This is a genomic window from Amycolatopsis sp. NPDC051903 (assembly GCF_044452505.1).
Taxonomy (GTDB): Bacteria; Actinomycetota; Actinomycetes; order Mycobacteriales; family Pseudonocardiaceae; genus Amycolatopsis.
Genome location: NZ_JBITBT010000026.1, coordinates 1 through 111,748 on the forward strand (window position 1 = coordinate 1; position 111,748 = coordinate 111,748).

Here is a 111,748-nt window from a genome sequence, read left to right on the forward strand (position 1 = left end):
ATCCATTCCGAACGCGATGCCGAGATCACCTGCACAACTACATGATCAACGATCAGCGCGACCGAGCTCAAACCGGGTTACGAGACATCACTTAGTCCAAGGGAAGGTCCGCATGAATGATTTCGCCGCCGACGAGGCCGATACGATCGTGCTCGTTCACGGCCTCTGGGTGAACCCGCGCAGCTGGGAGGGGTGGAAGCACCACTACGAGGCTCGGGGATACCGGGTGCTCACCCCGGCCTGGCCGGGGCTGGACCGCGAGGTGGAGGAGCTTCGGCGCGACCCCGCGGGTATCGCGGGAGTCGGCCTTCGCGAGGTGGTCGACCACTACCAGAACATCATCCGCGCGCTGGGTCGACCGCCGATCATCATGGGCCACTCGTTCGGCGGCACCGTCGTGCAGATCCTGCTCGACCGCGGACTGGGCAGCGTCGGCGTCGCCATCGACTCGGCGGCCGTCAAGGGTGTGCTTCCACTGCCGCTGTCGACCCTCAAGTCGACCTGGCCGGTCCTGGGAAACCCGGCCAACAAGAACAAAGCGGTCTCGCTGACGCCGGAGCAGTTCCACTACGCCGTCACCAACACGCTCACCGAGAGCCAGTCCGCTGCCCGCTACGAGCGGTACGCCGTACCCGGCTCGGCCCGCGTGCTGTTCCAAGGGGCGTTCGCCAACTTCAACCCCCGCGCCGCGACCCGGGTCGATTTCCGCCAGCGCCGGGCCCCGCTCCTGTTCATCGCCGGGCAGGCCGACCACATCGTGCCGCCCAAGGTCAACAAGGCCAACTGGCGTCTCTCCCGCAAGTCCGCGGCCGTCACCGATTACCGGGAATTCCCCGGGCGCTCGCACTTCATCATCGGCCAGGACGGCTGGCAAGAAGTCGCCGACTACGCGCTGAACTGGGCCGAGGAGCACGCCCCCGCCGGCGTGTGACTGTCGACGCCTCCTGGCCCACCACCACTTACCCCCGCAGACAGACATGTCTGACGGACAGCTATGACAACCGTTTCGACCAAGGAGAAACCGTGCGTAACCGTCGTGTTTTCCGCTCCGCCGTCCTCGGCGTGACCGGGATCGCCCTCGCCGCCGGCATCACCACGCTGGCGTCGGCCGCACCAGCGCACCAGACCGCGCCTGTCGCGCTCTCGCGCTCGACCGCCAATGCTCCGAAACCGACGATCGTCCTCGTCAACGGAGCCTGGTCGGACGCGGCCAGTTGGGTCAGCGTGGTCAAGCCCTTGCAGGCAGCCGGCTACCCGGTCGTCGCCCCGCCGACCTCCCTGCGCAGCGTTTCCGGCGATTCCGCCTACCTGGCTTCCTACCTGAAGACCATCCAGGGCCCCATCGTCCTGGTCGGACAGTCCTACGGCGGATTCGTCATCACCAATGCCGCCACGCACAACCCCAACGTCACGGCCCTGGTCTACATCTCGGCCTTCGCGCCGGACACGGACGACACCGTCGAGAGCCTGACCGCGAAGTTCCCGGGCAGCCAAATCACCAACGACCCCCACGCGCAGATTCCCACCGCCCTCAGCCCCGTCCTCTACACCAACGCCGACACCGGCGGCACCGAGGTCGATCTGTACGCCAAGCCGGACCAGTACCGGAACCTGTTCCTGAGCAACCGCGTCTCCGCGTCCACCGCCGCGGAACTCGCCGCCACGCAGAGCCCCATCAACTCGGCGGCCCTGACCCAGAAGTCCGGCGAGCCGGCCTGGGCGAGCATCCCCTCGTGGGCCCTCGTCTCCGATGCCGACCACGTGATCCCGCCGGCCACGGAGCGCTTCATGGCCACCCGCGCCCACTCCCACATCGTCGAGGCGAACACCCCCCACGCAGCACAAGTGACCAACCCGGGGATCGTCGTCGACCTCATCGAACGGGCCGTCGCGGCCACCCGGTGACGCCGGCCGGACGACACCACCGGTCAACCCCGGCGATGTCGTCCGGCGCCCGTCACCGAAGTTCGTCTCGTGGACGTGGCCGGCCTCCATGGCCAAGTGGCGGAAACCGCCCTGGGGCCCGGTGTATCGAGTGGACGTCGTCCAGCTCGGATCCGGGAGGGCGAGGCCGCGCACCGGTCGATCATTCCGGCGTTCGTTCGAAGGACTCAGAACCAGCCCCGCCGCGCCACGCCCGGGGCGAACTGCCGTAGGCCCGCGAAAAGGCCCGGCTGAAGGCGGCTTCGGACGTGTAGCCCACGCGGGCCGCGATCCGGCCGACCGGGTCCGCCGTGGCGCGCAGCAGGTGCGCCGCGTGGCCCAGCCGGCACCGCAACACATACGAACCGGGCGTTTCCCCGACCGACTCGGCGAACCGCGTCGCGAACGCCGAACGCGACAGCGACGTGAGCCGCGCCAGCTCGTCGACGGGCCAGTCACGGCCGGGGTCGCGGTGGATCGCGGTGAGGACCGGAGCGAGCACCGGGTCCATCGCCGCCGTCAGCCAGCCGGCGTGGCGCACGTCGCCGGACGCGGCCCACGACCGCAGCGACCAGATGAAGAGCAGATCGAGCGCTCGCGACACCATCACGCGGGCGCCGGGTGCCCGGTGAACCACCTCGGACACAAGGAGTTCCCTGATCGGCGGGAGCCACGCCTTCGATCGCGAGTCGCCGCGGATCACGATCGCCGGCGGCAGCACACCAAGCAGCGGCGCGGCGACCACCGTCTCGACGAGGAACTCCCCGGTCACCCAGGTCGTGTGCGGCGTCGCCCGGACGAGGTGGGCATCACCCCGCACGAGCAGGACCAGGTCCCCGGTGCCCAGTTCCACGCTGTGCTCGCCCGCGACCTCGACGCTGAGTTCACCCTCCTCGACGATGTGCAGCAACCTCGCCCCGGCCGGGTGCCGTTCACGGGGGCTCGACCGGCGCCGCACCTCGCCACCCTGCAGGTGGATCGCCTGCAGCACGTCCGAGAGCGCGTCGTGCTCGCCGTGAGCCGGCGGTTGTGGAGAATCGGCAAAGTCTTCCGGATCTTGAGCCATGTTTTCCTTCGAACCTCCTTCTAGGCTGCGACGCTGAACGAGCGAGTGGTTTTGCCCGAGCGGACCCGGCGCTCCCGGCTGAGGAGGCAACCCCATCATGCACGACCGTATGGCATCGGATCATTTCGGCAGATTTAATCCAACCTTGGATGATCCGGCTGCGGATGATATGGTCGCGCAGTGCCTCCGAAGGGCGAACGCCGCGGCGCGGTGCCACCACCCGCCGCCACGTCGGCGAGTGGCGACCTGACCTGGCTGGCGCATCGGGCGGCGGCAGCGCTCGGCGACGCGTTCAACGAGGTCTCGCGGGATGCGGGGTTGACCGATCTGCGCGACTGGCTCGTTCTCGAACTGATCAGCAACGGTCCGGAGCGGACGCAGTTGGAGATCGCCACGGAACTCGGTGTCGACAAGACCACGTTGGTGTCGATTCTCGACCGGATGGAGCGCGACGGGCTCGTCGTCCGCGAACGCTCAGCTCGTGACCGGCGCGTGCGCATTCCCAGGGCAACCGCGAAAGGTGTCGAGGTGAAGGACCAGGTCGCCATCGCCCGCGATACGGCGATCATGCGTCGCCTGTCCTCGATCCCCACCCGTGACCACGCGAAGTTTCACGCGATGCTGTGGAGCATCGTCCAAAATCATTGACAGCCCGAACGAGGCACGAGTGCTTCAGCGCGAGGTCTGCCGACAGCTGACGTCGGCACTCCGCACGGCCAGGGTGAAGGATTCGTACGTTGACAGCCCGAAGTGAACACCGGCGATTCGCTTGTGGACAGTCCGGCCCGAGAGGTCGCGCACCAGGCCGGGAAGCCTCGGCGGCCCGCGTGGGCGGGGGAGCGTGATCCAGTGGGCGACAACGGACTTTTCGAACACCGTGGTGTCGATTCCCTCGTGGGACGCGGCGTGGCGCTCGAGCGCATCCGCGGCTTCCTCGATGCCACGGATCGTGGTGGAGCGCTCCTGCTGTCGGGGGCGGCGGGGGTGGGCAAGACCGTACTGCTCAACGCCGTGGCGGAAGCCGCGGTCGAGAGTGGCTCGCGGGTCCTGCGTGCCGCCGGTGTCGAGTTCGAGGCCGACGTGAGCTATTCCGGACTGAACCAGGTCCTCTTCCCCTTCTACGAGCAGTTCGGAGAACTCGAGACGCCGCATGCCGATGCGCTGCAAGTCGCCCTGGGCTTCGGGAGCGGAGCACCACCGGAACGGCTCGTCGTGTCGAACGCGACTCTCATGCTCCTGCGTCACGTGGCCAAGGCCGGCCCGCTGCTGCTGATCGTCGACGACCTGCCGTGGCTCGATCGGGCCAGCGCCGCCGTACTGGGCTTCGTCGCCCGCAGGCTCAACGGCACCCGCGTCACTTTCCTCGGCGCCATGCGCTCGGGAAGCGAGACCTTCTTCAACCGCGGTGGCCTGCCCGAGTACGAGGTGCCGCCGTTGGACGGGGAGTCCTCACAGCTCCTGCTCACCACCCGATTTCCGACGCTGGCCGCTCGAGTGCGTCAGCGCCTGCTGTCGGTGGCCGAGGGGAACCCCCTGGCCCTGCTCGAATTGCCCACGGCGCTGAGCGGGGAGCAGCGCGTGGCCCTGGAGAGCCTTCCGGCCGTACTCCCGCTCAGCCAACGGCTCCGGGCGCTGTTCGTCTCCCGGGTGTCCGTCCTCTCCCTCGCCGCACGGCGGCTGTTGCTGCTCGCGACGCTGGAGGGAACCGGCGATCTCGCGGTCCTGCAGGCATCGGCACGGCAGGCCGGCTACGAATGCGACCTCGAAGGCCTCGTCTCGGCCGAGCAGGATCGGCTGGTGGCTTTCGACGACGGCACGCGCCGGCTCGTTTTCCGGCACCCCTTGATCCGCTCGGCAGTCGTGGATGCTTCCACGAGTGCCGAGCGCCGAGTGGCCCATCGAGCGTTGGCCCAGGTGCTGGTCAGCCACCCCGAGCGGCGGGCCTGGCACCTCGGCGAAGCTTCCGTCGAGCCGGATGAGCACGTGGCCGGCCTGCTGGAACAGGCGGCGCGTCGGATCGCGGCCCGCGGAGACGCCGTCGGCGCGGTCGCGGCGCTGGTCAGGGCTGCCGATCTGAGCCCCCACGCCTCGAATCGCGCTCGCCGGCTCGCCGAGGCCGCCTACATCGGCGCCGACGCGACCGGGCAACTCCGCAACGCCTCGGAACTGCTCGAAGGCGCCCGCTTGGCCGACCCGGAGCTGAAGGGGTCCCTCCACTTCGCGGCGGTGGCTGTTTTCTTGATCCTCAACGGCGACGGGGACATCGACACCGCCCACCGCCTGCTGGCCGGCGCGGTCGAGTCCGGCACGCACCGCTACGACGCCCAGGACGGCGCCCTCATCGACGCGCTTCACCTGCTGCTGCTCCTGTGCTCCCTCAGCGGCCGTGCGGAGCTGTGGGACCCGTTGTACGCGACGCTCCGACGCCTGCGACCGGAGCCGCCCGCCCTGCTGTCGGTGGCCGCCAAGGCCAGGTCCGACCCAGCCCGTTCCGGTGCTGCAGCTCTGGATCAGCTGGAATCCGTGCTCGGCGACTTGCAGAAGGAAACCGACCCCGGCCGGATCGTTCGCGCCGGCACCGGCTCGCTCTACCTCGATCGCCTGGCGGATGTCCGCGAGCCGTCCTGGCGAGTCGTTCTCCAAGGGCGCGACGGCGGCCCGGCGCGCCCGCACGTCGGCGCGCTGTTGCACCTGTGCGTGGACGATTACCTCACTGGCAGGTGGGACGAATGCCTGGAACTGGCGGATGAAGGAATCGAGGTGTGCCAGGACTCCGGGTACCACTTCTTCACTTTCTACTTCTGGTACTGCCGAGCCGTCGTCGCCGCACCGCGCGGCGACGACGAGGCGGTCGACCGCCTGACCGACCAGATCATTCGCTGGGCCACACCCCGGGGAGTGGGGGCAGCGCTGCACTGCGCCCGGCACGTCCGCACAGTGGCCGACTCCGGCCGCGGTGACTTCGAAAGCGCCTACCAGAACGCGACGGCGATCAGCCCAGCCGGTACGTTCGCCTCCCACGTGCCGCATGCGTTGTGGGTGGCGCTGGACCTCGTCGAAGCCGCGGTACGGACCGATCGGCACAGCGCCGCCGCCGCTCACGTGCGGGCCATGCGGGAGGCCGACATCGCTGCGCTGTCCCCGCGGCTCAGCCTGCTTGCCGCCGGTTCGGCGGCGTTGTGCGCCACCGACGACACCGAGGCGGTGCGCCTGTTCGAGGATGCGCTGGCGAGGCCGGGTGTCGAAAGGTGGCCGTTCGATCTGGCCCGGGTGCGGTTGGCGTATGGGGAACGGCTGCGACGCGCCCGGGCGAACACCGACGCCCGAGAGCCGCTGCGCCTGGCGTACGACGCGTTCACGCTGCTCGGCGCCGGGCCCTGGGTCGACCGGGCCGCCAAGGAGCTCCGTGCCACCGGGTGGGGCGCACCGAGAACCACGGCGAGCGGCGAAGTGCTCACGCCGCAGGAGCGGGAGATAGCGGATCTCGCGGCTTCCGGCTTGAGCAACAAACAGATCGCCGAGCGTCTGTACCTCTCGCACCGGACCATCGGCGCGCACCTGTACCAGATCTTCCCGAAGCTCGGGATCACCTCCAGAGCTGCACTTCGCGACGCGCTGGCGGCCCTGGAGAAATGACACCGCCACAGTGGTGAACGACGAGTCGGCGGAGCCGTCGTCATCCGCGCGGGGTGGACCGACCTACCACACGGCGCCCTGGCCGGATGCGGCGCTGGGCCGGCCGGGAGCGATCCTCAGCGGACGGGTGCCCTTGGGGCTGCCGACGACGGCCGCGATGGCCTGGGCCGCGAGGGCGACTTCCGCGCCGGTGAGCGCGTGCTCGGCCAGCTTCGAGTCCACGCGGTGGACCAGGCCGGGGTATCGGCCTTCATAGGCTTGAGCCGTCTCGGCGTCGTCCGGATGGACTGTGCGAACGCGCCGGCCGGTCTCGGGGACCGGGAAACCGGGGACGACGATCGTGGTTTCGACGCCGAACTCGGTCAGCTCCTGGGCGTAGCTCGCTGCGAGGTGGTCGATCATCGTGACCGCCTCGGAGTGCAGCGCGAGGTAGGGAGCGTCCTCGGCATCGTGGTGCGCCGGCACCACCCACACCAGCAGGCCTTCCTGCCGCTCGCGCATCTGCGGCAGCACGGAACGGTTGACGCGCTGCGTGGACAGCACATGCGCGTCGTAGATCTGCGCCAGCTGGTAAGGGGTGAAGGATTCGAGCGGCCCGCGGGGCACCGGGCCGACGGCGTGGACCACCGCGTCGATTCTTCCGGCTTCCGCCAGGATGTCACCGACCGCGGTCGAGACCGAGCGCTGGTCGGCCACGTCCAAAGAAATGGGGCGCAGGCGCGCGCCGTGGCCGCTCGGCTCGGCGAGGCGGCCGGCCCGGTGGACGACAGCCGGGCTGATCCCCGCGTACGCCGTGTGGCCCGAACTGGCCAGCGCGTTGGCGGTGGCAGCTCCGAGGTCACTGGAAGCCCCGGTAACAAGGACGATCTGTGCCATGGTGCTCCTCGTTGGTCTTCGGCAGATCAGGGAGGCGGGGCGGTGACCGAGAACGGTGGGCACGGGCCGGCTCACCAGCTCACCCCCGGCTGCCGCATCAGTGTCGGCAGGACGGAATCCGTTCGCATGAGTCGAATGACTGGCAGCGAGACTGTGGCTCATTGAGCCGGCGCTGAACACGATTGCACGGTCACGGGCAGGGGATTTCCGTCGATCGCCGGCCCGGTGGGACCCCCATCGGTTCAGTGTGCGCGAAGATCATCATGAAACCTGATTTCGTCAGCCCGTCCTGACTGCGCCGACCTGCGCACAAGACGGTGGTACGGAGGAATGACTGCCTGGTGCGGGGTGTCGCGCTGCCCGACTGTGGTCTTCCGACGGAAGCGGCTCCTCGCCGATCCCGGCGATGCTGTCGAACAGCGCCAGTAGGCGGATTTCCTCAGAGAGCGCGGAGCCACCGCGCAAGAAAGGTAAGACATGGCAGCGAGTTTTGTGCAAGCACCGGCTGAGACGGTGGACGTGGGCGGAACGCCGTTCGCGTACCGCGAGTTGGGTCCTGCCGCCGGCGTTCCGCTCGTGTTGCTGAACCACATCACCGCGGTGCTGGACGACTGGGACCCCGCCCTGGTCGACGGCTTGGCGGCTGAGCGTCGCGTCATCGTGGTGGATCTCCGGGGCGTCGGCGGCTCCGGCGGCACCACCCCCGACAGCATCGAGGCGATGGCCGCCGACACGGTGGCGTTCCTGGAGGCTCTCGGGCTGGACAACGCGGATCTGCTGGGCTTTTCTCTGGGTGGCATGGTCGCCCAGGCGGTCGTCCAGCAGCGACCCGACCTGGTCCGGCGGATCGTCCTGGCCGGCACCTCGCCCGCCGGTGACGAAGGGCCTGCCGGCTGGGGCGCCGGGCTGCAAAGCGCTTTCGGGCGGTCGGCCACTGAAGGCAAGCACCCCAAGCACTTTCTCTTCTTCTCGCCGACACCCCGCGGCGAGGCAGCCGCGAACGCCTTTCTCGCTCGCCTCGACGAGCGCATCGAGGACCGCGACACGCCCGTGACGGACGAGACGATCGGTGCCCAGCTGACTGCGGCCACGAAATGGGAGCAGGGCACCTCACCTGCCGGTCTGGCCGACGTGGACAAGCCCGTCCTGGTCGTCAACGGCGACAACGACATTCTGGTGCCGACGATCAGCTCGTTCCACCTCGCGCGGCTGCTGCCCAACGCCACGTTGAGCATCTACCCGGAGGCGGGCCACGGGGGGATCTTCCAGTACCACGACCTGTTCGTGCAGCAGGTGTTGGAGTTCCTCGGCGACTGACGGGCCGCCACGGTGCCGTCGGCGATCGACACCGTGGCCGCTTTCCCCGGTCCCCCCGACCCTGTCCCGCAAACCAGCAAAGGACGGCAACGCCATGTCCGCCAGCGATTCCCACTCCATCCAGACTTTCCCGCACGAGGTGGTCCGCCTGGCCATCCCCGTCACGACAACCTTTGCGGGATTCCGAGACAGCTACGAGCGCGCGGTACCGGCGCTTCAGGCGGACCGATACGAGCAGTTCAAGAGGGAACAGGCCAGTTGGGACCTCGTCCGGCAGGCCACCGAGGAAAACGCCCCGCACAGCTTCATCAGGTACTGGGGCACCGACGTCGCCTCTCTGATGGAATTGGCCGCCGAATCGCGCCCGTGCGTGGAGTACCTGATGGGCAATCACGTTTTCGCCCAGCGCATGTTCCGGCACGACCCCTCGGTGATGCTCTACGCGCCGTTGCGCACCGCGATCTACGTGGACCACGACGATCGCACCTGGTTCACGATCGACCAGCCCAGCACGCGTTTCGACAGCTTCGACGACCCGCGGATCGCGCAGGTCGGGCGAGAACTCGACGCCAAGCTGGCCGACCTCCTCGATCACCTCGGCCTACCGGTGCCGGCCGAATTGATCCCTGACGCCCACCACAACTGACGATCAGCGAGCAATCAGGAACGACCCTGCCCCGGTTTCGGTGATTTCGCCTGTCTCGCGGGCCGACGTCGTCCGGCGCGCGCACGGCTTCGTGCCGTGCGCGCACCGGACGAGGGCATGGCGACGATCAGGAAAAGCCGTTGCGGCGGTCGGTGCGGCCCAGGGCGGCACCGCCGAGTGGCGACGCCGACCTCGGTGGAGGCCAGGCCGGACTGCCGGAACAACAACGGTCGCCCGACGGGCGACTCCTGCGCGCTCCCTCGGCGACGCCGGCCTCCGCCACCTCCGCATCCGGACGAGGCTGAGCTTGAGATGGCGAACCGATCTTTCAAGTCGGTTGGGAGACCGGTGAGCCGGCTCTCCCGAGGCGACCTCGTCGGAGCCGGAGTTCAGCTCTCACCGGGCGTCCCGAAGCGGCGGGAGACAAACGTGCCGCAGCCGACCATGTGCTTCGAGCTCGGGGTCACGATCGCTCGACCTGCTCTCGCCTGCGACCCATGTCGCCCTGCCCCAAGTTTCCGATCCACGGGCGTGATCGAGCAGGCAGGCCGGCGGGTGCGGCTGCGTTACAGCCGCCAGGTATGGGCCCGAGAAGCGCACGGCGTGCTGCGGGCGCGGGCGGACGCGGTGGACGTCACGCCCACGGCAGCCGGTGCGCCGCAACGGGTCCTGCGAGTCGCGCACACGTACTCGCTCGGCCTCGGTTCGTGCCTGCCGTGCTGATAGAGCTGCTGAAGGGCCTGCCGAGGCTTCGGTTCCGTTGCTGGCAGGGCTCGGCGACGTCCGTGGTTTCCACCCTGTTGCGTGGCGACGTCGATGGTGCGTTCACATCCGTCGCGCCCACCGAGGCGAGCACGGTGGGCGACCCCCTGTCACCGAGTCGGTGCTGGTGGCCGTGCCTGCCGACGACCCGCTGGCGGGGCAGGCCGCGGTCGAGCCGGCAGAGAGGTACGGGACAGGCGGTTCGTCTCGATGGAGCCGGGTTCGAGCAGCCGCACGCACCTGGTCGACGCGTGCGCCCGCGCCGGGGTCGTGCCGCGGATCGCGGTGGAGGCCAACGACCTGTTCCTGGTGGAGTCCATGGTAGGTGCCGGGCTCGGGCCGGCGGGGATGAACGACCAGCCGCATCTGCGGCTGCGGGACGCCGATCCCGGCTCGGCGTCCCGCACCGTTTCCTGGCCCATCCCGGCGGCGGGGTGCGCCCGGGCGTGCTGATGCTGGCCAGGATTGCCCGCCGGGAAGGCCGTGAGCGGGGCTGATCATTACGTCAGGTGCAACGGTTCGCCGCTGGGATGGCGTTGTTCACCTGACCGGTGGTTCCTAGCGTTGCGGGCATGGTGCCAGCGATCACGACCACGCCGGTCACCGCCGAGTTCTGCGCCCGGCTGCTGGCAGCGCGGCCCGCCGCGAGCGGCTGGACCGGGATGGCGGATCCCGTCGGGCCGGACGGGGTGCTCGGCGTGCTCGCGCCCGCGGTGGACACCACGAAGCTCGGCGGTTACGGGGAGCTGGAGCAGAACGCGTTCAAACCCCACCCGTGCGGGATCGACGCCGCACCGGGCACCGCGCCGCGGGTGGACCCGTCCGTGATCACCGCGGTGTCGATCACCCGCCACCCGCCGGAGCTGATGGGTCGCCGCGGTCCCGTCGACGGTCTGCAGGCGCGATTCAGCGCGTACCACGTGGCGGCCGCCGGCCGGCTCGACGGCGTGGTGGGGCTGCCGCAGTTCACCAGCGAACGCGCGCAAGCGCCCGATGCTCGGGCCCGGTGGGACCTGATCACCCCCGAGCCGGACGAACGGTGCACGCGTGACGAAGCCGCACGCGTGGCACAGCGGGCTGCAGAGCTGGTGACTGTCCACATCGAACCCGCCAGGGGAAGCCCGGCCCGGCCGCTCACCGACGTCGAGCTGGTGGTCGATGGGCTGACCGAGCCGGTCCTGGGTGCCGGGAGCGCTCGCGATCCGCGATGCGGTCGACGGGCTGGACGCCGCGCTCGGCGTGCACACGATCCGCCCAGCCGAGGAGAAGCGCATATGCCTACGACCGGCTGGGTCCTGCAGGTTGCCCGCGAAGCCAGGCCGGAGGACCAGGCGGCCCGGGAACTGCTGCGCCGCTTCGAAAGCGCTGGCGACGCGGGCACCGCCCCTGATCTGCCGGCCGGAAAAGATCCACAGCGGACCGCTGCGGCGAAAGGTGCTCCCGGACTGCCGCGGATCGCCGTGTGCGCCGCGGCGACCGCGCCGGGTGGAGGCGACCGGGCGGTCGCCGCCGTCTCGCTCGGCTGCCAGGTGGCCGAGCGCGTGACCGTCGAGTTCGGCCTCCCGCACCCCGAACCGGGCTGGGACGTGCGGGCCACCGCTGGAGTGATCGGCGCGGGCACCGTGGCTGGATGGCGTTGTGCACTCGATGACGAACAGCTCGGCCTGTGCGCGACGCAGGCAAGTGGGCTCACCGCCTCGGCGGGTACCGACGCCGAGGCTCGGCAGCAGGGAAAGGCGGTAACCGACGCGGTCGAGGCGGCCTCGCTCGGGCAGTGCGGGTTCACGTCGTCGGCGGAACCCCTCGACGGACGGTGCGGGATGTTCGCCCTCACGGCACCGGACCGGTCATGAGCGCAGACCTCCGGACGCAGCGGCGACACAACGCCCTCGGCTTCTGCACCAAGGAGCTGTGCTCCGCCCTGTTCGTGTCCGGCAGGTCCCGCGCCGCCGCGGAGGCCGACCTGGAAACGATCTGCACCCGGTTCGCCGGGGGAGCGCTGGCGCCTGCGGAGATCGAGTTCACCGTGGACGGTGCGTCCGTGACCGGGCGCCTGCCGGACGGGGCGTCCCGCCGGGCAGTGGCCGATGGTATCCGTGGCGCGCGACTGCTGGAGCGGGGATCCGGCGAAGGCCCGGCCCCGCACCGGGAACTCGATCCCCGGCCATGGCCGGTGGGCGACTCCGTGAGCGGAAAGCCCGGATACGAGGCGATGCGGGCGGCGGTGCGCGAACACCTGCGCGTCACCGGCGCCCGCGGCGTCGCCGTGGCGCACCGGGGCGAGCTCGTGGTCGAGGAGTTCGCGCCCGGGTTCGGCCCGCGGACGCCGGCCCGTGGCTGGTCCACCGCCAAGACGCTGACGGCGCTGATCGTCGATTTCCTGGCGGGCGAGGGCGAACTCGATCCCGCGGCCCCGGTTCCGGTCGACGGCTTGCCGGACATCACGTGGCTGGACCTGCTGCGGCTGCGCAGCGGGCTCGCCGTCCGCCGGTTCGAGGACGGCTCGCCGGAGATGCTCAGCGACGCTGACGACTACTTCGCCATGTACGTGCGCCCGGTGTCCGTCGAACGCATGGTCGCCCGGGCGCGGGTCGAGGCCGCGCCGGGGAAACTGTTCTGCTACAAGAGCATCGATCACCTCACCGTGGCTCTCGCCCTGCGGGCTGTGCTCGGAGACGATGTGCACGGGCAGCTGACCAGGACCGTCCTGCCCGCACTCGGATTGCGGCACAGCGTGCTGGAAACGGACGCCGACGGCATCCCGCTGCTGTGCGGCGGTTGGTACACGACGCCGGGCGACCTAGCCCGGATCGGCGCGCTGGTGACGGACGCCATGCGTTCGGCGCCACCGGTCACCGAGGTGGCCGGCCCGGCGGCGATGCGCCATCCGTACGGAACCTCGCTGTGGCTCACCACCGATGGTCACCTCGGACCCGGTCTGCCCGATGTCTGTTACGCGCTGGGCAGCCTCGGGCAGGCCGTGTTCGTCGTGCCCGGATCCGAACTCGTGATCGCCAGGACCGCACTGGAAGCGCGGCCCCGGCACCCCGGATTGCTGCGCGCCGTACTGGGCGCGCTGGCAGGAACGCCCTGAAAACAAGGAAAGGTAGGGCCCGATGACTGTGCTCGCCCGGCTGGACCGGTTGCCCTGGTCCAGTCATCAACGACGGGTCGTCGCCACGCTCGCGCTGTGTTTCGCGTTCGAGCTGGCCGACATCAACACTTTCGCCTACGCGGCTCCCGCCTTGCGGAGCTTCCTCGGGATCAGCGTCCGCGAGGTCTCGTTCATCACCGCGGCGGGCTTCGTCGGCATGTTCCTCGGTGCCGCGATCGGGGGCCGCGTCGCCGAACGCGTCGGGCGGCGCGCCGGCTTGCGCGTGTCGGTGCTGTGGTTCTCGGTGTTCTCCCTGCTGAACGCCGTCTGCTTCGACGGCACCACGTTGTTCATCGCACGGGTCGCCACCGGGATCGGGCTGGGCGCGATGACCGTCATCGCGATCACCTACCTCGCGGAGCTGGTGCCCGCGGCGCAACGCGGGCGGTTGCAGGCAGCCACCCTCGCGCTGGGGTTGCTCGGCATCCCGGCGATGTCGTTCTTCGCCCGCGGCGTGATCGGGCTGGGGGAGAACGCGTGGCGGTTCGTCTTCCTGTTCGGCGGGCTGGGGCTCGTCGCGCTGGTGCTCGTCTCGCGGCTGCCGGAATCCCCGCACTGGCTGCTGGCGAAGGATCGCGGCCGGGAAGCGGAAGCGGTCGTCGACCGGATCGAGGCCGTGGTGTCGCGCAAGCACGAACTCCCGCCGGTGCCGGAGGCCGCCGCGGCGGCGGCGCCCGCGCCGCGTGTCCCGGTGCGGGAACTGTTCCGCGGCAAGCTCGCCCGCCGCACGATCATGCTGGCGCTGGTGTGGGCATTCCTCACGATCAGCTACTACGGCTTCGCGTCGTTCGCGCCGACGCTGCTGCACGAGCACGGGTTCAGCGTCACCAGCAGCGTGGGTTACTCGGCGCTGACCACGCTCGGTGCGGTGCCCGGGGCGCTGCTGGCGTGGCCGGTGGCCGACCGGTTCGGGATGCGCGGGCCGATCATCGGGTTCAGCCTGGTCTTCGCGGGCAGCGGCATCGCCTACGGGCTGACGTTCGAACCCGCGGCGATCATCACGTTCGGCATCCTGGTCGCGGCGCTGAACCAGACCCTGGTGGCGCTGATGTACTCCTACACGCCGCGCCTGTTCCCGACCGCGGTCCGGGCCACCGGCACCGGGTTCTGCTACGGGATCGGCCGCGTGCTCAACGCACTCGGGCCGCTGGTGATCGGGCAGATCTACCTGAGCACGGGGTACGTCCCGGTGTTCCTGTTCGTCGGCGCCTGCGGGCTGATGATCACGCTCTCGGTGCTGCTGCTGGCGCCCCGCCGGAACCGGCTGGAACCGGTCACCGGAACGCCGGTGGCGGAGCAGGCCACCGCCTGACATGACCGCCCGCTCGGAAGATCGGTTGGGTCCGGCTGACTTTCCGGCGTTGGGCCGTGGGCGATGTGCCCGGGCTCCAGGCGGTCGCTCGGCGCGTTTCCGGTGCGCTACTACCTGCCGGTGATTCCGCTGTCCGTGGGCGCGACGACCGGTGCGCCGGTGTCCAGCTGGCGCCTGCGCTACGGCCACCGTTCTCGCCGAGGCCTGAGAGTGTTCAGCGGGTGCCCCCCCCAGAAGTCCCGTCCGTCGTTGTCGCCCGAATCGGTTCAGGAGCTCGCAAAACTGTCCACGAGCTCGCCGATCTCACGCGTCGACAATCCGGTGGGGGACAGGCACGGCAACGTGACGCCGGCGGCACGGTACGACTCGGCCACCTCCCGGATCGTCGAGGTGGCGAGAGAGGGGATGGCAGTCCGGCGGGCCGCCTCGTCGACCGAGGTGATTCCCTGACGCGCGAAGTGCTTGCGGTAGTTGGGGAAACGCGTCAGGTACAGCTCGGCTTCCTGCCGGACGGCGGAAGGAGTGCCGACGCGAAGGTAGAGGGCCGACTCACGCGGAGCGCCCGCCGCGGCTTCGGCGATCGTCTCCGTGGCCGTCTTCGCGTGTTCCGGGGTGAGCCAGTTGAGCATCGCGCCGTCGGCGGTCGTCGCGGACAGGCGCAGCATCCTCGGGCCCAGCGCACCGAGCAGGACCGGGAAGTCGCGACCGAAGGCGAGCGTTCGCCGCGACAAATCGCGCAGGTGCGCCACGTAGTCCGCCGTGTGGGTCAGCGGGGAGTCGGGGAACGGCAGGCCGATCGCCGCGAGCGCCCCGCGATGGGAGACGCCGCAGCCGAGCACGAACCGCCCGCCGGAGTCCTCCTGGCACCCCGCCGCGAGCAAGGCCGTCGCGCGCGCCGAACGGACCGGGGTGATCGCGACCCCGGGACCGACGCGCAGCCGGGTTGTCGCGGACAGGGCGGAGGCGGACGCGAGGAACGGGTCGCGCCCCGTGACGTGCTCGGCGGCGACGTAACCCATTTCCGGCAGGAAGAGATCGGTGAATCCGGCTGCTTCCGCACGTTTCGCGAGTTTTGCGACCACGTGTCCGGGTAGGTCGCGTACGACGAGTCCGAGGCGGGCGATGGAATCGGTCATCGAACGGTTCTCCTTCTCCGGCGGAGTTTCCCCGCGGGTGAGATGTGGAGCGGTTTTCCTGCTCTGCAAAGGGTTTGCGGAGCTTCCATTGGAGGGGCCGGCCTTGACAGCATAATTCGGCCCGCCGTACGGTCAACGGTATACGGGACGTTGTTCGAAATATCGAACAAAGGTCTCGTCGGTCGTTCAGATGAGTTGGACGGGTTTCTCCACACGCCCGCTGGCAACGATGCCGAGCAAAGGAGTGCGATGGCCCTGTCGATCCGCGCCCTCGGACTGGGACGCCTGGTCGGATTGCACAAACCGACGATCATCTACCTGCGGCACTGGGGCGAGTACCACACATCACCGCTGATCATGTTCGTCATCGAAGGTGGCGAGCACCCCGTCGTCGTGGACACCGGCCCCCTGGACCCCGACCACGTCTGGCGCCACCACAAGTACCGGATGGAGCAGGCGTCCGAAGAGCGCCCGCCCGCCGTGCTCGAGGCCGCCGGGATCGACCCGGCCGACGTGCGCCTCGTCGTCAACACACACCTGCACTGGGACCACTCGTCGAACAACGACCTCTTCCCCAACGCCAAAGTCGTGGTGCAACAACGAGAACTCGACTACGCGAATGGTCCGCTGCCCTGGCACAACGTCGCGTTCGAGCACCTGCCCGGTATCGAGGCGCCGTGGCGGAAGGCCGCGGATCGGCTCGAGGTCGTCGACGGGGACGCGGAAATCGCACCCGGGATCAACGTCGTCGCACTGCCGGGGCACACACCCGGTTCGCAGGGGGTGCTCGTCCAGGCGGCGGAGAAGAAGTACCTGATCGCGGGCGACTGCGTGGACACCTACGAGAACTGGGAAGGCGACGAGACCGCCGACCACATCCCGTCCGGGCTGTACACGAACCTGCACGAGTACGACGCGAGCTTCACCAAGATCGAATCCCTCGGGTGCGAGGTCATCCCGAGCCACGACGAAGCTGTGCTCGACCGCGGCCGTTTCGCCTAGTCACGGGCGGAGCGGGACGGCACAGAGTCCCCACTCTCCGCCGTGTGGAAGGGAAAACCGGTTCCCATGACCGAATTCTGGACGTCCGCGTGGAACGCCCGCGCGGACGAGATCATCCGGCAGGCGCGCCAGGCCCAGGACGCCGGCTTCGACGGCATGTTCATCACCGACTCGCAGAACCTCTGGCTCGAATGCTGGGTCGCGCTCACCGTCGCCGCGACGGCCACGACCACCCTCAAACTCGGTACCGCTGTGACCAATCCCGTGACCCGGCACGCGGCCGTCAACGCCGACGCCGCCGCGAGCCTGCAGGAGGTCTCCGGCGGACGGGTGGTGCTGGGTGTCGGGCGCGGGGATTCCGCGCTCGCCTACCTCGGGCGCGCACCGGCGCCGCTGCGGCGCTTCGAGCGATATCTGACCCAGCTTCAGGGATATCTGCGTGGTGAGGAGGTCTCGTTCGACGACGAAGACCTCAAGGACCTCCCGAAGCTCGACACCCTCGGCTACGAAACGGCGCCCAGCGGGAGCAGGATCCGCTGGCTGCCCGGGACCCAGCCGAAGGTCCCCGTCGACGTCGCCGGCTCCGGGCCGAAAGTGCTCCGACTCGCCGCACGCCACGCGGACGGCGTCACCTTCGGTGTCGGCGCCGACGTGACGAGGTTGCGCGCGATGCTGGAACTGACCAAGGCCGAACGCGCCGGCGCGGGTTTGGCGGACCACGAGTTCACCCGCTCGGCACTGATCACCGTCGTCCCGCACCGCGACCGCGCGCAGGCCCGCAAGCTCGCCGCCGGAGGCGTCGCGCTGGCCGGCCGGTGGTCCGTCATGCAGTCGCGCGCACGGCTCGCCGGCGTCGACGACCGCACGCGCGAACAGCTCGAAGCCGCGCGCACGTCCTACGACATGACACACCACGGTGAGAACCGCAGCTCCCACGCCGCCGCGATGAGTGACGAGCTGATCGACCGCTTCGCCGTCGCGGGCCCGCCCGAGTACTGCGTCCGGCGGCTCACCGAACTCAAGGCGCTCGGCCTCGACCGGATCATCTTCGCGACGCGGATCCGGGGCGCGAGCGAAGACGAACAGGCCGAGGCGGAACACCTGCTGCTCGACGAAGTTCTGCCGCACGTGAGCGAACGCGAAGGAGCGCCACGATGACCAGCAAGGCAATCACCGAACGAATAGCGGAATTCGCGGTCGGCGCCGACGTCGCGAGCGCGCCCGCCGAGTTGCGGGAGCGGGCACTGCGGGCGGTGCTCGACACCGTCGGTGTCAGCCTGGCGGGCAAGGGCGACGCCGCCGTGGAAGCGCTGTGGCGCACGGTCGGCCACGAGTGCGGCCCCGGAACTTCGACGATCCTGACCACCGGCGGCCGGACCACCGCGACCCAAGCCGCGCTGCTCAACGGGCTCGCCGCGCACGCGCTGGACTACGACGACGTGACCCACCCCATCTACGGGCACGCCAGTGTGGCTCTGGTGCCGGCGCTGCTCGCCGTCGCGGAGGAACAGGGCGCGTCGGGGACCGATCTGCTGGACGCGTACGTGGTCGCTTACCAGGTGATCGTGGCGCTCGGTGCGGGTCTGGCGATCCGCGAGCACTACTCGCGGGGCTGGCATTCCACCGCCACCACCGGCGTTGTCGCGGCCACGGCGGGCGCGGCACGACTGTGCGGATTGGGCACCGCGGCGACCCGGCGCGCGATCGGCATCGCGGCCTCGATGGCCAGCGGCAGCCGGCAGAACTTCGGCACGATGACCAAACCGCTGCACCCCGGCATTTCCGGTCGGGACGCCGTGTTCGCCACGCACCTCGCGGCCAACGGGTTCACGGCGGACGAGTCGCAGCTGGAATCGCCGCTCGGGTACTTCGCGATGTACGGCGAACCGGGAGACCCGGTGGCTGCGGCAGAGCGCCTGGCGGGGGACTGGGCGCTGCTGGCCGACGGCATCAACGTCAAGAAATACCCGTGTTGCTACAACACCCACCGCCTCGCGGACGCGACGCTGGAACTGGTACCGAAACTGCACGGCAGGACCGCCGAGGTCACGGCGATCACGATCACCGTCGAGCCCGGTGGCGGCGATCCGCTGATCCGCCACCGCCCGGTCACCGGGCTCGAGGCGAAGTTCAGCTCCGAGTACGTGTGCGCGGCCGCCCTGCTGGACGGCCGGGTGTCGCTGGAGTCCTTCCGCGACGGAGCGGTTCGCCGGGACGAGGCGCAGGCGTTGCTGCGCAAGGTGGAACTCCGCGAGTCCGCCCGCGTGCCGTTCGGCCCGGCGGAATACGATTACGCCTACGCAGCGGTCGAGATCGAGGTCGGCGGCGAGACCCACCGCAAGCGGGTGGACATCCCGCGGGGTGATGCCCGCCTCCCGCTGACCGACGACGAGCTGGCCGCGAAGTTCCGCGACTGTGTCGCGTATTCGGGTGCGGGCGACGCCGAGGCACTGCTGGCCGAGCTTCGCGCGCTGCCGGAGACCGAGCGGCTCGGGGCCCGGGCGCTGGGGAGCCGGCCATGAGCGAAGCGGTGCTGGAACTCAGGGGAATCACGAAATCCTACGGCCCGGTTCCCGTGCTGCGCGGGATCGATTTGACCGTCCGCAAAGGACAGCTACTGGGGCTGCTCGGGTCCAACGGCGCCGGGAAGTCGACGATGCTCAACATCATCACGGGCGCGGTTCGTGCGGAGGCCGGCACCGTCGCACTCGGCGGAGTGGGCATCCCGGCGAGCGAGTACGGTCCGGCCGCCGCGGCCGAACACGGTGTCGCCTGTGTGTACCAGGAACTCGCGCTGTTCCCGAACCTGTCGGTCGCGGAGAACTTCCGCCTCGCGCGGGGTGGGACGGCGCCGGGGTCCCGGCGTGCGACCGGGAACGCGGCGACCGAAGCCATCCGGGAGGTCTTCCCCGAGTACGCGATCCCACCGCGCACGGAAGTCGCGGCTCTCCCGGTGTCGGACCGGCAGAGCGTGGAGATCGGGATCGTGGCGTCCACCCCCGACATCACGATGCTGATCCTCGACGAACCGACCTCCGCGCTGTCGAGGGAGGCGGCCGCGCGGTTGCGCGAATACGCGCGCAGCCGCGCCCAGCAGGGTGTCGCCGTCATCTACGTGACGCACAAGCTCGACGAGGTGCTGGCGCTGTGCGACCGGATCGTCGTCCTGCGCGACGGGCAGATCGCGTGGGACGGCGAAAGCGCCGAGGTGACGCGCGAAGGGCTGCTGACCGTGCTGGGCGCCAAGGAGATCGAGGAACGCTCGAGCGGGCGCGCGGTCGCGGCGGGAGTGGACGCCGATCCCGTGCTGGAGCTGGAAACCGCACCCCACGACGGCGAACGCATCCCGATCACCGTACGGCCCGGTGAAGTCGTCGGCCTCGCCGGACTGGAGGACGCGGGCCAGCGCCGGATCCTGCACGCGATCCACGACCAGTCCCGCGGGCACCGGCACGGCGCCGGGGCGCGGCTGCGCGGATCGGTCGCCTACGTCAGCGGCGACCGTCAGCGTGAAGGCGTCTTCGCGCTGTGGGACGTGAGCGAGAACATCCTCGTGTCCGGGCTGCGCGGGTTGTCGCGCTGGGGCTGGCTGCGCGTGGGGAAGGCCCGCGCGGTCGCGGCGCACTTTTCGCGACTGCTCAAGATCGTCGCCGCGGGACCGGACGCACCCATCTCCGCGCTCTCCGGCGGGAACCAGCAGAAGGCGCTGATCGCGCGCGGGCTCGCCAGTGGTGCGTCGCTGTTGCTGCTCGACGATCCGACCCGCGGTGTGGACATCCACACCAAAGGCGACTTCTACGAAGTTCTCGGCCTGGTGCGCGAGGAACGGCGTGGCGCGCTGCTGTACTCGACCGAGGACCGTGAGTTCCTCGAATGCGACCGCGTCTACGTCCTCGCGCAGGGCCGTGTCGTCCGGGAACTTCGCGACGCGGAAATCACCGTCAACGAGATCATCCGCTGGTCCTACGCGCTGACCGGCGAGCGGGCCGAGGAGGTCAAGGCGTCATGACGACCTTCGCCCCGGACTCGTTCGGCTTGCCGGCCAACCGGTCGTGGCCACAGAACCTGCGGCACTCCCGAAGCGCGGCTTCAGTGATCCTGCTCGTGGTGCTCGGCGTCGGATTGATCGTGCGGGACCCGGCCGTGCTCTCCGGCGACGCGATCGGGCTGCTGCTGTCCTCGGCGCTGCCGCTCGTACTGGTGGCGATGGCGCAGCAGTTCGTCATCCTCGCCGGGGATCTCGATGTCGGGATCGGCTACTCCGTCGGCCTGGCCAACGTCGTGTCCGCGACAGTGCTGGTGCACAACGTCTTCTTCGGGGTGCTCTCGCTCGTCGCGATCGTCGCCGGCTACGTCGTGATGGCGTTGTTGATCGAAGCCGCCAAGGTGCCGGGCATCGTGATCACCCTCGGCGCCTCGTTCGTGTGGCTCGGGATCGGGCTGATGATCCAGGACACGCCGGGCGGCACCGCGCCGGACTGGCTCACCGACTCGCTCGGCGCGAGTTTGCCCGGCGTTCCCGAACCCGTCTACCTCGTGGTCGCGCTCGCTGCGTTCGGCTACTTCGTCCTGCGCCGATCGCGTTGGGGCGCTGTGCTCCGCGCGTTCGGCGGCAGCCCGTCGGCGTTCGTGCGCACTGGTCGCTCCCCGTGGTACGCGCGTGCGACGCTGTACGCATTGGCGGGCGTCTGCGTCGCGCTCGCCGGGATGATGACCACGGTCGTGTTTTCCGGCAGTGACATCAACGCCTCCCAGACCCTGACGCTGACCAGCATCGTCGCGGTGATCATCGGCGGCGGCCAGTTCGCGGGCGGGATCATCGAACCGGTCGGCACCGTGGTGTCCTCGATCGGGCTCGCACTGATCCCGATCCTGTTGGTGGCGTTCGACCTCAACACCAATTACCAACCGGCCGTCGAGGGCGTGATCCTGATCCTGGTGATGGCCGCCCGCTGGCTGGCGCGCCGGGAATCGAGGGCCCGCCGATGACCGACGTGCCTGCCCGAGAACGGGAACCGTCCCCGAAGGAGTGGACATGAGTGCGCTCGACGCTGTCGCGCGGAGCCGGTTGCGCCGGCGGATCTCGGTGGTGCGGCCGTGGCCGTGGGCCGCAGCGCTCCTGCTGTGGCTGCTGGCCTGCGCGATCTCCGGCGGATTCTCGGTCCGTTTGCTGCTGGTGAGTTTGACCCTGGCGGTGTTCCTCGCACTGGCCGGGCTCGGGCAGATGGTGGTACTCGCCAGCGGCGACGGTTCGTTCGACCTCTCACTGCCGTACACGATCACGCTCGCCGGCTATCTCTCCAGTGGGGTGATCCCGGTCTCGCCGGTGCTGCGGGTGGTGATCGCGATCGCGCTCGGTGCGATCGTCGGCGTTGCGAACGGAATCCTCACCGCGGCGCTGAAACTGCCGGGGATCATCGCGTCGTTGGCCATCGGCTACGTGTTGTTCAGCGCGATCCTGTTCGTCCAGGGCGATTCCGCGACCGACGTCAGCGCCGGGCTGGCCGGGTTCGTGCACCTCGAGGCCGACGGCGCGTCGGCGGTGATCGTGCTCGAGGTGGTCGTCGGTGTGCTCCTGGCCGGACTGCTCGCGCGGATGGTGTACGGCCGGTACCTGTCCGCGATGGGCCAGAACCGTGAGGCCGCGAAACTCGCGGGCATCCCGGTCGCGCGGATGATCGTGCTCAACTTCGTCGTCTGCGGCGTCCTGGGCGGGATCGTCGGGGTGCTGCTTTCGGCCTACGACAACGGCGCTTTCGCCGATATGGGTGACGTGTACTTACTCGGTTCGGTCGGTGCGGTGGTGGTCGGCGGGACGCCGGTCAGCGGCGGGCGGACCTCGGTCACCGGCACGATCGCGGGTGCGCTGGTGATGACCGTGCTCGTCAGCATGCTGGAACTGACCAAGGCCTCGGCCGGCGCGCAGGACCTCGCCGAGGGGCTCGTCGTGATCGCTGTGGTCGTGACCGCGGGTGTCGCCGCGCGCCTGCGCGGCGCGAAGTCCGCTGTACGTCCGGGGAAAGGGGCGCAGACCCGTGCTGACAAGTAGGGCCAAGCGGCTCGTGATCGCCGCGTGCGCGCTGGCACTCGGCGCATCGGTGCTCTCCGGTTGTGCCACGGCCGGTGCGTCCGGCCCGGTACTGGGCATCTCCATCGGGTTCGCGAACAACACGTGGAACCAGGCGCTGATCCACGAGGTCGACACCGCCGTCGGGAACTTGCAGGCGCGGCACGAGGTCGCCGACGTCAAGGTCGAGAACGCGAACAACGACGTGAGCTCGCAAGTCTCACAAGTGCAGGACATGATTCTCAACCGGGTCAGCGCGATCCTCATCCAGCCCACTTCCACGGCGGGCCTCAACGGGGTGATCACCTCGGCGCAACGCGCGCACATCCCGGTGCTCGTGTTCGCCGAAGGTCCGGTCACGAGCACAGTGCCCTACGAGCTGGAGTCGGATTTCAGCGGCGGCCAGGAGCAGCGCATCGAGTACCTGCTCAAGCAGATGCACGGCCGGGGAAACGTGCTCAGCATCCGCGGGACCGCCGGCACCGGGGCCGACGCGGGCTTCGAGCACGGCACGCAGGACGCGCTGCGGAAATACCCCGGGATCAAGGTCGTCAACACGCTCTACGGCGACTGGGACGACTCGATCAGCGAGGACGCTGTGCAGAAGGCCCTGCCCGGACTGCCGCCCGTGCAGGGCATCATCGATCAAGGCGGTGAGGCCTACGGTGCGCTGCAGGCGTTCGCGGCCGACGGCCGGGGTGTGCCCGCGGTGGAGGGCGGCAACCGGACGAACTTCCTGCAGTGGTGGCAGCAGCAACACGCCAAGACGGGGTTCACCACGATCTCCAGCGAGATGGACCCCGGGATCGGTGCTGCCGCGGTGTACGAGGGTTATCAGCTCGCGACCGGGAAAACCGTGCCGAAACGCGTCAATTTCCCGTACCTGACGATTCCGCAGAACCAGCTCGACGCCTACATCAAGTCGTCGGAAGGGATCGGCTGCGCGTTCACCGATCCGGCTCTCGACTACGTCGTCTCGCATCTGTCCGCGTGGTCGTGCGGCTCGAAAGCGGACTGCGGCTGGGTGCAGTGAGTTCACGAGAAAGGTCTGCCGAGCCATGGATTACGTTCTGACCCCCCAGCAGGAGACCATCCGGGAGTCCGTCGCGAAACTGTGCGCCGACTACCCGGCCGGTTACTGGCGCGACCTCGATCGCGCGCACGCCTATCCCGAGGACTTCGTGCGCGCGCTGACCGACGCCGGCTGGCTGAGTGTGCTGATCCCCGAGGAGTACGGCGGCGGCGGTGGCGTGATCAGCGACGCTGCGCTGATCCTCGAGACGATCAACCGATCGGGCGCGAGTGGGGCGCCCGCGCACGCCCAGATGTACACGATGGGCACGGTGCTGCGGCACGGGAACGAGGAGCAGAAGCAACGGTACCTGCCGAAGATCGCGGCCGGCGAACTGAGGTTGCAGGCGTTCGGGATCACCGAGCCCGACGCCGGTTCGGACACAACCCGGATCAGTACGTTCGCGCGGCGCGAGGGCGACGAATACGTCATCAACGGCCGCAAGATCTTCACCTCCCGGGTCCAGCATTCCGATCTGCTGTTGCTGCTCGCGCGCACGGAGAAATACGATGACGTGGAACGCAAGATCGACGGGCTGAGTGTCTTTCTCGTCGATCTGCGGACGGCCGGGGACAGCGTTCAGGTGACGCCGATCGAGACGATGGTCAACCACGAGACGAACCAGTTGTTCTTCGACGATCTGCGGGTCCCGGCGGAGAACCTGATCGGTCAGGAGGGCAAGGGGTTCCGTTACATCCTCTCCGGGATGAACGCCGAGCGGATCCTGGTGAGCTCGGAATTCCTCGGTGACGGGTACTGGTTCATCGACCAGGCCACCCACTACGCGAGCGAACGGGTGGTGTTCGGCAAACCCGTGGGCGCGAACCAGGGCGTGCAGTTCCCGCTGGCCCAAGCGTACGCGCAGCTCGAGGCCGCGAGCCTGATGCGCAACAAGGCGGCGGCGCTGTTCGAGCGCGGCGGTCAACCCGGTTTCGAGGCCAATGCCGCGAAACTCCTTTCCTCCCAGGCGAACTGGGCCGCCGCGAACGCCGCGATGGACGCCTACGGCGGGTACGGGCTCGCCACCGAATACCACATCGAACGCAAATTCCGGGAAGCGCGCCTGCCGATGGTCGCGCCGATCAACAACAACCTGGTGCTGGCCTACATCGGCCACGGCACGCTCGGCATGCCCAAGAGCTATTGACCCGAACAGCATTCCCGTAGAACAGGATTTTCGAAAAGAGGGAGTCCGCGGTGGATTTGGCGCTCAAGGACAAGGTTACCGTGATCACCGGCGGCAGCAGCGGCATCGGTTGTGCCACCGCCGAACTGTTCGCCCGCGAGGGCGCGCGTGTGGTGATCGCGGCGCGGCGCCCGGACGTGCTCGCCGACGCGGCCCGCACGATAGGTGAGAAGACGGGGCAGAAGGTCGATCACGTCGTCGTCGACGTCACGAAGGTCGCCGATCTCGATGCACTGGTCGCGCGGGTGAGGGGCACCTACGGGCGGCTCGACGTGCTGATCAACAACGCCGGAACGGGGACCTACAAGCCGTTTCTGGACGTCACCGACGAAGAGCTCGTGTACGGCATGGAGATCAACTTCTTCGCCCAATTCCGGCTCATCCAGCGGTTCGCGCCGCTGATGATCGAATCGGGTGGCGGATCCATCGTCAACGTGACGGGCGAGACGGCGATCCGGGTCACGCAGCCGCCGTTCCGCTCCTCGTGCACGGGCCCGGCGAAGGCAGCCGAGGTGCGCCTGTCACGGATCCTCGGCGCGGAGCTCGGCCCGCACAACATCCGGGTCAACGCGGTGGTGCCCGGGCTGATCCACACGCCGGAGCGGTTCGCGAAATGGGAGCGCGAGATGGCGGGGCGTGAGCTCGACGAGGCCGCCGCGCAGGCGGTCCGTGACGAATGGGGCGCGGGCATCTCGCTGCCGGGCAATCGCTGGGGCACTCCGGAGGACGTCGCCGACCTGGTCGCCTGGGCGGCCTCCGAACGCGCGGGGTTCGTGCAGGGAGCCACGCTCGTGGTCGACGGCGGCGACGACAAGTCGTGAGGGAGGGGTCATGCTCGGCTCGTTGACCGGCGTGCGCGTCGTCGACCTCACGATGAGCGTCGCCGGCCCGTTCGCCACCCAGATCCTCGGTGACCTCGGCGCCGAGGTGCTCAAGATCGAACGTCCGCCCGCGGGTGACGACACCCGCCGCTGGGGTCCGCCGTTCTGGGGTGAGGACAGCGCCACCTTCCACGGGCTCAACCGGAACAAGCGCAGTCTGCTCGTGGACCTGAAGAGCGCTGAAGGCAAGGAGGCCTTGTCGGGGCTGCTCGCCGGGGCGGACATCCTGGTGCAGAACCTGCGGCCCGGGACACTGGAGAAGCTCGGGTTCGGCTGGGCGGAGCTGCATCTCGCGCATCCGGAACTGATCTACTGCGAGATCACCGGGTACGGCCCGACGGGCCCACTCGCGGGCCGCCCTGCGTACGACCCGCTGATGCAGGCGTTCGGCGGGCTGATGAGCCTCACCGGGGAAGAAGGCCGTTCCCCGACCCGGATCCCGGCTTCCATCCTGGACCAGGGCAGTGGCATGTGGTTGGTGATCGGGATCCTCGACGCGTTGCGGCGGCGGGACCGGACGGGGGAGGGCTCGCTGGTTCAAACCTCGCTGCTCGAGACGGCGCTGATGTGGCTGCCCGGACAGTTCACCGGATACTTCGCCGAAGGCGAGGTGCCGCGGCGGCTCGGCTCGGGCACGGTCGGCATCGCACCGTACGAGGCGTTCCCGGCGGCTGATGGCTGGCTGATCGTCGCGGCGGGCAACGACAACCTCTGGCACAAGCTGTGCGGTGCGATCAACCGGCGCGATCTCCTGGACGACCCGCGCTTCACCGGGAACCCGGACCGGGTCGCGAACCGGGTCGCGCTGTCGGAAGAGCTGTCCCGGACCTTCCGCGCCCGGGAGTCCCGGCACTGGATCGAGACGTTGACCGAGGCTGCCGTGCCGGTGACACCGATCCAGACCCTCGACGAAGTCGCCGCGCACGAACACGTCCGCGCGCTCGGCGCGTTCCGCGAGGTGGCGCACCCGGGTATCGAGGGTTACCGGTCCGTGGCCACGCCGATCCGGGTGGACGGCGAGTACTACCCGGTACGCCGGGTGCCCCCGGCGCCGGGCGAGGCCAACGCCGAACTGCTGGACGGACAACGGGGAAAGGAGCAGGCCGATGTCTGACCGCGACTACCCGCGCGTCACGCTGATCGAGGAAGGGATGCGCGAGGGATTCCAGATCGAGGACGCGCACATCCCCGTCGAGGACAAACTGCGGGTGCTCGACGCGCTGTCCGCCACGGGGTTGCGCAACATCGTCGTGGGCTCGTTCGTGAGCCCGAAGTGGACACCGCAAATGGCGCACGTCGACGAACTGGTCGACCGCCTGACCCCCGCACCGGGAGTGCGCTACACCGCGCTCACGCTGAACCAGCGCGGGCGGGAACGGCTCGCCGAACACGTGCCTCCACTGTCGTTCCCCAGTGAGCTGCCGGAGACGCTGGTGCACGTGTGCGACATCTTCGCGCAACGCAACACCGGGCGCACCCAAGCCGCGGAAATCGATTCGTGGGACGGGATCGTGCGCGGCGCTCTCGAGCGGGGCGCGCACGAGGCCGGCATCGGCGTGAACGCGGCCTGGGGTTCCAACTGGCTCGGCGACTTCGCCCTCGAGGACCGGATGGCGCTGCTGCGGCGGCAGTACGACCTGTGGCGCGTGAACGGGATCGCGGTCACGAAGGTGTTCCTGGGCGACCCGATGGGCTGGAACATGCCGGACCAGGTCGAAGACCAGCTGCGCGAGATCCTGCTCGTCTGGCCCGAGATCACGACGTTCCACCTGCACCTGCACAACACCCGGGGCACGGCCCCGCTTTCGGTGCACACCGCGCTGCGCGTGCTGGGTCCGGAGCACCACCTGATCCTGGACGCCTCCGTCGGCGGGATGGCGGGCTGCCCGTATTGCGGCAACGGGCGCGCCGCCTCGCTCATGCCGACCGAGGACCTCGTTTACCTGCTGGAGGAACTCGGCATCCCGACCGGTGTCGACCTCGACAAGCTCGTCGACGCCGTGGTGCTGACCGAGGAGGTCGTCGGGCACGCACTGTACGGGCACGTGTCGAAGGCGGGTGGGCGCCCGCGAGGCGACGCGCGGTACGCAATGGACATGCCGTTCGTCGAGACCCTCGAGCAAGCACAGCATTTCCGGCTGGGCCCGAAGGCCTACGAGGGCGGGATCTCGCCGTGGAAGGCTCCGATCACGTCCCCGGCGCGGCCGTCGTGAGCCCGCCGATCCGGATTTGGCACCAGAGCATCACCGAGCTCGAGCGGTTGCCGAGTTACGCCGAGGCGCTGCGCGAGCACGCGGCGGCGGTGTGCGGGCCGGACGTCACCGTCGACGTGCACGGTGTCGCGCCCGGCACCTACCCCGAAGGGGTGGCTCCGATCCGGACGACCTGTTATCCGTGGGCGCACCAGCTGTTGTGCGACCAGATCGTGCTCGCCGCGATCGAGGCCGAACGCGCGGGTTACGACGCGGTGGCGTGCAGCTGCTTCCTCGACCCGGCACTGCGTGAGGCACGCTCCGTCGTCGACATTCCCGTCGTCAGTGCGCTCGAGACGTCGTTGACGGAGTCCTCGGTGGTCGCCGGACCGGTCGGGATGCTCGGCCTCGGCGGCGCGATGGCGGCCGACATGCTCGTGCTCGCGCGCGGGTACGGGCTGGCCGACCGGATCGCCGCGATGGTCCCGGTGACCCCGGAACTGACCGAACACGAGCTCGACGACCCGGCCAACCACGCCACCGTGGTGGAGCGGGTCCGGCGCGCGGGCCGCACCGCGATCGCCGCCGGGGCGGAACTGCTGATCCCTGGCGAAGGAATGCTCAACACGCTGCTCGCCCGCCGGGGTGTCACCGAGATCGACGGGGTCCCGGTGCTCGACGCCTTCGGGCTCGTGGTGCACCACGCGGAGATGTTCGTCCGGCTGCGGCGCGCGACCGAGCTGCGCACGAGCAGGCAGGGCCGCTACGCCAAACCGCCGGACTCCTTGCGCCGGCACTTGACCGCAGCGACCGCCCGCGCCTTCACCGCCGAAACCGCCGTCGAGACACGGGGAGCCCAGCCATGACCCAGCGATCCGCCCGCCGGTTCCCCGATGGGGGAGCGTTCCGCCTCGAGATCCCGTCCGTGGAAGGACCGGCTCCGCTGCGTGCGGTCCTGGAGGAGGCGGACCGCTACAACGTCACGATCCATCGCGTGAGCCAGGGCAGCGGTGTCGCGATGCTCGACGACGACCAGATCGCCGACATGCTCGACCAGTGCGCGGCCGCCGAGGTCGAGCTGTGCCTGTTCCTCGGCCCTCGCGGCACGTGGGACGTCGGGGCCGGAGCGGGCGCACCCGGTGCGGCCACCGGCGCTCGGGTGCGGGGCGCCGACCAGCTTCGCTACAGCGTGGACGACGCGAAGCGCGCCTGCGACCTGGGTGTGCGGTGCCTGCTCGTCGCGGATGAAGGGGTGCTGTGGACGCTGCACACGTTGCGGAGCAAGGGAGAGCTTCCGCCGGAGTTGCTGTTGAAGATGTCCGCGATCACCGGGCCGGCCAATCCCGCGTCGTTCGCGGTCGTGGCGGCGCTCGGCGCGGACTCGGTGAACGTGCCCGGTGACCTGACGATCGAGCAGCTCGCCGAACTGCGCCGCGCCGCGGCCGCGGCAATCGACTTCTACGTCGAATCCCCCGACGGGCTCGGTGGTTTCGTGCGGCACCACGAGGCACCGGAGATCGTCTCCGCGGCGGCGCCGGTGTACCTGAAGTTCGGGTTGCGCAATGCGCCGGAGATCTATCCGACGGGTGTGCACCTGGAGACCGTCGCGGTGGCGAGCGCGCGCGAACGGGTCCGTCGCGCACACCTGGCGGTGGAGTTGTTGCGGCGCCGCGAGCTGCTCTCCGAGATGTCGCCCAAGGGCGCGGTCGGCGCCGGACCGCTTCCGAGGTTCACGGAGGTGGGCGCGTGAGCGCATTGATCACCGAACGGCTCGGTGAGTACCTCGCGGGCTTGCGGGCCGACAAGCTCTCGGCCGAGGTCCGGGACAAGGCCGCGAGTTGCTTCTTCGACGCGGTCGGCCTCGGGATCGCGGCCCGCGCCGAGCCGGCGACCGTCGCGTTCGGACGGACGATCCACCGGTTCGGCCCCGGTGAGGGCCTCGTGCGGCTGTGGGCCGACGAGGGCGCGGCCGTGGCGACCGAGGCGGTGGCGGCCAACGCTTTCGCCGCTCACGCGCGGTTCCAGGACGACTGCGACATGGCGTCGTGGGCGCACCCCGGTTCGCTGGTGGTGCCGGCCGCGGTGGCCTGCGCGGAGCTGAGCGGCGACGGCATCGACGCCGTGCTGCGCGGGATCGTCGCCGGCTACAGCGTGATCCACTGGCTCGGCGGTGGTGGGCTCGGGCTGTCCATGGTGCGCCGGGGCTTCCGGACCAGCCCGACCTATGGCGGGATCGGCGCCGCGGCCGCCGCGAGTGTTGTGCTCGGGCTCGACCCGCGGCGTGCGGCGCACGCGGTCGCGATGGCGGCGGGCATCGCCGGCGGCGTGCTGGACACCGTTCGCTCCGGCTCATCGGATTTCCGGCTCCAGAACGCGGCCGCCGCGAGTCAGGGGCTCGTGGCGGCTCTGGCCGCGCGCGAAGGGATCGACGGCAGCGCGACGATGTTCGACAGTGAGGTGGGGTTCCTGAACTGTTTCGCGGGATCCGGCGACACCGGGACGTTCCCGGACGAACCGGCCCCGGAGTCCCTCTTGGCGGCCTGGGCGAAGCCGTTTCCCGCGCTGGGTGACAACATGGCCGTGATCGCCGCGGCTCTGGCCGTGCGCCGGCAAGGCGACTTGGACCCGGCCGCGGTGCGCGCGATCCGCGTCCACCAGAACGCCGATTTCGCGGCCTATCCCGGGACGGGCTACCGCGGCCCCTTCACCCGTCCGACCCAGGCGATCGCGAGCACGGTTTACGGTGTCGCCGCGATGCTCGCCCGCGGGCGCATTCGCTACGACGACTACCTCGGGCCGCTCGAAGACGCAGTGATCATGGGGCTGGTGGGCAAGGCCGAGATCGTGCCCGAATCCGATTTCGGGTACCTCGACGGGGTCGTCGAGGTCGAACTCGCCGAGGGGGACCGCCGGGGGAGTGCGGGTGACCTGCCGAGCACGATGTTCTTCCGCGACCAGGACACGACAACACGAACGCTGATCGAACTCTTCGACGAGGTCGGCCACGCGTGCGAGGACGTGCCCGGCCTGGTCGACAGCGTCTACGGTGGACGGATGGACGAGCTTCCGGTGGTGCTGAACCGGCTGTGCGGAAGGGCTTCGAGCCGGCCCGTTTCGAATCAGGAAGAAGGGGAGCAGCGATGACCGAGGCGGCCTTGACCGACCAGGTGCGCTACGAGGTCCGTGACCGCGTCGCCCACATCACGCTGAACCGGCCCGAGCGCCGCAATGCGTTGAGTTACGCCGTGATGGACCGTCTCGTGGAGCTGTTCGCCGAGTGCGGCCGGGACGGCGACGTGTGGGCGGTGGTGCTGACCGGCACCGGGGACCGCGCGTTCTGCGCCGGTGCGGACCTCAAGGAACTGGACGAGGAGGCTCGTGCGGGCAGGCCGATCCGGGTGCCGATGACCGGTCCCGCGCGCAACGCCCACGAGGCGTTGCTGGAGCTGTACAAGCCGACGATCGCCGTGCTCAACGGACACGCGCTGGCCGGCGGGTTCGAGCTCGCGCTCGCCGCGGACCTGCGGATCGCCGCCGACCACGTCCAGCTGGGCCTGCCCGAGGCCAAACGCGGGATGGGCGCGAACTTCGGCAGCGTCGTCCTGCCGCGGCTGATTCCGCGTTCGCTCGCGCTCGAGATGCTCTACACCGGCGAGCCGGTCAGTGCGCACCGCGGCCGCGAGCTCGGCCTGCTCAACCACGTGGTGCCCTCGGCCGAGCTCGAGTCGTTCAGTGCGAAGTTCGTGGCCGGCATCGTCGCGAACGCCCCGCTGTCGCTACGTCGGTACAAGGAAATGGCGACCAAGGGATGGGAGATGTCCGTGCCCGCGGCATTGCGCTTGAACGCGGGACCCAACCCGTATCTGTCGCGTGATCGCGAGGAAGGCGTGCGCGCGTTCGTGGAGAAGCGGGAACCCCGCTGGGAGGCGAGGTAGGCAGGCGCATGCGCGACAGTATGCTGGCGGCCATCACGGTGGAGCACACGGTGAGGAGGCAGAAGACATGGCACGGGCCGTTCCCGCGCTGAGCCGCGCGCTGGACATCCTGGAGGTGTTCCTCGACGGCGGCTACCACTCGCTGCCCGAAATCACCCGGAAACTCGCGCTGCCGAGGACCTCCGCGCACGAGCTGGTGAACACCTTGCTGGAGCGTTCGTACCTCATGCGCGCCCCGGAGCCGGGGAAGTACCGGCTCGGGGTGCCGCTGTACCAGTTGGGCAGCGTGTTCTCCGAACAGCTCGATCTCGCCCGCGAGGGCAACGAGGTGATCACCGGCGTCGCCGCGCGGTGCGGCGAGACGGTGCACCTCGCGGTCCTCGAGGGCCACGAGGTCACCTACATCGGCAAGGTCGACAGCAGCCACCGCCTGCGCCTGGTTTCCGGCGTCGGACGCCGGCTGCCCGCGCACTGCACGGGGGTCGGCAAAATGCTTCTGTCCAATGTGGACTCGACACGACTCGCTGAGCTGTACGGCAAACGGGCGCTGCCCGCCATGACGGCCAACAGCATCACTTCGTTGCCCGAGCTGAAAAGACAGCTCGCCGAGATCCGGGACACCGGGCTCGCGATCGAGTACTGCGAGTCCAATGAGGACGCCGCGTGTGTCGCCGCCCCGGTCCGGGACGCCGGGGGAACCGTCGTCGCGGCCATGAGCATCACCGTGCCCACCATCCGCTGGAGCGAGGAAGCCCGCGCCGAGCTCGCCGGGTTCGTGCGCACCGGCGCGCGGGAACTGTCCGCGCGACTGGGCTACCGGGAGGTGCCCGAGCTCGCTCCGGCACGCTGAGCGCGGATCGTGAGGTTGTGCTGGGAAGCTCCACGTCCAGCGCGCCTACGAGACTGCTCGCCCGGTCATTCGGTGCCGCCCGTCGGAATCCACGCCTCCCAGCGCCGGGTGGCGGCGAGGACGCTCGCTGCTGCGAGGCGTGGTGCGCGTGTCGATCGGCAACTTGAGCCGTCGCGGCTACTCGGGGAGCGTTCCCGTGTCGGCGGGCAGCACTGCCGCGGGGTCGCCTGGCCAACGATGTCTCCTACCGCCTTCGTCGTCCCGACGAGATCACCCCCATTTACGGGTAGCGGCAGGCCCTTGCCGTCCGGGTACGCTCGCCCTCAAGTTACTTATCGGTAACTTAAGGGTTCGACTCAGGCGCAAGGGAAGTTTCCGTGGCAGCAAGCAAACTCGAGACCGACTACCTCGTCGTCGGGGGTGGGGCGAGTGCGATGGCGTTCGTCGACACCCTGCTGGACGAGACGGATCACCGGATCGTGATGGTGGACCGGCACGAGCAGCCGGGCGGGCATTGGAACGACGCGTATTCCTTCGTCCGCCTGCACCAGCCTTCGGCGTACTACGGTGTCGGCTCGCGGGAACTCGGCCGGGGTGTGAAGTACCCGAGCGGTCCGAACGCGGGAGGGTACGACCTCGCGTCGAAGGCCGAGATCCTCGACTACTTCGACCGGGTCATGCAGGAGCGGTTCCTGCCCTCGGGCCGGGTGACGTGGCTGCCGATGAGTGAATACCGCCGGGGGCCGGGCGGCGAGCACTCAGTGACGTCCCTGCTCGGTGAGTCGCGGATCGACGTTGCGCTGCGCCGGAAACTGGTCGACGCGACGCACGTGGCGACGGAGGTCGCGGCGACGCACGGGCCCCGCTACAGCGTGATGTCGCAGGTCCAGCTCATCCCGATCAACGGGCTGCCGTCGCTGCGCCGGCGCCACCCCTGTTACACCGTGGTCGGTGCGGGCAAGACCGGGATGGACGCGTGCCTGTGGCTGCTGGCGAACGGCGTCGAGCCGGGCCGCATCCGGTGGATCAGGCCGCGTGATCCGTGGGTCATGGATCGCGCCGGCCTGCAGCCGTTCGCGGAGAACTTCGAACGCGTCATGCGCAGTTCCATCAACGGGTTCCGCGCGATCGCCGAAGCGACCTCACCTCGGAACCTGTTCGCACTGCTGGAATCGTACGGGGTCCTGATGCGCTTCGACTCCGAGGTGGAGCCGACCGCCTACCGGGCCGCGGTGCTGTCGCGGGGTGAGCTCGCGCAGCTGCAGCGGATCGAGGACGTGGTGCGGCTGGGGCACGTCACCACGATCGAGACGAACCGGATCGTGCTCGACGACGGGACCGTCGAGGCGGACCCGGACACGCTGTACGTCGACTGCAGCGCCGCGGCGCTTCACCAGCCGCCGCCGGATCTCGCCGTGTTCGAACCCGGTGCGGTCAACATCCTTCCGACGCGGCAGGTCCAGCCGGTGTTCAGCGCGGCGCTGATCGGGTTCGTCGAAAGCCTGTCGGTCGATGACGACGAGAAGAACGCGATGTGCCAGGTGGTGCCGTATCCGACGGTTCCGCTCGACTGGCTCACGATGTGGCTGCCCACCCTGGTGAACACCGCTCGGTGGCGGCAGCGGCCCGAGGTGGCGCGCTGGGTTTCCCGCAGCCGGCTCAACGCGCTGGGCGCCGCTCAGCGTGGTCTCGACCCCGCCGACCCGCGCCGCCGCGAGCTTCGTGACGTCATGAACCGGACGGCGATCGAGGCGGCGGCCAGGATCCCGCACCTGCTCGCGACGCCGGACCACGGCGAGCGAGAGCGCCAGGCCGCCGGTTCCGCGCTCACCGGGCAGCACGCGTGAACCCGGTCAACCCGGACGTCGGCGGTCACCAGGTGGAGAACCCTTCACCTCCGCCTGGCTTCGTGCCCTATCGGCGATCGAGCCCGTACCTCGAGCTCATCGGGCCGGTTTACGAAGCCGAAGACGACCCGCTCGTCATCGGCCTCCGGCTCGAGGGCAAGCACACCAACGCTCGCGGCTTCGTCCACGCCGGACTGCTCGTCGCGCTGGCCGACAGCGTCCTGGGCCACACGATCCTGCGCACGTTCCCCGAATCCCCGCCGATCGTCACCGTCTCGCTGACGACCGACTTCACCGGGTCGGCCCACCGCGGCACGTGGCTGCAGGGCCAGGCGGACGTCACCCGCCACGGCTCCCGGCTGTCGTTCGCCCGCGCCACCTTCCACGCGGAGGGGCGCGTGATCATGACCGCCAGCGGCATCTTCGCCGCGCGACCACCGAAGTGAGCGAGCGCGCCTTCAGCCTTCTCCGACGATGTCGACGGAGATCTCCACGGCGGGAACGGTTCCCCGGTTCTCGAGCCAGTGCGTCGTGTTCCGGTCCTCGGGCCAGCCGGGTCCGGGACCGTAGTCCGTGGTCACCCCGTCCCGGTGATCGGTGATCGTTCCCTGCAGCACGTAGACGGTGCCGGGCCGGCCGCGGTGGTCGCGGACCGGGCCGTAGACGCCGCCGGGTTCGATCGTCACCATCCGCATGCGAAGGTGCCGCCCCGCCATCCCGGCGATTTCCCGGGCGAGGTCGACGGTCGCGAGGACCTGCACCGTTACGCCTCTGGTGTCGGGTCCCGCCTGTTCGTCGCTCATCGTGGTCTCGTTTCTCCGGCGCCGGGGTTGTCCCGGGATACGACGGTAACTCGTCCGCGGCTGAAAACCAGGGATGCGGCCCCGCCCAGGGCGACCGGCTGGAGCACGGACGTCCCGGATCGACGGCCCGGCGATAGATTGACGGCATGACTTCCACCGCAGACAAGGCCACGCTCCTGCAGGAGCTGCACGCGGCCCCGGAACTGCTGCTCGTCGTGAACGTCTGGGACGCGATCACCGCCAAGGTCGTCGCCGAGACGCCCGGGACCAAGGCGCTGGCCACCCCCAGCCACGGGATCGCGGCCTCGCGCGGCTACCCCGACGGCGAGAACATCCCGCGCGACGAGATGATCGCCGAGGTCGCCCTGATCGTGCGCGTCGCGGGCGACCTGCCCGTGACCGCCGACCTCGAGGCCGGCTACGGCGACCCGGGCGGCACGGTCGCGCGGGCGATCGACGTCGGCGCCGTCGGCTGCAACCTCGAGGACCAGATGAAACCGCTGGCCGATTCGGTGAAGGCGGTCGAGGCCGCCGTGGCCGCCGCCCAGCACACGGGTGTCGACTTCGTGCTCAACGCCCGCACGGACGCGTTCGTCAAGGCCGGTGACCGCGACCCCGACGAGGTGCTTGCCGACGCCATCGCCCGCGGCCGCGCCTACCTGGAGGCGGGCGCGTCGAACTTCTTCGTGCCCGGCCTGCTCGACGAGGACCAGGTGGCCCGCCTGGTCGACGCGCTCGGCGAGCGCAAGGTCAACCTGATCGGCATCCCCGGCTCGATCCCGCTCGCGCGTGCGCAGGAACTGGGCGTCTCGCGGGTTTCCTACGGCCCGTGGAGCCAGAACGTGGCCCTCACCGCCCTCGCGAAGCTCGCCGAGGACGTCTACGCCGGCGGCGGCCTGCCGTCGGACACGCGCAAGCTGAACTGACCCCACCTCCGGCCCCGGCAGGCCCGAAACCCGCCGGGGCCGGACTCGTTCGCCGCTTCATGCGGCGGTCTCGCCCGCGCCACCCCCGGCCCCGACCGGATTCCGCGACCCGCGACGCCCCCGCTGTGCCCCACTGCCTCGTGAAACCAATGCGGCTGCTCAGGCCGCCGCACCGTCGCGGTGACCCAGACGACGACCCCGCCGCCGTCGACCCGCCGGCCCCGTCCACGGTGACCACAACCGCGACGGTGACCCAGCAAGTCCCGGCTCCCGTCGAGGCCGAGCAGTCCAAAGCACAATCCGGTCAAGTGGGCGACGGGGTCTACCACGTCGGCAGCGACATTCCCGCGGGCCGATGGCGCACCAGCGGCCCCGGCGGGGGCGACCTCGGCTGCTACTGGGCTCGCGAACGCAACGACTCCGGCGACTTCGCCGCCCTGATCACCAACGGCCTGGTCTCCGGCCCCACCACGGTCACCGTCAAGAGCGGCGAATTCCTCGAACTGTCCGGCGGCTGCTCGTGGTCGCCGAGCAAGTAGCGATCACTCTCTGAGCAACGTGTTCGCGAAGCAGAATGTGCCGCCTCAGGCGAGTCGGCGCGTCACGGCGCGAAGGGGACTGTCCGTTTCGGACAGTCCCCTTCGGTGTCACTTCGTCGCTGCGAGGTGCTGCGGTGGCGTGCCGTCGAGGTCTTGACGCTCGGAGCCAGTGGATGCCGCCTTGGTCTTCAGCAGGGCGGCGAGCACGGTTCCCGCTGCCACCAAGGGAACGAGCCAGAGGAAGCCGTGCCCGATGGCGTCGGCGAACGAGGTCAGCAGCGGGGCGCGCACGTCGGCCGGGAGGGCGGCGATGGTGTCCGGCCGTGTCGGGTCGATGGTGTGCGCCGGGATCCGGCGGGCGAAGTCGCTCGCCAGGAGGCTGCCGAAGGCGGCCACGCCGAACGCGGCGCCGATGGAGCGGGCGAAGGTGACCACGGCGCTGGCGGCACCGAGATCGGTGGCGGCGACGGAGTTCTGCACGGCCGTCATCACCACCATCGGCACGAGGCCGATGCCGATCCCGGTCACGAAGAAGTAGCCGAAGAGCGCGATCGGCACGGTGTGCGGGGCGAGAGTGCTGAGCAGCAGGAGCCCGGCGACGTTGAGGGCCATTCCCGTGACGAGGACGGTCTTGCGCCGCGCGGGGTGCGCCGCCCACCGGCCGGCGAGGCTCTGGCTGACGACCAGCCCGACGACCAGCGGCAGCATGTGCACGCCGGAGAGCGTGGCGGTGACCCCGTCGACGATCTGGAGGTACGTGGGCAGGTAGACCAGGACGCTGAACATCGCGACGTTGGCGATGAACCCGACCGCCGACGACAGCACGACCGTGCGGGAGGAGAACAGCGACAGCGGCAGCACCGGTGCGCCGGCTCGGCGCTCGACCGGGATGACGAGCGCGATCAGCACCAGAGCGGCGAAACCCAGCCCCAGCACGCCCGGCGACGTCCAGCCCCACCGCTGGCCGAACGAGGCGATGAGCACCAGCGCGGTCGCAGCACCGGCGAGGAGCACCGCGCCGAGGTAGTCGATGCGGGCGGCGGCGGTGCGCTTCGCGGCCGGCAGCGCCCGGGCGGCGATCACCAGCGCGACCAACCCGACGGGCACGTTGATCAGGAACGCCCACCGCCAGGACAGCTGGTCCGTGAAGACCCCGCCGAGCAACGGGCCGACGATGCTCGCGACGCCGTACACGGAACCGAACAGACCTTGGTAACGGCCGCGCTCGGCGGCGCTGACGAGATCGCCGACCAAGGCGAAAGTCAGCACGATCATGCCGCCGCCGGCAACGCCCTGCAGGGTGCGCGCCGCGATCAGCTCCGGCAGATTCCGGGCCAGGCCGCACAGCGCGGACGCGACCAGGAAAGTGCTCGTGGCGACCAAGTACAGCCGTTTGCGGCCGAGCATGTCGCCGAGCTTGCCCCACAACGGCGTGACGGCGGTCGACGCGAGCAGGTACGCCGCGCTGACCCACGCGATGTCACTGAACCCGTTGAGCTCGGCGGCGATCCGGGGGATCGCGGTGGACACGATGGTCTGGTCGAGGGAGGCCAGCAACACGGCCAGCACCAACGCGGTCATGGCGAGCCGGATCGCGGATCTCGCGGATGTGTCGGAGGTTGCACTACGCATGGGAAACGACCTCGAGAAAAGAGTGCAGGAGCGGCTGGCACGGCCGGGGCCTGCTGGATGTGGGGTGGGTGAATCGGTCGAGCGCCGGTGGGGGGTTTGCCGGGGTCCGGCCGCGCGAGCCGGTCCGAAGCACTGGTGCGGCGGCGCGGTGTGATGAGCGGGAATCGGGAGTACGGGTGCTGATCGGCCGGGCTGTGCGGGGTGTGAACCGGACTACCTGGCCAGACAGTGCAGGTGCTGCGCCCCTCCGGGTGTGGATCGGAAGGAGCGGGATCGCGTGCGACGGCGCCTGCGGATGCGAATCGGGTGGGTCGGTCGTGAGTACGGGTGGTGGTCGGCTGGGCTCTGCCGGGGTGTGAATTGAGAGCGGGCCGGGCAGCGCAGGTGTTGCGCCCTGCGGGTATGGATCGGAGGGGGCGGGGTCGCGTGCGGCGGCGTCTGCGGATGCGAATCGGGTGGGTCGGTCGCGAGAACGGGTGCTGGTCGGCTCGGCTCTGCGGTGTGTGAACCGGGCGACCTGGCCAGACAGTGCGGGTGTTGCGCCCCTGCGAGTCTGGGTCGGAGGGGGCGGGGTCGCGTGCGGCGGCGTCTGCGGATGGGAATCGGGTGGGTCGGTCGTGAGTACGGGTGGTGGTCGGCTCGGCTTTGCGGTGTGTGAATTGAGAGCCGGCCAGGCAGCTGCGGCCCTCCGGGTGTGGATCGGAAGAAGCGGGATCGGGTGCGACGGCCCTGCGGATGCGAATCGGGTGAGTCACTCGTGAGTACGAGTGCTGATCGGCTCGGCTCTGGGGTGCGAATTAAGAGCCCGCCAGACAGTCCAGGTGCCGCTTGGCGGGGTCCCGCCAAGCGTGAATCAAGCGGGCGGTGGGAGACACGAGGGCCGTGTGGCTGCCCATGCCAGGTGTGAATTGCGTGCAGTGCCGCAGGTGCTCGCCGGCCGGGCGTGTCATCAGGGCGAGTCGAGCGAGCCGGTCGAAAGCGTCGTTGTGGCCGGCCCGCTCGTGAGGAGTGAGCAAGTGAGTCGGGCGGCAGTCAGACGGTGACCGTCTTCGACTCGGTGTACTGCAGGAGCCCGGCTGCGCCGTATTCGCGGCCGATTCCGCTGGCTTTGAAGCCGCCGAACGGGCCGTCGAAGCCGATGGGGGCGCCGTTGATGGTGACGGTGCCGGTGCGGATGCGGCGGGCGACCGCGAGCGCGTGCGCTTCGTCGGTGGACCAGACGCCGCCGGACAGACCGTATTCGGAGTCGTTGGCGATGCGCACGGCGTCGTCTTCGTCGTCGTAGGCGATGACGACGAGGACCGGCCCGAAGATCTCCTCCTGGGCGATGCGCATGGAATTGTCGACGTCCGCGAACACGGTGGGCGTGACGTAGTTGCCGCCTTCGAGGCCCGGCGGGATCTGCGGGCCGCCGGTGACGAGCCGGGCGCCTTCGTCGAGGCCGGTCCGGATGTAGTCGAGCACGCGCTGCTGCTGGTCGCGGCGGACCATCGGCCCGATGAAGGTCTCGTCGGCACTCGGATCGCCCACGGGCAGGGACTCGACGACGGCCTTGAGCGCGCCGACAACCTCATCGTAGCGGCTGCGCGGCGCGAGGATCCGGGTCTGCGCGATGCAGGCTTCGCCGTTGTTGAGCAGGGAGCTGAACTGCAGTCCTCGCGCGGCCTTCTCCACGTCGGCGTCGGGCAGGATGACGGCCGCGGACTTGCCACCGAGCTCGAGGCTGACGCGCTTGAGCTGCGCGCCGGCGAGCGACGCGATGCGGCGGCCCGCCCGGGTGGAACCGGTGAACGCGATCTTGTCGACACCCGGGTGCGTGACCAGGTACTCGCTGGTCTCCCGATCGGCCGGCAGCACGCTGATCACCCCCGCCGGGAGCTCGGCGTGCTCCAGCAGCTGCGCGAGCAGGTTCATGCTCAGCGAGTTCTCCGGCGAAACCTTGAGCACGACGGTGTTTCCCGCCAGCAGCGCCGGGATGATCTTGGCCAGAGCGGCCGAGAACGGCGAGTTCCACGGGATCACCGCTGCGACGACGCCGACGGCTTCGCGGCGCACCACGGACCGGAAGGGCGCGTTCGGATCGGACGGTTCCAGCGTCTCCTCCCAGCCGAGGTCCTCGGCCGCTTTCAGGTACGCGTTCGCCTGGCGGGTGAGGCCCGGCTGGCCCGCGCGGGTGAACCACAGGGCGGAGCCGTTCTCCGCCGAAATGAGCGAGGCGATCTCGTCGGCGTGTTCCTCCCGCAGCGCGGTGAGCCGGCGGACGGCCGCGATCCGCTCGGCGGGCGCCGTGTGCGGCCAGGGGCCCTCGTCGAACCCCTGCCGGGCGGCGGCCACGGCGCGGTCGACGTCGGCGGGCTGCGCCTGCGCGGCCTGGCCGAGCAGGGAGCCGTCGTGCGGCGACAGGAGGTCGAGGAGCCGGGGGTCGCTCGGCTCGGTCCAGGTGCCGCCGATGAAGAGGTCGGGGTGGGTGATCACGGTGTCTCCTTGACGGGGTGCTCTCTCTATCTGCCTCACCACTGTAGCACTTATGTGTCACATGAGTGTGGCAATTACTGTCTGGAGCGTCACACCGTGGTGTAGGTTGGAGGCATGAGAGCTGACGCCGCGCGAAACGTGGAACTCGTGCTCACCACCGGCGCGCGCATGCTCGCCCAGGACCCGGCCGCGAGCATCGCCGCGATCGCGGCCGAGGCCGGCGTCGACCGCCGCACGGTCTACCGCCGGTTCGCCTCCCGCGACGAACTGCTGGCCGCCGTCTACCAGGCACGGCTGGACGCGATCGAGGCGGCGATCGAGGCGGCGCGGCTTCGCGAGGCGCCGGCCCCGGTCGCGCTGCACCGCTACGTCGAGGGCATCATCGAGGTGAACCGCACCTGGCCGGTCGAACTGACCCGCATGCGCGCGGAGCCGGCGATCCGCGAACGGCGGCAGCGCGCCATCGTGGAAGTCGACGCCTTCCTCCGGCGGGCCACCGACGAAGGCCTGATGCGGCCGGGGATGCCGGACGGGTGGGCCGGCGTCGTCCTCGGCAATCTGCTGCACCTGGCGGCCCAGGAGATGTCCGAGCTGACTGCAGCGCAGGCCGCCGACGTGCTCGTGACCACCTTCCTGGACGGCTTCGGAGCGCGGTGATGTGCTCAGCTCGCCACGAATCGCTGGGTGGACTTGGGGACCGTGGGTCCGCGGGCGTTCGGCCGAATGGTTCGCCCTTCGTTGACGAGTCGGGCGGTCCTCCCTAGGTTCGACGCACTCGCCCACCCGAAGGAGCGGTCATGGCTATTCCCGCGCCCGACGCGGCCCGGCTCGCGGCTTTGTCCCAGCACTACGGATTCGCCTTGGCCGAGGCGGAGATCGACGAATTCGTCCCCGCGGTTCAGGCGACCCTGGCGGCTTCGGAGGAGGTCGAACGGCTGCACGCCAGGACGGCGCCCGCGGTTCCCGAACGGGAATCCTCGGTGCCGGCGGACAATCCGCTCAACGCCTGGTCGGTGCGGACCAGGATCAGTGAGACGACCGAAGGTCCGCTGGCGGGCCGCACGGTCGCGGTGAAGGACAACATCGCCGTGGCCGGAGTGCCCATGGTCAACGGATCGGCGACGATGGACGGCTTCGTGCCGAGGCGGGACGCGACGGTGGTGCGCCGGCTGCTCGCCGCGGGTGCCACGATCACCGGCAAGTCGACGTGTGAAGACCTGTGTTTCTCCGGCGCCAGTTTCACGTCGTGGCCCGCGCCGGTCCGCAACCCGTGGGACCGTTCGCGCAACGCGGGCGGGTCGTCCAGCGGCAGCGCCGCGTTGGTGGCGAACGGCGACGTCGACCTGGCGGTGGGCGGCGACCAGGGTGGTTCGGTGCGGATCCCGGCGTCGTTCACCGGGATCGTGGGACACAAGCCGACGTACGGCCTGGTCCCTTACACCGGCGCCTTCCCGATCGAGCAGACCATCGACCACCTCGGCCCGATGACGCGCACGGTGGGCGACGCGGCCCTGATGCTCGGCGTGCTGGCCGGCGTCGACGGGTACGACTCCCGGCAGCCGACCGTGCTCGATCCGGTCGACTACCTCGCCGCTCTGCGCGAGAGCCCGGCCGGTCTGCGGATCGGCGTGGTGCGGGAAGGGTTCGGGACGCCGGTGTCGCTGGGCGGCGTCGACGACGCGGTCCGGGCCGCGGTGGACGTGCTGCGGTCGGCCGGGCTGACCGCGGACGAGGTCTCGGTCCCGTGGCACACCGACGCCATGGCGGTGTGGAACGTGATCGCGACCGAAGGTGCCGCGTACCAGATGGTCGACGGCAACGCTTACGGAATGGGCACCTGGGGCCAGTACGACCCGGAGCTGATCGCGCACTACGCCCAGGGCCGGCTCGCGCGCGGCGGGGAACTGTCCAAAACGGTCCAACTCGTCGGCCTTTCGGGGCGCTACACCTTCGAGCTCGGCGGCGGGAAGTACTACGCCATGGCGCGCAACCTCTCCTACGAACTGCGCGACGCCTACGACGCGGCACTGGCCGAGTACGACGTCCTCGTGATGCCGACGCTGCCCTACGTCGCGCGGGAATTGCCGTCGCGCGACATCTCCCTCGCCGACTACCTGGACACGGCGTTGTCGATGATCGGCAACACGGCTCCCTTCGACGTGACCGGGCACCCCGCCTGCAGCGTTCCGGCCGGGCTCGTGGACGGCCTGCCCGCCGGGATGATGATCATCGGCAAGCGGTTCGACGACGCCACCGTCCTGCGCGTCGCCCACGCCTACGAGCAGGCGGTGGGAGGTTTCCCCGCTCCCGCCGGTGCCGGGGCCGGGGTCACTTCCTGAGCCGTACCAACGCTTTCGATCCGGCGCCCGAGCGAACCTCTCGCTCGGGCGCCGTTTTCATCGTGCCATCGGCGGAAAGCGGATCCGCCACGGCCGGGCCTGCGCACCACGGCTGCTCGCGACGTGCGAAGAGCTTTCCGCCTTGTTCGCGTCCGCGGTGGACCGCACAGTCTGATGTGGACGGGTCAGAGCGCCAGCAGTTCGTCGAGCACCGCCCGCAGTTCGGGCCGGCGGTCGTCACGGCGCCACGCCGCGCGCAGATCGACGTCCTGAGGTGGAGCGTCGAGCGGGACGAACGCCACGTGCGGGTCGGTGACGTTGCGGGCGACGGAACTGAGTGTGAGGTGGCAGCCCACCTGAGCACTGACCAGCGCCAGCGAGGTCTGCGTGTCGGGTGCGATCTGCACGACGTCCGCGACGAAACCCGCGGCGTGCGCCAAGCGGCGCAGCCGATCCGGCAGGACGGCGCCCTCGTGCGGTGGCAGCGACACAAAAGTGTCGCCCTTCAGCTGCTCGATCGAGAGCCGCTGCGCGCCGGCCAGGGGATGGGTGTCGGGGAGCGCGATCACGAGGGCGTCGGGCATCACGACTTCGGCGGCCACGTCGCCCGGTACGACGTCCCACCGGCCCAGCGCGATGTCGGTTTCGCCCTGTACCAGCTTCTTCATCGCCGGCTGGGCGAAGTTCTGGCTCGACAGCTCCAGCCGGATGCCGGGGCGACGCGACCGGATCAGCCGCGCGAGCCGCGCGACCAGGGGGTGGGTGGAGACGCCGGCGAACGCGATCCGCACCAGCCCGACCTCGCCGTCGCCGGCGGATCGCACGGCGGCTTCGGCACGGCGCAACGCTTCGAGGACGTCCTTCGCCGGGTCGAGCAGCGCCTGCCCGCCGGCGGTCAGGCTCACGGAGCGGGTGTTGCGCTCGAACAGCTGCACGCCGAGCTCGCGTTCCAGCTGTTTGATCGTGCGGCTCAGCGGCGGCTGGGCGACGTGCAACCGCTCGGCGGCGCGGCCGAAGTGCAGTTCTTCGGCCACGGCGAGGAACGAACGGAGCTGCTGGACATCCATAATTGTCCAGATGGTATCGCACAAGGACTGATTAGGTATTGGACTGATATCAATCGCCGGTCGATAGTAATGGTCATGTACACGGGCAACCCCGACGTCCCCGACGACGTGTTCGCGGACGTCCTCAGCCAGATCGACGACTTCGTGCGCACCCGCGTCCTGCCTCGCGAACGCGAGATCATGACCACCGACGCCATCCCCGCCGACCTCCGGGACCAAGCCGCCGCGATGGGGTTGTTCGGGTACGCGATCCCGCAGGAGTGGGGCGGGCTCGGCCTCGATCTGATCCAGGACGTCGAAGTCGCCATGACCTTGGGCTACACGTCGTTGTCCCTGCGCTCGATGTTCGGCACCAACAACGGCATCGCCGGCCAGGTCCTCGTCGGGTTCGGCACGGACGAACAGCGGGCGCGGTGGTTGCCGGGCATCGCGTCCGGCGAGGTCGTCGCTTCCTTCGCGCTCACCGAACCCGGAGCCGGGTCCAACCCGGCCGGACTTCGCACGAGCGCGAAACCGGACGGCGACGGCTGGCTCATCGACGGCGGCAAGCAGTTCATCACCAACGCGACCGAAGCCGGCCTGTTCGTCGTGTTCGCCCGGACCCGGCCCGCGTCGGAGTCCGGTCCGGGGATCGCGGTGTTCCTCGTGCCGGCCGACGCACCGGGCATCCACGTCGGCCCGAAGGACGCCAAGATGGGGCAGGAGGGTTCCCGCACCGCGAACGTCACCTTCTCCGGGGTCCGCGTCGGCCCGGACGCGCTGGTGGGCGGGGACGGTGAAGTCGGCTACCGGGCCGCGATGACGTCGCTCGCCCGCGGCCGCGTCCACCTGGCCGGGCTCGCCGTCGGCACCGCGCAGCGCGCACTCGACGAATCGGTCGCCTACGCCGCCACCGCGACACAGGGCGGCACGCCGATCGGGGATTTCCAGTTGGTGCAGGCGATGATCGCCGACCAGCAGACCGGCGTGCTCGCCGGCCGCGCCCTCGCCCGCGAGGCCGCCCGGCTGTACGTGACCGGCGAGGACCGCCGGATCGCGCCGTCGGCGGCGAAGCTGTTCTGCACCGAGATGGCCGGGAAGGCCGCGGACCTCGCCGTGCAGGTGCACGGCGGCAGCGGGTACCTGAAGGAGGTCCCCGTCGAGCGTATCTACCGCGACGTGCGGCTGATGCGGCTCTACGAGGGCACCAGCGAAATCCAGCGCTTGATCATCGGCGGCGGGCTCGTGCGGGCCGAGAAGAAGAAGCAGTCGTGACGCGCCCGCTCGACGGGGTCACCGTCGTCGCCATCGAGCAGGCCGTCGCCGCGCCGCTGGCCACCCGCAACCTCGCCGACCTCGGCGCTCGCGTGATCAAGGTCGAGCGCATCGACGGCGGTGATTTCGCGCGCAGCTACGACCACGTCGTCCAAGGCACCGGCGCGCACTTCGTCTGGCTCAACCGCGGCAAGGAGTCGATCGCGCTCGACCTCAAGACGCCGGAGGGCCGCGACGTCGTCCGCCGGCTCATCGCGAACGCCGACGTGTTCCTGCAGAACCTCGCCCCGGGCGCCGCGGAGCGCCTCGGCCTCGGCGCGGACGCCCTGCGCGCCGAGCACCCCGAGCTCGTCGTGGTGAACGTGTCCGGCTTCGGCTCGGGCGGGCCGATGGAGCACCGCAAGGCCTACGACATGCTCGTGCAGGCCGAGGCCGGCCTCATCGCGATCACGGGCACACCCGAGACGCCGGTCAAGACCGGCATCCCGACGTCCGACATCGCCTCGGGCATGTACTGCTCGCAGGCGGTGCTGGCCGCACTGCTGCGCCGCTGGCGCACCGGCGAGGGCGCCACCATCGAGGTCTCGATGTTCGAGGCCACCGTCGAGTGGATGGGCTACGCGCTCTACACCCGGATGTACTCCGGGACCCAGCCTTCCCGCATGGGACTGAGCCACAGCTCGATCGCTCCCTACGACGCCTTCCCGACCCGTGACGGGCAGCTGCTGATCGGCGTGCAGAACGACACCGGTTGGCGCACCTTGGTTTCCTCGGTGCTCGAAGCCCCGGAACTCGCCGGCGACCCGCGGTTCGCCACCAACGTCGCCCGGGTCGCCCACCGCGCCGCATGCGACGCCGCGGTCGCCGCCCGCACCGTCCGCTGGACCAACGCCGAGCTCGACGAGCGGCTCGCCGCGGCCGGCGTGCCCGCCGCCCAGCTCAAGCAGGTCGGCCAGGTCGTCGACCACCCCCAGCTGCGAGCCCGCGACCGGTGGCGCAAGGTCGGCACCGAATTCGCCCAGGTCGACGCGCTCCTGCCGCCCGCGACGTTCGCCGACGTCGAGGCGGCCATGGGCGACGTCCCCGCGCTCGGGCAGCACACCCACGCCCTGCTGGTCGAGTCCGGAGTGGACGCCGACGACTTCGTCGCCCGCGGCATCGCCTCCCAGTCCCGGCTCGGCCGATCCTGAGCGGCGAAGGTCTGATCGCGACGAGATGACGTGATCCCGCCACTGGGCGGCCGCGCGCTCCCTACACTGAGCGCGTGGCTGCCCCGCACGTGATCGCCGAGCGCTATCGGCTGGAGGAACGCCTCGGCGCCGGCGGGATGGGCGTCGTCTGGCGGGCGACGGATCTGGAGCTGCGGCGGACCGTCGCGCTCAAGCGGTCGATCGACGGCGACGGCGGGCAGATCCGGCGTGAGGCGCGGCTGGGCGCATCGCTGCACCACCCGCACGTCGTGGCGGTGTTCGACTCCGTCGCCGACGGCGACGACCGGTGGCTGGTGATGGAGTACCTGCCGGCGCGCAGCCTGGAAGAGATCGTGCGCGCCGACGGGGTCCTGGCACCGGAGCGGGCCGCGGCCATCGGCGCGCAGATCGCCTCCGCGCTCGCCGCGATGCACGCCCGCGACATGGTGCACCGCGACATCACCCCCGGCAACGTGCTGGTCACCGACGACGGCACGGCCAAGCTCGCGGACCTCGGGATCTCCCGCTGGGCGGAGGTCACGCTCACCGGCAGCGCCAGCGTCGGCGGCACGGCGGGGTACCTCGCTCCGGAGGTCGCGAACGGGTACGCGGCCGGCTCCGCCGCGGACGTGTTCTCGCTCGGCGCGACGCTGTTCGCGGCCGTCGAGGGCGTTTCCCCTTGGGGCAGCGGGGAACGCGGGCCCTTCGCGCAGCTGCGGCGCGCGGCCGAGGGCACCGTGGAACCGGCGCGGCACGCCGGTTCGCTCGAACCCGTGCTCGCAGCGATGCTCAGCCGCTCGCCCGGAAAACGCCCCAGCGCCGCCGAGGCGGAGGCCTTGTTGACGGGCGCGCCGGCGGCGCCGGTGTCACCCCGCCGGAGACGGCCCGGGCGGCGGCTGAAGCTCGTGGCCGCCGGCGTGCTCGGCGCCGTCGTGCTGCTGGTCGCCGGGCTCCTGGTGTTCACCCGCGGCGAGCCGCCGGCCGCGAACGCGACCGTGGACCTCGTCGGGGACCCCGCCACCGCCGACCCGTGCTCGCTGCTGACGGTGAACTCCCTCGGCCCGTACGGGAAGGTGTTCCTCGAACCGAACCTCGGCACGTTCGCCCGCTGCGACCTCGACACGACCCTGCCCGGCGACGGCGGCACGATCGTGACCAGCCTGGAGCTGTCCGCTCCGGAGGAGTACCCGCAGGTGCCCCCGGTTCGCGGACGGCTCGGCGAGATCCAGCGCCCGAACGCCGACCCGGGGAAGTGCCGCCGCTACTTCGTCCTGCCGGACTTGACGGTCGTCACCGTCAGCTCCGTGCGCGCCGACGGCGGCGAAGCCCAGCAGCTGTGCGCGATGGCGGACGCCGTCGTCGGGGATGCCTACGCACGGGCGGTCCGCGGCCCGATCGCGCGCCGCGCCCAGCCGTTTCCCCCGGCTTCGCTGGCGCGCGTGGACGCCTGCACCCTCGTCGACGACGCGACGCTGCGCCGGTTCGCCGGTCCGGACCACCCGATCGACCGGCACTTCGGGAACTGGGCCTGCTCGTGGGGCCACGACGCCGAATCGGTGGATCTGTACTACGACCGGCAGTGGCCGCTGGCGGCCGATCCGCCGGAGGGCCAGACCCGCACGACCGCGGGCGGGCGCCCGGCGTACGTCGACCCGCACGAGGACGAAGGCGACACCTGCGACGTCACCGTCGACTACCGCACCTACACCCCGGCGATCCCGTCGCTGAAGGGCACGCCGGCGCAACGCGACGAGACCGTGCTCGTGGAGTACACCGACGAGGCGAACAAGGGGCACCTCGACGTCATCTGCGCGAGCGCTCAGTCGATCGCCGAGGTCGTCGCCGCGCGGCTCCCGCGGGCTTGATCCGGACGGCGCCGTGCGGTGCTTGACACCCCGGTGCCGCTACGGGGTCTCCTCGGTGTCGTGCGCGGAAACGAGCGTCTCCTGCAGCTTCGCGATCGCGAAGCCCCACGCTTGCGTGGCGGTGGGTTTGGGCGGCAGCGCGATCTCCTCGGCGTTGGTGACGACGTCGAGCAGCACGGGCCCGTGGTGGGTGAGCGCGTCGCGCACGGCGGCGTCGACGTGGCCGGGGTTTTCGACGCGGACGCCGTGGATGCCGCAGGAGCGGGCGACGGCGGCGAGGTCCGGGTTCGCGAGCTGCGTGCCGAACTCGGGGATGCCGCCTTGTTCCTGTTCGAGCTTCACCATGCCGAGCCGGGAGTTGTCGAACACGACGATCTTCACCGGCAGGTCGTAGGCGGCGACCGTGAGCAGTTCGCCCATGAGCATGGTGAGCCCGCCGTCACCGCAGAACGCGATGACCGGGCGGGCGGGGTCGAGCTGGGCCGCGCCGAGCGCCTGCGGGAGCGCGTTGGCCATGGAGCCCAGGTTGTACGAACCGAGCAGTCGCCGGGTTCCGCGCAGGGTGACGAAGCGCGCGAGCCACACGGTGGACATGCCGGTGTCGGACGTGAACACCGCGTCGTCCGCGGCGTGGCGGTCGACGGCCGCGGCGAGCACCTCCGGCCGGATGGCGTGCTCGCGGTTGTCGAAGTGCTTGCGGACGCGGCCGGCGGCGCTGGAGTCGTACGCCGGATCGGCGAGGTGGCGCTGCCGGTCGCGCCACGCCGCGTACTTCGCCGTCGCCGCCGTGAGGTGCTCGCGCGCGGGTTTCGGTTCGAGCCGTGGCAGGAGCGCCGACAGCGTCGCTCGCGCGTCGCCGACGAGGCCGTGGTCCACGTGGACGCGCCGGCCGATGTGCTCGCCGTCGGCGTCGATTTGCACCACGACCTTGTTCTTCGGGTACCAGTCGCGGTACGGGAAGTCCGTGCCCACCATCAGCAGGGCGTCGCCGTGGTCGAGCGCGTGTTGAGCCGCGGGGTTGCCGAGCAGGCCGGTTTGCCCGACCTGGTACGGATTGCCGTCTTCGAGCACTTCTTTGCCCTTGAGGGTCAGCACCACCGGCGCGCCCAGGGCTTCGGCCGTGGCGAGCACCTCGTCGCGCGCGTCGCGGGCGCCCGCTCCGACGAGCATGGTCACGGTCGCCGCGTCGTTGAGCACGTCGGCGACCTCGGCCAGCACCGGAGCCAGCGGAACTACCCGCGGGCGCTGCGTCACGAACCGCGGCTCCCGGGTCCCGTGCGGAAGGTCCTGCCCCCCGACGTCACCCGGCACCGTGAGCACCGCGACGCCGCCGCGCGCGTAGGCCGTGTTGACCGCCAGCTCCAGCAGGTACGGCAGCTGCGCGGAGTCGGTGACGGTCCGGGAAAACACGGCGACGTCACGGAAAACGGCGTCGTTGTCGACTTCCTGGAAGTGGTCGCTGCCGAGTTCCGCGCTGGGCACCTGACCGCAGATCGCCAGGACGGGCGCGTGGGACTTCTTCGCGTCGTAGAGCCCGTTCAGCAGGTGGATCGAGCCGGGGCCGACCGTGCCCATGCACACCCCGATCCGGCCCGTCAGCTGCGCCTGCGCACCCGCGGCGAACGCCCCGGCTTCCTCGTGCCGCACACCGATCCACCGCAGGCGCGGCTCGCGGCGCAGCGCGTCGGTGATCGGGTTGAGGGCGTCGCCGACCACCCCCCACATCGCCGCCACGCCGTGGTCGGCCAGGCTCTTCACCAGCATCGTGGCGACAGTCGTCATCGCGGGCCTTTCAGCGGTATTCGGGGTTGGGGTTGGCGAAGTCGAACCGCTCGCCGTTGTCCCAGGCGGCGCGCTGGTTGCCGTGCGCGGGCACGCCGCCGGCGTCCTTGAGCAGCTTCGCGAGGTGCATCAGGTTCCACGTCATGAAGGTCGTGTTGCGGTTCGTGAAGTCGTTCGCCGGTCCACCGGAGCCCGGGTCCAGGTAGGACGGTCCGGGCCCGATCTCGCCGAGCCACCCGGCGTCGGCCTGTGGCGGGATCGTGTAACCGAGGTGCTGGAGGCTGTAGAGCACGTTCATCGCGCAGTGCTTCACGCCGTCCTCGTTGCCGGTGATCAGGCACCCGCCCACCCGGCCGTAGTAGGCGTACTGGCCGGCGTCGTTGAGCAGGTGCGAGCAGGCGTACAGCCGCTCGATGACCTTCTTCGTCTCCGACGAGTTGTCGCCGAGCCAGATCGGTCCGCACAGGACGAGGATGTCGGCGGCGAGCACCTTCTCGTACAGGGTGGGCCATTCGTCGCTCGCCCAGCCGTGCTCCGTCATGTCCGGATACACGCCGATCGCGATGTCGTGGTCGATCGTCCGGATCACCTCGACCTCGACGCCCTCGCGCGCCATCAGGTCCGCGCTGATGCGGATGAGGCCTTCCGTGTTGCTCGGTTCCGGGGAGCGTTTCAGGGTGCCGTTGAAGAACACGGCGCGCAGGCCGTCGAAGCGGGGGCTCACGTCTTCTCCCTCGTGGCCAGGCCGAGGTCCACCCGGCGCCGGTGCGCTCGTGGTGGCGCTGACTCGAACCCTAGGCAAGTTCCGCGGCCGTCGCCATTAATGAAGCCTTACGGGGGCTTGCGGAAGTGTTAGGGTGCGCGTCGGCCTGCTACTGCTTCGCCGCACGCGCCACGATGCTGAACCCCAGCTTTTCAAGCACCTTCACCGCGCCGGACCGGCCGCCTTCGAAGTCGGCGGGGGCCAGGCGCTCACCGGTCGCGAACTCGTACGCGGTACCCAGCACGGCCTTGTGCGGGTAGCGGCGCTCGCGCCACACGAGCTCATAACTCCGCGACGGCCCGAACCCGTGCGCGGCGAAGAAGCCTTCCGCGCCCAGCCGGTCGTACTCCTCCAGCGCGCGAACGACATCGGCGTGGCCCACTCGGCTCCAGGACACCATCGGCGCGGCCCTCCTCGGTCGGTGATCCGGTCGTCGTTGGCAGCCTCATCCGGGTCGGCCGGGCATTGCATCGGGGAGTTCCCCAGCGGGTGACCGGTGGCCGGGGTGTCGGTCAACGTATGGACTTGCCAGTCCATTTTTTCGTCGGCACCCTGCGAACGCAGACCTGGCGAAAGGACAGCACAGATGGAACTGCAGTTGCGCGGCAAGCGCGCGCTCGTCACCGGATCCAGCTCCGGGCTCGGTGAGGCGATCGCGAAGCGCCTGGCGGCCGAGGGGGCAGCCGTGGTGGTGCACGGGCGGAACGAGGCGCGGACGGTGGCCGTGGCGAAGGCCATCCTCGATGAGGGCGGCGAGGCGGCGTACGCGATCGGCGATCTGGGCAGCGACCGCGGCGCGGACGAGGTGGCCGCGGCCGCCGTCGAGGGTGGTCCGATCGACGTGCTGGTCAACAACATCGGCGCGTACGATTCGAACCTGACCTGGGCCACGGCGTCCACAGAGGACTGGGCCGGGCTCTACAACGTGAACGTGATCACCAGCGTGCGCACGATCCAGCGGTTCGTGCCGGGCATGCGTGAGCGCGGGTGGGGCCGGGTCATCCAGATCAGCAGCGTCCTCGGCGCCCTCCCGGCCGCGTCCCAGCCTCACTACGCGGCCACGAACGGAGCGCGCAACACACTCGCGAAGTCGCTCGCGCGGGACTTGAAGAACACCGGCGTCACGTCGAACACCGTCGCGGCCGGGGGCATCCTCACGCCGGCGATGCAGCCGGCGCTGGAGGAACTCGGCCGGAGCAACGACTGGGGCCGCACGTGGGACGAGATCGAGCCGCGGCTGGTCGAGGCGTTGTCGCCCAACGACATCGGGCGCATCGGGCGGCCGGAGGAGTACGCGGGCCTCGTCGCGTTCCTGGCCAGCCCGTTGTCCTCCTACGTCACCGGCGCGACCTTCACCGCCGATGGCGGCTGGTACGGCTGAGGAGGGCCGGCCGGCGGCGCTCACTTCTCGGCCGGCTGGGCCAGGTCGAGGCTCATCAGGTCGTTGCCGACGACCACGGGGCCGCGGTAGCCGGCCGCGATGGCGGTGCGGAACCGGTCGTCGGTGACGGAGCCGTCGCCCGGGTAGACGTGGGTGAGGACGAGCGCCTTGGCGCCGGCGGTGCGGGCGACGGCGCCGACGCCGGGTACGGGGGGTGGCCGCCCGCCGCGGGGCGGGAGTTCAGCGGGGTGTGCGCGCTCGTGAACTGGATCGTCATCGTGTCGTACAACGGGGTGCCGCGGAACGTCTCGGTGGCGGCTTCGACGGCCATGACCTCGTTGACCAGCACGTCGGCGCCGGTGGCGAGGTTCGTCAGGTTTTCGCACGGGGTGCTGTCGCCGCTGAACACCACGGTCGCGTGCGGGGTGCGGAAGTGGAACGCGAACGCGGGGAACACGGGCGGGTGGTCGACGAGCGTCGCGGTGACTTCGACCTTGTCGTCAAGCTACACGGGGATCGGCGCGATCTTCGGCCGGCGGGTTCGACGAGGCTGTCTCTCAGCGGGCCGGATCGTCGAGTGGCTGGGCGAGCGGTTCACTTCGGCCCGAATGCAACCCACGCGCTCGTCCGGGGATTCCCGGGACAGGTAATTCTCACGATCCGGGTTTTTGTCGGTGTCCCCGGTTAAGGTGCCACCCGGTAGATCTTGGTGAGGAGTGTGGGGACGTGGGCTGGAGCCGGAACATCCGAGTGGCCGCGGCGGTGGCGGTGGCCGCGCTGGGCTTGGCGGCGTGCGGGGGCGGTGATCAACCGGCTGCGCAGAGCAAGGGTGGCGCGCCGATCGTCGTGGCGTCGTTCAACTTCACCGACAGTCAGATCCTGGCGGAGATCTACGCCGGTGCGCTGGAGGCGAAGGGGTACCCGGTCACGCGCAAGCTGAACCTGGGCTCGCGCGAGCTGATCTACCCGTCGCTGAAGAAGGGTGAGCTGCAGTTCGTGCCGGAGTACCAGGGCGCGGCCATCGCGACCGGCTTCGGCAAGGACGCGGTGAAGGACGCCGCCGGGGAGCACGCGCAGCTGGCGCAGCTGTTCAAGCCGGAGGGCGTCGGCCTGCTGAACTACTCGCCGGCCGAGGACAAGGACGTGTACGTCGTGAAGGCCGACCTCGCGAAGGCGAAGGGGCTCACGAAGATCAGCGACCTGAAGAAGCTGGACAAAGTGGTCATGGCGGGCGGACCGGAGTGCGAGACCCGGCTGCCGTGCTTCAAGGGTTTCACCGACGTCTACAAGCTGACGAACGCGACGTTCAAGACCGTGCAGGAGATCGGGCCGCGCGTGCAGCAGCTCGACTCCGGCGGCGCGACCGTGATCCCGGTCGACTCGGTCAGCCCCGTCGCGGGTGACCCGAAGTACGTGGTGCTGCAGGACGACCTCGGCATCGAGCCCACGGAGAACGTGGTGCCGGCCGTGAGCCAGAAGGTGCTCGACGAGCGCGGGGCGGACTTCGCGAACGTCGTCAACGCCGTGAGCGCGAAGCTGAACACGGACAACCTGCGCGAGCTGAACTCCCGCGTGGACGCCGACGGCGACCCGGCTGCCGACGTCGCGAAGGACTGGCTGCAGCAGCAGGGTCTGGCCTGAGCCGCCCTCGCCAACGCCTGACCGGCATCGCGACGCTGTGTGCAAGCGGGGCCGGTGAGGCGGTGGCGGCGCGGTTCGGGAAAACACTGGCCTGAGAGGGGCGGAAGCCATGACTGCGGGAGAGCTGCACTTCAACGCGTTCGTGTGGCCCAACGGGTACCACGAGTCGGCGTGGCGGGTCGTCGAGGACGACGTGCGCGGTGTGCTCGGGTTGCCGTACTACGCGGACATCGCGCGCACGGCCGAGCGCGGGCTGATGGACACCGTGTTCCTGGCGGACAACATCGCGATCGCGGAGTACCGCACGACGTACCTGCCGCAGACGCAGTTCGACCCGATCTCGGTGCTGTCGGCGCTGGCCGGGGTGACCAGCTACATCGGACTGATCGGCACGGGCTCCACCACGTACAACAAACCGTGGGAGCTCGCCCGCCGCTGGGCGACGCTCGACCACCTCAGCGGCGGCCGGGCCGGCTGGAACATCGTCACCACGGTCACCCCGCTGGCCGCGGCGAACTACGGCGAGGCGGCGCACCCCGACCACGCCGACCGGTACGCGCGTGCCCACGAGTTCGTCGACGTCGTCACGCGGGCGTGGGACAGCTGGGAAGACGACGCCGTGGTCGGCGACCGCGAGCGCGGCGTGTGGGCCGAGCGCGGCAAGCTCCACGCGCCGCGTTTCCACGGCGAGTTCTACGACGTCGAGGGGATCCTGCCGTTCCCGCGTTCCCCGCAGGGCTGGCCCGTGCTGGTCCAGGCGGGACAGTCGCCGGCCGGGATCGGGCTCGCCGCGCGCTATGCCGAATTGGTGTTCTCCGGACCGCCGTCGCTCGAGGCCGCCGTCGCGTTCCGCACCGACCTGCACACGCAGGCCGCGGCCGCCGGGCGCGACCCCGCCCACGTCCTCGTGCTGCCGGCGCTGATGATCACCCTCGGCGGCACCGAGGCCGAAGCGCAGGCGAAAGCGCAGCGCCTCGAAGACCTCGCCAGCCCGGACTTCCGCTGGCAGAACATCCTCTACACCGCCGGCCTCGACCCCGACGGCTTCGACCCGGACGCCCCGCTGCCGGCCGAGCTGTGGACCGGCCGCGCCGCGCCGTCCAGCCGCGCGGAACAGCTGTACGCCGCCTCCCGTGCCCGCCCGCAGGCCACCCTGCGCGACATCACCGAGGGCCTCAAGAGCGGCGCCGGCCAGTACCACTTCGTCGGCACCCCCGACCAGCTCGCCGACCACATCCTCACCTGGCAGGACGCCGGCGCCGTCGACGGGTTCACCATCATGGGCTCCACGCTGCCCTACGAGCTCACCGCGTTCGTCGACCACGTGATCCCGCTGCTGCAACGCAAGGGGCGCTTCCGCACCGAATACACCGGCCCCACCCTCCGCGACCACCTCGGCCTGCCCCACCCTGCGAGCGGCCCGCGGAAGTAGCCGGCTTCGACTGCGCGAGGATCTTCCGCACGGCGGCGCGAGCGGCAAGGGCCGGTCGCGTGTCGTGCGGTAGGGGAGGGTCGTTGAAACACACGCCGAAACCGGTGCCGGCCCGGCGCTGCTCGGCGTGGGAGTCCTCAGTGGTCCGGCGGGCGGAACCAGGCGGCTCGCTGCTCGGGGAGCTTCAGCGCGGCGGCGCGAGCGGGACCGGTCGGGCGAACGAATTTCGGTCGGGTGAGCTCGCGGCGGCTGGGAGTTTCGGCGCGCGCATGGAAATCGAGGTCTGCGGCTTCGGCCCGGTGAGCGGAGGCAGACGGCTCGCTGCTCGGGAACTTTAAGCGCGGCGGGCGAGAGCGGTCGGGTGGGCTCGCGGCCGGGAGGTTCGCTGTCGCGTCGAAACCGCGGTCTGCGGGCGCGGCATCACCGGGCGGGACGCAGGCGGCCGACTGAGCGAGGAATTTCAGGCCGAGGCGACGAGTGCTGAGTCGGGCGGCTGGGCTTCGCGACGGGGAGATTCGTCGTCGCCGCAACGAAACCGAGGACGGCGGGCGAGGCGTCGGCCCGGCGGGAGTCCACAGTGGTCTGGCGTGTCCGTGGCCGTGTGCGTCCTGCCAAACGCCGCCGCCGGTTGACGGTGGCGGAGTCAGGCCGTTTCCGGCGACGACTCCTCGCCGTTGTCGTCCTCGTGGGTGCCGAAGGCTTCGATGCCTTCGCGGACGCCGTCGAGGTGGGCGGTGAGCCAGGCTTCCGCGCCGGGGAGGTCGCCGTCGGCGACGCGGTCGATGAGGTCGGCGTGTTTGCTCGCCGGACGGTGGCTGAAGCGGAAGCTGAGCAGGTAGCGGCCGACCGTGCTGCGCAGCTGTTCGATCATCTGCACCAGCATGGGGTTGCGTTCGGCGTCGTAGAGCCCGCGGTAGAAGCGCACGCGCAGGTCGAGGAACTCGGCGCCTTCCGGTTCGGCGTCGAGCTGCTCGGCGAGCGTGCGCAGCGACGTGATGCGCTCGGCGTCCATCCGGGGCATCGACAGGCGCAGCGCGTAGGTCTCCAGCAGCGCGCGCAGCCGGTAGACCTCGTCGATCTGCGCGTTGTCGAGGCTGCGGACCCGCGCACCCTGGTACGGGTGGAAGGTCACGAACCCCTCGGTCTCCAGCTGCAGCAGGGCGCTGCGCACCGGCACCCGGGAGACCCCGATCGCGGACGCGATCGACTCCTGGCGGATCCGCTCGCCGGGCGCGAACGCGCCGGTGAGGATCAGTTCCTTGATGACCTGGTAGACCATCTGCCCGACCGTGCGGTAGCCGCCCGAGAGCTGCTGCACCACCGCGGTCACCCGGTGGTCGGCGCTGAGGTTGCGGCCCTTCTTCGGGGGCATCTGGCGGTCTCCACCCCTTCGTCCGGCAGGCCCTTTCCTGATCCGATCCAGCGTACCGCAGGCGGTTTCGCGCTCAGTCGTCGTCGATCTCCGGGAGATCGTTCATCAGCCGCCACACGCGTTCCGGTGTCAGCGGGAGCCGGTCCGGCCAGCGGCCGACGGCGCGGGCCACCGCTGAGGCCACGGCGCTGCCCATCGGGTTCAGCGCGCCCTCACCGGCCCCCTTGGCGCCGTAGGGCCCGATCCCGTCGCGGCGTTCGGCGAGCATGGTGTCGATCCGCCGCGGCAGATCGCCGATCCGCGGCACCCGGTACTCGACGATGTTCGGGTTGAGCAGCTGCGGCCCGTCGTAGACCAGTTCCTCGTACAGCGCGCTGCCGAGCCCCTGCGTGGCGGCGCCGAGATCCTGTCCTTCCACGGCCCGTGGGTTGATCGCGAAGCCGACGTCGGCGACCGTCGCCAGCTGCTCCACCGTCACCACGCCGGTGTCGGGATCCACCGACACGCCGACCCCGACCATGCCGATTTCCCAGAACGGCGGCATCTTGGCGGTCGCGCCCTCCCGGCGGACGAGCCCGACTCCGGTCACCTCACCGGCGTTCGCGCCGAACCAGCGGCTGATGATCTCGCCGTAGCCGAGCGTGGTCTGGTCCAGCGACCGCAGGGTGCCGTCCGCGGCGGACCAGTCACCCGGGTTCGTGCCGGTGACCTCGGCTGCCATGGCGCGCAGCTTCCCGAGCGCCTCGGCGCACGCCCGCTGCACGGCCATGCCCGCGAGCGTCGTCGTCCGGCTGGCCCCGGTCGTGCGCTCGTACGGACCGGCGGAGCCCGCCTGGCTCACCTCGACCACGTCGAGCTCCACCCCCAGCTCCTCCGCCGCGATCTGCGCGAGAGCGGACCGGCTGCCCTGGCCCATTTCGGTGGAGCCCGACGCCACCACGACCGAACCGTCGGTCTGGATCCGGACTTGCGCCGTCGACACCGGGAACGCCCCGGCGTCCGACGCGGTGCAGCCGACCCCGACGCCGTAGCCCGACTCGGCGCGTTCGCCTTCGCGCAGCGACGTTTCGAGCATCGCCAAGTCCGCGATCAGGTCGGCGTCCACGCCGCGTTTGCCGCGCACGATCTCCTCACCCGGTTTGGCGAGGTTGCGCCGGCGCAGCTCGAACGGGTCGATGCCCAGTTCGGCGGCGGCCCGGTCCAGGTTGAGCTCACCCGCGAACGCGCCCTGCGGCGTGCCGAAACCGCGGTAGGACGACGCGGGGGAGGTGTTCGTGTACAGCGACCGCCCGCGCACCCGGAGGTTCGGCACGCGGTACGGCCCGAAGCACCGGTTGACGGCCTTGGCCAGCACGAGCGGGCTGTTGTCGGCGTACGCGCCGGAGTCGAGCACGATGTCGAACTCGCGGAAGACCAGCGTGCCGTCGGCGGTGAACCCGCTGCGCACGCTCACCTCGGCCGAATCGGCGCGGGTGGTGTAGATCGCGCCTTCGACGTCGAGCACGACCTTCACCGGACGGCTGGTGACCCACGAGCCGACGGCCGCGAGCGGTTCGACCTTGGTGTAGGACTTCGAGCCGTAACCACCGCCGAGGTAGGGCGCCGTCACGGTCACCTTCGTCAGGGGCAGGCCGAAGATCCGCGCGAGGTCCGCGCGCACCATGAACGGGTGCTGCGCCGAGCTCGTCACGTGCAGCCGCCCGTTCTCGAACGAGGCCACCGCGTTGTACGGCTCCATGGCGTACGCGTAGAGCATCGGGAACCGCGCGGTGCTCGCCACGACGACGTTCGCCTGCGCCTGCGCGGCGGTGACGTCACCCCACTCCAGCGAGGCCTCGTGCGCGATGTTGTCCGCGGCCGGCGTGCCTTCACCGGTCTCGCCGGCGCCTGCGGCCATGGCGGTGAACGATTCGTCGGGGGTCGACGGTGCCCTGAGTTCGTGCACCAGCGGCGCGCCGTCGGCGAGCGCTTCCGCCGCGGACATGACGGCGGGCAGTTCGGTGTAGGACACCTTCACGAGCTCGGCACCGTCGGCCGCGGCGGCCGGTGTTTCGCCGAGTACGAGGGCGACCGGCTCTCCGTAGTAACGCACTTTCCCGGTGGCGAGGATGCAGTGGTCGGCCACGATGTGCCCGAACCGCGCGAACAAGCCTGCCAGGTCCTCGGCCACGACGACCGCCGCGACGCCGGGGCTGGCGAGCGCCGCCTCGCGGTCGACGGCGTCGATCAGCGCGTGCGCGCGGTCCGCACGCACGACCTTGGCGTGCAGCGTGCCGGGCGGGACGACGTCCACGGTGTAGACCGCGGCACCCGTCACCTTCTCGTAGAGGTCCCGGCGCTTGACCGACGAGCCGACGAAGCGGTGGTCGCTCATCACTCGCCCCCTTCGCCCGCGGCCACCGACAGCACCGCGTCCACAATGGACCGGTAGCCGGTGCACCGGCAGATGTTGCCTTCGAGGTGGTGCACCACCTCCTCCTCCGTCGGGTTCGGGTTGGTGTCCAGCAGCGCCTTCGCCATCAGCAGGAAACCGGGCGTGCAGAACCCGCACTGCAGCGCGAAGTTCTCGACGAACGCGGTCTGCAGCGGATGCAGGCCATCAGGTCCGGCGAGGCCCTCCACGGTCTGCACCTGCTTGCCGTCGACGTCGGCGGCCAGGTACGTGCAGGAGCTCACGGGTGTGCCGTCCACCAGCACGGTGCAGACCCCGCACACCTGCAGTTCGCAGCTCACCTTGGTGCCGGTCAGGCCGAGCTCCTCCCGCAGCAGTTCGGCGAGCGTGGTGCGGTTCTCGACCCGGCGGACCACCGCGGATCCGTTCACGACGGTGTTCAGCTCACGTGCCCTCATCGTGTCCTCTCCTCGCACGCGGTCGCGGCGCGCCGGGCGTAGACGGCGGTCACGTGCCGCTTGTACCGGACGGAACCGGCCAGATCGGGGATCATCTCGATGCCTTCGGCGAGCGTGGCGAAGTCCGGCGCGCCCGGCCCGTCGTGGTCCACCACCACGGGCCGTTCGGCGACGGCGCCGACGGCCAGCCGCAGCCCGGTCGCGGTGCGCACCGCCGCGACGCCGACGGTCGGGCGCTCCGCGGTCTGCAGCTTCAGGTACGCGCCCTTCGGCGCGGGCAGCGGGATCGACACCTCGGTGAGCAGCTCGTCCGCCTCGCGGTCGGCCCAGTAGGCGCCGAGCAGGAAATCGGCCACCGCCACGGACCGCGTGCCGCGCGGGGACACCAGCGTCACGGCCGCGTCGAGCGCCGCCAGAACCGTGGTCACGTCGGATTTCGGCTCGGCGAAGCACAGGTTCCCGCCGATCGAGCCCTGCGCCCGCACCCGGGCGTTGCCCACGTGGTGCGCCACCGTGGCCAGCAGCGGCACCTCGGCCGTCACCAGCGGGTGCCCCGCCACCTCGGCGTGGGTGGTGCTCGCGCCGAGGACCAGCCGGCCGTCTTCACGGCGTACGCCGCGCAACGCGGCCACCCGCTTCACGTCCACCAGGACCGCGGGCCGCAGGAGCCCCATCTTCATGGCCAGCAGCAGTTCCGTGCCGCCGCAGTAGGGCACCGCGTCCTCGCCGAGCAGGGCCACCACGTCGGTGACCGCGTCCGGCCGCTCCAGCTCGAACGGCGGCAGCATCAGCGCCCGCCCAGCGCGGCGACGGCGTGCCCGGTGAACTCGTCGAGGATCTTCGCCGCCTTCTGCCGGATCATGCCCGAACCCAGCGTTGCCACCTTGCCCACCACTTCGTAGGTGCCCGCGACGCTCACCGTCGTGGCCCCGTCGTCGCCGGTGGCCAGCTGCAGGGTCGCGTCGATGCCGATCCGCGACGAGACCTGCCGGTCCTCACCCGCGGCCCGCACCCGGATCCGGCGCGGTTCCTCGACCTCGCTCACGGCCACGTCGAGGTCGGCGCGCAGCCGGAACGGGCCGAGCCGGTCCATCAGCACGGCCTGGTAGCTCTCCAGCGGGCTGAGTTCCTTGACGTCGTCGAGGATGCCGACCCAGCCGGCCAGCCGCGCGACGTCGGTCAGGACGCGCCAGCACGCCGGTGGATCCGCGGGCACGGTGAACTCACGCGCGAAGGAAGTCGTGGGCACGGCTCACACCTCTCGGGTCGGCGGTGTCTTGTGGGCGGGAACGTCTTGCGGGGACGGGGAAACCGGTCACCGGAACTCGGGCAGCACGTGCGTGGACCACAGGGTCATCTGCTCGATCAGCTCGTCGAGGGAGGCGTAGAGCAGTTTCAGTTCGAAGTGCGTGACCCCGGCGTCGACGAACTCGGCGACCCGGCGGCGGACGTCGTCCACCGACCCGAAGATGTGCCGGTCGAGCGCGAACTGCAGGTCGTCGACGTCGCGTTCGTAGGTCATGCTGCTCTGGCGGACCGTCGGCAGCGCGCGCTTCAGCGCGACCTCGCGGTCCTCGGCGATCGTCGCCAGCTTCTCGACGGCGATCACGATCTTTTCGCCGTCGCGGCCGGCCTCGTCCGCGGCGCGCCGCACGACGTCGCGGCCCCGCGCCATCTCGGCCGGCGAGAGCCAGCCGGGGATCCAGCCGTCACCGAGCCGTCCGGTGCGCACGGCCGCGCGGTCGGTCCAGCCGCCGACCCACACCGGCGGGTGCGGCGACTGCAGCGGCTTCGGGAACACCTCGGCGTCGGTGAACTTGATCGTCCGGCCGGCGTAGGAGGCGAGCGGCTCGGTCCAGATCGTCTTCATGACCTCGACGTACTCGTCGGTGAGCTTGCCCCGGTCGGAGAAGGGAACCTGGAACACGTCGAACTCGCTGGACGATTCGGTCGCCTTCGAGCCGAGGCCCACCCCGACGATGAGCCGGCCGCCCGTGAGGTGGTCGAGGGTGGCCGTCTGCTTGGCGGCGTAGATCGGGTTGCGGGTCGGCATGACCAGGCACGCCACGCCGAGCTTCACGGCGGTCGTCTTCGCGGCCAGGTAGGCCAGCGTGGTGAGGGACTCGTAGAAGTCCGCGGTCTGGTCGTCGGCGAGCGCTTCGGCCGAACCGGACGAGATGTGGTGGCGGTGCATCCGGGAGCTCCAGACCACGTGGTCGTGCACCCACACCGAATCGAAACTGAGCTGCTCCGCGGCCTGCGCGACGCGGACCACGTTGGCCACGCTCGACAGGGGGCCGGAGTTGGGAACGCGGACACCGAACTCGATGCGAGTCATCAAGGCTCCCGTTAGTGGATTCTGGATTCAATCACTGTAAGCCGGTGCGCAAGCAGGCAGCAAGGGTGAACTTCCTGCGACAGCAAGGATTACTTCGTCTATACCACTCGGATCCACTGCCGTTCCCGATCATTGCGAGCCGTCAAGGGGCACCGCTTTCCGGTGGGCAACCGTCGGAGTGGGTGCTCGTATCCGGTTGCCGAACCTCGAGGCGAACCTGTCGTGCTGTGCTGCGAAAAGCCTTACTGGACAAGATCTTTATCCGCTTCGACGCGTTAACGGCCAGGCGAATTCCGCCGCACGATCGTCACACGGCCGTAGCAACCGCGCCTTGACTCAAGTGGATTCAGTATCCATCATGGTTGCCTCACGCACCTCAGCACACACACCACCCTCGAAAGACAGGGGTAGCTGATGGCATCTCGGGTGACGAACGAATCCCCACCGGACCTCGCCGCGCACGACGACGAATGGGCCGACGACGAGTGGGACGAATCCGAAGTGGAGGCCCACGACCGGCGCCGGCGCCTGCTCACCCGGGGCCTGCCGATCGTGTCCGTGGTCGTCTTCCTCGTGCTCTGGCAGATCGTCGGCAACCAGATCGACCCGATCCTGCTGGCCACCCCGGTCAACGTGATCAAGGCGTTCTGGGAGCTGGTCGTCGGCGGGCAGCTCGGGCCGGCGTTCGGCACGGCCATGGGCGACCTCGCCGTGGGCTACGGGCTGGCCGTGGTGGTCGGGATCGCCGTCGGCGTCGTGATGGGCCGCAGCCCCGTGGTCGAGCGGGTGCTCAACCCGTACGTGAACTTCTTCCAGGCCACGCCGTTGATCGCGCTCGTGCCGCTGGTGGTGATCTGGTTCGGGGTCGCGTTCGAAGCGCGCGTCGCCGTCACGTTCATGCTGGCGGTCTGGTCGATCATCATCAACACCGCGAGCGGGGTCAAGGAGACGCCGCGGATGCTCATCGACGTCACGCGCGTCTACAAGTTCAACCGCTGGCAGACCGTTTCGAAGGTGGCGCTGCCGAACGCCGTGCCGAGCATCTTCGCCGGGCTGCGGATCGCGTTGGGCAAGGCGCTCATCGGCATGGTGATCGCGCAGATGGAGATCAGCGTGACCGGGCTCGGGGGACTGGTCACGGACTACGGCAACGCGTTCAAGACCGCCTACCTGCTCGCCGGTGTGTTCACGGCTTCGCTCGTCGGCGTGATCGCCGCGGCGGTGCTGGAGATCGTGCGCCGCGTGCTGTTCTCGTGGACCCAGGGCGAGGACCTCGGTCGCGGCTGAGCCCGCGACACTCCCCCGTTTTCCCTTTCCCCCAAGGAGTTTGCCGTGCCGATCGCCTTCTCGCGCCCACCGCGGCGCCTGCGCGCCACCCTGCTCGCCACCTGTGCCGTCGCGCTCGCCGCCGCCGGCTGCGCCGGTCACGGTTCCTCGTCGGCCGGCAGCAGCAGCGGCGGGCTGTCCGGCTCGCGCTTCACGCTGATGCTGCAGAGCACCGCCAACGCCAACAAGGTCGTCGAAGTCCACGCGGTGAACGAGCTGAAGAAGCAGGGCGTCGACGCGTCCGTGAAGTGGAACGACAGCAGCCCGAACATCGCCATCACCCAGCTCAAGACCGGGGACATCGACGCCTACTCCGAAGCGGTCACCGGCGGGGTGAGCGCGGTCGAAGCCGGCGTGCAGCTCAAGGACTTCGCGCTCGCGCAGCCCCGGCAGGACTACGTGTTCCTGTCCAAGGACATCGCGAGTCTCGCCGATCTGCGGGGGAAGAAGATCGGCGTGCAGGACACCACGGGGGTCAACTACGCCCAGGCGCTGCTGCTCGTGCAGAAGGCGGGGCTGACGCCGAAGGACGTGAGCATCATCGCCGTCGGCGGGCAGAGCTCGCGGCTGCCGGCGCTGGTGGCGGGCCGCGTCGACGTGACCATGCTGAGCCACGCGGCGCAGCTGCAGCTCGAGCCCAAGGGGTTCAAGACGGTCATGGACCTCACCAAGGAGGCGCCGAACCTCTACGACGACAACGTGTTCGCCACTCCGGACTGGCTGGCGAAGAACGAACCGCTCGCCGTCGCGTTCAACAAGGCGCTGCTCGACTCGTACGTGTGGTTCAACGACCCCGCGAACACCGATGCGGTCGTGAACGAGGCGCTGCAGATCCAGCCGGCGGCCGACCGGGCGCAGACCGCGCAGCTGTTCACCATGCTGCGCCAGGCCAACGCCTACCCCGTCGGCACCATCCTCGACACCGGCCTGCTGGACCAGCAGCAGAAGCTGTACCTGCAGGCGGGCGCGCTCAAGGCGACGGCACCGGTGACCCAGTGGGCCGACGCGTCCTACGCTCAGAAAGCGAAGGGGAACGGCCAGAAATGACGCACGCGACAACCGGCGCGACCGTGGTCGTGTCCCGGGTGGGCAAGCGCTACTCGCGCCGCCGCGGCTCGGCGAACGTGACCCTGCGCAACGTCAACCTCGAAATCGCCTCCGGTGAGTTCGTCAGCCTGGTCGGCGCGTCCGGCTGCGGGAAGACGACGCTGATCAGGATGATCGCCGGGCTCGCCCCGTACAGCGCGGGCTCCATCACCGTGGACGGCACCGTGGTGCGGGGCGTGCCGAAACGGCTCGGGTTCGTGTTCCAGGACGCGGCGCTGATGCCGTGGCGCACCCTGCGCGACAACGTCGTGATGGGCCTGAACGAGACCGGCGCCGACCTCGACCGCCGCACGGTCCAGGCGAAGGTGGCGGAGAAACTCGCACTCGTGGGGCTCACCGAGTACGCCGACTACTACCCGCGCCAGCTCTCGGGCGGCATGAAGCAGCGCGCCGGCCTGGCCCGCGCGCTGGTCAGCGAACCCGACCTGCTGCTGATGGACGAACCCTTCGGCGCGCTCGACGCCTTCACCCGGCTCCGGTTGCAGGAGGAGCTCGCCGCGATCGTCGCGGGGTCGAACACCACGACGGTGTTCGTGACCCACGACGTGGACGAGGCCGTGTTCCTGTCGGACCGGATCGTGGTGCTGACGCCCTCGCCAGGCACCGTGAAGGAGATCGTCCCGGTCGACCTGCCGAAACCCCGGCTGCGCCGCCAGGGCCTCCTCGACAACCGCCGCGCCGCCGAACTCCGCGACCACGTCCTGCGGCTGGTGATCGAGGACAACGTGCCTTCCCGGCCCCTCGCGAAGACCTGACCGGAGTTCGGCTCCCGCGCGGCCGGTGCTGTCGGGGCACCGGCCACCCGGAATACGTGCCGGCCGGATCGTGCGCCGCCACCGGTCCGCGGCGCTGTCGCGCTCCGATGCGCCCACGCCGAGGTGAGGCCGGGCAGTCTGTCGCCATCGGGTGCCGCGAGATCTTCTTCGACCACGCCTGCGTCCCCGACGCGCGGCGGCTCGGCGACGAAGGCGGCGATGTCCCAGAGGATCGTGTGCAGTGCACCGGTGGAACCGTCGGTGAGGAAGGTCCGGAAGGCCGACTGGATCCCGTGCGGGACCGACGAAACGAGGTCCTGCACCGTGCCGCTGGCCTCGCCGTCGGCGAGGTCGGCGGGTGACTTGCCGGACGCGGTGGAGGGCTGCGCGCCACCGGTGGAGAGCTTGTTCGACACCAGGCTGACGAGCACTCCGTCGGCCAAGGCGATCACGACGACTTCGCTCGACCTCCACCGGCACCACCGGGCTGCAGATGCTGCTGCTGACCGTGCCCGGTTGCGACGTAACCGACTCCGTCAGCGTGCGCGAGGCGGCTCGAGAGGTGGCGCCGGTCGTCCGATTCCTCGCCAGTCCGGAGGCGTCCTTCCTCACCGGGACCGTGATGCCGGTCAGCGGGGGATGCGGATTGGTCAACTGACCTCGGTTTGTACGGCCGTTGTACGCCCCCGGAGCACCGTGGCCCCCTGACCACGTCATGCAGGGAAAGGGGACCACGATGCACGAATTGTCACGCCGGGCCGCGCTGCGGGCCGGGGGTGGGCTGGTGGCCGCGACGGCGCTGCTGGGCGCCGGGGTGGCGAGAGCGGGGGCGGCGACGGGCACCGTCCCGGGTTCGCAGTACTTCGACCTGACCCAGCCGTCCTACGACCTGTTCCGCGGCAAGGTGCTGCACGAATCGCACCACGTGATGCAGGGGTTCACGTTCGACAACGTGAACCGGCGGCTCTTCGTCGTGCAGGCGCAGAACGGGACGTCCGGCGACGACCTGTGCGTGAACCAGCTGAGCTTCGACGGGCAGCTGCTCGGGGCGATGCACCTGAACGGGGCCGGGCACGGGGTGTCGATCGGCGTGGAGGCCGTCGGGAGTGATTCGTACGTCTGGATGGAGTGCGATTCCGACTCCACCGGCACCGACGGGCGCGGCACGGCGCTGGCACGCTTCAAGTTCGTCAACGGCGGCACGCCGTCGGTGAAGAAGTTCCTCACGGGCAGCAAGACGATCACGTGTGCGACGGACCCGATCAACAACCGCCTCCTGGTGCGCCGCAGCGAGAACGGCGCGTTCTGGTTCAGCCTGTACTCGCTCGCGGACGCCGCGGCCGGGAACTTCACCCGGCCGCTGGCGCACTTCCCGCAGCCCGCGCTCACCGATCACACCGTGACGTTCCAGGGGTACGCGGTCTACGGCCAGTACCTCTACACCCTCGACGGCACCGGCCACGACGACCCCGCGGACATCGATTCCTACGTCACCTGCGTGGACATGAACACGGGCACCGTGAAGAGCCGCGCGTTCACCAAGGCGGGCAGCACCCTGGTGTACCGCGAACCGGAGGGCCTGGCGATCTACCGCACGGTGGCCGGCGAGACGCGGCTGTTCCTCGGCTTCGGCTCCCGCGACGGCGTCGACCGCTACGCCAACATCTTCTACAAGAACGTCCTCATCTGACGTCCGATGTGGACGGTACCCGCGCCCACACGTTCGCGACGCGCCCGGCGTGGCTCAGCTCCACGGGTTCGAGCCGCACCGGGTCGCCGCCGGGGCGGGAGAACAGGCGGACGCCGTCGCCGAGGAACACCGGGGCCACGTGCACGAGCACCTCGTCGAGCTCCCCGGCTTCGAGGCAGCTTCGGGCGGTGGTGGCCCCGAGCACCGCGACGTACCCGTCGCCGGCGGCGGCCTTCGCCGTGGCCAGTGCCGACGCGAGGTCGGCGCGGAAGGTGAAGCCGGGCTGGGCCGTCGCCGGGTCGGCGGAGGTGAGCACGACGATCGTCCCGCGCCAGCGGCCGCCGTACACCTCGCCCGCGGCCGTGGTGGCCGGCGCGTACGTGCGCCCGCCCATCAGCGCCGCCCCGATGCGCGGCAGCAGCCGCTCGACGGCCGGGTTGGGCACCCCGTCACCCACCCCGAGCAGCCACGACACGTCGTCGCGGGGGCGGGCGATGAAGCCGTCGAGCGACATCGTCACGTGGTACAGGACCGTGCTCATGGAACCTCCCGGAGAATTCGCGGACGCCCGTACCGACTCCGGCGCCCGCGAAAACTCACCGGTCAGCCCGCGGCGACCAGCTCACCCTGCTCGTCGGTGTCTTCGTCCGAGGCCGCGGCCTGGCGCGCGTAGCGGCGGGCCATCGCAGCGCACACGATCAGCTGAATCTGGTGGAACAGCATCAGCGGCAGCACGATCAGGCCGACCTGCCCGTGGCCGAACAGCACGGTCGCCATGGGCAGTCCGCTGGCCAGGCTCTTCTTGGACCCGCAGAACACGATCGTGATCCGGTCGGCGCGCTCGAAGCCGAGCAGCCGCGCGCCGACGCTCGTGGTCGTCAGCACGGCTGCCAGCAGCACCACGCAGACGCCCAGCAGCACGAACAGCGGCCCGAGGTCCAGCTTGTGCCAGATGCCCTCGGTCATGCCCTCGCTGAACGCCGTGTACACGACCAGCAGGATCGACCCGCGGTCCACGAGCTTCAGCGGAGCCGAGTGCCGGGTCACCCAGCCGCCGATCCAGCGGCGCGCGAGCTGACCGGCGACGAACGGCACCAGCAGCTGCAGCACGATGTCCAGCACCGCCGAACCGCTCACGCCCGGCCCGTCCGTGGACAGCAGGAGCGCGACGAGCAGCGGGGTCAGCACGATGCCGAGCAGGTTCGACACCGACGCGCTGCAGATGGCCGCGGCCACGTTGCCCTTCGCGATCGACGTGAACGCGATCGACGACTGCACCGTCGAAGGCAGCAGGCACAGGAACAACACGCCCGTGTAGAGCGGCGAAGTCAGCAAACCGGGCGAGAGGAACGAAGCGGCGAGGCCCAGCAACGGAAACAGCACGAATGTGGCGGACAGCACAGTCACGTGCAGGCGCCAGTGCCGCAGCCCGTCGAGCGCCTCCTCGCTGGAAAGCCGTGCGCCGTAGAGGAAGAACAACAAGCCGACGGCGATGTTCGACGCGATCCCGAACCCGGTCGCGGTCGCGCCGGAGGCGGGCAGCAGCGAGGCTACGCCCACGGTGCACAGGATCGCGGCGATGAACGGGTCGATCCGCAGCTTCGCCAGCAAGGCGGAGACGGGGCGGGTCAGGGGGGCGAGCACAGTCGTCATGGAGCTCCTTTCTCCACCATTCTCCGGCGCGGTGCGATCATTCGGAACCCCGATGACCGTACTCACTGTCATTGTGGACGCCGATAAGATGTGACGCATGCTGGATTCGCGGCTGTGCCGGTCGTTCCTCGCGGTGGCCGAAACCCGCAGCTTCACCGCGGCGGCCCGCCGATTGGGTGTGGGCCAGCCCACAGTGAGCCAGCACATCCGGCGGCTCGAACGGGAAGCGGGCGGCCTGCTGTTCCAACGCGACACCCACGCCGTGGACCTCACCGCGCGCGGGCAGGCGATGCTGGGCTTCGCACAGACCATTGTGGACACCGAGGACCGCGCGGCCCGCCACTTCCGCGGCACGCTGGTGCGCGGGCGCGTGCGCTTCGGCGTCTCCGAGGACTTCGTGCTCGACGAGCTGCCGGAGATCCTCGCGCGGCTGCGGCGCAGTCACCCGTTGGTGGACGTGGAGCTGCACGTCGAACTGTCCGATGTGCTCGCCCGCCGCCTCGCCGAGGGCCGCCTCGACCTCGTGCTCGGCAAGCGCCGCCCCGGCGCCGGCGGCGACGGCCGCGTGCTGCGCCGCGAACCGCTGGTGTGGATCGGCTCGACGGCCACCGTGCTCGAACCCGGCCAGCCCGTGCCGCTCGTGCAGTACCCGATGCCGTCGGTCACCCGGCAGCTCGCCGTGGAGGCCCTCGAACGGGCCGGCCTCGAATGGCGCGCGGCCTGCCTCACGTCCAGCCTCACCGGCCTGCGCGCCGCGGCGGCCGCCGGCCTGGGCATCACGGTCCACGCCCGCAGCCTCGTCCCGCCCGGCCTCATCGCCCTCCCGGCCGAGCTCGGCCTCCCGGACCCCGGCGACGTCGAGATCGTCCTCCTCTCCCGCGACGCGACGGCCGGCCCGGTGGAGACCCTCGCGGAGTTCGTGGCCGCGAAACTCGCGGGCGCGTGAGCAGTCCGTCCAGGCGGGTGACGGTCGTCCTGAAGCGGGCGGCTCAGGCCGGCTCGCCGGACAGGAGGGTGCGCAGCCGTAGCAGGGCGCGGTGCTGGGCGACGCGCACGGCGCCCGGGGAGGAACCCACGGCGTCCGCCGTTTCCTCCGCCGTGAGGCCGACCACGACGCGCAGCAGCACGATCTCCCGCTGGCGGTCGGGCAGCCGCGTGAGGAGGTGGCCGAGGTGGCCGCCGAGTTCGCCGAGCAGGGCGCGCTGCTCGGGGCCGTCGGCGGGGTCCGTGGCGTCCGGCGGTTCGGCCACCGGATCGGTCCGGTTGCGGGCCGCCGCACGGTGGGCGTCGGCGACCTTGTGCTGGGCGATGCCGTAGACGAAGGAGAGGAACGGCCGGCCCAGGTCGCGGTAGGCGGGCAGGGCGGAGATGATCGCGACGCACACCTCCTGGGCCACGTCGTCGGCCGAGGAGTAGGAGCGGTCGAGCCCGCCGATGCGGCCGCGGCAGTAGCGGACGACCAGGGGCCGGATGGCCGCGAGCAGCTGCGCGGCCGCCCGCGGATCACCGGCGACGGCGGCGGCGACCGGGGCGTCGTCGGCCCGCCAGTGGGCCGGGAAGTGCGGTGCCAGGTCCTTCACGGCGGCGAGCGCGGCTTCGCCGTCGAGGCCGCGGCGCAGCGCGGCGGCCAAGGCGTTGCCGGCTTCCAGCAGCAGGGTCACGAGGGTCTCGTCCTCGTCGACGGACAGCCGGCGTTTCAGCCGCTCCCGCGCATGACGCAGGTTCGAGCGCACGGTGTTGGCGGGCATGCCGAGCGCGGTGCCGATGGCCGCGGGGGCGAACCCGTCGAGCGACCAGGCCAGCACGGTCCGCTGCGTGTCCGGCAGCGTCGCGAGCAGCTCGACCCCCAGCGCGTTCTGCTCGACGAGTGCGGTCAGCCGGTCGCCCGGCGGGTCCCCGGCCCGGTCCGCGAACCAGGCCTGCTCACCGGCGTGCCGGGCCGCCGCCAGCCGCACCCGCGCCCGCGGGTCGCCCGGCTGGGGCCACGTGCCCGCTTCGCCGGCGAGCGCTTCGAGGGCCGCGTCGCGCGCGGCCGCGGGCTCCAGCCCCGTCTTGCACAGGAAGGCCACGAGCTGCGGGAATTCGGCGCGGAAGAACCCGTCGAACCCGTCCACCCCCGAGCTCCCTCCCAGCGCCGGAACCAGCCGTCGGAGGAACAGGTGCGGTGGGGGCGGCGCCAGGTGTAACGATTCGGTTTCGGCACCGTGTGTAGCCCCGCGTGTGCGGGGTACTTCCCCCTGCGCGAGCCACAAAAAATCGAGTGTGACCTGGAACCTTCTCCGGTGGGAACAACCGCCGTCGGTGGTAAGTTGGATATTCGGTTGCCCGCGGGCCCTACGGGGCCGGGCGGCAGCGGCCGAAAGCCCACCGAGCGCCACACCAGTTGTGCTGTGTCGTGCGCGCGCGGAGAAGTCGGTTGACCGAGAAACGACAATGTTCGACAGGAGGTGAAACGCGAAAATGGAACTCACGACCACCGGCTGGCTGTCCCGAGCAGCCTGTCAGGACGAGGACCCGGAACTGTTCTTCCCGATTTCCGACGTCGGCCCCGGAGCCCGGCAGGTCGCCCAGGCCAAGGCTGTCTGCGCGCGCTGCCCGGTTCGCGAAGCGTGCCTTTCCTACGCCCTCGACAACGGCTTGGACAACGGCATCTTCGGGGGGACCACCGAGCTGGAACGCCGGAAGCTGGTCCGCGCCCGCCCCGCCGCAGAACGGCATCGAGCCGCCTGACCGCGAGCCGGTGACCATTCCCGGCGGCGAGGGCGAGACTTTTCCCGGAAAACCCACTGGGGACCGGCTTGTGCCCGGGTGGTGACCTGATCCAAGGTCACCACCCGGGCATTTTCGTGCCCCGGACACCCCGTTGCCGGCCCCCGCTGGACGAAATGGGGACCTCGCTCAGCGCGAATGACCACGATCGACGGGCCGTCGCGGTGCGTCACCTCGCGCGCACCAAGCGTTCGGCGCTCCGTCGCCGCGCAAGGCGTCAATCGGCCAGCACTTCCGGCAACCCGTACGGCGCGAACGACGGCGTTTCGAAGGCCGCCATCGCCGTCACCACGCCGTCCTCCACCGTCAGCACGCTGACGCCGAAGCGGCGGAAGGCGTCGTCCCCGGGCCGCCGGACCCAGGTGGCCACCGCGGGCTGGCGGTTGGCGCGCACCGCCGTCATCCGGAACCAGCCGGTGAAGTACGGCGACGCCGGGTCCATGCTCGTGCGCAGCGCGGCGATGATCCGGTCCCGGCTGTCGAACCACAGCGCGTACGGCGGCATGACCGCGCGGGCGTCAGCGCGCAGGAGTTCGGCCACGGCGCCGACGTCGCCGGCCTCGTACGCGGCGATGAAGCGGCGCAGCAGAACCGCCTCGTCGGCGGACGGCGCGGCGACGGCCCACTCGGCTCGCCGGGCCGGCAGGCGCGTGCGCAGCGTTTCCCGGCCCCGCTGGAGCGCGCTGTTCGCCGACGCCACCGACGTCTCGAGCAACGCCGCCGTGTCCTTGGCGGACCAGTCGAGCACGTCACGCAGGATGAGGGCCGCCCGCTGGCGCGGCGGCAGGTGCTGGATGGTCGCGAGGAAAGCGAGTTCGATCGTCTCCCGCTCGACGACCGCGGCGCCGGTGTCGTCCGGGGCCGCCGCGTCCAGGAGCAGATCGGGGATCGGGCCGAGGAACGGCAGATCGAGCGCCGCCGGGAAGCCGCCCGGGTCACCGGCGGCCTGGAGCTCGTCGGGCAGCACGCGGTGGGGGCGGCGGGCCAGCGCGTCGAGGCACACGTTCGTGGCGATGCGGTACAGCCACGTCCGCAGGCTCGCCCGGCCCTCGAACCCGGCCCGGCCCTTCCACGCGCGCAGGAACGCCTCCTGCGTCAGGTCTTCGGCCTCCTCGAGCGAACCGCTCATCCGGTAGCAGTGCACCCGGATCTCGCGGCGGTGCCGCTCGAGGAGGTCTCCGAAGCCGGTTCCGGAATCGACGCTGTCCACGCCGGAACCGTAGCTCAGGCGGACTCCTCCGCGAGGCGTTCGAGCCCGCTCTGCGTCTTGAGCGGCAGGTGCTTGAGGAACGCCACCGCGACGACCACGAGCAGCGCGATCGGCGCCGCGATGAGGAACAGGTCGCTGGTCGCCGTGCCGTAGGCCTCGCGGATCACGTTCGCGATCGGCGCGGGCAGGTCGGCGAGGTTCGGCACCTTCTCGCTGCCGCCGCCGCTCGTGCCGGGCAGCGGGCCGAGGCCCTCGGTGATCAGCGTGGTGACGCGGTTGGCCAGCACCGCGCCGAGCGCGCTCACGCCGATCGACCCGCCGAGGCTGCGGAAGAACGACAGCGTCGAGGTCGCGGCGCCCAGGTCCTGGGCGGGCACGTCGTTCTGCGTCACCAGCACCAGGTTCTGCATCAGCATGCCGACGCCGACACCCAGCACGAGCATGAACAGGCTCAGCTCCAGCACGCTGGTGTGCGCGTCGAGCAGGCCGAGCAGCCCGAGACCGGCGGTCAGCAGCACGGCGCCGAGGATCAGGTGGCCCTTCCAGCGGCCGGTGCGGCTGATCAGCTGGCCCGACACGGTCGAGGACACGAGCAGCCCGAAGATCATCGGCAGGCTCATCAGACCGGCGACGGTCGGCGACTTGCCGAGCGAGAGCTGGAAGTACTGCGACAGGAACACCGTGCCGCCGAACATCGCGACACCCACGAAAAAGCTCGCGATCGTGGTCAGCGAGACCGTGCGGTTGCGGAACAGGCGCAGCGGGATGATCGGCTCGCGCACCTTCGTCTCCACGAACACCGCGAGCGCCAGCACGACGACCCCGGCCGGCACGAGCACGCCCGTCTGCCACGAACCCCACGCGAACGACGAACCGGCGAGCGACGACCACACCAGCAACGTCGACACGCCCAGCATGATCAGGAACGCCCCGAGCCAGTCCACGTGCGCCTCGCGCCGGATCGTCGGCAGCTTCAGGGTGCGCTGCAGCAGCGCGATCGCGGCGAGCGCGAACGGCACGCCGAGGAAGAAGCACCAGCGCCAGCCGAGCCACGAGGTGTCCACGAGCACGCCGCCGATGAGCGGCCCGGCGACCGTGCCGATGGCGAACACGGCACCGAAGATGCCCGAGAACTTGCCGAGCTCCCGCGGTGACACGATCGCCGCCATGATCACCTGCGCCAGCGCGGTGAGACCACCGCCGCCGATGCCCTGCGCGACGCGGCTGACGATGAGCAGCTCGATGTTCGGCGCGAAGCCGGCCACGAGGGAGCCGACCACGAACAGGCCGAGCGACAGCTGGATCAGCAGCTTCTTGTTGTAGAGGTCGGAAAGCTTGCCCCACAACGGAACCGTCGCCGTCATCGCGAGCAGCTCCGTGGTCACCACCCAGGTGTAGGAGGCCTGCGAGCCGCCGAGCTCGGACACGATGCGCGGCAGCGCGTTCGCGACGACGGTCGAGGCGAGGATGGCGACGAAGATGCCCATCATCAGCCCCGACATCGCCTGCAGCACCTGCTGCCTGCTCATCGCGGCCGGGGCGGCGGGCGCCTCGGTTTCGGACACGGTCATGGAGATCCCCTCAGAAGTGCGTTCGTGGGTGGGTCAGTGCGGGTCGGCGAGCCCGGCGGCCAGCGTGGCCACCGCTTCGTCGACCAGGTCGAGCAGCGGGCGCGAGCCCCCGAGTTCGCGCCAGAGCATCAGGGAGGCGTTCAGCGCGCTGCCGAACGCCGAAAGCAGCAGCGACGGGTACAGGTCCTTCGCCGGGTCGGTCCCGCTGCGCTTCGCGATGGCCGCGATGGTCGGCTCGACGGCGTCGGAGTCGAGCGACATGGCGCGCAGCGTGAGCCCCGGGTTCTCCTTGATGATCCGGATACGGGTGAGCCACTCGTCGCGGTCCCGGTCGATCTCCGCCAGGTCTTCGCGCACGCTCGCGAGCAGCGCCTCGAGCGTGCTGCGCGTGGGCTCGACCTCGGCGAGCCGCTCGACCATCCGCAGGCTGCGTTCCGCGTGGTCGGCGTGCGCGATCACCACCGAGTCCTCTTTGGACGCGAAGTAGTTGAAGAAGGTGCGCGCGGAAACCCCGGCCTCCGCGGCGATGTCCTCCACCGTCACGTGGTCCAGACCGCGTTCACCGACGAGGCGCACGGCCGTCGTGGCGAGCGTGCGGTGCGTCTCGAGCTTCTTGCGCTCGCGCAGACCGGGGGAGGACACGCCGTCGAGAGTAGCGCGAAACTTTCACGATCTGCAAAGTTGCAGTTTGTGAAACGGGCCACCCGCGGCGGGCCCCGGCCGGGCTGGCAGACTGCCGCGCGTGAGCGGAACGGTGCTGGTGCTGGGCGGACGAAGCGAGATCGGGACGGCGGTCGCGCAGCGGCTCGCGGCGGGCGGCGCGCGGCGGTTCGTGCTGGCCGCGCGTCCGGGCGCGGACCTGGCCGAGCCGGTCGCGACGCTGCGCTCGGCGGGCGCCGAGGTGGTCGAGACCGCCGACTTCGACGCCGACGACCTGGCCGGCCACCGGCCGTTCCTCGACCGCGTGGCCGCCGAGCACGGGCCGCTGGACGTGGTCGTGCTCGCCTTCGGCATCCTCGGCGACCAGGCGCGCGCGGAGGCGGACGCGGCGCACGCCACCGCGATCGTCCACACCGACTACGTCGCCCAGGTGGCCGTGCTCACCCACACGGCGGAACTCCTGCGCGCACAGGGCTCGGGCAGCCTCGTCGTGTTCTCCTCCGTCGCCGGCGTGCGCGTGCGCCGCGCCAACTACGTGTACGGCTCGGCGAAGGCCGGCCTCGACGGGTTCGCGTGCGGGCTGGCCGACGCGCTGCACGGCAGCGGCGTCCACCTGCTGCTCGTGCGGCCGGGTTTCGTGATCGGCCGGATGACCGAGGGCATGGCACCCGCGCCGTTCTCGAGCACGCCGGACCAGGTGGCCGACGCGACGGTCGCGGGGCTGCGGCGACGGCGCGCGGTCGTCTGGGTGCCGGGAGTGCTCCGTCCGGTCTTCGCGGTCATGCGCTTTCTGCCGCGCGCCGTGTGGCGCCGCATGCCGCGCTGACACAGCGATCCGTGCGGCGCGTGCGCGCTTCGGCACAGCGCGTTGCGAAACCCCGTGGCACAGCTCACTTTCGGTCCACCGGGGCTCGGCCGAACGGGCACCATCACGTGTTTGCGACAAGATTCTCAGCTGATTCCCAGCTAACGCGGTGATCCTCGGACGTGGAGGTAGGGAACCGTCCTCCCGGGGAAGCAAGGGGATCCAGTCGTGCTGCTCACCTCCCGCGGTCGCCGCATCGGCGGCCGCGTCGTGCTCGGCGTGGTGTCGACTCTGGTCCTCGGCGCCACCGGGTTCGCGTGGTCCCAGCTGCACCGGCTCGACGCCGGCCTCGTCACGGCCGACGTGATCCCGCCCGCGGCGCAGCTGCCCGAGACGACAACCGGACAACCGCTCCAAGTCGCCCAGAACATCCTGCTGGTCGGGCTCGACTCGCGCACCGACGCCAACGGGAACCCGTTGCCGCAGAACGTGCTCGACTCGTTGCACGCCGGCAGCGGCGACGACGGCGGCGACACCACCGACACGATGATCGTGGTGCACGTGCCCGCCGGCGGAGCGGCCGCCACGGCGATCTCGATCCCGCGCGATTCCTATGTGGACGTCCCTGGCTACGGCAAGCACAAGATCAACTCCGCCTACAGCCGCGCGCGGGCCTCGGCCCGCTCGGAGCTGTCGGGGAAGGGCCTCAGCGGCCCGCAGCTCGAGGTGGCCGCCGACGCCGAAGGCGCGAAGTCCTCGATCGCGACCGTCGAAAAGCTCACCGGGCTCACGATCAACCACTACGCCGCGGTCAACCTCGCCGGCTTCGCGGCGCTGAGCCAGGCGGTCGGCGGTGTGCAGGTGTGCCTCAAGGCGCCGGTGCACGACTCCTACTCCGGTGCGAACTTCCCGGCCGGCGAGCAGACGCTCTCGGGTTCGCAGGCGCTCGCGTTCGTGCGCCAGCGCCACGGCTTGCCCAACGGTGACCTCGACCGCATCGCGCGCCAGCAGGCGTTCCTCGCCGGCATGGCGAAGAACGTGCTCGGCTCGGGCACGCTCACCAGCCCGGACAGGCTCTCCGCGCTCGTCGACGCGCTGCAGGGTTCGGTCGTGCTCGACAAGGGCTGGGACATCGTGAGCTTCGCCCAGCAGCTGCACGGCATCAGCTCCGGCACCATCGGGTTCGTCACGATCCCGGTGCTGAGCCTTTCGCTGGCGACCCCGGCCGACGGCGACGCGGTGAAGGTCGACCCGCAGCAGGTCAAGGCGTTCGTGCAGGACCAGCTGAACTCGCCGGCGGTGTCCGCGTCCGGCGGGGCGGGGGAGACGAGCACGCCGCACGGCAGCCACGGCGGGGTGCGCCCGATCGCCGTGACGAAAACGCTCGCACCGCCTTCGGACTCGCCCGCCGACAGCACGCCGCAGCAGCCGGTGGCGACGAACGCCACCGGCTGCGTGAACTGATCCCCGCCAGGCCTGATCCTGGTGATGCTCAGACGAAGGCGCTCTGGCCCGTGATCGCCTTGCCGACGATGAGCGTGTTCATCTCGCGGGTGCCTTCGAAGGAGTAGATGGCCTCCGCGTCGGCGAAGAACCGCGCGACGTCGTAGTCGAGCACGATCCCGTTGCCGCCGAAGATTTCGCGGGCCCGGGAGACGACCTCCCGCATGCGCGAGGTGACGAACGCCTTCGCGAGGGAGGAGTGCTCGTCCTTGAACACGCCGGCGTCCTGCAGGCGGGCCAGTTGAACGAGCAGGCCCCAGCTCGCGGTGATGTCGCCGAGGCTCTTCACCAGCAGGTCCTGCACCAGCTGGAAGCGCGCGATCGGGCGGCCGAACTGCCTGCGCTCCTTCGCGTAGTCCAGCGCCAGCTCGTAGGCGCCGATCATCACGCCCAGCGCCTGCCACGCGACGCCGCCGCGCGTGGCGCGCAAGATCTCCGCGACCCCGCGGAAGGAGTCGATCCCCTGCAGGCGGTTCGCCTCCGGCACCCGCACGTCGGTGAGGGTGATCTCGGCGTTCTCGACGATGCGGAACGCGATCTTGTTCTCGATCTTCGCCGGCGAGAAGCCCGGCGTGTTCTTCTCGACGACGAAACCCTTCACGTTGTCGTCGTCGACATCACGCGCCCACACCACGACGTAGTCGGCGAAGGTCGCGTTGCCGATCCACCGCTTGGTGCCGTTGAGGATCCAGCTGTCGCCGTCCCGCTTCGCGGTGGTGCGCATGCCACCGGCCACATCGGACCCGCCGAGCGGCTCGGTCATGGCGAACGCGCCGATCTTGTCCATCGCGGCCATTTCCGGGAGCCAGCGGTCGCGCTGCTCCTGGCTGCCGCCCGAATGGATCGAGTACATGGCGAGTCCGTTGTGGACACCGAAGAAGGTGGCGACCGAGGCGTCGGTGCGGCTCATCTCCATCGCCAGCATGCCGGTGAGCAGGTGGCTGGTGGCCGCGCGGTGTTCGCCGTAGCCCTCGTAGGGCAGGCCGGCGAGGCCGCTCTCGCGGAACTTCGCGATGAGTTCCTTCGGGAACGTGCCGGCGGCCCAGTTCTCGTTCACCAGCGGCTTGACCTCGTCGCGCAGGAAGGTGCGCGCCTTGAGCAGCAGCTTGCGCTCGTCGTCGGACAGCAGGGCCTCGTAGTCGTAGAAGTCGGCGACGAGCTGGTCTTCGAGCGTGGTCATGTCAGTTCTCCTCCTTGCGTTCCGCGCTGTCCAAAGCGGACAGGACGGCGAGCTGCTTGCGGTCGCGCGCCTCGGCGAGTTGCGAGTACGGGGAGGAGCCGTAAGCCTTTTCGACGGCTTCGACGAGCCGTTCGGTCTCTTCGGGACTCTGCGAGGGCTGCCCGAGGCCCGCCCACAGCTTCTTCATCGACACGCCGAGGTGCTCGGCCAGGTGCCGGTAACCACCGGGGCCGCCGCCCAGGTGCGAGCCGAGGAACGGCCCGACCGTGGCCCAGCGGATGCCGAGCGAGTTCGTCATCACGCGGTCGAGGTCCTCGGGTGTCACCACGCCCTGCTCCACGAGGTAGATCGCCTCGCGGCTGAGCGCGTTCTGCAGCCGGTTGCCGACGAAGCCGGGGATTTCCTTGCGCTCCACGACCGGCACCCGGCCGAGGAGCGTGTAGAAGGCGACCGCCGCCCGCACCGCGGCTTCGCCGGTGCGCTCGCCCGGCACGACTTCCACGAGCGGGATGAGGTGCGGCGGGTTGAACGGGTGTCCGATGAGGACGCGGCTCGCGTCGGCGAGGTCGCCGGTGAACGCGGTCGACGGGATCGCCGACGACGAGCTCAGCAGCAGCGCGCGCGCCGGAGCCGCGGCGACGAGCTGCGCGAACAGGTCCTGCTTGAACTCGAGGTTCTCCGGGCCGTTCTCCTGCACCACGTCGGCGTCGCGCACGGCGTCGGCGACGTCCGCGGCGAGGTGCACGCGGTCCGCGAGCCCGGTGACGTCGAGACCCTGCGCCGCGAGGTGCGGGGCGAATTCGGCCAGCGCCGCGGCGACGGCCTCGGCGAGATCGGGTCGTGGGTCGGTGACCTTGACCGTGAGGCCGTGCCCGGCGAACAGCGCGGTCCAGGAGAGGCCGATGGTGCCGGCGCCGATCACGGCGGCCGTTTTGAAGGCACTGCGGAACTCGGTGCTGCTCATGGTCAAGCTCCCTTGAGGTAGTCGTGGACCGGCGTGACCGGGGCCAGGGTCAGGTCGGTGAGGACGTGGCTCGCGGAGACGATCTCGCGCACCGGCAGGTCGGCCAGCGGGGCGAGCACGTGCTCGAACAGCTGCAGCCGCGCGGGCCCGGTCCAGGCTTCCTTCACGACCACGTCGGTGATTTCGGTGCGGACGAGCTCCAGCACGCGGGGCGCGCCGTCGTACCCGGGGACGACCTTGAGCATGAAGGTCGGCACGGTGATCTGGGCCTTTGCTTCGGCCGGATCGAGTGCGAAGTGCTTGTAGCCCATGGTCGCGGTCGCCACCCGCAGGGTGCCGTGGTCGAGCGTCCCGACCAGCGCGCCGTTGTCGACATAGAGCTTCGGCGCCCCGACGGTCTTCGGGTACGCGCTGACCTCGCGGCCCGACGCGGTGGCGGGGAAGTTGTCGAGGTACATGGCGTGCAGGTACTCGCCGCGCTCGCCGTCGAAGGTGACCGGGATCGCCTGGCCCGACTCGGTGTAGGGGCCGTAGCCGCTCACGTCGCCCATCTTCATGACCTCGAAGCGCACCAGCGGCTCGTCGATCCGCAGCGGCTCGGGCACGACGGCGCGCAGCGCATCGGGATCGGTGCGGTAGACGATGTTGAGGTATTCGCGGTTGGTGAAGCGCGGGACCACCGCGGGGAACGCGGGGTTCGTCAGCGGCGTGGTCACGTGCCGCAGGACTTCTTCTCGTTTCATCGTCGTCACCGTCCGGTCCACTCGGGCGCGCGGCGCTCGGCGAAGGCGGTCAGGCCCTCGCGGACGTCGGCTGAGCTCATCAGGGTCTTCAGCTCTTCGCGTTGCGCGGCGAACGCGTCCGGCTCGGGGGCCCCGTCGGCGGCGCGCACGATCTTCTTCACGGCGGCCAGCGCGAGCGGCGCGTTCTGCGTGACCGCTTCGGCCAGCCGCAGCGCGACGGCGGTGGCTTCGCCGGCCGCGACGACGCGGTTGGCCAGGCCGAGCTCGCCGGCCCGGGTGCCGGTGATCGGCTCGCCGGTGAGCAGCAGCTCCATCGCGAGGTGGTGCGGGATGCGCTTCGGCAGCCGGATCACGCCGCCGCCCGCGGCGATCGGGCCGCGTTTCACCTCGGGCAGCCCGAACTTCGCGTTCTCGGCGGCCACCACGAGGTCGCAGCCCAGCGCCAGCTCGAACCCGCCACCCATGGCCGAGCCTTCGACGGCCGCGAGCAGCGGCTTTGCCGGCCGAGTCTCGGTCAGCCCGCCGAACCCGCGGCCCCGGATCTCCGGGCTTTCGCCGGTCAGCGCGGCCTTGAGGTCCATCCCGGCGCTGAAGGTGCCTTCGGCGCCGGTGAGCACACCGGCCCGCAGGGCCGGGTCGTGCTCGAGGGTGTCCAGCGCGTCCGCCAGCCCGGCCGCGACGGCCGCGTTCACGGCGTTGCGAGCCTGCGGGCGGTCGATCGTGATCAGCCACGTGGTGCCGATCCGCTCGGTGCGCACTTCGGTGCTCATGACGTCACTTCTCTTCTGTCGCGGTGAGTTCAGCGGTTCGCGAGCTCGGCCAGCACGGCCTCGGTGTCCTGCCCGGCGAGCGGCGCGGGGCGGCGGATGGAGGCGGGCGTGGCGGAGAAGCGCACCGGGATGCCGACCGTGCGGATGCTGCCCTCGGTCGGGTGCTCGACCGTGTCGAGCAGGTGGCCTTCGCGCACGTACTCGTCCTCGTGAGCGCGGTCGAGCTCCAGGACCGGGGCGAACGGGATGCTGTGCTTCGCGCAGACCTCGGCCCACTCGGCGGTGGTGAGCGCCGGCGCGCACTCGTCGATGAGCTCCGCGAGGTCGTCGACGTCGGCGTTGTCGATCGCCTCGCCGTTCACACGCGGGTCCTCGACGAGGTCGGGACGGCCGGCGGCGGCGAAGAAATCGCGGAAGTTCCGCGGGTTGTAGGGGATCACGCAGGCCAGCCCGTCCTTCGTCGGCGCGGCGCGGTGGCCCTTCGACATCGACAGCGGGAAACCCGTGGGGCCCTGCGCCGGCTCGAAGACGTGCCCCGCGAGGTGCTCCACGAGGGTGAACGCGATCAGCGTGTCCGTCATCGGGATCTCGATCCGCTGGCCCTCACCGGTGCGGTCGCGGTGGTGCAGCGCGGCGAGCACGGTGTAGACGATGGTCAGCGACGAGACCTTGTCGCCCAGGATCGTCGGCAGGTAGACCGGCTTGCCGAGCGCGCGGTTCGCGATGTCGACCAGTCCCGACGCGGCCTGCACGGTCTCGTCGTACGCGGCGTTGCCGGCTTGGTCGGAGTCACTGCGGAAACCCTGCGCGTGGGCGTAGATCAGGCCCGGGTTGCGCTTCGCGACCTCCGCGTGGCCGAGGCCCAGCCGGGCCAGCGCGCCGGGGCGCATGTTGGTGATCAGCACGTCGGCGGTGTCGATCAGCTCCAGCGCCTTCTCCCGCTCGCCGGCGTCCTTGAGGTTGAGGGCGACGCTGCGCTTGTTGCGGTTCACGTTCAGGTTGAGCGGGGTCATGCCCGGTGTGGTGCGGTACGGGCCCGCGCGCACCGTGTCGGCGGGGGATTCGATCTTGATCACGTCGGCGCCCAGGTCACCGAGGATCTGCGCCGCGTAGGGGCCCATCACCACGGTCGAGAGGTCGATCACCCGGACTCCGTCGAGCGGTCCCGGCTTCGTGTCGTCCATCAGCTGTCCTTTCGCGCCTGCTGTTCTTGCTCTGCCACCGAAATTAGTCGTGGTGGCGCGAAAGGGGAATGATCAGATCGCGAAGAATGGTATGACCGCAGCGGTCACACCATTCTTGCGGTGGTTCAGCTGATGAGCGGCTCGGTGAAGATCCCGCGCGCCGCGGCGACGAGCTCGGTGAGGTCGCCGCTGTCGCCCCGGTCACGTCGCCAGACGAGGTTGGTGTCCAGCTGGGGGTGGAAATCCGCGAAGGGGAGCACGGCCACGTTCTCGAGCCGGTACAGCTGCATCGGGCTGGCCTCGTCGAGCATCGAAATGGAGAAGGCGAGGCCGGAGGAGATGATTTCGGAGACGCCCGAATAGCCGGTGTTCGGGAGCTTGAGCCGTTTTTTGATGCCGAGTGTCAGCAATTGGTGGTCGAGCTGCTCGAAATAGGCGGGTGTCGATTCTTCGGGCGACGCGAGGTAGGCGAAGTCCGTCAGCTCGCTCAGGTGTACGGACTCGCGCCCGGCGAACCGGTCCGCGGGCACGACGGCGCCGAGTCGCTCCGACATCACGGGCAGCGCGTCGAGCGCCGGGTCGGTCACGGGCATGCGCGCGAGTGCCAGCGCGAGGCGGCCGTCCAGCACGGCGTCGACGAGATCGGGGCTCGCGCCCGGCCAGCGCTTGAGCCCGAACCGCTCGCGCACCTGCTCGGCGAGGGCGCTCACGCGGTCGCGCAGCTTCGGGTGCACACCGGCGGGCATCCCGAGGAACACCGTGCTGCGCTGGGGTCGCGCCGCTTCGCGCAGCCGCCAGGGGATCGCGTTCACCTGGTCGAGCACGTCCCGGGCGAGCGGCAGCAACGCGCTGCCGGCGGGGGTGAGCGTGACGTGGTGGGTGCTGCGGTCGAACAGCTTCTGCCCGAGCTCGTGCTCGAGGTCCTTGATGCGCTGGCTCAGCGGCGACGCGGCCATGTGCAGCTTCCGCGCGGCGGCCGAGAAGTTGAGTTCCTCGGCGACGGCCACGAAGTAGCGCAGGTGCAGCAGTTCCACGGGCTCAGCCTAACCGGCGCTGCCGCGGGTGATCACCCGAAGCAGCCGTTCGGTGCGCGGGCCGTCCGCGCCGGACAGGGCGATTCCCGTTGTGAGCACGAGCAAATCCAGCGGTTCGACGTCTTCGGCGAGGTTCGTGCGGGCGGCCAGCGCGGTGGCCGTGGCGGTCATCACGGCGTGCCAGCTCCTGAAGAGCTCTTCGCGTTCGCCGGGATCGTCCGTTATGGACAGTGCGAGGTCGCGCTTGTCCCGGACGTGGTCGAGGAAGCTGCCGAGCCAGGTGAACAGGGCCGCGCCGGGGTCTTCGTGCGCGAGCAGGGCCTCGCCTTCGGCGCGCAGGTGCTCGACCTCTTCCGCGTACACCGCGGCGAGCAGGTCGCGGCGGCGCGGGAAGTGCCGGTACATCGTGGCGTTCCCGATGCCGGCCCGCTTGGCGATGCGGTCGAGCGGCGCGTCCGTGCCCGCTTCGGCGAACACGTCGCGGGCCGCGCGCACCAGCTGGGCGCGGTTGTCGCGAGCGTCGGCGCGCTGCCTGGCCACCGTGCCTCCCCGTGGGTCGTGGTTGCTAAATGGGGACATCCCCGTTTATCGTACCGGGCCATGACCAGCGAACTCACCCCGGCCGAGGTGCACCGCCGGATCGTCGAGGCGGCGTTCACCGAAGAAGGCTTGCAGTACCTCGACCCCGACGTCGTCGACCACCGTGGCGGCGCCGGGGGTGACCACGTCGGCATCGCGGCGTGGCGGGAGAAGTGGGCGGCGATCAGCCGCGGCGAGTTCCTGGCCGACGTGCGGGACCTGTCGGTGCGCGTGGAGCAGAACGTGAGTGACGGCGAGTTCTCCGTCAACCGCTACACGAGCAGCGGCACGCAGATCTCGACCGGTCGGCGCTACGCCGTGACGAGCATGGACATGATCCGCGTGCGGGGCGGGCGGATCGTCGAGCACTGGGCGCTGATGGACGTCACGGCGCGGGCGGCGCAGCTGCGAGGGGAAGCGTGATCGTGAACGCGGCCCCGCCCTCGGGCGCCGGGCCGGCGGTCAGCGCGCCACCCATGCGCGTGACCAGACCGTGGACCAGGGCGAGCCCGATGCCGGAACCGACGGGGCGGCGGTCGCGGTAGCGCTTGTTGAGCACGCCGCGCTCGAAGGCCACCGCGTAGTCCTCCGCGGCGAGGCCGGGGCCGCCGTCGCGCACGGCGAGGTACGCGTGCCCCTGCGCGACGGTCAGGGAGAACACCATCGGGGCGCCCGCGGGGGTGACGCGCAGGGCGTTCTCCGCCAGGCCGTCGACGACCTGCTGCAGGCGCCGCGCGTCGGCGGTGACGAGCACGGGCGCGGCCGGCACGTCGACGTACAGCGGCACGTTCTCCCGTTCGCAGCGCAGCTGCCACACCTGCGCGCGGTCGCGCACCAGCGCGGAGAGGTCGAGCCGCGCGAGGTCGAGGCGGAACTCGTCGGCGCCGAGCCGGGCGAGTTCGAGCAGGTCGGTGACCAGGCGTTCCAGGCGTTGCGCCTCGCGGTGGATGGTCGCACCGGCGTGGCGCGCGTCAGGACCCTCGGCGACGCCGTCGGCGATCGCTTCGGCGAAGCCGGTCACCGCGGTCAGCGGGGTGCGCAGTTCGTGGGACACCGACAGCAGGAACTCGCGCTGGCGGGCTTCGCTGTGGGCGAGCGCGTCCGCGAGTTCGTTGAGCGAGCCCGCGACCTCGGCGACTTCGACGGGGCCCTCGACGGGCACGCGCACGTCACGCCGGCCGGCCCGCAGGCTGCCCGCCGCGGCGGCGGCCTTGCGCAACGGCCGTCCGAGCAGCCGGCCCGACGCGTAGCCGGCGACGGCCGCGACGACGAGCCCGATGCCGAGCGCCAGCGCGATGTTGCGCACCAGCGCCCGTTCGGTCGCTTCGCCGCTGCGCGCGGGCTGCACCAGCGCGAACGCGGCGGCGCGCGGCCCGACGGCGCGGACTTCGACGAGGTACTGCTGCCCGTCGATCGTCACGCGGCCCGAGTGGTCCTGGCCGGACGCGAGCCCGGCGCGTTCGGCCGCGCGCGCCGAGGTCGCGTCGCCGAGGTCCTGGCCACCGGCGCGCCGCACGACCACCGAGATGCCCTGCCCGCGCACGACGTCGGCGACCTTGCCGACGCCGAGGCGGTTGCCGATGCCGGTGTCGTCGAGCTGGGTCGCGACCACGTCGGCCTGGTCCTTCAGCGACTGCTGCAGCACGGAATCGGCGGTGGAGCGCACGAGCCGCGAAGCCACGAGGCCCGCGACGATCACCGCGATCCCCGCCACCGCCAGGCACACGACCGTGATGCGGAGCGCGAGCGTGCCCCTCATCCGGCGTCCGCCGCGTAGCCGATGCCGCGGACCGTCCTGATCGGACTGTGCACGCCGAGCTTCGCGCGCAGCTGCGCCACGTGCACGTCGACGGTCCGCGTGCCCGCCGCGGCCGCGTAACCCCACACGGCGGACAGCAGCTGGTCGCGCGACAGCACGCGGCCGGGGTGGCGGACGAGGTAGGTGAGCAGGTCGAACTCCGTTGAGGTGAGCGTGATCTCCGCGTCCCCGGCCCACGCGCGGCGGCTCGTGACGTCGACGCGCGCGCCGCCGCATTCGAACGTCTCGCTGGCCGGCGTGCCCGACGCGCGGCGCAGCACGGTGCGCACGCGCGCAGCGAGCTCACGCGGGCTGAAGGGTTTGGTGAGGTAGTCGTCGGCGCCGATCTCGAGGCCCAGGAGGCGGTCGAGCTCGTCGTCGCGGGCCGTCACGAACAGCACCGGCGTCCAGTCACCGGCGGCGCGCATGGCCTTGCAGATCTCGATCCCGTCCATTCCGGACAGTCCGATGTCGAGGACCACGGCCACGGGCTTGAGCCGCCGGACGGTCGCCAGCGCGGCCGCGCCGTCCGCCTCCACGTGCACTCCGAACCCGTCGCGCCGCAGGTACATCGCCGCGAGCTCGGCGATCGCGGCCTCGTCCTCCACCACGAGGACGAGGCCGCGCCCAGCTGACCCCATTCGTTCTCCTCCGGCCGCCGACATCGGGTGAGACGCTACGCGGCTCCCGCCGGACCAGCGCCCTCCACGCCCGCCGTGGGGCGGCCAACGCGGTCGGGCGCCGTGCGAGCCGGCGCCGTCCGAGGGCCGGGGAGGCGCTGCTCGCCGGGCCCGGGCGGCGGTGGGGCCCGGGCCGAGCCGCCGTCCAGGCCGGCTGGGATCCCGGCTCAGGGGGAGCCGTCGCCCGCCATGTCGGATTCGATGCCGTCCAGGGTCGACTGGATGCCGTTCAGCTCGGCGGTGGCCTGAGCGCCGCCGTCGGCCGGGGCGGCGGAGTCACCGCCGTCGCAGGCGGTGCAGGCGAGGGCCACGAGCGCGGCCGCCCCGATCGCGGCCGCGAACCGGGCCGCCTTCACTTCGTCCCCGCGGGCTTGCAGTGGGCGGTGGCGAAGTCGTCGAGCTTCTTCTTGGCGTCCGCGAGCTGGCTGATCCGGCCCTGCCGCTTGTCGGCGCGCTTCTGCAGGCGGTCGGCCGCCGCGGTGTGGCCCTTGGCCCGCTGGTCGGCCGAGCGCGCCTTCAGGTTCGCGACGGAGCCGGCGACCTCGGCCCCGCCGTTGATGCGGTCGGTCAGGTTCTGCGCCCGCTTCTGCAGCTTGGGCACCCACTCGCCGCACACCTGCTGCGACTCCTGGGGGCTGAGCGTGATCGGGGCCACCGCCGGCGACGACGGCGCGGGCGGCGCGCTGGTGTCCGCCGAAGCCAGCGGCGTCACGACCAGCAGCCCGGCCGCGACGCCGCTGCCCGCCATCGCCAGCCGCCGGGTCCAGGTGGTTCCTCGCATCGTTCCTACTCCCTCTCGTGACCGGTTTTCCGGGTACGGCGAGTACTTTCGCGGTCCGGTGTACGAGGGGTGTGGGCCGAATGTTCGGGCTTCGTAAAGCCGGGACTCAGCTCGTGCCGAGCTTGTGCAGCACCGCCGCCGCCAGTGCGGTGCGCTCGAGCATCCCGCCGACGCTGATGTGCTCGTGGCGCGCGTGCGCCCCGTCGCCCACAGCGCCGAAACCGTCGAGGACCGGGTGCCCCAGCGCGGCCACGAAGTTGCCGTCGCTCGCGCCGCCGACGGAGGTTTCCGCCAGGGAAACCTCCAGCTCGGCCGCGAGGTCCCGGGCCAGCGAGTAGAGCCCGACGATCGCGTCCGACCGCTCCATCACCGGCCGGTTCCAGCCGCCTTCGACCTTCACCGTGGCGCGCGGGTCGTGCGCCACCAGCGCGGCCAGGCCGGCGTCGATGCGCGCGGCTTCGGCGGCGCTGGCCACGCGGACGTCGATCTCGCCGCGCGCGGAGCCGGCGATCACGTTCTGGCGGCTGCCGCCGGAGATGACGCCGACGTTGACGGTCGTGCCGGCGTCCAGGTCGGTCAGCGCGTGCAGCGCGAGGATCGCGCGCGCCAGCTCGTCGATCGCGCTCGCGCCCTTGGTCGGGTCGAGCCCGGCGTGGGACTCGACGCCCGTCGCGTGCACCCGGAACAGCCCGACACCCTTGCGCGAGGTCTTCACCGCGCCGCCGGCGCTCGCTTCGAACACCAGCGTCGCCCGGGTGCCCCCGGCCGCCTCCTCGATCACCGGACGCGAAGCCGGGCTGCCGAGCTCCTCGTCACCGTTGAGCACCAGGCGCACGGCCGGGCGCGGCAGCCCGGCGGCGTCCAGCGCGCGCAGCGCCCACACCGCGTGGACCAGGCCCGACTTCATGTCGAAGATCCCCGGCCCCGTCGCGCGGTCGCCGTCGACGGTGAACGGCCATTCCGCGAGCGTGCCCAGTGGCCACACCGTGTCGTAGTGGCACAGCAGGAGCACCGGCCGCGCGCCGGCGCCCGGGTAGTCGTAGACCTTGATGTCGCCGTAGCGGCCGCCGTCGAAATCGCGCACCGCCGCCGGTGCACCGAGCCGCGACCGCAGCCAGCCGTCCACCCAGGACAGTCCGCGCGTCAGGCTTTCCTTGTCGTCACTGGGTGTTTCGATGCCGACGTACTCGGCGAGGTCGGCGAGCAGGTCGTCGCGGTGCGCGCGCACCCATTCGTGCAGCTCGCGGATCCCGGTCACAGGTGTGCCTCCAGTTCGGTGAGGTGGTCCTCGGACATCGCGGTGCCCGACTCGACGTCGGCCAGGCGCTTGAGCACGGCCTTCAGCAGCGGCACCTCGACGCCGCGGCGGGCGGCTTCGTCGAGCACCGGGCCGTAGTGGTGGTAGACCTCGACGGGCCGGTGCCGCACGGCGATGTCCCGCCAGATCCCGCTGCGGTCCTTGGGCTGCGTGCGCAGCCACGCCACGAGCCGGTCGGTCGCCTCCTCGCGTCCGGTGGCCCCCGGCAGGTAGGCGGCCGGGTCGAACTGGTCGAACGCCTCCAGCGCGCGCGGGCCCGCCGCCGCGAACACCTCCGCGGCGAGCGCGTGCATCAGCGGCCGGTGCCGGTCGATCAGGTCGGCCATCGGCGCGTCGGCCAGCGCCGTGGTCGTGAGCATCGCCCCGAAGGCCAGCTTCGCCCACAGATAGCCCTTGACGTTGGCGGTCGCCTTCGCCGGTCCCCACGCCTGCAGGTCGGCCACGACCTCCTCGACGCGGTCGCTGATCCGCCCGTCGGGCTCGCCGACGACCAGGGCACCCGCTCCGCCGTCGCGGACCACGCCGGGCTCCGCGACGTCGGCGAACAGGTTCACGAACGCGCCCACGGTCCGCTCCGCGCCCACGAACGACGCGATCAGCTCCTCGTTCAGCCCGTTCTGCAGCGACACCACGAACCCGTCGCGCGCCAGCCGCGGCTCCAGCCACTGCATCGCCCGCTCGGTGGCCTGCGCCTTCACCGCGAGCAGCACCCGGCCCAGCTCCGGCGGCGCCTCGTCGGGGACGTACGCGGGCAGGTCCACCTGCTCGGTACCGCCCGGCCGCACGAGCGTCAGCCCGCGCGCGGTGATCGCGGCGACGTGCTCCGGGTCGGCGTCCACGACCACGACCGGGTGGCCCGCCTTGGCGAGGTGGAACGCGAGCGTGCCGCCGATCGCGCCGCCCCCGACGACCGTGTACGAGCGGCGGTCAGACATGAGCACCTCCCGAGTGCGCGGAACCCCGCTGGACCGCGGTTTCGCCCGACCAGTGCAACGGCAGGCCCGCCGCGCCCGCGGTCGACCCGCCGTCGACGCGCAGGATGGACCCGGTGATCCAGCCCGCTTCCGGGCCGGCCAGCCAGAACACGGCGTCGGCGATCTCGCCCGGCGCGCCGCGGCGCCCGAGCGGGTTGACCGACACCGCCGCGGCGTAGGCCTCGGTGACGGGGTTCGCTTCGCTGTCCACGGTCACGAACCCGGGGCTCACGGCGTTGACGCGGATCCCGTGCGGCCCGAGTTCCACGGCGCACGCCTTGGTCGCCATCTCCAGCGCGGCCTTCGACGTGGCGTAGTGCGAAGCTCCCGGCCGCGCGCGGGTCGCGGCGCCCGAGGAGATGTTCACGACCGACCCGGTCGTCCCGGCCGCCACGTGCCGGCGGCCGAACGCGACGGTCGTGAGCACCGCGGCCCGCACGTTCACGTCCTGCACGCGGTCCCAGATGGCCGCCGTCAGGTCCAGCAGCCGCGTCGCCGGGTAGATGCCCGCGGCGTTCACGAGGACGTCGACCGGGCCGGCGCGGTCCACGAGCCCCTCCGCGTACTGGGCGTCGGCGAGGTCACCCGGCAGCTCGGTCACGGCCGCGCCGTGCTCCGCGCGCAGCCGTTCGGCCACAGTGGACAGTTCGGACGGCCGCAGGTCGGACAGGGCCAGCCGGTCGCCCGCGGCGGCGAACCGGGCCGCGATCGCGGCCCCGATCCCGCCCGCGGCGCCGGTGACGAGCACGGTGCGCATCTAGAGCTGTTTCCCCTTCGTCTCGGGCATGGTGAGGTACACCGCGACGCCGATCAGCGCGGCGACGGCGACGTAGACCCACACGAGGTCGCCGTGGTGGTTGGCGTTGAGCCAGGTCGTGACGTACGGCGCGGTGCCGCCGAACACGGCGACAGCCAGCGCGTACGGAAGGCCGATGCCGGTGGTGCGCACCTCGGGCGGGAACTGCTCGGCCATGATCACCGCGCAGTTGGCCGAGTAACCGACGATCAGCACGAGGCCGATCAGCTCGATCACGAACACGCTCCAGAACCCGTTGGCCAGGAAGTGGAACGCGGGCCACGCGAACACCACGAACCCCGCGGCGAACGCCGTCATCGTCGCCTTGCGGCCGATCCGGTCCGACAGCAGCCCGCCGAACGGCAGCAGGCAGATGAACACGAGCATCGCCAGCGTGTTGGCCAGCAGCGCGGTCTTGAGCGGGATGCCGGTGGACAGGTGCGCGTACGCGGGCATGTAGCTGACCCACACGTAGTAGATCAGCGTGCCGGCGATCGTCACGCCGGCCACGCGCAGCGCGGCGGCGGGGTGGTCGCGGAACATCGCGACGACGGGGTTGCGGCGCGGCTTCGCGCTGATCTTCCCGAACGCCTCCGTCTCGTGCACCGAGCGCCGCAGCCACAGGCCGACGAGCCCGAGCAGCCCGGCGATGCCGAACGCGAGGCGCCAGCCCCAGCCGTGCAGGTCGGCGTCGGACAGCGTCGAGTTCAGGATCGTGCCGAGCAGCGCGGCGATGAGCGAGCCCGCGCCGACGGAGACCTGCTGCCACGAACCGGCGAACGCCCGGCGGCCCGGCGCGGCCGATTCGATCAGGAACGCCGACGACGAGCCGAATTCGCCGCCCGCGGAGAAGCCCTGCACGAGCCGGGCGAGCAGCAGCACGATCGGGGCGCCGACGCCGATCTGGGTGTAGGTCGGGCACACGGCGATCACGATCGACGCGGCCGCCATGAGCGAGATCGTGAGCGTGAGGCCCTTCTTGCGGCCGCGCCGGTCGGCGTACGCGCCGAGTACCGCGCCGCCGATCGGGCGCATCACGAAGCCGACCGCGAACACGGCCAAAGTGGACAGCAGCGCGGTGGTTTCGTTGCCCCCGGCGAAGAACTGGCCGGCGAAGATGGGGGAGAACGTGGCGTAGACGGCCCAGTCGACCCACTCGACGGTGTTGCCGATGGCGCCGGCGACGATCGCCTTGCGCTGCTCGCCGGTCAGCCGGTGGGTCGCGACGGTGGTGCCGGAAGCGTTCTCAGCGGACGGAACAGTGGTCATGGCTTTGCCTCCCCGGCGGTGCCATCGGTGAGGACGTGGTCGACGATCTGGGCGTGGGTGGCGAACCACACGCCGTCGTGGCCGCTGATGTGCTCGAGCAGCTCGGTGAGGATCGCGACGCGGGAGCGGTGCCCGCTGATGTGCGGGTGCAGGGTGAGCTGGAAGATGCCGCCCTCGGCGTACGCGGCGTCGAACTCGTCGCGCCAGATCGAGAGCACCCCGCGCGGCGGCGTGTAGGGCCGCAGCGAGGCGAAGCGGTCCATCATGAAGTACGGCGCGTCGTCGCGGATCCACTCCACGGGCAGCTCGACGATCCCGGTCGGCTCGCCGTTCTCCAGCAGCTCGTAGCAGTCGTCGTCGGCCATCAGCGACGAGTCGTACTTCAGGCCGAGCTCACGCGTGATGGCGAGCGTGTGCGCGGAGAAGTCCCACGAGGGCGTGCGGATGCCGACGGGCCGCTTGCCAGCCAGCCGCTCCAGCACGTCGGCGGCGCGGAAGGCGAGGTCGCGCTCCTCGGTCTCGGTGAGCGCGGTGTTGCGTTCGTGGATCCAGCCGTGCAGCGCCACTTCGTGGCCGGCGTCGGCGTAGGTCTTGACCTCGCCGTCGTGCAGCAGCGCCGACACGGCGGGGACGAAGAACGACGCGGGCGCGCTGAACCGCTCCAGCAGCCGCAGCAACCGGGGGACGCCGACGCGCGCGCCGTACTCGCCTTGCGCGAGCTTGCCGGGCAGCACCTCGCCGTCGCGCAGGGCCGGGGTCTCGTGGTCGGAGTCGAACGACAGCGCCACGGCCACTTTCGCGCCGCCGGGCCACGCCTTCGGCCGCAGGGAACGGCCGGCGCGGACGTGCTCGACGTGGCCGCGCCACGTCGCCTCGTCCCAGAGCCACGGTTGGTCGGTCATACTTCCTCCAGGGTTGCGGCTGCCGCGGGGGTGGGCGCCCACGCGCGTTTGAGGGTCGAGACCTGCAGGGTCACGTCGGCTTCCCGCAGGCCCGGCAGGGCGCCGACGACGTCGGTGGTGTGGCGGTAGAGCTCGCCGTAGTGGCGCAGCACGATCTGGCCGACGAGGTTGAACCGGCCGGTGGTCGCGCTCAGGTACTTCGTGCCGGGGTGCGCGGCGAGCTGCTGACCGGCGCGGTCCAGTTCGGCCGGGACGACCGAGAGCCAGAGCATGAACTCGAGCGCGTAGCCGAACATCGCGGGTTCGGCCAGGGTCCGGAAGCGCAGGCAGCCGCGGCGCACGAGGGAGTCGACGCGGCGCGCGACGGTCGACTCGCTCGTGCCGACCTGGCGCGACACCTCCTTGAACGAGACCCGGCCGTCTTCCCCGAGCACGGCGCTGATCGCCAGGTCGAGCTCGTCGAGGTGCTCGGGCGGGCGTTCCCAGTGCTGCTCCTCGAACGGCCGCACGTCGCCGCCGCGCAGTTCGGCCACCGCGTCGGCGGTGAGCTCGCCGGAGTCCCAGTCGTGGTTGGAGGTGAACGTGCGCATCACGGCGAAGGTCTCGGCGTCGCGCACGTTGCCCGCCGCGGGGAAGTCGCCCTGGAGGCGGGCGACGTCGCGGTAGGTCGGCAGCACGAACTCGGCCGAGCAGTCGGCGCTGCCCGCGAGCACGGTGGCGTAGCGGACCTCGGGCCGCGCGGCCAGCTCGTCGGCGACGGCGGCCGCCGTCCCCGGCCGGCAGCGCAAGCGCGCCAGCACCGGCACGCCGAGGCCGCAGCGCAGCACGTCGACCACGCCGATCACCCGCAGCTGCCCGCTCTCGGTGAGCTGGCCGGCGCGTCGCAGCACGGTCGACTCGCTCGAGCCCACGTGCCGCGCGATGGCGCCCCACGACGCCCGCCCGTTGAGCTGGAGCGCGGCGACGATCCGCCGGTCCAGATCGCTCACTTTGACCTCGTCCTGCACGAAGCGAATCTTCGGTGCAGGAATCCGTCAAGTCAAGGGGTCGGCTTGCAAGAAATCAGCGATCCGGGTCGGCTTGCAGGGCGAGGAACCGCTCCATCGCCACGTCGACGGCCTTCTGGTCGCCGGTGGTCACCAGGTCGAGCAGCAGGCCGCGAGCGACCGCGAGGCCCAGCCGGGCCTGGGCCGCCCGGTCCTCCTCGGGCACGCCGGAACGGGCGAGCAGGGCTTCGAGGGGGGCGAGCCAGTCGGCGATCACGCCGTCGAGGAATTCGGCCGTGCCGGGGGTGCCGCCGAGGGCCTGGCCGTAGAGCTGGAAGAAGAGCTTTTCGTTGTGGCGCAGCGATTCGTCGGTGAGGTGGCGCCAGAACGCTCGCGCGGCCTCCTCGGGTGGCAGCTCGGGGTCGACGTGGTCGAGCACGCCGCGCTGACGGCGTTCCACCTCGCGCGCGACCTCGGTGAGCAGGCCTTCCTTCGACCCGAAGTGGTAGATGAGCATCCGGTGGCTCGTGCCGATCGCAGCCGCCACCGCGCGGAGGCTCTGGGCCGCGCCGACGCGGGCGATGTGGTCGACCGCCGCGTCGAGGAGGTTCTCCCTTGAATCGACCATGTACCAGATGGTACATGTACCACGTGGTACAGGAACGCTGAGGAGGCCACCCATGCAGCACATCTCCGTGCGGGCCCGCACGCCCGCCACCCCGGCCACGGTCTACGCCCTCCTGCGCGACGGCGCGAGCTGGCCGCGCTGGTCGCCGCTCGGCTCGTTCGAGCTCACGCGGCCGGGGGCCGGGGAACGCGAGGGGCTCGGCGCGTTGCGCCTGTTCCGCACCGGCCGGACGCGCTCGTGCGAGGAAGTCATCGCCCTGGAGCCCGACCGGCGGTTCGGCTACGCGCTGCGCAGCGGGCTGCCGCTGCGCGACTACCGCGCCTACGTCGACCTGACCCCCGTGGCGGGCGGGACGGAGATCCACTGGCACTCCACGTTCACCGGCAAGGTGCCCGGCACGGGCTGGTTCTACCGGCTCGTGCTGCACCGGTTCATCCAGCGGGTCGTGGCCGGCCTCGTCGCGGAGACGACTCGCGTGGCGCAGGCGAGCTGAGGCGGCGCCGCGCTGGGGGTGCGGCGCCGCCTCGTTGCCCGGCTTTCACCTCGGCTGTTACTCTCTTCCGGAGAGTGAGGAGACGTCCCGTGACGCTGGGCAACCCGTACGACCGCGACTGCCCGACCCGCCAGCTGCTCGACCGCATCGGCGACCAGTGGACGGTGCTGATCGTCGGCACCCTCCGCGACGGCCCGCTGCGCTTCACGCAGATCGGCAAGCGCGTCGAGGGCATCTCCCAGAAAGTCCTGACGCAAACCCTGCGCAGCCTCGTCCGCGACGGCATCCTCACCCGCACCGCCTACCCGGTCATCCCGCCGAAGGTGGAGTACGAACTCACCCCGCTCGGCCACGACCTCGCGGACCCCCTCGACATGCTCGACCTCTGGGCGCGCCGCCACATGGACCAGGTCACGGCCGCCCGCGAAGCGTTCGACGCGCGGCAATCGGCCTGAGTCGCCCCGGATTCATCACCTCGCGCACGAGCGCGACCCGCTGGCTCGGGCCGGCGTCGGCCAGCACGATCTCGAGCGCCCGGTGCTCACTCACAGCCCTGATAGCGGCGGTTCGGATGGGCACGAAGCCCGTGCCCCAGGTCGGCGAAGCCGTGCGGCTCGTCATTGATGGCGAGGACCATCACCTCGAGGGCGTAGGACTCACCGAGATCCGCGCTGGTGGTCCTCGCCGGCTCGGGATTCGTGTCATGGGCCTTGTTCCAGAGGTTCTCCGCACGGTCGACCAACACCTGACCGTCACGAGGCCGGCCGATCGAGACGAGCGCTTCGACAACAGCTGCCGTCCACGGCCACGACGACGGCAACGTCGGCCAGGTGCTGCGCGCGACTGATGCCTCTGAGGCTCTCCGCACGCTGTTTCCCCCAGCTTCGACGACCCTGGGGCAACGCGACGACGGCAGGGCTCACGTCGACGTGGTGTAGCAAGCTCGACCGCGCGATCGCTCGGATCATGAGCAAACGCGCCGGCTGACCCGCGGCTCAGCCGACCAGACCCGCCTCGTGGGCCAGCAAGCCGGCCTGGGTGCGGTTGCTGCAGTCGAGCTTGACGAGCATCCGGGACACGTAGCTCTTCACCGTCGCTTCCGCGAGGTGCAGGCGGGCGGCGATGTCCGCATTGGACAGTCCCTCGCCGAGGCAGGTGAGGACGTCGCGTTCGCGGTCGGTGAGGGGTTGGGTGCGGCGGCGGGCCTCGTCGCTGCGGGCGTGGCCGCCCGAGGACAGGGCGACGAGGCGGCGGGTCGCCGACGGGGACAGCACCGTGTGCCCGTCCGCGGCGACGCGGACCAAACCGATGAGGTCCTCCGGCGGAGTGGACTTCACGAGGAAACCGGCGGCGCCCGCGCGCAGTGCGCGGACCACGTACGTGTCGGCGTCGAACGTCGTGAGGGCGACGACCGCGGGCGGGTCCGGCAGCGCGGTGATGCGCGCGATGGCCGTGAGCCCGTCGACGCCGGGCATGCGCAGGTCCATCAGCACCACGTCGGGGCGGTGCCGCACGACGGCTTCCACCGCTTCGGCGCCGTCGGCGGCTTGGGCGAGCACCTCGATGTCGCCGGCCGAGCCGAGGATCGTGCGCAGGTGCGCGCAGACCATCGGCTCGTCGTCGGCCACGACCACCGTGATCACCGAGGGGCACCTTCCGTCGTCGGAACGTAGGCGGGGAGTATCGCACCGATGCGGAACCCGCCGCCGGGCTCGGGGCCCGCTTCGAACCGCCCGCCGACGAGTTCGACGCGCTGGCGCAGCCCGCTCAGCCCGGCGCCGGAACCACTGCCCGCGAGCGCCGGGTCGGGTGGGCGGCGCGCGCGGGTGTTGGTGACGCGCACGTCGAGCCCTTCGGCGTGGTAGCGCAGCGACACCGCGGCCGAGGAACCCGGCGCGTGCTTGCGAACGTTGGTCAACGCTTCCTGCACCACGCGGTACGCCGTGCGCGCCACCGTCGGCGACACACCGCCGGGATCGCCGGTCACCGAGAGCTCCGTCGCCACGCCGACGGCCACCGACTCCGCCACCAGCTCGGCCGGATCACTGGTCGGCGCGGGTGAAGCGGCCGGCGATCCGGCGGCCGATCCGTCGCGCAACACACCGACGAGGTCGCGCAGTTCGTCCAGCGCCTGCGCGCCTTCGCGCCGGATGTCCTCGGCCGCCGAGCGCACGGCCGGCTCCGCCGACACGACGCCGAGCGCGCCCGCGTGCAGCACCATCAGGCTCAGCCGGTGGGTGACGACGTCGTGCATCTCGCCCGCGAGCCGGCGGCGTTCCTCGGCGATGGCGTGCTCGGCGAGCAGGTGCTGCTCGCGTTCGGCGCGCTCCGCGCGGTCGCGCAGCGAACGCAGCAATTGCCGCCGCGCCTCGAAGTACAGCGACACCGCCACCGGGAACGCGGTGCTCAGCAACCCGAACGGCGTCGTGTTCCACGCCGGGTCCCACGGCCGCGTCGCGAGCAGCGCCAGCACCCCGCCGATCCACAGCAGCCGCCGCCGGTCCACCAGCTTCGCCAGCTGCGTCAGCACCACCGGGGTGATGGTGGGCACGGTCATCAGCGTCGGCTTGTCCGCGGGCATCAGCAGGCCGGGCCAGAACAGGTCCGACGCCAGCATCGCGAGCGACGCCACCACGAGCAGGCCGGCGACCGCGCCGGGGAAGCGGAACAGGAGCAGCAACGAGAAGTCGCACCCGAGCTCGAGCGCCAGCCCGGCGTACGGGCCGAGCGCACCCGTCGTCGGCGCGGCCACGTTGAGGAACACGTCGAGGCCGGCGAAGACGATCGCCGTGCCCAGCAGCCAGGCGAGCTCCACCGGCCGCGGCCAGAGCGTTCGCCGGACTTCGGTCACGTCGGCCACGGTAACGGGTGCTCGTGCGCGGCGGGCCCGATTCGCACCGGCCGGGCGACGCGACCGCAACGAAAGTTGCGGTCCGGACCACCCGAGGTCGCTCGCACCGCCCACCTCTCGCGCTTACGCCGGTGGGGCCCTGCGCGGTGCACTCGGAGCATGACGAGTGGAGGAGTGACCGCACCCGAAGCGCCGCCCGTGGTGGCGGCGGGACCCGCGCCGTTCGCCCGTGCCCCGGTGCTGACGGTCGCCGCGCTGGTGACCGCGGTGCTCATCGCGACCGGCGCGCGGTACACACACGGCTTCGACGAGCTGTACTTCCTGGTGGCGGGTCGAGATCATCCGGCCTGGGGGTATTTCGACCAGCCACCGCTCGTCCCCCTCCTCGCGGGCGCGCTCGACCGGCTCTTCCCCGGTTCGCTGCTCGCGTTCCGGGTGCCGATGGCGCTTGCGGCCGGCGTGGGCACGGTCGTCACCGCGCTGATCGCGCGGGAACTCGGCGGCCGCCGCGCGGCGCAGCTCATGGCCGCCGGCGCGTACGCGACGTCCGGGCTGATCATCATCAGCCACTGGGTCGCGACGTACGCGCTGGACCCGTTCCTGTGGACGGTCGTCGTGTTCCTCCTGGTCCGCTGGACCCGCACGCGCCGCGACGGCCTGCTCGTGTGGGCCGGCGTCGTCACCGCGGTGTCGCTCGAGGTGAAGTTCCTGATCCCGGCGCTGTGGGCCGCCGTGCTCGTGTCCGCGGCCGTGCTCGGGCCGCGGCGCCTGCTCAGCCGGCCGAAACTGTGGCTGGGCGCGCTGCTCGCGGTGGTCGCGACCATCCCCGCGCTGGTCTGGCAGGCGCGGAACGGCTGGCCTTACCCGAACATGGCCGACGTCGTCGCGGCCGAGTTCCCCGGGTACCTCGCCTTCGCGCGCGACGGACTGTTCGGCGCCGGGATGGGGATCGGCGTCCTCGCGCTGCTCTACGGCGTGTGGCGGCTGCTGCGGTCGCCGGAGCTGCGGCCCTACCGCTACCTCGCCGTCGCGCAGCTGCTGGTCACCGTGGTGGTGCTGGTGACGCACGGGCGGTCCTACTACCTGATGAGCCTCTACGCGCTGCCCTTCGCCGCGGCCGCCGTCGAACTGACCCGGCGGGACCTCGTGCGGTGGTGGCGGATCCCGGTGGCGATCGCGTTCGCGCTCTCGGCTGCGGTCACCGTGGCCGGTCTGCCGGTGTGGCCGGCGTCGGTGAAGGCGACGTCGTTCGGGCCGGTGCCACTGGGCACGGTGTTCCAGGGCGGGGAGACGGCGGAGATCCAGGTCGCGGACGCGGTGGGCCGGACGTACGCGGCATTGCCACCCGCGGTGAAGGGGCAGACGGCGGTGTACGCCGAGATCTACCCGTTCGCCGCCGCCGTCGAGTACTACGGGCCGCGGTACGGGATCACGGATGTCTACAGTGGACACCGCGGGTACTGGTACTTCGACCGGCCACCCGATTCGGCGCGGAACGTGCTGTTCACGGGCTTCGACCCGGCGTTGCTGAAGCCGTACTTCTCCTCGGTGACCGAAGTGGTGCCCGGCCTCGTGTGGCTGTACACCGGGCGCAAGCAGCCGTGGAACCACATCTGGCCGGAGGTGAAGGCACAGTGACCCTTTCCTTGCCCGCACGGGCTTATCTGCTCGCGTGCGATCCCGGCAAGGGCCGCGTCCGCGACCGGCGCCGCGCGGCGCTGCTCGTGCGCGCCGCCGCGATCACCGACCTGCTCCAGCGGGGCCGTGCCGAGGAGAGCGGCGGCCGCGTCGCCGCGACCGGCCGCGGACCGACGGGTGACCTGCTCCTCGACGACGTGCTGGCCGGCCTCGCCGACTCCGGCCCGGCCGGCTGGCGCGCGCTGCTGCGGCGGGACGCGGGGGACACGCTGCGGTCGCTGGAACTCCAGCTCACCGCTTCGGGTGTGCTTCGGCAAGCGGTGACGCCGGTGCTGCGGCTGAAGGTGCTGCAGCCCGCCGAGACCCGGCTCGCCGAGCGGCAACACACGAGCGTGGCCCACGCCCTGCGCGCCCCGCTGTCCGAAGTGGATGCGCAGGACGCGGCACTCACCGCCCTCGCCGCGGCCGCGGGCATCGGGCTCGGCCGCGGCGAGGCCGCCCGGAACTCCGCGCGGCTCGCGGAGCTGGCCGACGCCGGTGGCGCCGCGGGGCCGCCGTTGCGGCGCGTGGTGCGGCAGCTGCGTGCCCGCCGGGCGGCGATGGCGTCCGGCGGGAGCTGAGTCAGGAGGTGAAGAGCCGGTCGAGGTGGTAGTCGACGGTGGCCACCGCGTCGTCGGCGGAGCGGTGGCCCAGCAGGACGTCGGAACCCTGGGAATCGGCCAGCGCCCAGAGGATGGCCGACTCGTGGTCCGCGTCGACGTCCGCCGCGACGTCACCCGCCTCCTGCGCCTGACGGATCAGCCCGGCGAAGAACTCGTGCAGCTGCGGCACGCCCTCGGCGTAGACCTCGGCCAGCCGCGCGTCGACGACGGCGCGGTTGAAGAACGCCACGCCGACCAGCCAGTCGGCGGCGCTGCGCTCGTCGCGCGGCAGCATCTCGACCAGGCAGGCGCGGAGGATCCGCTTCGGTGTCGGCTCGCCACCGGCGAGGACCTGCGCTCGGATGCGCTCCTCGCGCTGCCGGTTGCGGTGCTCGAGGGTGAACAGCAGCATCTCGTCCTTCGACGCGAAGTAGTGCTGCACCGAGCCCATCGACACGCCCGCCTCGGCGGCGACGTGGCGCAGGCTCACGCCCTCCAGGCCGTGGCGCGTGATCAGCCGTTGCAGCGCGTCGGCGATCTGCGCGCGCCGCTGGTCGTGGTCCACCTGCTTGGGCAACCGGCCGCCTTCCTTGCGAGGTTTGTCCGCATCTGTTTACGATGCAGTCGCATTGTAAACGACTTTCCGGGGGGACGCTGTGGAAACACCGACGGGCGCGGTGCGGCTCCGGCCGCCGCGCTACCCGCTCGACCGGCGCGCGATCGGCTGGTGGCGGCTGCAGGGCGTGCTGTGGTTCGCGCCGCTCGTGGCGGCGCTGGTAGTGCTGGGCGCGCTGCTCGTGCCGTGGCTGCTGGTGCTCGGCGCGGCGTTCGCGGTGCTCGGGGCCGTGTGGGTGCTCGTGCTGCCGGTGTGGTGGTTCCGCGTGCACCGCTGGGAGACCACGGACACCGCCGTCTACGCGCGGTCCGGCTTCTTCTGGCAGGAGTGGCGGGTGGCGCCGCTGTCGCGCGTGCAGACCGTCGACACGCTGCGCGGGCCGCTGCAGCAGGTGTTCGGGCTCGCGACGGTCACCGTCACGACCGCCTCGGCGCGCGGCGCGATCAAGATCCGCGGCCTGGCCGCCGACGTCGCGGCCGACGTGGCCGAGCAGCTCACCGAAGCCACCCAGGCCACCCCCGGGGACGCGACGTGACGGGGGAGCGGCTCGACCGCCGCACGCTCGGCGTCACCGCGCTGACCATGGCGGGCGTGGCCGTGGCCGCGGGCACGCCGACGGCGATCGGGGTGGTCGGCGGCGGGGCGCCGCTCTTGCCGGTGCTCGCGTGGGTCGCCGGCGCGGGGCTGCTGCTCGTGGGCGTGAGCGTGCTGGCCGACCTGCTGCGGTGGCGCGCCACGACCTACTCGCTCACGGCCGACCGGCTCGAAATCACCTTCTCGCTGCTGGCGCGCTCGAAGAAGTCCTTGGCCCGCGACCGCATCCGCAGCGTCGACCTCACCGCGTCACCGGTGCACCGGGCGCTCGGCGTCGCGGTGCTGAGCGTCGGGACCGGCCGCCACGAGAGCGGCGCGCAGGGCCGGATCAAACTCGACCCGCTCGCGCGCGAAGACGCCGAACGGCTGCGGGCCGAGCTCCTGCGTCACGCCGCGGGGGAACCCGCCGACACGGCCGTGCTGGCGAAGCTCGACTGGGCCTGGCTGCGGTACGCGCCGGTGTCGTTCGCGGCGCCCGCGCTCGGGCTCGCCGCTTTCGGCGCGGTGGTACAGGTTTCCGAGTGGTTCGGAGTCCAAAGGGGACTGTTCCACTTCGTCTTCGGGATCTTCCGCGAGCTGCCGCTGGTTGTGCTGATCCTCGTGCTGCTCGCGGCCGCCGTGGTGATCGGCGCGGTCGGCGCGCTCGGGTTGTTCGTGGAGATGTGGTGGCGCTTCCGGCTCGACCGCGAGCCGGGCGGCACGCTGCGGGTGCGGCGCGGGCTGCTCACGACGCGCTCGATCACCCTGGAGCAGCGGCGGCTGCGCGGGGTGGACGTCGTGGAGCCCCTCGGCAGCCGCCTCGCCGGCGCCGCGCGCGTCGACGCCGTCGCGACCGGCGTGCGGCAGAAGCAGGACGACGAGCGCACCGACTACCACACGCTGCTGCCCGCGGCGCCGCTCGACGTGGCCAACCGCGTCGCCGCCGCCGTGCTGGGAGAGCCGGTGGCGCCGACGGCCGCGGCCCGGCTGAAGGCGCACCCCGCGGCGGCGCGCGGACGGCGGTTGCGCTGGTGGCTGCTGGGCGCGTCGGTGCCGGTGGCCGTGCTGGTGGTGCTCGGGCTGGTGCTGACGGACGTGCTGTTCGTGATCGGGTTGGCGCTGGCCGTCGTCGCACTGCCGGTTTCGGCCGCGCTCGGGCTCGACGCTTACCGCAGCCTCGGGCACGCGCTCACCGGCTGTTACCTCGTCACCCGCAGCGGCGCGGTGCGGCGCAGCACCGTCGCCCTCGAGCGCGAAGGGGTGCTCGGCTGGACGGTGAAGCAGTCGATCTTCCAACGGCGCCGCGGCCTGGCGACGTTCACCGCGACCACCGCGGCGGGCGCCGGCGCGTACTCGATCCGCGACGCGTCGGCGGACGAAGGCCTGGACTTCGCCGCCACCGCGACGCCGGGCGTGCTGGCGCCGTTCGTTTCGGCGGAGGCCGAAGCGTCGCGGGCGTAGGTTGCGCCCATGACGTCGTTCGCCGCGCTGCACGTACCCGGGAAACCCTTGCTGCTGCCCAACGTCTGGGAGTTCGGCCTCGCGGCCGCCCTCGCCGAGGCGGGCTGTCCCGCGGTCGGCACGACGAGCCTCGGGGTGTCGGCCGCACACGGATTCGCCGACGGCGCACCGGGTTCGCGGGCCGCGACGGTGTCGCTCGCCCGCGCGCTGGCGCCACTGGACGTGCTGGTGAGCGTCGACCTCGCCGACGGTTTCAGCGCGGACCCCGCGGCGGTGGCCGACCTCGTCGTGGAACTCGCGGCCGCGGGCGTCGTGGGCGTCAACCTCGAAGACGGCCGCGCCGATGGCACCCTCGCGCCGGTGGCCGTCCAGTGCCGCCTGATCTCGGCCGTGCGCGCCGCCGCGCCCGCCGTGTTCCTCAACGCCCGCACCGACACCCACTGGCTCGGCACCGGCCCGCTGGCCGCCACGCTCACCCGGCTGCGCGCCTACGCGGACGCCGGCGCCGACGGCGTGTTCGTCCCCGGGCTCGCCGACCCCTCGGAGACCGCGGAGTCGGTGGCAGCCGTGGACGTGCCGCTCAACGTCCTGTTCCTCCCGGGCCGCACCACGCTGGCCGGCCTCGCCTCCCTGGGGGTGGCGAGGGTGAGCCTCGGCTCGACGCCCTACCGCGTCGCGCTGGCCGCCGCACTGGCGACGGTGGCCGCGGCCCGGGACGGGGAACCGCTGCCGCTGACTCCGCCCTCGTACGCGGACGTGGCCGGGCTGCTGCCGCATCAGTAGCGCCGCCGGCTTGTGATTGCCGAGGGCTAACCGCACAGTCCACTGGCGCGGACTGCGGCGAGGATGCTCTTCGCCTTCTCGGTGTCCACAGCCATCGTGCCTCCGTCGAATTCCTGAAGGACGTAATCGGTGATCTTCTGTTCGTCACCCTCGTAGCGGGCGAACGAATGGCACGCGTTCGTCGCGCGCCTGATCGTCCGGTCTTGGTCGCTCAAGAAACCCGGGTCGATCTTCGAGAGGCGGAGGAGCAGGGCTACCTCGGCCTCGGTGCCGGCTATCGGTATCCCCCGGTGAGCCGCCGGCTCGGGCGCCGTCGCCGGTGCGGTGTCCGCGGGTGCACCGCACCCGGCCAGAGCGATCCCGCCGACCAGGACAAGAGCAACTTTCTTCATGCTCCCGGTAGTCGTGATCTACTCCCGGGTCGTTACGACCAGCCCCAGCGGTGTCGGCGCCGGCGTTCACGCAGGTGCTCGCCACCGGGAGCCGGGACGACACCGTGTGCTTCCGGTGGAACGATCCGCCTGTGGACCCGCAGGACCCGGGACGCATCGCGGTTGTTGAGTAGCTTCGGGCTCATGCGCGCCTTCGGAACCGACTTCGCCGTCCCGCCCGGGTACCTCAACACGCCGAGCATCGGCATCCCGCCCGCGCCCGTCGCGGACGCCGTCGCCGCGGCGGTGCAGCGGTGGCGGACCGGCGCCGACACGCCGGGCCGGTTCGACGAATCCGTGGCCCGCTCGCGAGCCGGGTTCGCGCGCCTGGCGGGGGTGGCGCCCGATCGGGTGGCCATCGGCGCGTCCGTGTCGCAGCTGATCGCGAACGTGGCGGGCGGTCTGCGCGAAGGCGCCCGGGTTCTGGTGGCGGAGAACGACTTCACCAGCGTGACGTTCCCGTTCGCCGCGCGGCCGGACGTGCGGGTGACCGAGGTGCCGCTGGCGGAGCTGCCCGGGCGAGCCGCGGCGTTCGACCTCGTGGCGGTGAGCCTGGTGCAGTCGGCGGACGGCACGGTGCTCGACGCGGACGCGCTGCGCGCGGCTCGCGGGGACGCGATGGTCCTGCTGGACGTCACGCAGGCCGCGGGCTGGCTCCCGCTGGACGTGGCGTGGGCGGATTGGATCGTGTGCGCCGGGTACAAGTGGCTGTTCTCCCCGCGCGGGTGCGCGTGGCTGGCCGTGCACCCGCGCGCCCACGAGCGCACCCGCCCGGTCGCCGCCGGCTGGTACGCGGGGGATGATCCGTGGGCCTCGGTCTACGGCCTGCCGCTGCGCCTCGCCGGAGACGCGCGAGCTTTCGACCTCTCCCCGGTCTGGCTCGCCCACACGGGTGCCGCCGCGGCGCTGGACTACGTGAACGGCCTCGACCTCGACGCGGTGCGCGGCCACGACGTCGGGCTGGCCGACTCGCTCCGGAAAGCCCTCGGCCTCCCGCCGCGCGGCACCCCGATCGTGTCCCTCGACGCGGACCCGGCCAAGATCTCCGCCGCCGGCATCACCGCCAGCGTCCGCGACGGGCGCGTTCGCGTGGGGTTCCACCTCTGCAACACGCCCGGGGACGTCGACCGGCTGCTGGAAGCGCACCACCCCTGACGACGGCGGACACCCGTCTCCGCGCATTCGGGTGAAGCCGCCGGGAGCGGTGAACTACCGTATGTGCTCGTGGTTGGTCCGCATTTCACCCCCGGTCCCTCGGACACGGCACCGCTCGCCGCGGTGCCCGCGCAGCCGGGGTCACCGCCTGGTCCCGGCCGGAACGACCGGGACACCAAGGCACTCGCGCTGCGCGGCGCGGGCCTGCTCGTCATCGCGATCGTCGCGGGGCTCGTCTGGTACCTCATCCGGCACGACAGCACACCCGAACCGGTGGCGCAGGAGCCGGCGAAGCCGAGTGCGTTCGACTACAAGCTGGTGGAGGGCCCGAACAAGACCGGCGATTGCGCCGCGAAGTCCTACGACGACACCAAGAAGTTCTTCCAGGGCAACCCCTGCACGTCGCTGGCCCGTGCGCTCTACACGGTGCAGTACGGCGACGCCAAGGCGCTCGTCTCCGTCGCCAAGGTGAGCATGCCGACGGCCGCGCAGGCGACCGAGCTCAAGCAGCTCACCGACCAGGACGGCACGGGCAACGTCTCCGACCTGGTCCGCGACGGCACGTACAAGGCCAAGGGCGCCCCGAAGGTCAGCTCCGACCAGGCCGAGTACGAATCCGAGGTCACGGGCACCGACGTCACCATCGTCCTCACCGACTTCTACGACCGGCACAAGGACGACACCCTGCTCAAGCGCATCGCCACCGACGCGCTCAAGCTCTCCGAAAAGCTCCGCTGACCGAAGCCGCTCCCGCACGAAAAAGGGCCGTTCCCGGGAACGGCCCTTTTTCGTGCGCTGAAAATTCAGGCCGGCTGCCCCGGCATCGCCAGCGCCGTCGGCTTTTCGCTCGCTTCCTGGCGCCACGGCGTGCCCCGCCGGGCCGTGGCGATGAGGGCCTGCAGGGCCATCCGGCGCAGCGGCTCGTCGTCCGTGTGGGTCACGACGCCGAGCCACGCCGCCGAGCAGTCCTGCTCGGCGCTCGCCACGAGCGCCGCCGCCGACGCGGTGTCCGTGACCGGCTTCGGTGGCACGTACGCCGGCTCGGGGGCCACCGGCGTGCCGCCCGCGGCCTCGACGACCTGGGTGAGCACGTCGCGCCGCGCGGTGTGCTCGGCGCGCCCCGCCTTGAGCGCGTCGCCGTACTCGCCGGGCAGGAACGCGGTGACCGTGCCGTACACCCACAGCGCGGCGTGCTCGGCCGCCAGCGCTTTCTGCAGGGAGTCGACGGCGTCGGCCGCGCCGGTCCCCGCCGGCGCGACGATGTGCTGGGCGTCGTCGCCGGGCCCGACGCTGGGCGCGAGCCGCTGCAGGCTCGCGCAGCCCGCCGCGACGGCCGCCGCCAGCCCGGCGCGGTACGCGGGCAGCGTCGGCACGAGGTCTTCGGCCTGCTTGCGGGCCGTGGCCAGGCGCTCCTTGAACGCGCCGAGGCTCGAGGCCGGCGCCGCGGGCGCGCTGGAGGTCTTCGGCCGGTTGAGCCGCTCCACCTCGGGTTTCAGCGCGGCGGCCTGCGCGGCGCGCGCGTCGGCGACCTGTGCGGCGACCGGGTCGCCGAGGGCCCGAGCGGCGGCGGCGTCGGCGTCGGCGGCCGACAGCAGCGGGGCGAGCGGGTCGGGGCTTTCGTCGTAACCCCCGGAACAGGCGGCGAGGGGGAGGGCCACGGCGGACACAGCGCCCAGGCGCAGGACGGCGCGCCGGGAGAGGTCGAACGGTCTTGCGGTCACGTCGGCCCATCCTGCCAGGCCCGCCCGCGGCACCGCCGCTCGCGCGTCCCCGCAGGGGCGCAGGATAAGCTGGTCCACCACCGACCACAGTCGTGACCAGCCCGCGTCACCTCGGCCGAACAGGAGTGCTCCACGTGCCCAACGAACTCGCCAGCCGGCTTCAGCCGATAGTGGCCGAAGCCGTCTCTTCCGCGGGTTTCGACCTCGACTCGTTCGAGGTGCAGCAGGCCGGCCGTCGGCAGCTGGTCAAGGTCGTCGTCGACTCGGACGACGGAGTCGGGCTGGACGAAGTCGCCGAGATCAGCCGCAAGGTGTCGGCCGCGCTCGACGACAACGAGCACGTGCTCGCGAGCGCGTACACGCTCGAGGTCACCTCACCGGGCCTCGACCGGCCGCTCGCGCAGCCCCGGCACTGGCGGCGCGCGAAGTTCCGGCTGGTCCGCATCACGCCCAAGGAGGGCGCGGAGTACGTCGCCCGGGTGGGCCACGCCGGCGAGGAGCGCGTGACCGTGCTCGCCGAGGGCAGGCTGAAGGACGTGCACTACCAGGCGGTGGCGAAGGCCGTGGTGGAGATCGAGTTCAAGCAGCCGCCCGCCGACGAGCTCAAACTGTTGGAAGAGGACGCGTCCGGCAAGAGCGGCACCCAGGCCGGCCAGACCGAAGCGGAGGAGGAGTCGAAGTGAACGTGGACATCGCCGCGCTGCGCGCGATCGAACGGGACAAGGACATCCCCTTCGACACGGTGATCGAGGCCATCGAGACGGCCCTGCTCACCGCCTACAAGCACACCGAGGGGCACCAGCCCCACGCCCGCATCGACATCGACCGCAAGACCGGCCTCGTCCGCGTCCTGGCGCACACCCTCACCCCCGAGGGCGAAGTCGACGAGGAGTGGGACGACACGCCCGAGGGCTTCGGCCGGATCGCCGCGACGACCGCCCGCCAGGTCATCCTGCAGCGGCTGCGCGACGCCGAGCACGAGAAGACCTTCGGCGAGTTCTCCGCCAAGGAGGGCGAGATCGTGGCCGGCGTGGTGCAGCGCGACGCGCGCGCCAACGCCCGCGGCATGGTCGTGGTCCAGGTGGGCGACACGGAGGGCGTGCTGCCGACCGGCGAACAGGTGGCGGGGGAGTCCTACGAGCACGGCACCCGAATCAAGGCGTTCGTCGTCGGCGTCTCGCGCAGCAACCGCGGCCCGCAGATCATGCTGTCGCGCACGCACCCGAACCTCGTGCGCAAGCTCTTCGCGCTCGAGGTGCCGGAGATCGCCGACGGCACGGTCGAGATCGCCGCGATCGCGCGCGAAGCGGGGCACCGCACCAAGATCGCGGTCCGCTCCACCGTGCCCGGCGTGAACGCCAAGGGCGCGTGCATCGGCCCGATGGGCGCGCGCGTGCGCAACGTGATGAGCGAGCTGGCCGGCGAGAAGATCGACATCATCGACTACTCGGAGGATCCGGCTCGTTTCGTCGGGAATGCATTGTCGCCGGCGAAGGTTGTTTCGGTACGTGTCGTGGACGAGCGGGCGAAGACGGCCCGCGTCGTCGTGCCCGACTTCCAGCTGTCCCTCGCCATCGGCAAGGAGGGGCAGAACGCCCGTCTCGCCGCCCGGCTCACGGGCTGGCGGATCGACATCCGCAGCGACGCCGCACCCGCCGAACCGGAGGGTGATCAAGACCACGCCGGCCAGGCGCGGCCCGCCGCGACAACCGGTTCGGCTGAGTGAAGGTCGAAGCGCTAGACTCATCATTGGTTCAGGGCCCCCGGCGGGCGAGTGGCGACACGACCGACCCCCAGCGTCATCGGCAGTTCCCGGTGCGCACGTGTGTCGGTTGCCGGCAGCGGGCCCTGATCGGTGAACTGCTGCGAGTGGTCGTGGTGGACGGGCGGCTGGTCGTCGACGAACGTCGGCGGCTGCCGGGTCGGGGAGCGTGGCTGCACCCCGCACCGGGCTGTCTGGCCAAGGCTGAGCGGAAGCGGGCGTTTCCCCGGGCTCTCCGAGCCCGGAGCGCGCTCGACGCCGCGGGGCTCCACGAGCACCCGGTGTTCGCCACGGAGATCGGTTCCGGGAACCACTCGGAACCGCAGTGAAACAAGGAAGCAGGTCGACCCGTCATGAGTCAGCCGTGAAGCTGAAGCCATGAACGCGCGACGATAAGGACGAGGTCAGCGGGTCTCTTCACCGCCTGGCCTCCCCTAGATGAGGAGAGCTGTGCCAGGCAAGGCCCGTGTACACGAGCTCGCGAAGGAGCTCGGCATCACCAGCAAGGAAGTTCTCGCCAAGCTGAAGGAGCAGGGCGAGTTCGTGAAGTCCGCGTCATCCACGGTCGAGGCGCCCGTCGCCCGCCGCCTGCGTGACGCGTACCCCGCCAAGGGCGGGAAGAAGTCCGGTCCGACGCCCGGCCCGCGGCCCACGCCGCCCGCCGGCAACTCCAACGCTGCCCCAAGCGCCCCGCAGGCCCCCAAGCCCGCGCCGGCCGCCCCGCAGCAGAACCAGCAGCAGGCCCCGGCCGCGAAGGCCGCACCTGCCGCTCCGCAGTCCAACGGACCGCGTCCGGCGACTCCGGGCGCCCGTCCCGGCCCGCGCCCCGGCCCCCGGCCGGCGCCGCAGCAGCAGCCGCAGCCTCAGCAGCAGCAGGCTCCGGCGGCCAAGGCCGAGCCCGCGGCACCGAAGCCCGCTCCGAAGCAGGACGCCGCGTCGTCCGGCTCCGGTTCGGTCGTGCCGCCGAAGCCGCAGGGCCCCAAGCCCGGCGGTCCCAAGCCCGGCCCGCGCACGCCGCGAGTCGGCAACAACCCGTTCGGCGTCGGCTCCGGCGCCCCGGCCCCGCGTCCGCCGGCCCCGCGCCCCGGCCCGGGTCAGGGCGGCGACAACCGGCCGCCGCGCTCCGGCGGTGCCGGTGGCGGCGGTGACCGGCCCGCGCCGCGGCCCGGTGGTGGCGCCGGTGGCAACCGGCCCAGCCCGGGCAACATGCCCCCGCGCCCGAACCCCGGCATGATGCCGGGCCGCACCCCGCGTCCGGCCGGTCCGGGCGGCGGTGCCCGTGGTGGCCCCGGTGGCGGCGGTCGTCCCGGTGGCGGCGGTGGCCGTCCCGGTGGTGGCGGTGGCGGCTTCCGCGGCGGTCCCGGTGGCGGTGGCGGCGGCGGTGGCTTCCGCGGCGGTCCCGGTGGCGGCGGCGGTGGCGGCGGCTTCCGGCCCGGTGGCGGTGCCCCGGCCGGCGGTGGCGGCGGTGGCGGCTTCCGCGGTGGCGGCGGCGGTCGTGGCGGCCCCGGTGGCCGTGGCGGTACCGCGGGTGCCTTCGGGCGTCCGGGTGGTCCCTCGCGCAAGGGCCGCAAGTCGAAGCGGCAGAAGCGCCAGGAGTACATGGACAACATGCAGGCGCCCAGCGTCGGCGGCGTCCGCCTGCCCAAGGGCAGCGGCGAGACGATCCGGCTGCCGCGCGGTGCCTCGCTGACCGATTTCGCCGAGAAGATCGACGCCAACCCGGCTTCGCTGGTGCAGGTGCTCTTCCACCTCGGCGAGATGGTCACGGCGACGCAGTCCGTGTCCGACGACATCCTCGAGCTGCTCGGCGGCGAAATGAACTACAACGTTCAGGTCGTCTCGCCCGAGGAGGAGGACCGCGAGCTGCTGGAGACCTTCGACATCACCTACGGCGAAGACGCCGGTGACGAGGAGGACCTCCAGACCCGGCCGCCGGTCGTGACCGTCATGGGTCACGTCGACCACGGTAAGACGCGACTGCTCGACACGATCCGCAAGACCAAGGTCCGCGAGAGCGAGGCCGGTGGCATCACCCAGCACATCGGTGCCTACCAGGTCGAGACGGAGCTCGAGGGCAACCCGCGCCTGATCACCTTCATCGACACCCCGGGTCACGAGGCGTTCACCGCCATGCGTGCCCGTGGTGCGAACTCGACGGACATCGCGGTGATCGTGGTGGCCGCCGACGACGGGGTCATGCCGCAGACGGTCGAGGCGATCAACCACGCCCAGGCCGCCAAGGCGCCGATCGTGGTCGCGGTCAACAAGATCGACAAGGAAGGCGCGAACCCGCAGAAGATCCGCCAGCAGCTCACCGAGTACGGGCTGGTCGCCGAGGAGTACGGCGGCGAGACGATGTTCGTGGACATCTCCGCACGGGAGAACATCAACATCGACGGCCTGCTCGAGTCGATCCTGCTGACCGCCGACGCTGCGCTGGACCTGAGGGCCAACCCGGCCATGGAGGCCCAGGGTGTCGCGATCGAGGCGCACCTCGACCGCGGCCGCGGTCCGGTGGCCACGGTCCTGGTCCAGCGCGGCACGCTGCGCATCGGCGACTCGGTCGTGGCGGGCGACGCCTACGGCCGCGTGCGCCGGATGGTCGACGAGTACAACGAGGACGTCACGGAGGCCCTGCCTTCGCGGCCGGTCCAGGTCATCGGGTTCACCTCGGTGCCGGGCGCCGGCGACACGTTCCTGGTGGTCGACGAGGACCGCGTCGCCCGGCAGATCGCCGAGCGCCGCTCCGCCCGGACGCGCAACGCGCTCAACGCCGCGCGCCGCAAGCGGGTCAGCCTCGAGGACCTCGACTCCGCCTTGAAGGAGACGAGCAGCCTCAACCTGATCATCAAGGGTGACAACTCGGGTACCGTCGAAGCGCTCGAGGCGGCACTGCTCCAGCTGGACGTCGGCGACGACGTCGAGCTGCACGTGGTGCACCGCGGTGTCGGTGGCGTGACCGAATCGGACATCGACCTGGCGACCGCGTCCGACGCGATCGTGCTCGGGTTCAACGTCCGGGCCCAGGGCAAGGCGACCGAGCGGGCCACCCGCGAGGGCGTCGACGTCCGGTACTACACGGTCATCTACCAGGCGATCGAGGAGATCGAGCAGGCTCTCAAGGGCATGCTCAAGCCGGAGTACGAAGAGGTCGAGCTGGGCCGCGCCGAGGTCCGTGAGGTCTTCAAGTCCTCCAAGATCGGCACGATCGCCGGTTGCCTGGTCGTGTCCGGCGTGATCCGGCGAAACGCCAGGGCGCGTCTGCTCCGCGACGGTACCGTCGTGGCCGAGAACCTGCCCGTCAGCTCGCTGCGGCGGTTCAAGGACGACGTGGTCGAGGTTCGTGAAGGGTACGAGTGCGGTCTGACGCTGGGCTCGTACAGCGACATCAAGGTCGACGACGTGATCGAGACCTACGAACAGCGGGAGAAGCCCCGTTCGTGAGTGATCGGTCCGGGGTGCGGGTTTCCGCCCGCACC

Annotated in this window: 108 protein-coding genes and 2 pseudogenes; 62 read left to right on the forward strand and 48 right to left on the reverse strand. The window is 71.0% G+C overall.

What is annotated here, in order from left to right:
* A partial coding sequence (locus tag ACIA77_RS36465) for an alpha/beta hydrolase (RefSeq protein ID WP_395890638.1) occupies positions 1–931 on the forward strand: 931 nt, incomplete at its 5' end.
* Positions 928–1,905: an alpha/beta fold hydrolase gene (locus ACIA77_RS36470; RefSeq protein ID WP_395890639.1), complete on the forward strand. Its 978-nt coding sequence runs from the start codon at positions 928–930 to the stop codon at positions 1,903–1,905. The genes ACIA77_RS36465 and ACIA77_RS36470, both read left to right, overlap by 4 nt.
* A gap of 181 nt (positions 1,906–2,086) precedes the next feature.
* Here the strand turns inward: ACIA77_RS36470 and ACIA77_RS36475 are convergent, their stop codons facing one another.
* Positions 2,087–2,989: a cupin domain-containing protein gene (locus ACIA77_RS36475; RefSeq protein WP_395890640.1), complete on the reverse strand. Its 903-nt coding sequence runs from the start codon at positions 2,987–2,989 to the stop codon at positions 2,087–2,089.
* A gap of 180 nt (positions 2,990–3,169) precedes the next feature.
* Between ACIA77_RS36475 and ACIA77_RS36480 the strand changes: the two genes are divergently transcribed.
* Both ACIA77_RS36480 and ACIA77_RS36485 read left to right on the forward strand, forming a co-directional pair.
* On the forward strand, positions 3,170–3,637 hold the full coding sequence (locus ACIA77_RS36480; protein ID WP_395890641.1) for a MarR family winged helix-turn-helix transcriptional regulator: 468 nt from the start codon (positions 3,170–3,172) through the stop codon (positions 3,635–3,637).
* Positions 3,638–3,838: 201 nt separating this feature from the next.
* Complete coding sequence (locus tag ACIA77_RS36485) at positions 3,839–6,625, forward strand: AAA family ATPase (RefSeq protein WP_395890642.1); 2,787 nt, start codon at positions 3,839–3,841, stop codon at positions 6,623–6,625.
* 63 nt (positions 6,626–6,688) lie between these two features.
* Here ACIA77_RS36485 and ACIA77_RS36490 read toward each other — a convergent pair whose 3' ends face one another.
* On the reverse strand, positions 6,689–7,501 hold the full coding sequence (locus ACIA77_RS36490) for an SDR family NAD(P)-dependent oxidoreductase (protein WP_395890643.1): 813 nt from the start codon (positions 7,499–7,501) through the stop codon (positions 6,689–6,691).
* A gap of 477 nt (positions 7,502–7,978) precedes the next feature.
* On the opposite strand from ACIA77_RS36490, the gene ACIA77_RS36495 reads away from it, so the two are divergent.
* The 7 genes from ACIA77_RS36495 (at position 7,979) to ACIA77_RS36525 (ending at position 14,692) form a co-directional block, all read left to right on the forward strand.
* A complete protein-coding gene (locus tag ACIA77_RS36495) occupies positions 7,979–8,818 on the forward strand; it encodes an alpha/beta fold hydrolase (protein ID WP_395890644.1) in 840 nt (279 codons plus the stop codon).
* 94 nt (positions 8,819–8,912) lie between these two features.
* Complete coding sequence (locus ACIA77_RS36500) at positions 8,913–9,464, forward strand: DUF302 domain-containing protein (RefSeq protein ID WP_395890645.1); 552 nt, start codon at positions 8,913–8,915, stop codon at positions 9,462–9,464.
* A gap of 531 nt (positions 9,465–9,995) precedes the next feature.
* Positions 9,996–10,187: a hypothetical protein gene (locus ACIA77_RS36505; protein WP_395890646.1), complete on the forward strand. Its 192-nt coding sequence runs from the start codon at positions 9,996–9,998 to the stop codon at positions 10,185–10,187.
* A 93-nt stretch (positions 10,188–10,280) separates the two neighbouring features.
* Complete coding sequence (locus ACIA77_RS36510) at positions 10,281–10,679, forward strand: LysR substrate-binding domain-containing protein (protein WP_395890647.1); 399 nt, start codon at positions 10,281–10,283, stop codon at positions 10,677–10,679.
* Positions 10,680–10,798: 119 nt separating this feature from the next.
* On the forward strand, positions 10,799–12,079 hold the full coding sequence (locus ACIA77_RS36515) for an MmgE/PrpD family protein (protein ID WP_395890648.1): 1,281 nt from the start codon (positions 10,799–10,801) through the stop codon (positions 12,077–12,079).
* The gene (locus tag ACIA77_RS36520) at positions 12,076–13,320 is read left to right on the forward strand and encodes a serine hydrolase domain-containing protein (protein WP_395890649.1); all 1,245 of its coding nucleotides are present in this window, start codon (positions 12,076–12,078) and stop codon (positions 13,318–13,320) included. The genes ACIA77_RS36515 and ACIA77_RS36520 overlap by 4 nt, the downstream gene beginning before the upstream one ends.
* 22 nt (positions 13,321–13,342) lie before the next feature.
* Positions 13,343–14,692 carry an MFS transporter gene (locus ACIA77_RS36525; protein ID WP_395890650.1) on the forward strand — a complete coding sequence of 450 codons (1,350 nt, stop codon included), beginning with the start codon at positions 13,343–13,345 and terminating at the stop codon, positions 14,690–14,692.
* A gap of 266 nt (positions 14,693–14,958) precedes the next feature.
* On the opposite strand, the gene ACIA77_RS36530 is transcribed toward ACIA77_RS36525, so the two are convergent.
* Complete coding sequence (locus ACIA77_RS36530; RefSeq protein WP_395890651.1) at positions 14,959–15,828, reverse strand: LLM class flavin-dependent oxidoreductase; 870 nt, start codon at positions 15,826–15,828, stop codon at positions 14,959–14,961.
* 249 nt (positions 15,829–16,077) lie between these two features.
* Here ACIA77_RS36530 and ACIA77_RS36535 point away from each other — a divergent pair, with 249 nt between their 5' ends.
* The 18 genes from ACIA77_RS36535 to ACIA77_RS36620 all read left to right on the forward strand — a co-directional run bounded on the left by ACIA77_RS36535 (position 16,078) and on the right by ACIA77_RS36620 (position 35,306).
* A complete protein-coding gene (locus ACIA77_RS36535; RefSeq protein WP_395890652.1) occupies positions 16,078–16,830 on the forward strand; it encodes an N-acyl homoserine lactonase family protein in 753 nt (250 codons plus the stop codon).
* A 66-nt stretch (positions 16,831–16,896) separates the two neighbouring features.
* Positions 16,897–17,988 carry an LLM class flavin-dependent oxidoreductase gene (locus ACIA77_RS36540; protein WP_395890653.1) on the forward strand — a complete coding sequence of 364 codons (1,092 nt, stop codon included), beginning with the start codon at positions 16,897–16,899 and terminating at the stop codon, positions 17,986–17,988.
* Positions 17,985–19,352 carry an MmgE/PrpD family protein gene (locus ACIA77_RS36545; protein WP_395890654.1) on the forward strand — a complete coding sequence of 456 codons (1,368 nt, stop codon included), beginning with the start codon at positions 17,985–17,987 and terminating at the stop codon, positions 19,350–19,352. The genes ACIA77_RS36540 and ACIA77_RS36545 overlap by 4 nt, the downstream gene beginning before the upstream one ends.
* On the forward strand, positions 19,349–20,839 hold the full coding sequence (locus tag ACIA77_RS36550; protein ID WP_395890655.1) for an ATP-binding cassette domain-containing protein: 1,491 nt from the start codon (positions 19,349–19,351) through the stop codon (positions 20,837–20,839). Before ACIA77_RS36545 ends, ACIA77_RS36550 begins: the two co-directional genes overlap by 4 nt.
* A complete protein-coding gene (locus ACIA77_RS36555; RefSeq protein ID WP_395890656.1) occupies positions 20,836–21,819 on the forward strand; it encodes an ABC transporter permease in 984 nt (327 codons plus the stop codon). Before ACIA77_RS36550 ends, ACIA77_RS36555 begins: the two co-directional genes overlap by 4 nt.
* Positions 21,820–21,865: 46 nt before the next feature.
* Positions 21,866–22,879, forward strand: a complete 1,014-nt coding sequence (locus tag ACIA77_RS36560) for an ABC transporter permease (RefSeq protein ID WP_395890657.1) — start codon at positions 21,866–21,868, stop codon at positions 22,877–22,879.
* On the forward strand, positions 22,866–23,930 hold the full coding sequence (locus tag ACIA77_RS36565; RefSeq protein WP_395890658.1) for a substrate-binding domain-containing protein: 1,065 nt from the start codon (positions 22,866–22,868) through the stop codon (positions 23,928–23,930). Before ACIA77_RS36560 ends, ACIA77_RS36565 begins: the two co-directional genes overlap by 14 nt.
* Before the next feature lie 25 nt (positions 23,931–23,955).
* Entirely contained in the window at positions 23,956–25,116 is a 1,161-nt protein-coding gene (locus ACIA77_RS36570; RefSeq protein WP_395890659.1) for an acyl-CoA dehydrogenase family protein, read from the forward strand.
* 50 nt (positions 25,117–25,166) lie between these two features.
* Positions 25,167–25,976, forward strand: coding sequence for an SDR family NAD(P)-dependent oxidoreductase (locus ACIA77_RS36575; RefSeq protein WP_395890660.1), 810 nt, complete (start codon positions 25,167–25,169; stop codon positions 25,974–25,976).
* Between the two features lie 10 nt (positions 25,977–25,986).
* A complete protein-coding gene (locus ACIA77_RS36580; RefSeq protein WP_395890661.1) occupies positions 25,987–27,150 on the forward strand; it encodes a CaiB/BaiF CoA transferase family protein in 1,164 nt (387 codons plus the stop codon).
* The gene (locus ACIA77_RS36585; RefSeq protein ID WP_395890662.1) at positions 27,143–28,249 is read left to right on the forward strand and encodes a citramalate synthase; all 1,107 of its coding nucleotides are present in this window, start codon (positions 27,143–27,145) and stop codon (positions 28,247–28,249) included. Before ACIA77_RS36580 ends, ACIA77_RS36585 begins: the two co-directional genes overlap by 8 nt.
* Positions 28,210–29,094 carry an aspartate/glutamate racemase family protein gene (locus ACIA77_RS36590; RefSeq protein WP_395890663.1) on the forward strand — a complete coding sequence of 295 codons (885 nt, stop codon included), beginning with the start codon at positions 28,210–28,212 and terminating at the stop codon, positions 29,092–29,094. Before ACIA77_RS36585 ends, ACIA77_RS36590 begins: the two co-directional genes overlap by 40 nt.
* Positions 29,091–29,978 carry a hypothetical protein gene (locus ACIA77_RS36595; protein ID WP_395890664.1) on the forward strand — a complete coding sequence of 296 codons (888 nt, stop codon included), beginning with the start codon at positions 29,091–29,093 and terminating at the stop codon, positions 29,976–29,978. The genes ACIA77_RS36590 and ACIA77_RS36595 overlap by 4 nt, the downstream gene beginning before the upstream one ends.
* On the forward strand, positions 29,975–31,372 hold the full coding sequence (locus ACIA77_RS36600; protein ID WP_395890665.1) for an MmgE/PrpD family protein: 1,398 nt from the start codon (positions 29,975–29,977) through the stop codon (positions 31,370–31,372). Before ACIA77_RS36595 ends, ACIA77_RS36600 begins: the two co-directional genes overlap by 4 nt.
* Entirely contained in the window at positions 31,369–32,163 is a 795-nt protein-coding gene (locus ACIA77_RS36605) for an enoyl-CoA hydratase/isomerase family protein (RefSeq protein ID WP_395890666.1), read from the forward strand. Before ACIA77_RS36600 ends, ACIA77_RS36605 begins: the two co-directional genes overlap by 4 nt.
* Positions 32,164–32,230: 67 nt before the next feature.
* Entirely contained in the window at positions 32,231–33,013 is a 783-nt protein-coding gene (locus ACIA77_RS36610; protein ID WP_395890667.1) for an IclR family transcriptional regulator, read from the forward strand.
* Positions 33,014–33,390: 377 nt separating this feature from the next.
* Positions 33,391–34,860, forward strand: a complete 1,470-nt coding sequence (locus ACIA77_RS36615; RefSeq protein ID WP_395890668.1) for an NAD(P)-binding protein — start codon at positions 33,391–33,393, stop codon at positions 34,858–34,860.
* A gap of 62 nt (positions 34,861–34,922) precedes the next feature.
* The gene (locus ACIA77_RS36620; RefSeq protein WP_395890669.1) at positions 34,923–35,306 is read left to right on the forward strand and encodes a PaaI family thioesterase; all 384 of its coding nucleotides are present in this window, start codon (positions 34,923–34,925) and stop codon (positions 35,304–35,306) included.
* A 12-nt stretch (positions 35,307–35,318) separates the two neighbouring features.
* Here the strand turns inward: ACIA77_RS36620 and ACIA77_RS36625 are convergent, their stop codons facing one another.
* Positions 35,319–35,663 (reverse strand): cupin domain-containing protein, encoded by a 345-nt coding sequence (locus tag ACIA77_RS36625; protein ID WP_395890670.1) that lies wholly within the window; start codon positions 35,661–35,663, stop codon positions 35,319–35,321.
* 146 nt (positions 35,664–35,809) lie between these two features.
* On the opposite strand from ACIA77_RS36625, the gene ACIA77_RS36630 reads away from it, so the two are divergent.
* Positions 35,810–36,589 carry an isocitrate lyase/phosphoenolpyruvate mutase family protein gene (locus ACIA77_RS36630; protein WP_395890671.1) on the forward strand — a complete coding sequence of 260 codons (780 nt, stop codon included), beginning with the start codon at positions 35,810–35,812 and terminating at the stop codon, positions 36,587–36,589.
* Positions 36,590–36,837: 248 nt separating this feature from the next.
* Positions 36,838–37,128 carry a hypothetical protein gene (locus ACIA77_RS36635; RefSeq protein ID WP_395890672.1) on the forward strand — a complete coding sequence of 97 codons (291 nt, stop codon included), beginning with the start codon at positions 36,838–36,840 and terminating at the stop codon, positions 37,126–37,128.
* Positions 37,129–37,236: 108 nt separating this feature from the next.
* Here ACIA77_RS36635 and ACIA77_RS36640 read toward each other — a convergent pair whose 3' ends face one another.
* The gene (locus ACIA77_RS36640) at positions 37,237–38,709 is read right to left on the reverse strand and encodes an MDR family MFS transporter (RefSeq protein WP_395890673.1); all 1,473 of its coding nucleotides are present in this window, start codon (positions 38,707–38,709) and stop codon (positions 37,237–37,239) included.
* A 1,083-nt stretch (positions 38,710–39,792) separates the two neighbouring features.
* The gene (locus tag ACIA77_RS36645; protein ID WP_395890674.1) at positions 39,793–41,235 is read right to left on the reverse strand and encodes an aldehyde dehydrogenase; all 1,443 of its coding nucleotides are present in this window, start codon (positions 41,233–41,235) and stop codon (positions 39,793–39,795) included.
* A 114-nt stretch (positions 41,236–41,349) separates the two neighbouring features.
* Here ACIA77_RS36645 and ACIA77_RS36650 point away from each other — a divergent pair, with 114 nt between their 5' ends.
* Both ACIA77_RS36650 and ACIA77_RS36655 read left to right on the forward strand, forming a co-directional pair.
* Positions 41,350–41,892 (forward strand): TetR family transcriptional regulator, encoded by a 543-nt coding sequence (locus ACIA77_RS36650; RefSeq protein WP_395890675.1) that lies wholly within the window; start codon positions 41,350–41,352, stop codon positions 41,890–41,892.
* A gap of 140 nt (positions 41,893–42,032) precedes the next feature.
* Positions 42,033–43,574 (forward strand): amidase, encoded by a 1,542-nt coding sequence (locus ACIA77_RS36655; protein WP_395890676.1) that lies wholly within the window; start codon positions 42,033–42,035, stop codon positions 43,572–43,574.
* Between the two features lie 185 nt (positions 43,575–43,759).
* Here the strand turns inward: ACIA77_RS36655 and ACIA77_RS36660 are convergent, their stop codons facing one another.
* Positions 43,760–44,641, reverse strand: coding sequence for a LysR substrate-binding domain-containing protein (locus ACIA77_RS36660; RefSeq protein ID WP_395890677.1), 882 nt, complete (start codon positions 44,639–44,641; stop codon positions 43,760–43,762).
* A 75-nt stretch (positions 44,642–44,716) separates the two neighbouring features.
* Between ACIA77_RS36660 and ACIA77_RS36665 the strand changes: the two genes are divergently transcribed.
* The 3 genes from ACIA77_RS36665 (at position 44,717) to ACIA77_RS36675 (ending at position 48,950) form a co-directional block, all read left to right on the forward strand.
* Positions 44,717–45,895: an acyl-CoA dehydrogenase family protein gene (locus tag ACIA77_RS36665; RefSeq protein WP_395890678.1), complete on the forward strand. Its 1,179-nt coding sequence runs from the start codon at positions 44,717–44,719 to the stop codon at positions 45,893–45,895.
* Positions 45,892–47,085: a CaiB/BaiF CoA transferase family protein gene (locus ACIA77_RS36670; protein WP_395890679.1), complete on the forward strand. Its 1,194-nt coding sequence runs from the start codon at positions 45,892–45,894 to the stop codon at positions 47,083–47,085. Before ACIA77_RS36665 ends, ACIA77_RS36670 begins: the two co-directional genes overlap by 4 nt.
* A gap of 74 nt (positions 47,086–47,159) precedes the next feature.
* Positions 47,160–48,950 (forward strand): serine/threonine-protein kinase, encoded by a 1,791-nt coding sequence (locus ACIA77_RS36675; protein ID WP_395890680.1) that lies wholly within the window; start codon positions 47,160–47,162, stop codon positions 48,948–48,950.
* Positions 48,951–48,989: 39 nt separating this feature from the next.
* Here ACIA77_RS36675 and ACIA77_RS36680 read toward each other — a convergent pair whose 3' ends face one another.
* From ACIA77_RS36680 to ACIA77_RS36690, 3 genes are all read right to left on the reverse strand, one after another.
* The gene (locus ACIA77_RS36680) at positions 48,990–50,732 is read right to left on the reverse strand and encodes a thiamine pyrophosphate-dependent enzyme (protein WP_395890681.1); all 1,743 of its coding nucleotides are present in this window, start codon (positions 50,730–50,732) and stop codon (positions 48,990–48,992) included.
* A 10-nt stretch (positions 50,733–50,742) separates the two neighbouring features.
* Positions 50,743–51,456, reverse strand: a complete 714-nt coding sequence (locus ACIA77_RS36685) for a flavodoxin family protein (protein WP_395890682.1) — start codon at positions 51,454–51,456, stop codon at positions 50,743–50,745.
* 148 nt (positions 51,457–51,604) lie between these two features.
* Positions 51,605–51,895, reverse strand: a complete 291-nt coding sequence (locus ACIA77_RS36690; protein WP_395890683.1) for a hypothetical protein — start codon at positions 51,893–51,895, stop codon at positions 51,605–51,607.
* A gap of 186 nt (positions 51,896–52,081) precedes the next feature.
* Between ACIA77_RS36690 and ACIA77_RS36695 the strand changes: the two genes are divergently transcribed.
* The gene (locus tag ACIA77_RS36695) at positions 52,082–52,876 is read left to right on the forward strand and encodes an SDR family NAD(P)-dependent oxidoreductase (RefSeq protein WP_395890684.1); all 795 of its coding nucleotides are present in this window, start codon (positions 52,082–52,084) and stop codon (positions 52,874–52,876) included.
* Positions 52,877–52,931: 55 nt separating this feature from the next.
* On the opposite strand, the gene ACIA77_RS36700 is transcribed toward ACIA77_RS36695, so the two are convergent.
* Complete coding sequence (locus tag ACIA77_RS36700) at positions 52,932–53,333, reverse strand: hypothetical protein (protein WP_395890685.1); 402 nt, start codon at positions 53,331–53,333, stop codon at positions 52,932–52,934.
* Between the two features lie 269 nt (positions 53,334–53,602).
* On the opposite strand from ACIA77_RS36700, the gene ACIA77_RS36705 reads away from it, so the two are divergent.
* Entirely contained in the window at positions 53,603–54,517 is a 915-nt protein-coding gene (locus ACIA77_RS36705; protein WP_395890687.1) for an ABC transporter substrate-binding protein, read from the forward strand.
* Positions 54,518–54,626: 109 nt separating this feature from the next.
* The gene (locus ACIA77_RS36710; RefSeq protein ID WP_395890688.1) at positions 54,627–55,949 is read left to right on the forward strand and encodes an NtaA/DmoA family FMN-dependent monooxygenase; all 1,323 of its coding nucleotides are present in this window, start codon (positions 54,627–54,629) and stop codon (positions 55,947–55,949) included.
* Positions 55,950–56,592: 643 nt separating this feature from the next.
* Here ACIA77_RS36710 and ACIA77_RS36715 read toward each other — a convergent pair.
* The 6 genes from ACIA77_RS36715 to ACIA77_RS36740 all read right to left on the reverse strand — a co-directional run bounded on the left by ACIA77_RS36715 (position 56,593) and on the right by ACIA77_RS36740 (position 62,509).
* Positions 56,593–57,321 (reverse strand): GntR family transcriptional regulator, encoded by a 729-nt coding sequence (locus ACIA77_RS36715; RefSeq protein ID WP_395890689.1) that lies wholly within the window; start codon positions 57,319–57,321, stop codon positions 56,593–56,595.
* Positions 57,322–57,394: 73 nt separating this feature from the next.
* Positions 57,395–59,695, reverse strand: a complete 2,301-nt coding sequence (locus ACIA77_RS36720; RefSeq protein ID WP_395890690.1) for a xanthine dehydrogenase family protein molybdopterin-binding subunit — start codon at positions 59,693–59,695, stop codon at positions 57,395–57,397.
* Entirely contained in the window at positions 59,695–60,171 is a 477-nt protein-coding gene (locus ACIA77_RS36725; RefSeq protein ID WP_395890691.1) for a (2Fe-2S)-binding protein, read from the reverse strand. The genes ACIA77_RS36720 and ACIA77_RS36725 overlap by 1 nt, the downstream gene beginning before the upstream one ends.
* Complete coding sequence (locus tag ACIA77_RS36730) at positions 60,168–60,959, reverse strand: FAD binding domain-containing protein (protein WP_395890692.1); 792 nt, start codon at positions 60,957–60,959, stop codon at positions 60,168–60,170. Before ACIA77_RS36730 ends, ACIA77_RS36725 begins: the two co-directional genes overlap by 4 nt.
* Positions 60,959–61,420 (reverse strand): CoxG family protein, encoded by a 462-nt coding sequence (locus tag ACIA77_RS36735; protein ID WP_395890693.1) that lies wholly within the window; start codon positions 61,418–61,420, stop codon positions 60,959–60,961. Before ACIA77_RS36735 ends, ACIA77_RS36730 begins: the two co-directional genes overlap by 1 nt.
* Positions 61,421–61,486: 66 nt before the next feature.
* Positions 61,487–62,509 carry an LLM class flavin-dependent oxidoreductase gene (locus tag ACIA77_RS36740; protein WP_395890694.1) on the reverse strand — a complete coding sequence of 341 codons (1,023 nt, stop codon included), beginning with the start codon at positions 62,507–62,509 and terminating at the stop codon, positions 61,487–61,489.
* A 414-nt stretch (positions 62,510–62,923) separates the two neighbouring features.
* Here ACIA77_RS36740 and ACIA77_RS36745 point away from each other — a divergent pair, with 414 nt between their 5' ends.
* The 5 genes from ACIA77_RS36745 to ACIA77_RS36765 all read left to right on the forward strand — a co-directional run bounded on the left by ACIA77_RS36745 (position 62,924) and on the right by ACIA77_RS36765 (position 67,387).
* On the forward strand, positions 62,924–63,796 hold the full coding sequence (locus ACIA77_RS36745; protein ID WP_395890695.1) for an ABC transporter permease: 873 nt from the start codon (positions 62,924–62,926) through the stop codon (positions 63,794–63,796).
* 45 nt (positions 63,797–63,841) lie between these two features.
* Positions 63,842–64,882, forward strand: coding sequence for an ABC transporter substrate-binding protein (locus tag ACIA77_RS36750; protein ID WP_395890696.1), 1,041 nt, complete (start codon positions 63,842–63,844; stop codon positions 64,880–64,882).
* Positions 64,879–65,697 (forward strand): ABC transporter ATP-binding protein, encoded by an 819-nt coding sequence (locus ACIA77_RS36755; protein WP_395890698.1) that lies wholly within the window; start codon positions 64,879–64,881, stop codon positions 65,695–65,697. The genes ACIA77_RS36750 and ACIA77_RS36755 overlap by 4 nt, the downstream gene beginning before the upstream one ends.
* Positions 65,698–66,190: 493 nt before the next feature.
* Complete coding sequence (locus ACIA77_RS36760; RefSeq protein WP_395890699.1) at positions 66,191–66,355, forward strand: hypothetical protein; 165 nt, start codon at positions 66,191–66,193, stop codon at positions 66,353–66,355.
* A gap of 78 nt (positions 66,356–66,433) precedes the next feature.
* Entirely contained in the window at positions 66,434–67,387 is a 954-nt protein-coding gene (locus tag ACIA77_RS36765) for a teichoic acid biosynthesis protein C (protein WP_395890700.1), read from the forward strand.
* Here the strand turns inward: ACIA77_RS36765 and ACIA77_RS36770 are convergent.
* Together ACIA77_RS36770 and ACIA77_RS36775 are read right to left on the reverse strand one after the other, a co-directional pair.
* Positions 67,380–67,928, reverse strand: a complete 549-nt coding sequence (locus ACIA77_RS36770; protein WP_395890701.1) for a dihydrofolate reductase family protein — start codon at positions 67,926–67,928, stop codon at positions 67,380–67,382. The two genes, ACIA77_RS36765 and ACIA77_RS36770, sit on opposite strands and share 8 nt — an antisense overlap.
* A gap of 62 nt (positions 67,929–67,990) precedes the next feature.
* Complete coding sequence (locus tag ACIA77_RS36775; protein WP_395890702.1) at positions 67,991–69,040, reverse strand: bile acid:sodium symporter family protein; 1,050 nt, start codon at positions 69,038–69,040, stop codon at positions 67,991–67,993.
* A gap of 97 nt (positions 69,041–69,137) precedes the next feature.
* Here ACIA77_RS36775 and ACIA77_RS36780 point away from each other — a divergent pair, with 97 nt between their 5' ends.
* On the forward strand, positions 69,138–69,986 hold the full coding sequence (locus ACIA77_RS36780; RefSeq protein ID WP_395890703.1) for a LysR substrate-binding domain-containing protein: 849 nt from the start codon (positions 69,138–69,140) through the stop codon (positions 69,984–69,986).
* Positions 69,987–70,029: 43 nt separating this feature from the next.
* On the opposite strand, the gene shbA is transcribed toward ACIA77_RS36780, so the two are convergent.
* Both shbA and ACIA77_RS36790 read right to left on the reverse strand, forming a co-directional pair.
* The gene (gene shbA / locus ACIA77_RS36785; protein WP_395890770.1) at positions 70,030–70,611 is read right to left on the reverse strand and encodes an RNA polymerase sigma factor ShbA; all 582 of its coding nucleotides are present in this window, start codon (positions 70,609–70,611) and stop codon (positions 70,030–70,032) included.
* A 186-nt stretch (positions 70,612–70,797) separates the two neighbouring features.
* A pseudogene (locus tag ACIA77_RS36790) lies at positions 70,798–71,517 on the reverse strand (hypothetical protein); the annotation flags it as partial.
* On the opposite strand from ACIA77_RS36790, the gene ACIA77_RS36795 reads away from it, so the two are divergent.
* Entirely contained in the window at positions 71,501–71,770 is a 270-nt protein-coding gene (locus ACIA77_RS36795; RefSeq protein WP_204094955.1) for a WhiB family transcriptional regulator, read from the forward strand. The pseudogene ACIA77_RS36790 and the gene ACIA77_RS36795 sit on opposite strands and share 17 nt — an antisense overlap.
* A 256-nt stretch (positions 71,771–72,026) precedes the next feature.
* On the opposite strand, the gene ACIA77_RS36800 is transcribed toward ACIA77_RS36795, so the two are convergent.
* From ACIA77_RS36800 to ACIA77_RS36810, 3 genes are read right to left on the reverse strand one after another with little or no spacing between them, the layout of a single operon-like run.
* Positions 72,027–73,019 (reverse strand): RNA polymerase subunit sigma-70, encoded by a 993-nt coding sequence (locus ACIA77_RS36800; RefSeq protein WP_395890705.1) that lies wholly within the window; start codon positions 73,017–73,019, stop codon positions 72,027–72,029.
* A 14-nt stretch (positions 73,020–73,033) separates the two neighbouring features.
* Complete coding sequence (locus ACIA77_RS36805; protein ID WP_395890706.1) at positions 73,034–74,590, reverse strand: MDR family MFS transporter; 1,557 nt, start codon at positions 74,588–74,590, stop codon at positions 73,034–73,036.
* 33 nt (positions 74,591–74,623) lie between these two features.
* Positions 74,624–75,232, reverse strand: coding sequence for a TetR/AcrR family transcriptional regulator (locus tag ACIA77_RS36810; RefSeq protein WP_395890707.1), 609 nt, complete (start codon positions 75,230–75,232; stop codon positions 74,624–74,626).
* 100 nt (positions 75,233–75,332) lie between these two features.
* Here ACIA77_RS36810 and ACIA77_RS36815 point away from each other — a divergent pair, with 100 nt between their 5' ends.
* Together ACIA77_RS36815 and ACIA77_RS36820 are read left to right on the forward strand one after the other, a co-directional pair.
* Positions 75,333–76,076, forward strand: coding sequence for an SDR family NAD(P)-dependent oxidoreductase (locus ACIA77_RS36815; RefSeq protein WP_395890708.1), 744 nt, complete (start codon positions 75,333–75,335; stop codon positions 76,074–76,076).
* A gap of 207 nt (positions 76,077–76,283) precedes the next feature.
* Positions 76,284–77,519, forward strand: a complete 1,236-nt coding sequence (locus ACIA77_RS36820) for an LCP family protein (RefSeq protein WP_395890709.1) — start codon at positions 76,284–76,286, stop codon at positions 77,517–77,519.
* 28 nt (positions 77,520–77,547) lie between these two features.
* On the opposite strand, the gene ACIA77_RS36825 is transcribed toward ACIA77_RS36820, so the two are convergent.
* From ACIA77_RS36825 to ACIA77_RS36855, 7 genes are all read right to left on the reverse strand, one after another.
* Positions 77,548–78,738 carry an acyl-CoA dehydrogenase family protein gene (locus ACIA77_RS36825; RefSeq protein WP_395890710.1) on the reverse strand — a complete coding sequence of 397 codons (1,191 nt, stop codon included), beginning with the start codon at positions 78,736–78,738 and terminating at the stop codon, positions 77,548–77,550.
* Position 78,739: 1 nt separating this feature from the next.
* Entirely contained in the window at positions 78,740–79,702 is a 963-nt protein-coding gene (locus ACIA77_RS36830; RefSeq protein WP_395890711.1) for a 3-hydroxyacyl-CoA dehydrogenase NAD-binding domain-containing protein, read from the reverse strand.
* Between the two features lie 2 nt (positions 79,703–79,704).
* Positions 79,705–80,445, reverse strand: coding sequence for an acetoacetate decarboxylase (locus ACIA77_RS36835; RefSeq protein WP_395890712.1), 741 nt, complete (start codon positions 80,443–80,445; stop codon positions 79,705–79,707).
* Between the two features lie 5 nt (positions 80,446–80,450).
* Complete coding sequence (locus ACIA77_RS36840) at positions 80,451–81,215, reverse strand: crotonase/enoyl-CoA hydratase family protein (protein ID WP_395890714.1); 765 nt, start codon at positions 81,213–81,215, stop codon at positions 80,451–80,453.
* Between the two features lie 29 nt (positions 81,216–81,244).
* Entirely contained in the window at positions 81,245–82,399 is a 1,155-nt protein-coding gene (locus ACIA77_RS36845) for a CaiB/BaiF CoA transferase family protein (protein WP_395890715.1), read from the reverse strand.
* A gap of 125 nt (positions 82,400–82,524) precedes the next feature.
* Positions 82,525–83,433: a LysR family transcriptional regulator gene (locus ACIA77_RS36850; RefSeq protein WP_395890716.1), complete on the reverse strand. Its 909-nt coding sequence runs from the start codon at positions 83,431–83,433 to the stop codon at positions 82,525–82,527.
* Between the two features lie 9 nt (positions 83,434–83,442).
* The gene (locus ACIA77_RS36855; protein WP_395890717.1) at positions 83,443–83,973 is read right to left on the reverse strand and encodes a TetR/AcrR family transcriptional regulator; all 531 of its coding nucleotides are present in this window, start codon (positions 83,971–83,973) and stop codon (positions 83,443–83,445) included.
* Positions 83,974–84,033: 60 nt separating this feature from the next.
* On the opposite strand from ACIA77_RS36855, the gene ACIA77_RS36860 reads away from it, so the two are divergent.
* Complete coding sequence (locus ACIA77_RS36860) at positions 84,034–84,435, forward strand: ester cyclase (RefSeq protein ID WP_395890718.1); 402 nt, start codon at positions 84,034–84,036, stop codon at positions 84,433–84,435.
* Here ACIA77_RS36860 and ACIA77_RS36865 read toward each other — a convergent pair.
* The 11 genes from ACIA77_RS36865 to ACIA77_RS36915 form a co-directional block, all read right to left on the reverse strand.
* Positions 84,398–85,771 carry a histidine kinase dimerization/phospho-acceptor domain-containing protein gene (locus tag ACIA77_RS36865; RefSeq protein WP_395890719.1) on the reverse strand — a complete coding sequence of 458 codons (1,374 nt, stop codon included), beginning with the start codon at positions 85,769–85,771 and terminating at the stop codon, positions 84,398–84,400. The two genes, ACIA77_RS36860 and ACIA77_RS36865, sit on opposite strands and share 38 nt — an antisense overlap.
* Positions 85,768–86,451 carry a response regulator transcription factor gene (locus ACIA77_RS36870; RefSeq protein WP_395890720.1) on the reverse strand — a complete coding sequence of 228 codons (684 nt, stop codon included), beginning with the start codon at positions 86,449–86,451 and terminating at the stop codon, positions 85,768–85,770. Before ACIA77_RS36870 ends, ACIA77_RS36865 begins: the two co-directional genes overlap by 4 nt.
* 206 nt (positions 86,452–86,657) lie before the next feature.
* Positions 86,658–86,846, reverse strand: coding sequence for a hypothetical protein (locus tag ACIA77_RS36875; protein WP_395890721.1), 189 nt, complete (start codon positions 86,844–86,846; stop codon positions 86,658–86,660).
* Positions 86,843–87,271: a hypothetical protein gene (locus tag ACIA77_RS36880; protein ID WP_395890722.1), complete on the reverse strand. Its 429-nt coding sequence runs from the start codon at positions 87,269–87,271 to the stop codon at positions 86,843–86,845. The genes ACIA77_RS36875 and ACIA77_RS36880 overlap by 4 nt, the downstream gene beginning before the upstream one ends.
* Before the next feature lie 106 nt (positions 87,272–87,377).
* A complete protein-coding gene (locus ACIA77_RS36885; protein ID WP_395890723.1) occupies positions 87,378–88,529 on the reverse strand; it encodes a M20 family metallopeptidase in 1,152 nt (383 codons plus the stop codon).
* On the reverse strand, positions 88,526–89,524 hold the full coding sequence (locus ACIA77_RS36890; RefSeq protein WP_395890724.1) for a ketopantoate reductase family protein: 999 nt from the start codon (positions 89,522–89,524) through the stop codon (positions 88,526–88,528). The genes ACIA77_RS36885 and ACIA77_RS36890 overlap by 4 nt, the downstream gene beginning before the upstream one ends.
* On the reverse strand, positions 89,517–90,320 hold the full coding sequence (locus ACIA77_RS36895) for an SDR family NAD(P)-dependent oxidoreductase (RefSeq protein WP_395890725.1): 804 nt from the start codon (positions 90,318–90,320) through the stop codon (positions 89,517–89,519). The genes ACIA77_RS36890 and ACIA77_RS36895 overlap by 8 nt, the downstream gene beginning before the upstream one ends.
* Positions 90,321–91,628 carry an MFS transporter gene (locus tag ACIA77_RS36900; protein ID WP_395890727.1) on the reverse strand — a complete coding sequence of 436 codons (1,308 nt, stop codon included), beginning with the start codon at positions 91,626–91,628 and terminating at the stop codon, positions 90,321–90,323.
* A complete protein-coding gene (locus tag ACIA77_RS36905; RefSeq protein WP_395890728.1) occupies positions 91,625–92,530 on the reverse strand; it encodes a polysaccharide deacetylase in 906 nt (301 codons plus the stop codon). The genes ACIA77_RS36900 and ACIA77_RS36905 overlap by 4 nt, the downstream gene beginning before the upstream one ends.
* On the reverse strand, positions 92,527–93,519 hold the full coding sequence (locus ACIA77_RS36910) for an Lrp/AsnC family transcriptional regulator (RefSeq protein ID WP_395890729.1): 993 nt from the start codon (positions 93,517–93,519) through the stop codon (positions 92,527–92,529). Before ACIA77_RS36910 ends, ACIA77_RS36905 begins: the two co-directional genes overlap by 4 nt.
* A 73-nt stretch (positions 93,520–93,592) precedes the next feature.
* Positions 93,593–94,144 carry a TetR/AcrR family transcriptional regulator gene (locus tag ACIA77_RS36915; RefSeq protein WP_395890730.1) on the reverse strand — a complete coding sequence of 184 codons (552 nt, stop codon included), beginning with the start codon at positions 94,142–94,144 and terminating at the stop codon, positions 93,593–93,595.
* Positions 94,145–94,196: 52 nt separating this feature from the next.
* Here ACIA77_RS36915 and ACIA77_RS36920 point away from each other — a divergent pair, with 52 nt between their 5' ends.
* Both ACIA77_RS36920 and ACIA77_RS36925 read left to right on the forward strand, forming a co-directional pair.
* Complete coding sequence (locus ACIA77_RS36920; protein ID WP_395890731.1) at positions 94,197–94,637, forward strand: SRPBCC family protein; 441 nt, start codon at positions 94,197–94,199, stop codon at positions 94,635–94,637.
* An 89-nt stretch (positions 94,638–94,726) separates the two neighbouring features.
* A complete protein-coding gene (locus ACIA77_RS36925; RefSeq protein WP_395890732.1) occupies positions 94,727–95,092 on the forward strand; it encodes a winged helix-turn-helix transcriptional regulator in 366 nt (121 codons plus the stop codon).
* 86 nt (positions 95,093–95,178) lie between these two features.
* Here the strand turns inward: ACIA77_RS36925 and ACIA77_RS36930 are convergent, their stop codons facing one another.
* From ACIA77_RS36930 to ACIA77_RS36940, 3 genes are all read right to left on the reverse strand, one after another.
* Positions 95,179–95,505: a hypothetical protein gene (locus ACIA77_RS36930; RefSeq protein ID WP_395890733.1), complete on the reverse strand. Its 327-nt coding sequence runs from the start codon at positions 95,503–95,505 to the stop codon at positions 95,179–95,181.
* Between the two features lie 127 nt (positions 95,506–95,632).
* Positions 95,633–96,280, reverse strand: a complete 648-nt coding sequence (locus ACIA77_RS36935; RefSeq protein WP_395890734.1) for a response regulator — start codon at positions 96,278–96,280, stop codon at positions 95,633–95,635.
* Complete coding sequence (locus ACIA77_RS36940) at positions 96,277–97,488, reverse strand: sensor histidine kinase (RefSeq protein WP_395890735.1); 1,212 nt, start codon at positions 97,486–97,488, stop codon at positions 96,277–96,279. The genes ACIA77_RS36935 and ACIA77_RS36940 overlap by 4 nt, the downstream gene beginning before the upstream one ends.
* Positions 97,489–97,647: 159 nt before the next feature.
* Here ACIA77_RS36940 and ACIA77_RS36945 point away from each other — a divergent pair, with 159 nt between their 5' ends.
* Both ACIA77_RS36945 and ACIA77_RS36950 read left to right on the forward strand, forming a co-directional pair.
* The gene (locus tag ACIA77_RS36945) at positions 97,648–99,126 is read left to right on the forward strand and encodes an ArnT family glycosyltransferase (protein ID WP_395890736.1); all 1,479 of its coding nucleotides are present in this window, start codon (positions 97,648–97,650) and stop codon (positions 99,124–99,126) included.
* A complete protein-coding gene (locus tag ACIA77_RS36950; RefSeq protein WP_395890737.1) occupies positions 99,123–99,746 on the forward strand; it encodes a GPP34 family phosphoprotein in 624 nt (207 codons plus the stop codon). Before ACIA77_RS36945 ends, ACIA77_RS36950 begins: the two co-directional genes overlap by 4 nt.
* A 1-nt stretch (position 99,747) precedes the next feature.
* On the opposite strand, the gene ACIA77_RS36955 is transcribed toward ACIA77_RS36950, so the two are convergent.
* On the reverse strand, positions 99,748–100,344 hold the full coding sequence (locus ACIA77_RS36955; protein WP_395890738.1) for a TetR/AcrR family transcriptional regulator: 597 nt from the start codon (positions 100,342–100,344) through the stop codon (positions 99,748–99,750).
* Positions 100,345–100,423: 79 nt separating this feature from the next.
* Between ACIA77_RS36955 and ACIA77_RS36960 the strand changes: the two genes are divergently transcribed.
* Genes ACIA77_RS36960 through ACIA77_RS36970 form a run of 3 tightly spaced genes read left to right on the forward strand, consistent with a single transcriptional unit; the run spans position 100,424 to position 103,200 of the window.
* Positions 100,424–100,918, forward strand: a complete 495-nt coding sequence (locus ACIA77_RS36960; RefSeq protein ID WP_395890739.1) for a PH domain-containing protein — start codon at positions 100,424–100,426, stop codon at positions 100,916–100,918.
* A gap of 47 nt (positions 100,919–100,965) precedes the next feature.
* Complete coding sequence (locus ACIA77_RS36965) at positions 100,966–102,417, forward strand: PH domain-containing protein (protein WP_395890771.1); 1,452 nt, start codon at positions 100,966–100,968, stop codon at positions 102,415–102,417.
* Between the two features lie 9 nt (positions 102,418–102,426).
* Positions 102,427–103,200, forward strand: coding sequence for an isocitrate lyase/phosphoenolpyruvate mutase family protein (locus ACIA77_RS36970; protein ID WP_395890740.1), 774 nt, complete (start codon positions 102,427–102,429; stop codon positions 103,198–103,200).
* 26 nt (positions 103,201–103,226) lie between these two features.
* Here the strand turns inward: ACIA77_RS36970 and ACIA77_RS36975 are convergent, their stop codons facing one another.
* Positions 103,227–103,415, reverse strand: a complete 189-nt coding sequence (locus ACIA77_RS36975; protein WP_395890742.1) for a hypothetical protein — start codon at positions 103,413–103,415, stop codon at positions 103,227–103,229.
* A gap of 360 nt (positions 103,416–103,775) precedes the next feature.
* Between ACIA77_RS36975 and ACIA77_RS36980 the strand changes: the two genes are divergently transcribed.
* Both ACIA77_RS36980 and ACIA77_RS36985 read left to right on the forward strand, forming a co-directional pair.
* On the forward strand, positions 103,776–104,786 hold the full coding sequence (locus ACIA77_RS36980; protein WP_395890743.1) for an aminotransferase class V-fold PLP-dependent enzyme: 1,011 nt from the start codon (positions 103,776–103,778) through the stop codon (positions 104,784–104,786).
* Between the two features lie 69 nt (positions 104,787–104,855).
* Positions 104,856–105,524, forward strand: a complete 669-nt coding sequence (locus tag ACIA77_RS36985) for a hypothetical protein (protein ID WP_395890744.1) — start codon at positions 104,856–104,858, stop codon at positions 105,522–105,524.
* Between the two features lie 65 nt (positions 105,525–105,589).
* On the opposite strand, the gene ACIA77_RS36990 is transcribed toward ACIA77_RS36985, so the two are convergent.
* A complete protein-coding gene (locus tag ACIA77_RS36990; protein WP_395890745.1) occupies positions 105,590–106,507 on the reverse strand; it encodes a ferritin-like domain-containing protein in 918 nt (305 codons plus the stop codon).
* A 134-nt stretch (positions 106,508–106,641) separates the two neighbouring features.
* Between ACIA77_RS36990 and rimP the strand changes: the two genes are divergently transcribed.
* The 4 genes and pseudogenes from rimP to infB all read left to right on the forward strand — a co-directional run bounded on the left by rimP (position 106,642) and on the right by infB (position 111,713).
* Entirely contained in the window at positions 106,642–107,190 is a 549-nt protein-coding gene (gene rimP / locus ACIA77_RS36995) for a ribosome maturation factor RimP (RefSeq protein WP_395890746.1), read from the forward strand.
* Complete coding sequence (nusA, locus tag ACIA77_RS37000) at positions 107,187–108,233, forward strand: transcription termination factor NusA (RefSeq protein WP_395890747.1); 1,047 nt, start codon at positions 107,187–107,189, stop codon at positions 108,231–108,233. The genes rimP and nusA overlap by 4 nt, the downstream gene beginning before the upstream one ends.
* A gap of 89 nt (positions 108,234–108,322) precedes the next feature.
* Positions 108,323–108,626 (forward strand): annotated as a pseudogene (locus ACIA77_RS37005) (YlxR family protein).
* 93 nt (positions 108,627–108,719) lie between these two features.
* Positions 108,720–111,713 (forward strand): translation initiation factor IF-2, encoded by a 2,994-nt coding sequence (gene infB, locus ACIA77_RS37010; RefSeq protein ID WP_395890748.1) that lies wholly within the window; start codon positions 108,720–108,722, stop codon positions 111,711–111,713.
* Positions 111,714–111,748 lie beyond the last annotated feature (35 nt).

Excerpts from the sequence above, each read along its gene's own strand:
- ACIA77_RS36475 (WP_395890640.1), bottom strand. The coding sequence starts at position 2,989 with ATGGCTCAAGATCCGGAAGACTTTGCCGATTCTCCACAACCGCCGGCT.
- ACIA77_RS36490 (WP_395890643.1), bottom strand. The coding sequence starts at position 7,501 with ATGGCACAGATCGTCCTTGTTACCGGGGCTTCCAGTGACCTCGGAGCT.
- ACIA77_RS36495 (WP_395890644.1), top strand. The coding sequence starts at position 7,979 with ATGGCAGCGAGTTTTGTGCAAGCACCGGCTGAGACGGTGGACGTGGGC.
- ACIA77_RS36500 (WP_395890645.1), top strand. The coding sequence starts at position 8,913 with ATGTCCGCCAGCGATTCCCACTCCATCCAGACTTTCCCGCACGAGGTG.
- ACIA77_RS36510 (WP_395890647.1), top strand. The coding sequence starts at position 10,281 with ATGGTGCGTTCACATCCGTCGCGCCCACCGAGGCGAGCACGGTGGGCG.
- ACIA77_RS36515 (WP_395890648.1), top strand. The coding sequence starts at position 10,799 with ATGGTGCCAGCGATCACGACCACGCCGGTCACCGCCGAGTTCTGCGCC.
- ACIA77_RS36520 (WP_395890649.1), top strand. The coding sequence starts at position 12,076 with ATGAGCGCAGACCTCCGGACGCAGCGGCGACACAACGCCCTCGGCTTC.
- ACIA77_RS36525 (WP_395890650.1), top strand. The coding sequence starts at position 13,343 with ATGACTGTGCTCGCCCGGCTGGACCGGTTGCCCTGGTCCAGTCATCAA.
- ACIA77_RS36530 (WP_395890651.1), bottom strand. The coding sequence starts at position 15,828 with ATGACCGATTCCATCGCCCGCCTCGGACTCGTCGTACGCGACCTACCC.
- ACIA77_RS36535 (WP_395890652.1), top strand. The coding sequence starts at position 16,078 with ATGGCCCTGTCGATCCGCGCCCTCGGACTGGGACGCCTGGTCGGATTG.
- ACIA77_RS36540 (WP_395890653.1), top strand. The coding sequence starts at position 16,897 with ATGACCGAATTCTGGACGTCCGCGTGGAACGCCCGCGCGGACGAGATC.
- ACIA77_RS36545 (WP_395890654.1), top strand. The coding sequence starts at position 17,985 with ATGACCAGCAAGGCAATCACCGAACGAATAGCGGAATTCGCGGTCGGC.
- ACIA77_RS36550 (WP_395890655.1), top strand. The coding sequence starts at position 19,349 with ATGAGCGAAGCGGTGCTGGAACTCAGGGGAATCACGAAATCCTACGGC.
- ACIA77_RS36555 (WP_395890656.1), top strand. The coding sequence starts at position 20,836 with ATGACGACCTTCGCCCCGGACTCGTTCGGCTTGCCGGCCAACCGGTCG.
- ACIA77_RS36560 (WP_395890657.1), top strand. The coding sequence starts at position 21,866 with ATGAGTGCGCTCGACGCTGTCGCGCGGAGCCGGTTGCGCCGGCGGATC.
- ACIA77_RS36570 (WP_395890659.1), top strand. The coding sequence starts at position 23,956 with ATGGATTACGTTCTGACCCCCCAGCAGGAGACCATCCGGGAGTCCGTC.
- ACIA77_RS36580 (WP_395890661.1), top strand. The coding sequence starts at position 25,987 with ATGCTCGGCTCGTTGACCGGCGTGCGCGTCGTCGACCTCACGATGAGC.
- ACIA77_RS36585 (WP_395890662.1), top strand. The coding sequence starts at position 27,143 with ATGTCTGACCGCGACTACCCGCGCGTCACGCTGATCGAGGAAGGGATG.
- ACIA77_RS36595 (WP_395890664.1), top strand. The coding sequence starts at position 29,091 with ATGACCCAGCGATCCGCCCGCCGGTTCCCCGATGGGGGAGCGTTCCGC.
- ACIA77_RS36605 (WP_395890666.1), top strand. The coding sequence starts at position 31,369 with ATGACCGAGGCGGCCTTGACCGACCAGGTGCGCTACGAGGTCCGTGAC.
- ACIA77_RS36610 (WP_395890667.1), top strand. The coding sequence starts at position 32,231 with ATGGCACGGGCCGTTCCCGCGCTGAGCCGCGCGCTGGACATCCTGGAG.
- ACIA77_RS36625 (WP_395890670.1), bottom strand. The coding sequence starts at position 35,663 with ATGAGCGACGAACAGGCGGGACCCGACACCAGAGGCGTAACGGTGCAG.
- ACIA77_RS36630 (WP_395890671.1), top strand. The coding sequence starts at position 35,810 with ATGACTTCCACCGCAGACAAGGCCACGCTCCTGCAGGAGCTGCACGCG.
- ACIA77_RS36640 (WP_395890673.1), bottom strand. The coding sequence starts at position 38,709 with ATGACCGCGTTGGTGCTGGCCGTGTTGCTGGCCTCCCTCGACCAGACC.
- ACIA77_RS36650 (WP_395890675.1), top strand. The coding sequence starts at position 41,350 with ATGAGAGCTGACGCCGCGCGAAACGTGGAACTCGTGCTCACCACCGGC.
- ACIA77_RS36655 (WP_395890676.1), top strand. The coding sequence starts at position 42,033 with ATGGCTATTCCCGCGCCCGACGCGGCCCGGCTCGCGGCTTTGTCCCAG.
- ACIA77_RS36660 (WP_395890677.1), bottom strand. The coding sequence starts at position 44,641 with ATGGATGTCCAGCAGCTCCGTTCGTTCCTCGCCGTGGCCGAAGAACTG.
- ACIA77_RS36665 (WP_395890678.1), top strand. The coding sequence starts at position 44,717 with ATGTACACGGGCAACCCCGACGTCCCCGACGACGTGTTCGCGGACGTC.
- ACIA77_RS36680 (WP_395890681.1), bottom strand. The coding sequence starts at position 50,732 with ATGACGACTGTCGCCACGATGCTGGTGAAGAGCCTGGCCGACCACGGC.
- ACIA77_RS36690 (WP_395890683.1), bottom strand. The coding sequence starts at position 51,895 with ATGGTGTCCTGGAGCCGAGTGGGCCACGCCGATGTCGTTCGCGCGCTG.
- ACIA77_RS36695 (WP_395890684.1), top strand. The coding sequence starts at position 52,082 with ATGGAACTGCAGTTGCGCGGCAAGCGCGCGCTCGTCACCGGATCCAGC.
- ACIA77_RS36710 (WP_395890688.1), top strand. The coding sequence starts at position 54,627 with ATGACTGCGGGAGAGCTGCACTTCAACGCGTTCGTGTGGCCCAACGGG.
- ACIA77_RS36715 (WP_395890689.1), bottom strand. The coding sequence starts at position 57,321 with ATGCCCCCGAAGAAGGGCCGCAACCTCAGCGCCGACCACCGGGTGACC.
- ACIA77_RS36720 (WP_395890690.1), bottom strand. The coding sequence starts at position 59,695 with ATGAGCGACCACCGCTTCGTCGGCTCGTCGGTCAAGCGCCGGGACCTC.
- ACIA77_RS36725 (WP_395890691.1), bottom strand. The coding sequence starts at position 60,171 with ATGAGGGCACGTGAGCTGAACACCGTCGTGAACGGATCCGCGGTGGTC.
- ACIA77_RS36730 (WP_395890692.1), bottom strand. The coding sequence starts at position 60,959 with ATGCTGCCGCCGTTCGAGCTGGAGCGGCCGGACGCGGTCACCGACGTG.
- ACIA77_RS36740 (WP_395890694.1), bottom strand. The coding sequence starts at position 62,509 with ATGACTCGCATCGAGTTCGGTGTCCGCGTTCCCAACTCCGGCCCCCTG.
- ACIA77_RS36745 (WP_395890695.1), top strand. The coding sequence starts at position 62,924 with ATGGCATCTCGGGTGACGAACGAATCCCCACCGGACCTCGCCGCGCAC.
- ACIA77_RS36755 (WP_395890698.1), top strand. The coding sequence starts at position 64,879 with ATGACGCACGCGACAACCGGCGCGACCGTGGTCGTGTCCCGGGTGGGC.
- ACIA77_RS36760 (WP_395890699.1), top strand. The coding sequence starts at position 66,191 with ATGCTGCTGCTGACCGTGCCCGGTTGCGACGTAACCGACTCCGTCAGC.
- ACIA77_RS36765 (WP_395890700.1), top strand. The coding sequence starts at position 66,434 with ATGCACGAATTGTCACGCCGGGCCGCGCTGCGGGCCGGGGGTGGGCTG.
- ACIA77_RS36770 (WP_395890701.1), bottom strand. The coding sequence starts at position 67,928 with ATGAGCACGGTCCTGTACCACGTGACGATGTCGCTCGACGGCTTCATC.
- ACIA77_RS36775 (WP_395890702.1), bottom strand. The coding sequence starts at position 69,040 with ATGACGACTGTGCTCGCCCCCCTGACCCGCCCCGTCTCCGCCTTGCTG.
- ACIA77_RS36780 (WP_395890703.1), top strand. The coding sequence starts at position 69,138 with ATGCTGGATTCGCGGCTGTGCCGGTCGTTCCTCGCGGTGGCCGAAACC.
- ACIA77_RS36795 (WP_204094955.1), top strand. The coding sequence starts at position 71,501 with ATGGAACTCACGACCACCGGCTGGCTGTCCCGAGCAGCCTGTCAGGAC.
- ACIA77_RS36805 (WP_395890706.1), bottom strand. The coding sequence starts at position 74,590 with ATGACCGTGTCCGAAACCGAGGCGCCCGCCGCCCCGGCCGCGATGAGC.
- ACIA77_RS36825 (WP_395890710.1), bottom strand. The coding sequence starts at position 78,738 with ATGACCACGCTCGAAGACCAGCTCGTCGCCGACTTCTACGACTACGAG.
- ACIA77_RS36830 (WP_395890711.1), bottom strand. The coding sequence starts at position 79,702 with ATGAGCAGCACCGAGTTCCGCAGTGCCTTCAAAACGGCCGCCGTGATC.
- ACIA77_RS36835 (WP_395890712.1), bottom strand. The coding sequence starts at position 80,445 with ATGAAACGAGAAGAAGTCCTGCGGCACGTGACCACGCCGCTGACGAAC.
- ACIA77_RS36840 (WP_395890714.1), bottom strand. The coding sequence starts at position 81,215 with ATGAGCACCGAAGTGCGCACCGAGCGGATCGGCACCACGTGGCTGATC.
- ACIA77_RS36845 (WP_395890715.1), bottom strand. The coding sequence starts at position 82,399 with ATGGACGACACGAAGCCGGGACCGCTCGACGGAGTCCGGGTGATCGAC.
- ACIA77_RS36860 (WP_395890718.1), top strand. The coding sequence starts at position 84,034 with ATGACCAGCGAACTCACCCCGGCCGAGGTGCACCGCCGGATCGTCGAG.
- ACIA77_RS36865 (WP_395890719.1), bottom strand. The coding sequence starts at position 85,771 with ATGAGGGGCACGCTCGCGCTCCGCATCACGGTCGTGTGCCTGGCGGTG.
- ACIA77_RS36870 (WP_395890720.1), bottom strand. The coding sequence starts at position 86,451 with ATGGGGTCAGCTGGGCGCGGCCTCGTCCTCGTGGTGGAGGACGAGGCC.
- ACIA77_RS36880 (WP_395890722.1), bottom strand. The coding sequence starts at position 87,271 with ATGCGAGGAACCACCTGGACCCGGCGGCTGGCGATGGCGGGCAGCGGC.
- ACIA77_RS36890 (WP_395890724.1), bottom strand. The coding sequence starts at position 89,524 with ATGTCTGACCGCCGCTCGTACACGGTCGTCGGGGGCGGCGCGATCGGC.
- ACIA77_RS36895 (WP_395890725.1), bottom strand. The coding sequence starts at position 90,320 with ATGCGCACCGTGCTCGTCACCGGCGCCGCGGGCGGGATCGGGGCCGCG.
- ACIA77_RS36900 (WP_395890727.1), bottom strand. The coding sequence starts at position 91,628 with ATGACCACTGTTCCGTCCGCTGAGAACGCTTCCGGCACCACCGTCGCG.
- ACIA77_RS36905 (WP_395890728.1), bottom strand. The coding sequence starts at position 92,530 with ATGACCGACCAACCGTGGCTCTGGGACGAGGCGACGTGGCGCGGCCAC.
- ACIA77_RS36915 (WP_395890730.1), bottom strand. The coding sequence starts at position 94,144 with ATGGTCGATTCAAGGGAGAACCTCCTCGACGCGGCGGTCGACCACATC.
- ACIA77_RS36920 (WP_395890731.1), top strand. The coding sequence starts at position 94,197 with ATGCAGCACATCTCCGTGCGGGCCCGCACGCCCGCCACCCCGGCCACG.
- ACIA77_RS36945 (WP_395890736.1), top strand. The coding sequence starts at position 97,648 with ATGACGAGTGGAGGAGTGACCGCACCCGAAGCGCCGCCCGTGGTGGCG.
- ACIA77_RS36965 (WP_395890771.1), top strand. The coding sequence starts at position 100,966 with ATGGCGGGCGTGGCCGTGGCCGCGGGCACGCCGACGGCGATCGGGGTG.
- ACIA77_RS36970 (WP_395890740.1), top strand. The coding sequence starts at position 102,427 with ATGACGTCGTTCGCCGCGCTGCACGTACCCGGGAAACCCTTGCTGCTG.
- ACIA77_RS36980 (WP_395890743.1), top strand. The coding sequence starts at position 103,776 with ATGCGCGCCTTCGGAACCGACTTCGCCGTCCCGCCCGGGTACCTCAAC.